The following is a 114,308-nucleotide window of genomic DNA, read 5'->3' as shown; positions in this document are numbered from 1 at the left end:
GGGCGGTCCGGTGCTGGGCGACAACGCGGTGATCCCGATCGAGCGCACCCAGGTGCCGGTCGAGTGGGACGACCTGCGCAACCAGGTCACCAATATCATTTCCAGGCTTGGCCCGACCAAGGACCAGCCCAGGGGTCCGTTCGGCGACATCGTCGAGTCGTTCGCCGATGGGCTGGCGGGCAAGGGTGCTCAGATCAACACCACTTTGACCAGCTTGTCGCAGGCGTTGACCGCGCTGAACGAGGGCCGCGGCGACTTCTTCGCCGTCCTGCGCAGCCTGGCCTCGTTCGTCAACGCACTCCACAAAGACGATAGGCGGTTCGTCGCGCTCAACCGCGACCTAGCGCGGTTCACCAACAGCTTGGCCAGCTCCGACCACGCCCTCGCCAGCGCCGTGCAGCAAACCGACACCCTGCTGTCCACCGCCCGGAAGTTCTTCGCCGAAAACCGCGAGGTGCTGACCCGTGACGTCAACAACCTCGGCGACGCGACGACCGCGCTTGTGCAACCGTCCGCGCAAGACGGCCTCGAGACCGGACTGCACGTACTGCCGCATTTCGCCGCGAACATCCTCGGCATCTACGAGCCTGCACACGGTGGGCTCACCGGGGTGCCGGCGCTGGTCAATTTCGCCAACCCAATGCAGTTCATTTGCAGCGCAATTCAGGCCGGCAGCCGGCTCGGCTATCAAGAGTCGGCCGAACTGTGCGCCCAATACCTGGCACCGATACTCGACGCCATCAAATTCAACTACTTCCCGTTCGGAATGAACCTGTTCAGCACCGCTGACACGCTGCCCAAAAACATCGCGTACTCCGAGCCGCGACTGCGGCCGCCGCCCGGGTACAAGGACACCACCGTCCCCGGCATCTTTGCGCGCGACACGCCGTGGTCGCACCGCAACTCCGAACCCGGCTGGATTGTCGCGCCAGGCCTGCAGGGGGTCCGAGTTCAGCCGGCAACGGCCGCCTTGCTTACACCAGAATCGTTGGCGGAGCTCATGGGTGGTCCCGACATCACACCTCCACCGCCAGGGCAGACGATGTCCGGACCACCCAATGCGTATGACGAGAACAACCCGTTGCCGCCGCCGTGGTACCCCCAGCCCCTACCCTCGCCGACGGCTGCCCCGCCTACGCCACCGGGACTGGGCCGATGATCTCCCGCATCGGCCACTGGGCCTGGCTGGGGCTAGCCCTGTTGGTGGCCACCATCGTGCTCAGCTCATGCGGGTGGCGCGGGATCGCCAATGTGCCAATCCCCGGCGGACCCGGCAGCGCCGCGGGCTCCTACACAGTCTACCTGCAGATGCCGGATACGTTGGCGCTCAACGGTAATAGCCGGGTCTTGGTCGCCGACGTCTTCGCCGGAACGGTGCGAAAAATCGAACTGAAGAACTGGGTTGCCACCCTGACCCTCAGCATCGACAGAGGGGTCCGGCTGCCCAAGAACGCCACCGCGAAGATCGGCCAGACTAGCCTACTGGGGTCTCAGCACGTGGAGTTGGCCGCACCGCGCAACCCGTCGCCGGAACCACTCAAAGACGGTGACACCATCCCGCTGAAGAACTCCTCGGCCTATCCCTCTATCGAGCAGACGTTGGCCAGCCTAGCCGTCGTCTTACGCGGCGGCGGCATCCCCAACCTCGAGGTCGTCCAAAACGAGGTCTACAACATCGTGACCGGGCGAGCCGGCCAGGTCCGGGATTTCCTCACCAAACTCGACACCTTCACCAGGGAGGTCAACCAGCAACGCGAAGACATCGCGCGCGCAATCGATTCCACCAACCGGCTGCTGTCGTATGCCGGCAAGCGATCAGCCACCGTTGAGCGGGTGCTCACCGAATTTCCGCCACTTCTCCACTATTTCGCGCAGAAACGTGATTTGTTCGCCGACGCGATCGATGCCATCGGGCGGATCAGCGATGTTGCCAATCAGGCATTGTCGGCTTCCCAGGGCAGTCTCCACCAAGACCTGCAGTCGCTGCAGCGACCGCTCAAGCAACTCGGGCGCGCCGCGCCGTATCTGGTCCAATCGCTGAATCTGTTGCTCTCACCGCCGTTCACCATGGACGCCCTGCCGAAAATCGTGCGGGGCGACTACATCAACGTTTCCGGCTCGTTCGATTTGACGCTGAGCACCGTCGACAACGCGATCCTTAGCGGAACCGGGTTCTCAGGCGCCCTGCGCGCTCTCGAGCAGTCGTGGGGGCGCGATCCCGCGACGATGATCCCAGACATCCGATTCACTCCCAACCCGGCTGACGCGCCCGTAGAGCGGGGCGAGTAGGACAATGCTGACGCGCTTTATCCGCAACCAGCTCATCGTCTTCGCCATCTTGACGGTGATCGCGCTGGTCACCCTGGGCTGGTATTACCTCCGTGTCCCGAGCCTGGTCGGAATCGGTCAGTACACGCTGACAGCGGAGCTGCCGGCGTCGGGTGGCCTGTACCGGACGTCCAACGTGACCTACCGGGGAATCCAGATCGGCAAGGTGACTAAAGTCGAGCCGACGGCAACGGGCGCACGAGCGACCCTCAGCATCGACAACCGCTACAAGATCCCGATTGACGCCTCAGCCAACGTGCACTCGGTGTCGGCGGTCGGCGAGCAGTACCTGGACCTGGTGTCGCCAGGCAATCCGGGCAAGTTCTTCGCTCCCGGGCAGACCATCACCAGGGGCACCGTGCCCCGTGAAATCGGCCCGGCACTCGATGCCGCCAACCGCGGGCTCGCGGTGCTGCCGAAGGACAAGATCTCGTCGCTGCTCGACGAAACAGCAAGGGCGGTAGGGGGATTGGGTCCGGCGTTGCAACGGCTGGTCGACTCCACCCAGGCCATCGTCGGTGACTTCAAGACCAACATCTCCGACGTCGACGACATCATCGAGCATTCGACGCCGATCCTGGACAGTCAGGTCGACTCGAGCGACGAGATCGAGACGTGGTCGCAAAACCTGGACATCTTAGCCGCGCAGACCGCGCAGAACGATCACCGCGTGCAACGCATCCTGTCGCAGGCGGCGCCGACGGCAGATCAGGTCACCGACGTGTTCAGCGACGTCCGCGAGTCGTTGCCGCAGACTCTGGCCAACCTGGAAGTCGTCGCCGACATGCTTAAGCGTTACAACAGAAATGCCGAACAGTTGCTGGTGTTCTTGCCCGAGATCGCCTCGATTGCGCAGACCACACTGGCGGCAAATCCGGGATCGGTGATGTTGGACTTCAACTTCGCGTTCAACAATCCGCCTCCGTGCCTTACCGGATTCCTTCCGCCGTCGCAGTGGCGGTCACCCGCCGACACCAGCACCGCGCCTTTGCCGGCCGGGACCTACTGCAAGATCCCGAAAGACACTCCCGCCAACGCGGTGCGCGGGGCCCGCAACTATCCCTGTGTCGACGTGCCGGGCAAACGCGCTGCCACGCCGCGCGAGTGTCGAAGCGATCAACCGTACGTTCCCTTGGGCACCAACCCCTGGTACGGCGACCCCAACCAGATCCGTAACTGTCCGGCACCCGGTGCGCGATGTGACCAACCGGTCGACCCGGGCAAGGTGATTCCGGCGCCGTCGATCAACAACGGCCTCAACCCGGCGCCGGCGGACCAGGTGCCGGGGACGCCGCCGCCGGTCAGCGATCCGCTGCAGCGGCCCGGATCTGGGACCGTGCAGTGCAACGGGCAGCAGCCCAACCCGTGTGTTTACACGCCCAGCGGCGCCCCCGCGGCGATCTACAGTCCGTCCAGCGGCGAGGTGGTCAGGTCCGACGGCGTCAAATATTCCCTGCAGAACTCGGGGCACACCGGCGACGAGGGGTGGAAGGACATGTTCGCAGGCGGCTGAAAACCTGTCGCCCAAGGGTATCCGGCACGCCTAGCCGCATCCGCGGCGATAGTGCAGGTTTGCAGGTTTATACGCCCGTACGGCGGCGCGTCGCGCACGAAACCGCACACTCAGCCCCACCGGGTGCTTGCCGGCGCAGAATCAGCGCAAGTGGTCGAGGAGGGCGCCCTCGGAGCCGAAAAGCTCTTGCTTCCAACGCTGCAGCAGTGCCGTTGTGTCGATGTCGTCGGGGTGGAAGCCCGGTCTCAGGTACTTCGCGGCGTCGCGCAGCGTGCCTTTCAGCAACGGTCCCCGGTACAGCTCACGCATCTCGCGAGCCACCCGAAGCGGATGTCGGCGCGCCACTGGGTCATAGGCTAGCGAGATCGCCAGTTCGATTGTCACAAGCGGGATGGTCAGCGCAATCAGAATGGCCATCACCGCGATTCGCATCCGCTCGGACCCGCCGATCGCCCGGTAGACGTCGAAGGCCACCGACTTGTGCTCCAGCTCCTCCAGTGCATGCCACTTCAGCAGGTGCCAGATCTCCGGATCACCCGGGATTGCCTGGACTTCCTCACTGGACAGCACCCGTTGCGCAAGCATCGCGGTGTAGTGTTCCAGGGCGGCGGTGACCGCTAGGTGCAGTCGGGCAGGCACACGCTCTTCGAATCGAATAACCCTGTCTTTCAATGGTTGTGAATCGTGCCATGCAATTGGGTAGCCCATTTCGACGAGCTTCTCGTTGAGATGGCGATGCTCCTGCCCGTGCGTTGATTCCTGGCCGATAAATCCGGCCACCCGCTTCTTCAAAACTGGATCGGTGATCCGGTCGGTGACACGGCGTACCGAGCGAATGAAGGAATCCTCGCCGGGAGGAAAAACTCCGGACAAGCCGGCGACGAAGTGGCTGAGGGCGATGTTGTCGTCGGCGAAGTACTTGGCCAACGAGTCCCCCTCGCCGAACCGGAACCGGATGCGCCGGGTCCTCGGATAGTTCTCGGGGGAGTGCGCCACCGCGGCCTGCTGGTGTCTGCTCACCGTGACCACCGTCCCTTGGTCGGACATGCAGTAACTAGTACCAGGAGTACCAGGTGCGGTAGATGACGGTACCCCCGGTCACGGGTTGTTCGCAAGTGCCGCTGATGGCGGTCATTGCGGTTGGGCGGACAGCTGCTCGTCGGGGTGGACGGCGATGCCTCGCTCGGCAGCGGTCGCCGCCAGTGAGCCCCAGACGAAGGTGGTCAGCTGCTCGACGAGTGCAGCCTTGCTGATCTTGGGCTCGTTCAGCCAGCGCAGCACGCCGAGCGCCACCGCGCCGAGAAGAGCGTCGACGACGTATTGGAGGTTCTCGCTGTTTCCGCCGCGGGCCCGAACAACGCTCGCCACGACGTCGCACGTGGCGTTGGCAAGCGGCCTGCCGCCCTCAAGCAGGGCCTCGGTCGAGCGGCGTTCGGTGAACTGGGCGCCGACCAGAAAGCGAAAGAGGTTGGGCCGCTCATCAACCAGGTCGACGTACGCGGCCACCGCTGAGCGAACCATGTCCAGCGCGGTGCCCGCGAGGCTGAAACGCGGCACGACCCGCTCGAGCACCATGGCTTGCACGCGTTCACCGACTGCGCTGAACAATTTGTCCTTGTGAGTGAAGAACCGGTAAAGCTTCGGCCGCGTGACACCCGCGGTCTTGACGACGTCGTCGATGGAGAGGTCCGGTCCGTATTCTTCGATTGCCCGAAGGGTGGCCTCGACTAACTCGGCCCGTACGGCCGCTCGGTGCTCACGCCAGCGATCGGCCCTGGCATCCCCGGTCAATTCGGGGAGGCGCCCGTGACCAGCAGCCTCCGTCGACACCAGCCAATGGTATTCCGTTGACCTGCTGCAACAGTGCCGTTGCCGGGGTTTTGTACGACGTGCCGATTCAGCCGATTACACAGCCCAACCCACGCGGCGACGCCACATCGCGTATGCCGCGCGCCGTTGCGGAATCTGCTGGCGGCCTCTCGTCGCTTGCGATGGCCTGACTGCGCTGGTGTGCGATCTGCTCCGTCAACGGCCCCAATCCCACTTCTGAGCGCCGATCGTCGACGCCGTCGGCATCACAGATAAGAAGGGACGAGAGCTCGCCGCTGTCAATGCCGACGTGCGCAGCCGTCGGCCAGCCCCGGTGGAGCAGCTGCTCGAGCCGTGCGGCGTTGCGGATATGCGCGGCTTCCATCTCCGGGTGATAACCGTCATACAAGGCCCCGCTGGAGGCCAGGCGAGCTCGTCCCCCCTCGCCTGCGGTAACCATTTGCAGGAGTGCGGCTTTGAGTTAGCTGTCGTTCAATCACCGCCTCCGCTCGGTCAGCAGTTCTTCGGCCACCGCCTGCGCCAGCGCCATGATCGACACCTGCGGGTTGACCTCCGGGCAGCTGGGCAGGATTGACCCGTCGGCGACCCACACCCCCTCCACGCCGCGCAGCCGGCCGTGCTGGTCGACCGGGCAGCGCTGCTCGTCGGCGCCGGCGGCGGCGGTGCCGGTGGGATGAAACGCCGCCAGGTGCAGGCTTTTCGGGTTGGTGCGGCCCAGGGCATCGTCGAGTGCGGGCAGCGAGGTCACGGTCGGGGCAGCCGGCAGACCGGTGAGCAGCTCGACCGCGCCGGCGGCGAACAGCAGCCGGCCCATGGCCTGGATCGCGGTTAGGAGTTTGGCGGTGTCGGCGGGGTCGATGTCGTAGCGCAGCAAGGTCTGGCCGCGCACGGAATGCACCCGCCCGACGCCCCGGTCGGCCACCATCGCCCCCAAAGTCGCGACGCGCGAGGCCTTGTCGAGCCAATCGAGCAGCTCGGCTCCGTAACCGGGAAAGACCATCGAGCCCATGCCGGGAGGTGTCGACGTCGCCTCGATCAGCACGCCCGACGACGAGTGCAGCTCGTCGCTGGCCGCGCTTTGCAGCACCCCACGCCACGCGTAAACCTCGCCCTGGAAGCGGCCGGCCACCATCACCGCCGGATGCAGAGCCAAATTGCGGCCGAGCAGCGGATGTGCACCAAGATCGCTGCGCCGCAACAGGTTTGGTGTCTCGGTCGCGCCAGCTGCGACCACGACTGTGTCGGCAAGTACGTCGAATGCGGTGCCGTCGGGCCGTCGAGCCCGCACCCCGCGCGCACGTCCACCGGCGTGCAGCACCCGCTCGACGCGGGCATCGCAGACGATGCGGGCACCCGCCGCACACGCCTGGGGCAACGCGTTGAGGTGCACACCAAACTTGGCGTTGCGCGGACACCCGATTGCGCACTGGCAGCAGGCATCACAGCCCGGCGCATTGCGGGGAATCGGCGCCGCGTGCCAGCCCAGCGCGGCGGCGCCGTCGAGCAGCAGCCGACCGTTGCCTCCCATGATCTCCAGCGGCACCGGCGCTACCTGCAGGGTGTGCTCGACGTCGTCGAGGTGGCCGGCCAGCCGGTCGGGGTCGGCCAGCGACAACCCGAACTCGTCACGCCAGCGCCGCTGCACCGCCACCGGCGGGCGATAGCACGTGCCGGAGTTGACGACGGTGGTGCCACCGACCGCGCGCCCGATCGGCAGCACCACGGCCGGGCGTCCCAGCGCGACGGTGGCGCCGGCCCCGCGGTAGAGCCCCGCGTAGCGGTCGACCGGGTGCCGGGTGCGGAACTCGTCGACGCTCCAGCGTCGGCCCTCCTCGATGACGACGGTCTGCCGACCGGCGCGCGCTAAGACGCGCGCCGCCATCGCCCCGCCAGCACCGGAGCCGACCACCACGGCGTCGGCCCGGACCACCGACGGACTGTCGGCCGACGGCGTGAGGTCCAGCGCCGCATCGGGGCGGGCGACGTCGTGTTCGGCCGCGCGGGCAAGCAACTCCGGCGCGTAGGTGTCGGCGCCGTTGGCCAGCAACACGATTGCCTTGAGCCCTTCGACTGCCGCACCGACATCGGGGCTGAGCGCGGCAACGCGCCGCAGCAGTTGTGCGCGAGCGTTTGGACTCAGCCTCGACAGTGAGCGCCCAGTGCTGAGATAGCTTGCGGCGGCGAGGCTTAACAGCCCTGCCCGCACCGCAGCCCGCGAGCTCGCCGGCAGCTGCGCGACATAGCGCTCCACCCGTTCGACGAGCTGAGCCGGTGGGGGGCCACCGCACTCCTCGGGCAGCAGCGCCGCGCCGAAGGCGGCGGTCGCTCGCCGGGCCAGACGGCTCATAGCATGCGGCCGAGCCACCGGCCAAGCTTGAGGAAAAATGGATACGTCGCGAAGATGCCGCCGGCCAAGGCATGCATCGGCCAGCGGAGCTCTTTGGTGTCCATGCCGAAAACCCCGCTGTTCCACATGAAGTCGCGTCCGTTCTCGGCGCGGAACGGCCGCCACAGCAGCCCCAGGCCGGGCACGTTGTGGTACAGGCCGAACGAGCCGCCGAAGAAGACCCCCAGGGTGGCGGCCTCGGCGACGTCACGCCGATCCTCGGGCAGGGTGCGTTCGATCAAGACCCCGGAGGCCAGCAGCATCGGCGGGTCGAACAGGAAACTCACGCGGGGGTCCTTTCGTTGACGGTGGGCGCTTGTGCGCCGCGCAAACCCACTTCGGCGTGGCCGGTACCGAGCACCGACCACCGCCGGTCGCCGAGCTCGACATGGATGTCAGCTTGCTCGGTGTTGGTGCATACCGCGGTGGCGCCGTCGGGATCGGTGTATTGCAGGCTTACGCAACGGTTTTCCGGCTGGTCCACCCGGATGAGCACATCGTGTCGGCCGATGTGGCCCTCCAGCTGCCAATGTCGTACGCCCAGCGTCGTGTGCATCCGTAGTGACGGCAAACCGCTTGCCGGCCAATCTTTTCCGTCGATGCGGAACCGGACGAACGCCATCGGCGGCAACCTGCGCAGACCCGGCGTGTGCGATACCGCGGAGACGGCCTCGACCATGTCGCCCTCACCGAGGTCAGCGTGCAGCCAGCCCCAACGTTTGGCGTTGCCACGCCCGTAGATGTGGGCCACCCCGCCCCGCCAGCCGTCGAGCCGGTGGCTCGCGCCGGCAACGGTGAGTGAGCCGGTGAACTGCGCGGCCGGGGCCAGCACCACCTGAGCGCCGGGCAGCAGCTCGTGCTCCCAGGCCAGCCGCGGAAAGGTCCACAGCGGCGCGCCGGTGTCCTTCCAGTGCAGCTGCCAGGCCAGCGATCCGGCTCGCCCGGACAGTTCGTCAAATGCGGCCCGTGCCCCCGCCGCGTCGAACCAAGCCGGCCCGGCCGCGGGCGCGACCGGCTCTGGTCCGAACCGCTCGGTGTACGGCGGGCCGTCGGCCGGAAACCAGGTCGCCCAGCCGTGCCCGTAGGGGGATCCGGTGGTAGGTGCCACGGTTTCGTGGTGCAGCCACAACCCGGCGCGGGTCACCGGATCCGACAGCGTCGCATACCAGACTTCCAGGCGGCCACGCTGACCTTGCCAGCGCGGCGCGGCGGCCGATCGCAGTTCGTCGTTCATGGTCGCGTCCACTATATTGGTTGAGCCAATGAACCAGTCAAGCCCGTTTTCGCCACCGGACCGTCAGCGCGTCGACGAACAGATCGCCACGTCGATCGCCGACGCCATCCTCGACGGGGCGTTTCCGCCCGGCTCGACGCTGCCGCCGGAGCGCGAGCTTGCCGAGCAATTCCGCGTCAACCGCACCTCGCTGCGCCAGGGATTGGCGCGGCTGCAGCACATGGGCCTGATCGAAGCCCGGCACGGCAGCGGCAACGTGGTCCGCGACCCCACCGGTCTCACCCACCCGGCGGTCGTGGAGGCGCTGGTGCGCAAGCTGGGACCGGACTTCTTGGTGGAGATCCTCGAACTGCGGGCGGCGTTCGGCGCGTTCATCGGCCGGCTCGCCGCCGAGCGCGCCAACCCCGACGACGTGAGGTCGCTACACGCCGCGCTGGCGACCGTGCAAGAGGCCGACACCGCGCAGGCGCGCCAGGAGGCCGACCTCGCCTTCTTCCGCGTGCTCGTCCACGCCACCCGCAACCGCGCGCTGGGGCTGCTGTACCGCTGGGTGGAGCAGGCCTTCGGCGGCCGGGAGCACGAGCTCACCGGGGCCTACCACGACGGCGGCACGGTCCTGGCCGAGCTGCGGGCCATTACCGAGGCGGTGGGGGCGCGGGATGCGACGGCCGCCGCTACCAGCGTCGAGGCCTACCTGCAGTCGAGCGCCCTGCGCATGGTGGAGTCCTACAAGGTTACGTACCGTGACGCGGAGACCTAGCGGCTATTCGGCCGCCCTGGTCGCCGGGTGTACGGCGACGAGTCCTAACTGGTTGCGCCGCTTGCACATTGCCGCCAATTCGGCATAGGCCTTGTCGCCGATGAGTTCGGTGAGTTCGGCGGCAAGGCTTTCCCAGACCTGCTTGGCGCCGACGTGGGCGGCGGGGTCGCCGGTGCAGAACCAGTGCAGGTCGGCACCGCCGGGACCCCAGCTGCGCCGGTCGTATTCGGTGATGGTGGTTTTCAGGATCTCGCTGCCGTCGGGCCGGGTCACCCACTCCTGGCTGCGCCGGATCGGCAGTTGCCAGCAGACGTCGGGTTTCATGGTCAACGGCGCCACTCCGAGCTTGAGTGCTTTGATGTGCAGCGCACAACCCGCGCCTCCTTTGAACCCCGGGCGGTTCAAGAAGATGCATGCGCCCTTGTATTTGCGGGTGCGCAGCTGCTGTTCGCCGTCGTGTTCGTCGCGTTCCAGATAGCCCTTGCGGCCCAACCCTTGCTCGCGGAATTGCCATTCCGTGTCGGTCAGCTTCGACACCGCGTCGTCGAGCCGGGCGCGGTCGTCGTCGTCGCACAAGAACGCCCCGTGCGAGCAGCAGCCATCATCGGGACGGCCGGCCACCGTGCCCCGGCAGGCCGGCGTGCCGAATACGCATGTCCAGCGCGACAGTAACCAGGTGAGGTCGGCGGCGATCAGGTGCTCGGGATTGTCCGGGTCGTAGAACTCCACCCATTCGCGGGTGAAGTCCAACTCGACCTCGCCGGGGTGGTCGGGCTGGGAGGCTGACACGGTTTCCACCGTAGAGGAAAATGTCTCTGGCTCAACGTCACGCGCGGCGTCGGGTCGCCGCGCGTCTCCTGGCGCCGTCACCTGACCAGACGCCACGTACTGTTGGTTCGTGCGGTTGGGCGTGCTGGACGTGGGCAGCAACACGGTTCATCTGTTGGTGGTGGATGCTCGCCGCGGCGGGCACCCGACGCCGATGAGTTCGACCAAGGCCACGCTGCGCCTGGCCGAGGCCCTCGACAACTCCGGCAAGATCACCCGCAAGGGCGCCGACAAACTGATCGCGACCATCGACGAATTCGCCAAGATCGCGGTCAGCTCGGGCTGCGCCGAGCTGATGGCCTTTGCCACCTCCGCGGTCCGCGACGCCAAGAACTCTGACGACGTGCTGGCCCGGGTGCGTGCCGAAACCGGAGTCGAGCTGCAAGTGCTGCGCGGTGTCGACGAATCGCGGTTGACCTTCCTGGCGGTGCGTCGCTGGTACGGCTGGAGCGCGGGGCGGATCGTGAACCTCGACATCGGCGGCGGCTCATTGGAGTTGTCCAGCGGCGTCGACGAGGAACCCGACGTGGCGCTGTCGCTGCCGCTGGGCGCCGGGCGGCTGACCCGCGAGTGGCTGCCCGACGACCCGCCGGGCCGGCGGAGGGTGGCCATGCTACGTGATTGGCTCGACACCGAGCTGGCCGAACCCAGCGCGATCGTACTGAAAGCCGGCAGCCCCGACCTGGCCGTGGCGACGTCGAAGACGTTTCGCTCGCTGGCCCGTCTCACCGGCGCCGCGCCGTCAGCGGCCGGGCCCCGGGTCAAACGGACGCTGACAGCCAACGGCCTCAGACAACTCATAGCTTTCATCTCTAGGATGACGACCGCTGACCGTGCAGAACTGGAAGGAGTGAGTGCCGAACGGGCGCCGCAGATCGTTGCGGGAGCCTTGGTGGCGGAGGCGAGTATGCGTGCGCTGTCGATAGAAACGGTGGACATCTGCCCGTGGGCCCTGCGCGAAGGTCTCATCTTGCGCAAACTTGACAGCGAAGCTGACGGAACCGCCCTAGTGGAGACTTCCGTGGGGGATGCTGGTAGCCAGCAAGTTGATCGGGCCGTGGTTGACCGATCGAGAGGCGACACACGATGACTGGAACACATGAGGGCCACAGCACTCGGCCGATCTCGGTGGCCGAATTGCTGGCCAAAAACGGCACCATCGGCGCCCCGCCACCCGCCGGCCGTCGTCATCGTCGGCGGAACAACAGCGAGGCGGTGACCGTCGCCGAACTGACCGGCGAGATCCCCGTCGTCCGCGACGACGAAGACCACCGCGACGATACCGAGCACGTCGAGCCCACCACGGGCGCCCTGCGCACCGCCACAGCCGACCGGGTTCCGGCTCAGCACGACGACGAACCCTCCCAGTACTGGTCAAAACCGCAGCCGCGCTGGCCCGAATCCCCACCGGTGTCGTCCCGCGACTCCGGACCGGCTCGCAGCTTCTATCCGCGGCCAGTTCGCCGCGTCGCGCCCAGCGACGGCGACCACGATGGGACAGATCCGCAATCCGGCGCCGAGCGGATGAGCCCGGACCCGCCGGAAGACTATGCCGAGATACCGGTGGACGTGATGGACACCGAGGTACGCGAAGCCGAGCCGGTCCAGGAGGACTCCGCGTATGTGCGGTCCTACCTGCGCGGGACGGGCCGGCAGCTCGGCGGCAAAGCCGCGGGTGGACACACCGGGTCGCATCTGGCTGAATTACCCGACGCCGAGGAGCTCGACGAGCACGACGCCGACATCCCCGCCGATGTCGACGACCAGGACGAGGACGCGTATGCCTGGACGAACAAGACCGAGGCATTGCTGCACGGCGGGTTGGTGGTTTTCCAATCGATTCTCGCGGTGGCATTCGGCGCCGGGTTGTTCATCGCGTTCGACCAGCTATGGCGGTGGAACAACATTGTCGCGCTGGTGCTGTCGGTGCTGGTCATTCTCGGCCTGGTCGCCGGGGTGAGGGTGGTCCGCCGCACCGAGGACATCGGCAGCACCCTCACCGCGGTTGCGGTCGGGGCATTGGTCACGCTGGGGCCGTTGGCACTGTTGCAGTCGGGCTAAGGAGCCGCGGACACCAGCGTGCGCCCAGCCATCAAGGTCGGTCTGTCGACGGCCTCGGTCTACCCGTTGAGGACCGAGGCCGCTTTCGAGTACGCCGCACAACTTGGCTACGACGGGGTCGAGCTGATGGTATGGGGCGAATCGGTCAGCCAGGACATCGACGCGGTGGAGAAGCTGGCGCATCGCTACCGCGTGCCGGTGCTTTCGGTGCACGCACCCTGTTTGCTGATCTCGCAGCGGGTTTGGGGCGCCAACCCGATCCCGAAGCTGGAGCGCAGCGTGCGGGCCGCCGAACAGCTTGGGGCGCAAACCGTCGTCGTGCATCCGCCGTTTCGCTGGCAGCGGCGCTACGCCGAGGGATTCCGGGAGCAGATCGCCGAGCTTGAGGCATCCAGCGAGGTGATGGTGGCCGTGGAGAACATGTTCCCGTTTCGCGCGGACCGGTTCTTTCGCGCCGAGCAGTCGCTGCAACGGATGCGCAAGCGCGGCGGCGGCCCGGGTCCGGCGATTTCGGCGTTCGCGCCGTCGTATGACCCGTTGGACGGCAACCATGCTCACTACACCCTCGATCTTTCGCACACCGCGACGGCGCACACCGACGCGCTGGACATGGCGCGGCGGATGGGTTCGGGTCTGGTGCATTTGCACCTGTGCGACGGCAACGGGCTGCCGGTCGACGAGCATCTGGTACCCGGACGGGGCTCGCAACCCACGGTCGAGGTGTGCCAGATGCTGGCCGGCGGCGACTTCGCCGGCCACGTCATCCTGGAGGTGTCGACCTCGAGCGCGCGGTCGGTGCACGAGCGCCGGGCCATGCTGGCCGAGTCGCTACAGTTCGCCCGAACCCATTTGTTGCGTTGACGTGTTGAGGAATTCGATGAGCTTGTTCACCGCCGCGATGCAATTGCGTGAAGTCGCTGCCACGTCAGCAGATGGCCGGGTATTCGAGGGGGAGCTCAACGAGCATTGGACCATCGGCCCGAAGGTGCACGGTGGCGCCATGCTGGCGTTGTGCGCCAACGCGGCTCGCACGGTTCACGGCGGATCCGCCCAGCCCGTGGCGGTGTCGGGCAGCTTCTTGTGGGCGCCCGATCCCGGGCCGATGCGGCTGGCCACGTCGATCCGCAAGCGCGGCCGTCGGATCAGCGTGGTCGACGTCGAACTCACCCAGGGCGAACGCACCGCCGTGCACGCCGTCGTCACCCTCGGCGAGCCCGAGCACCCGGCGCCGCCGTTGCTGTCGGCGAATCCGGTCCTGGACCTGATGGCGCCCGAGCCACCGCCCGGCATCGCGCCGATCGGGCCCGGCCACCCGCTGGCCGGGCTGGTGCATTTGGCCGAGGGCTGTGATGTGCGCCCGGATGTGTCGACGCTGCAGCCCACCGACGGGCGCCCGCCGGTGATCCAGCTGTGGGTGCGCCCGCGCGGGATGCCACCCGACGTGCTGTTCGCGCTGATGTGCGGGGACGTCTCGGCTCCGGTGAGCTTCGCCGTGGGCCGTACCGGCTGGGCGCCGACGGTGCAGCTCACCGCCTACCTGCGTGGGCTACCGGCCGACGGATGGCTGCGGGTGATCTGCACCTGTATGCAAATCGGGCAGGACTGGTTCGACGAGGACCACCTCGTCGTCGACAGCCAAGGCCGCATCGTGGTGCAGACCCGCCAGCTGGCGATGGTGCCTCCCGCCAGGTAGGCGAGGCGGGCGACCCGCTGCGCCCGGCTCCGCCGCGCTTGCGATCGCCCGCGCCCGGTCTGCCATGCTTTGACCCGTGGCCAGGATCGCGATCATCGGCGGCGGCAGTATCGGCGAAGCGTTGCTGTCGGGGCTGCTGCGGGCCGGACGGCAGGTCAAAGACCTGGTCGTGGCCGAACGGTTGGCCGACCGGGCCCGATACCTGGCCGAGAGCTACGCGGTGCGGGTGACTACGGTGACCGACGCGGTGCAAAGCGCGACATTCGTGATCGTCGCGGTCAAGCCCGCTGACGTCGAATCGGTGATCGGGGAAATCGCCCAGGCCGCCGCCGAAGCCGAAAGTGATTCCGCTGAACAGGTTTTCGTGACGGTGGCGGCGGGCGTCACCACAGGTTACTTCGAATCGCGGTTGCCGGCGGGCACACCCGTCGTCCGGGCGATGCCCAACGCGCCCTCGCTGGTCGGCGCCGGGGTGAGCGCGCTGGCCAAGGGCCGCTTCGCCACGCCCGAACAGCTCGAGGAAGTTTCCGCGCTGTTCGGTTCGGTCGGTGGTGTGCTCACCGTGCCCGAAGCCCAGCTGGACGCGGTGACCGCGGTGTCCGGTTCGGGACCGGCTTACTTTTTCCTGATGGTCGAAGCGTTGGTGGACGCCGGCGTCGGGGCCGGCTTGAGTCGGGCGGTGGCCACCGAGCTGGCGGCGCAGACCATGGCCGGGTCGGCGGCGATGCTGCTGGAGCGCATAGAGCAGGAACGGCGCGTTGCTGGCGATGCGCCGAGCGACTTTCGAGCCGACACCGCGGCGGCGCAGCTGCGCGCGATGGTCACCTCGCCGGGCGGTACCACCGCGGCGGCGCTGCGCGAACTGGAACGCGGCGGTTTGCGGGCGGCAGTCGACAGCGCGGTGTGGGCCGCAAAAACCCGTGCCGAACAGCTAAGAATCACATCAGAGTAATTCGGCAATTTTCATAGATTTTCCCACACCCGTCGCAGTAACCCCACTAGTCCCGCTATTCTCCTTATCTGTATGCACGTGTGGGTGCCAGCGGAGGGGAAGCCGGTGGGACTGCACGTGCCTGACTGATTGGGTTGCGATGACGTCTATCAACGGGCCATCGGCGCGGGATTCAGCTGGCGGTAAATCGGCACGGGACACCGGTTCCTCCGACACCCAGCAGCCAAGAACTCAATTTCTCACAGTGGCCGAGGTGGCGGCGCTGATGCGGGTCAGCAAGATGACCGTCTACCGGCTGGTGCACAACGGCGAGCTGCCGGCGGTACGGGTCGGGCGCTCCTTCCGGGTGCACGCCAAGGCCGTGCACGACATGCTGGAAACGTCCTACTTCGACGCCGGCTGACCCCAGCGGCCCGCCGGCCTATCGCGGGTCGTTGTCGCGCCGCGTCATGCCGGTTTTCCGCTGCAAGCCGTCAGCCGGTAAAGTGTGCGGGTCATTTCACTAGCCGGCACGGGACTAGTCGGCAGGCGGACTTAGATAGCGGGGTCATGGGCTCAGTAATCAAGAAGCGGCGCAAACGAATGTCGAAGAAGAAGCACCGCAAACTGCTGCGCCGCACGCGGGTACAGCGCAGAAAACTCGGAAAGTAAACTGCGTGCGCGCGTAGCTTCACTCGACGGTAACGCCGTGGTATCTGAAGCCCGCTAGGCTAACGGAGTGAATTCGGCGGACGGTCACCCAGGCACCCCTCCCGGTAACCGAATGGACCGAAACGCAGACACACAAAGCGACGCGGGCAGCGACACCCTGCATTACCCAAAGGTCGTGCTGATCACCGGCGCGTGCCGATTCCTGGGGGGCTACCTGACCGCCCGGCTGGCGCAGAACCCGTTGATCAAACGCGTCATCGCGGTGGATGCGATCGCTCCCAGCAAGGACATGCTGCGGCGGATGGGCCGCGCGGAATTCGTCCGGGCCGACATTCGCAACCCGTTTATCGCCAAGGTGATTCGAAACGGCGAGGTCGACACCGTGGTGCACGCGGCGGCGGCGTCGTATGCGCCGCGGTCCGGCGGTGGCGCGGCGCTGAAGGAAGTCAACGTGATGGGCGCGATGCAGCTGTTCGCGGCCTGCCAGAAGGCGCCGGCGGTGCGTCGCGTCGTGCTGAAGTCCACGTCGGAGGTCTACGGGTCCAGCGCCCATGACCCGGTGGTGTTCACCGAGGACAGCAGCAGCCGCCGCCCCTTGGGCGAGGGTTTTCCCAAAGACAGCATCGATATCGAGGGATACGCGCGCGGACTGGGTCGGCGCCGGCCCGATATCGCGGTCACGATCCTGAGGCTGGCCAACATGATCGGGCCCGCCATGGACACCACGCTGTCGCGCTACTTGGCTGGACCCCTGGTGCCGACGATCGTCGGGCGCGATGCGCGGCTGCAGTTGCTACACGAACAAGACGCGCTGGGTGCGCTGGAGCGCGCCGCGTTGGCCGGCAAGCCCGGCACCTTCAACATCGGCGCGGACGGCATCATCATGCTTTCGCAGGCGATCCGTCGAGCGGGGCGCATCCCGCTACCCGTGCCCGGTTTCGCGCTGTGGGCGTTGGATTCGCTGAGACGGGCTAATCGCTATACCGACATCAATCGCGAACAACTGGACTACTTGAGCTTCGGCCGGGTGATGGACACCACCCGAATGCGCAAAGAACTCGACTACCATCCGAAGTGGACAACGGCTGAAGCGTTCGACGATTACATTCGCGGCCGGGCTTTGACTCCCATTATCAAACCTGAGTTGGTACGCTCCTTGGAGGGCCGGGCTGTGGCGGCAGCCGAACGTCTTGAGCAGTCGCTCACGAGCGCCTTAAGGGTTGGGGGGTAGGTAAATACTGTGGCGGGCGATTCCAAGGCGAAAGTCATTCCGCTGCACACGAATCCGAATCGTGCAGCTGCGCAGCGGCGCGCCGGTCAGCGCACCGCGGCGTCACGTCGGCATCCCTCGCTGCTCTCCGATCCACATGCTCGGGCATCGGCCGAGCAGATCGCCGCCGTCGTCCGCGAGATCGATCAGCGCCGCCGCGTCGCCACAGAGGAGGCTTCGGCGCCGACCACGGAACTGGCCCAGCGGGTCGCCGCCGTCGCCGCGTTCCTGCGCCAGCGGCTCACCGGTGATTACAGCGTCGACGAATTCGGCTTCGATCCGCACTTCAACGACGCGATCGTGCGGCCTTTGCTGAGATTCTTCTTTCGGTCCTGGTTTCGGGTGGAGGTCAGCGGCATCGAGAACCTGCCGAGCACGGGTGCCGCGTTGGTGGTGGCCAACCACGCCGGGGTGCTGCCATTCGACGGGTTGATGACCTCGATCGCGGTTCACGACGAGCATCCGGCGAAACGCGATTTGCGGCTGCTGGCCGCCGACATGGTGTTCGACCTGCCCGTGATCGGCGAGACCGCCCGCAAGGCGGGGCACACCATGGCCTGCACCACCGACGCGCACCGGCTGCTGGCATCCGGCGAGCTGACCGCGGTGTTCCCGGAGGGCTACAAGGGTCTGGGGAAGCGCTTCAAAGACCGCTACAAGCTGCAGCGGTTCGGTCGGGGCGGATTCGTGTCGGCGGCGTTGCGCACTCGCGCGCCGATTGTGCCGTGCTCGATCGTCGGGTCGGAGGAGATCTACCCGATGCTGGCCGACGTCAAGCTGCTGGCGCGGCTGTTCGGCCTGCCCTATTTCCCGGTCACGCCGCTGTTCCCGCTGGCCGGTCCGGCCGGGATGGTGCCGCTGCCGTCGAAGTGGTACATCGCCTTCGGCGAGCCGATCCCCACCGACCACTACGGCCCCGGCGACGCTGACGACCCGATGATCACCTTCGAGCTGACCGACCAGGTGCGCGAAACGATCCAGCAGACGCTCTATCGACTGCTGGCCGGGCGCCGCAACGTGTTCTTCGGCTGACTTAACTCGCCGAGCAGACGCACAATCGCACGCGCAGCGCGCCGGGAATGCGATTCTGCGTCTGCTCGCCGCACTAGGAACTAGGGCTTGACGAGGGTGAACTGGCAGACGTCGGTATAGCCCTCGCGGAACAGGTCGGCGCAGCCGGTCAGGTATTTCATGTAGCGCTCGTAGACCTGTTCGGACTGGATCGCGATGGCCTCGTCCTTGTGGGCCTCGAGGTTGCGCGCCCAGGTATCCAGGGTGCGCGCGTAATGCAGCCTCAGCTGTTGCTTCTTGGCAAGTGTGAAGCCGACTTTGGCCGCATGCTTTTCGACCACCACCGCCTGCGGCAGATCGCCCCCGGGAAAAATCTCGTCCATGATGAACTTGAAGAATCGCAGGTGACGCATCGTGACCGGCAACCCGCGCGCGGCGAACTCCTCGTCACCGGGTTTGATGATGGTGTGCAGCAGCATCACCCCCGACGGCGGCAGCACCCGAAACGCCATGGCGAAAAATTCGTCGTAGCGGTCGCGGCCAAAATGCTCGAACGCGCCGATCGACACGATGCGGTCCACCGGCTCATCGAACTGCTCCCAGCCCTGTAGGCGAACCTGCTTGGAGCGGGAGCTGGTCGACTCAGCGAACAGCCGCTCGACATGCGCGTGCTGGTTCTTGCTCAACGTCAAACCGATCACATTGACGTCGTACTTCTCGATCGCGCGCAAAAGCGTTGCGCCCCAACCACATCCGATGTCCAGCAGTGTCATACCGGGCTGTAGGCCCAGCTTGCCCAAGGACAGGTCGATCTTGGCGAGCTGCGCCTCCTGCAGCGACATGTCGTCGCGCTCGAAGTACGCGCAGCTGTAGGTCTGCGTCGGGTCGAGAAAGAGCCGGTAGAAGTCGTCGGACAGGTCGTAGTGCGACTGCACGTCCTCGAAGTGCGGGGTGAGATCCTGTGTCGGGGTAGCCCGTTTCATAGCGGCCGACCCTAGGCGCCGCTGCGGATCGATGCAATTGCGGCCGCGGTCGTCGCCGCGTCGGCCTCCTGGCCAGCAGCCTCCCCGATCATGGTGACGACGCTGGTCACAACCGGCTCGCCCGCGGCGTCGGTGACCTCGCTGCGGATCTCGGTGATCACCGTGCCGTGGGACTGGATGACCGAGTCGAGATAGGCATCGAAGTACAACCTGTCGTGGGCCAAGATCGGCCGGTGATACCGCAGCTTCTGGTCACGGTGGAACACCCGTGCGATGTTGATCGGGATGTCGAACTTGGTGAACAACTCCAGCTGGACACGGCGCCCGGCGATCGCCAGAAACGTCAGCGGGGCCACCAGCCCGGGGTAGCCCAGCTTGGCGGCTTCCTCTTCGCTGAAATGCGCGGGATGGTCGTCTTTGACGGCTCGCGCAAACTCGCGGATCTTTTCTCGTCCCACGTCGAAGTGGTCGCCGTGCCGGTAATGCTTACCGATGAGTGCCTGGGCTTCTACGGGAACTGTCATGCCGCTACTCTCCGCTCACATTCGGGCTCAGCGGCGCAGCTTATCAGCGTGCGCGCTCGCGGCGACGCGACACGGGGTTTGTCGCGGTCGGTGCGCCTCTCGCACGCTACGCGCGCTCGCGGCGACGCGACACGGGGTTTGTCGCGGTCGGTGCGCCTCTCGCACGCTACGCGCGCTCGCGGCGACGCGACACGGCAGCGGCCAGCGCACCGCCAGCCGCGCCCAGTGCCAGCGCCGACGGCACCCCGATCCGGGCGGCCTTGCGGGCGGTGCGAAAATCGCGGATCTCCCATCCGCGTTCCCGCGCCAAGGCGCGCAGCTGCGGGTCGGGATTGACCGCGACGGCCGTGCCGACCAGCGACAACAGCGGCACGTCGTTGATGCTGTCGGAGTAGGCGGTGCAGCGCTTGAGGTTCAGTCCCTCGCGGATGGCCAGCGAGCGCACCGCGTGGGCCTTGCCCGGGCCGTGGAGCAGTTCGCCAACCAGCCTGCCGGTAAACACCCCGTCGATCGATTCGGCGACGGTGCCCAGCGCCCCGGTCAACCCGAGCCGGCGGGCGATGGTAATCGCCAGCTCGTACGGCGTGGCCGTCACCAGCCAGACTTGCTGGCCGGCGTCGAGGTGCATCTGCGCAAGCTCGCGGGTGCCGGGCCAGATTTTGTCGGCGATGATCTCGTCGTAGATTTCCTCGCCGAGCGCCTCCAGCTCGGCGGTCGAACGGCCCTCGATGAACGCCAGCGCCTTGCGCCGGCCAGCGGCGACGTCGTCGCTGTTCTCCTTGCCGATGAGCTGGAACTTGGCCTGGGCGTAGATGAACCCGAGCACGTCGCGGTAGGTGAAGTACTTGCGCGCGGCCAGCCCGCGGCCGAAATGCAGCAGCGAGGACCCTTGCACCAACGTGTTGTCGACGTCGAAGAACGCGGCCGCGGTCAAGTCGACAGGAGGCTGCGGCGTGCCGTCGGCGGGTGCCATCGTGGTGTCGGTGCGCAGATCGTCGAGCGCCCGCGCGGCGCTGGCATCCCCGCCCAGCGCGTCGAGGTCGACACGGCCGGGGGCCGTGTCGGCCGGATCACCCGAACCCACCGCCAACCTCCCTTCGCTGCGCTCGCATGTAGCCGATACAACCCTATCTGGACCAGCGCGTACTCGGGTGTCGCGCGCTGGCAGCTGTCACACTGGTGCTATGAGCCGTCACCGAGTAGAACTGCTGACCCGGGCCGGCTGCCTGATCTGTGCGCGCATGCACGAGCGGCTGACCGAATTGGCCGACGAACTCGGTTTCGACCTGGCGGCCACCGACGTCGACGCCGCCGCGGCGGCCGGCAACCCCGGGCTGCGCGCCGAGTTCGGCGACCGCTTGCCGGTGATCCTGCTCGACGGCCGCGAGCACAGCTACTGGGAGATCGACGAAGACCGCCTGCGCGCGGATTTGGCCTGATGGCCCATCGATCAATTTGGTGCCCTACGGGCAAACGTTTACCGTAGAGAGCAGTTCGTTCACTGGTGAAAGCAAGGGAGCAGGCCAGGTGATGCTGCCGTGAGCGTCCTGCTCTTCGGGGTTTCGCACCGCAGTGCGCCGGTTTCCGTTCTGGAACAACTGTCGACCGACGAGTCCGACCAGATCAAGATCGTCGACAAGGTGTTGCAGTCGCCGCTGGTGACCGAGGCGATGATGCTGTCCACCTGTAACCGGGTCGAGGTCTATGCGGTGGTCGACGCCTTTCACGGGGGTCTGGCGGTCATCGGCCAGGTGCTCTCGGAGCATTCCGGCATGTCGCTGGGCGACCTGACCAAGTACGCCTACGTCCGCTACAGCGAAGCCGCCGTCGAGCACTTGTTCGCGGTGGCCAGCGGCCTGGATTCAGCGGTGATCGGCGAGCAGCAGGTGCTCGGCCAGGTGCGACGGGCCTACGCCGCCGCCGAAGCCAACCGCACCGTCGGACGGGTGCTTCACGAGCTGGCGCAGCGCGCGCTGGCGGTCGGCAAGCGGGTGCACTCCGAAACCGCGATCGACGCCGCCGGCGCCTCGGTGGTGTCGGTGGCGCTGGAAATGGCCGACGCGAGGCTGGGCGGCCTGCAGGGCAAGACCGCGGCGGTGATCGGGGCCGGGGCGATGGGCGCGCTGACGGCGGCGCATTTGACCCGAGCCGGTATCGGGCGCGTCCACGTCGTCAACCGGTCACTGCCGCGGGCGCAGCGGCTGGCCCGCAAGGTCCGTGAGTCGGGCACCAAGGCCGAAGCGTTGGATCTGGGCCGGTTGCCCGCCGCGCTGGCCGACGCCGACGTGGTGGTCAGCTGCACGGGGGCCGTGCGTCCGGTGGTGTCGCTGGCCGACGTCTACCACGCGCTGGCCGCCGCCCACCGCGACGAAACTTCGCAGCCACTGGTCATCTGCGATCTGGGCATGCCGCGCGACGTCGACCCGGCGGTGGCCGGGCTTCCCGGTGTCGGGGTCATCGACATGGAGCGTGTGCAGCGTGAGCCGTCGGCGCGGGCAGCGGCCGCCGACGCCGAGGCCGCCCGCCACATCGTCGCCGCCGAAGTTGCCGCGTATCTGGCCGGGCAGCGGATGGCCGAGGTGACCCCGACGGTGACCGCGCTGCGTCAGCGGGCCGCCGACGTGGTCGAGGCCGAGTTGTTACGGCTGGAAAACCGGCTGCCTGGGCTCGATGCCGCCCAGCGCGACGAGGTGGCCCGGACCGTGCGCCGCGTCGTGGACAAGCTGCTGCATGCACCCACCGTGCGGATCAAACAGCTGGCCAGCGCACCCGGCGGCGACAGCTACGCCGAGGCGTTGCGCGAGCTATTCGAACTCGACCAGACCGCGGTTGACGCCGTCGCCACCGCCGGCGAATTGCTGGATATATCAATGATTTCCGACGCCGACGGTGCCGGCGCGGCCCCCGAGTAGCCGTTGGGCCGATGTGATCCGGATAGGCACCCGGGGCAGCCGGCTAGCCACTACCCAGGCCGGTAGCGTCCGCGACGCTCTGGTGGCCAGGAATCATCCCGCGGAGTTGGTGACCATCACCACCGAAGGTGACCGCTCGCCGCAGCCCATCGCGACCATCGGCGTCGGTGTGTTCACCACCGCGTTGCGGGAGGCCATCGTAGCGGGCCGCGTCGACGCCGCGGTGCACTCGCACAAGGATTTGCCGACGGCCAACGACCCGCGGTTCGTCGTGGCCGCGATACCCCCGCGTGAAGACCCCCGCGACGCGGTAGTGGCCCGCGACGGGCTGCTGCTGGCGCAGTTGCCGCACGGCTCGGTGGTGGGCACCTCATCCCCGCGGCGGGCCGCACAGCTTAGAGCATTGGGTCTCGGTTTGGAAATCCGCCCCCTACGAGGCAACCTAGATACCAGGTTGAGCAGGGTGAGCAGCGGTGATCTTGACGCGGTCGTGGTGGCCCGGGCCGGTCTGGCCCGACTGGGTCGCCTCGACGACGTCACCGAGACGCTGGAACCGGTGCAGATGTTGCCGGCGCCGGCTCAGGGTGCGCTTGCCGTCGAGTGCCGGGCCGACGACACCGAGTTGGCAGCGCTGTTGGCGGAGCTCGACGACGCCGACACCCGCGCGGCGGTCACCGCGGAGCGGGCCCTGCTCGCCGCACTGGAGGCAGGCTGCACCGCACCGGTGGGCGCGATGGCCGAGGTGGTCGAGTCCATCGACGAGGACGGCCGCGTCTTCGAGGAGCTGTCGCTGCGCGGCTGCGTGGCGGCACTGGACGGATCCGACGTGATCCGCGCGTCCGGCATCGGCAGTCCCGATCGGGCACGAGAGCTGGGGCTCTCGGTGGCCGAGGAACTGTTCGCGCTGGGTGCTCGCGAACTCATGTCGGGCGCACGCTGAGAGCAGCCGTGCGAGGAAGCAACTGGGAGTAGCAGTGAGCATGCGAGGGCGCAAGCCGAAGCCGGGCCGCATCATGTTCGTGGGCTCAGGCCCCGGGGATCCGGGCCTGTTGACGACGCGGGCGGCCAGCGTGCTGGCCAACGCCGCCCTGGTGTTCACCGATCCCGATGTGCCCGAGTCGGTGCAGGCGCTGATCGGCACCGACCTGCCGCCCGTGTCGGGGCCGGCGCCCGCCGGTGCTGCCGAGGCCACCGAGGCCGCTGACGCTGCCGCCACCGAGACCGCGGCGGCGGTGGTGTCGGTCGGCCCCGACATCCGCCCCGCGCTGGGTGAACCAGCCGAAGTGGCCAAGACGCTGATCGCCGAGGCCCGTTCGGGGGCCGACGTGGTGCGGCTGGTGGCCGGCGATCCGCTGGCGGTGGACGCGGTGATCACCGAGGTCAACGCCGTCGCGCGGGCACATCTGCAGTTCGAGGTCGTGCCCGGCCTGGCCGCCACCACTGCGGTGCCGACCTACGCGGGCCTGCCGGTGGGCTCGGCGCACACCGTTGCCGACGTGCGCGGCGACGTGGACTGGGCGGCGCTGGCCGCGGCGCCGGGGCCGCTGATCCTGCAAGCCACCGCGTCACACCTGGCCGACGCGGCGCGCACCCTGATCGACTACGGGCTGGCCGAGTCGACGCCATGCGTCGTCACCGCGGCCGGTACCACCTGCGCGCAGCGGTCGGTGGAGACCACGCTGCATGCGCTGACCGACGGGGTGGCTTTGGATGCCACCCACCCGGCGGGGCCGCTGACCGGGTGTCTGGTGGTGACCATCGGCAAGACCGTCGCCAACCGGGCGAAGCTGAACTGGTGGGAGAGCCGTCCGCTCTACGGCTGGACGGTGCTGGTGCCCCGGACCAAGGATCAGGCCGGGGAGATGAGCGAGCGGCTGGTGTCCTACGGCGCGCTGCCGATCGAGGTGCCGACCATCGCCGTGGAGCCGCCGCGCAGCCCGGCGCAGATGGAACGCGCCGTCAAAGGCCTGGTCGACGGCCGGTTCCAGTGGGTGGTGTTCACCTCCACCAACGCGGTGCGCGCGGTGTGGGAAAAGTTCGGCGAGTTCGGGCTCGACGCCCGCGCGTTTTCCGGAGTGAAGATCGCCTGCGTCGGCGAAGCCACCGCCGATCGGGTGCGCGCGTTCGGGGTCAGCCCCGAGCTGGTGCCCTCCGGCGAACAGTCCTCGCTGGGTCTGCTCGACGAATTTCCGCCCTACGACAGCGTTTTCGATCCGGTGAACCGGGTGCTGCTGCCGCGCGCCGACATCGCCACAGAAACGCTGGCCGAGGGTCTACGCGAAAGAGGTTGGGAGATCGAAGATGTCACCGCCTACCGAACCGTGCGTGCGGCACCGCCGCCAGCGGAAACCCGCGAGATGATCAAGACCGGTGGTTTCGACGCGGTGTGCTTTACGTCGAGCTCGACGGTGCGCAACCTGGTAGGCATTGCGGGCAAACCGCATGCGCGGACCATCGTCGCCTGCATCGGACCCAAGACGGCCGAGACGGCTGCCGAGTTCGGCCTGCGGGTCGATGTGCAGCCAGAGATCGCCGCGGTGGGCCCGCTGGTCGACGCCCTGGCCGAGCACGCCGCCCGGCTGCGCGCCGAGGGCGCACTGCCACCGCCACGCAAGAAGAGCCGCAGGCGCTAACGGATGGGCTATCCCCGGCACCGTCCGCGTCGACTCCGCTGCACGCCGGCGATGCGCCGGCTGGTTGCACAAACCTCGCTGGAGCCAAGGCATTTGGTGCTGCCCATGTTCGTCGCCGACGGCATCGACGAACCCCGTCCGGTCGCCTCGATGCCCGGCGTGGTGCAGCACAGCCGCGAGTCGCTGCGGCGCGCGGCAGCCGAAGCGGTGGCCGCCGGGGTAGGCGGGCTGATGCTGTTCGGGGTGCCCCGCGACGAGGACAAGGACGCATTCGGCTCGGCGGGAACCGATCCCGACGGCATCCTCAATGTCGCACTGCGTGATCTGGCGAAGGATCTCGGCGACGCCACCGTCCTGATGGCTGATACCTGCCTCGACGAGTTCACCGACCACGGCCACTGCGGCGTGCTCGACGCCTCAGGGCGGGTTGACAATGACGCTACCTTAGCGAGATATGTGGAACTTGCTGTGGCGCAGGCTAACTCGGGTGCTCATGTGGTCGGGCCGAGCGGGATGATGGACGGCCAGGTCGCTGCGATCCGCGACGGGTTGGATGCCGCCGGCCACACCGACGTGGTGATCCTCGCGTATGCGGCCAAATTCGCGTCGGCGTTCTACGGGCCGTTTCGCGACGCGGTGAGCTCGAGTCTGTCCGGTGATCGCCGCACCTACCAGCAGGAGCCGGGCAATGCCCGCGAGGCCCTGCGCGAGGTGCAACTGGACCTCGACGAGGGCGCCGACATCGTGATGGTCAAACCGGCGATGGGCTACCTCGACGTGGTCGCCGCCGCGGCCGAGGTGTCGCCGGTGCCGGTGGCCGCCTACCAGGTGTCGGGGGAGTACGCGATGATCTCGGCGGCGGCCGCCCAGGGGTGGATTGACCGGCGTGCGGCCGTGCTGGAGTCGCTGACCGGCATCCGGCGCGCGGGTGCCGACATCGTGCTGAGCTACTGGGCCGCCGAGGCGGCGGCCTGGCTGTCGTGAGCGAGCCGCAGCGGCGGCCGGAGCCCCAGGCGCCGCATTGGCCCGACGGCCCGTCCGGATGGCCGAAACCGCCCGCCCCGCCGCAGCCGCCGCCCGCCCCGCCGCAGCCGCCGCCGACCCGGCCGGTGGACGTCGACACGGGCTTTTGGTTATGGCTGACCGCGTTGCCGCTGCTGGTCATCGGCTATGTCGTTGACCTGCTCGCCTCGCCGCTCGGCCACGGCTCGCTGGTGATTTACGCGGCCTACGGGTTGTTTACGGCTGTCGTGCTGACGATCGTGGTGACCTTCCTGCTGCTGATGCGCGCGGGTTATCGATGGGCCCGAACCTTGCTGACCGGCGGCGGCGTGGCGACCATCGTCTACGTTGCCAGCCGGTTGTTCACCGGTGATTGGCCACCGCTCGTGGCGGTGGTCTGCGCGGTCAGCGGCATCGTCGGCTCAGTGTTGATCGCCGGCGGCATCGTGCTGTTGCACCGCAAAGACGCCCACAACTACTTCACCAGGTGAGCGCGGCCAGGGCGGCAAAGGCAGCTGAGCTTTGTGACAAGTCGGGAATCTACCCTCATTCGGATGGAGGTTGGCACAACCGGCGCCGGCTTGACGCCCAGTGCTCAGAGGCCCGTCTTCGCAGCTCACAGTTGGTCTGCGCGGGTCACCGGTCGAGTGCGGAGTCGCGGAGGTCGTTGCGCTGACTCGCGACGGTATGGTTTAGGGTAGCAACGTACGTACATTCACCGTACACTATGGTCGTTGGTTAAGGAGGAGTCATCGTGGCAGTCAAAGCGAAGCGCTTCGAGCTTCGCGCGGAGGAGGCGACCCTGGACCGCATCCAGCGAGCCGCCAATGTCGTGCATGAGCGGACCTCGGAATTCGTCCGCAAAGCCGCGATCCAGCGTGCCGAGGACGTCCTGCGCCAAGAGCTGGTAACGGTGATGGAGCCTGAACAGTTCGACAAGTTGATGTCTTCGCTCGACGCCGCCGACGCCGCACCACGACTCGCGGCAGCCGCACGAAAGCCTGCGGCGTTCAAGCGGCGCTGAGCGATGTTCGAGTCCGCGCGGCTCGACGACGACCACATCCTGGAAGGGTTCGACTGCGGCAAGGAACCGCTGAACAACTGGCTGGCCGAACACGCCCACCGCGCGGACAGCAGCGGCATAGCGCACGTCTACGTATGGACCCCGCACGGGGAACCGAAGGTCTGCGCCTACTTCGCCATCTGTCCCACCGAAATCGTGCGGAAAGACGCCGGCGTGCCGGCGTCGATGGCTGCGGGCTATTCCCGCATACCCGGATATTTGATCGCCCGTCTGGCAATCGAGGCAACGCTGCATGGTCGAGGGTACGGCGAGCAGTTACTCCTGGACGCACTCGGGAAAGCAGTGGCCGCATCGGAGATCGGCGGAGGACGGCTTATCGTCGTTGATGCGATAGACGAGGAGGCCCAGTCGTTTTACGAGCATTACCACTTCGTCCCCGTCCGCAACCGCCAGCGCCGTCTGGTGATGAAGGTGTCCACAGCGGCTAAGGCACTTGGCCAGCGCTGGCACGACTGAACGGCAACGGGGAATGGCGGGTTTTGCAAGTGGTGCGAACCCCGCTGGCCCTCGCGCAGGGATGTCGACACCGTCGTGGCACGTACCACGCAGACTGCAGCTGGCCTCGGGCTTCTGAGGGTGCCAGTCGGCATCGCCACCTGCCCGTGCATTCGCCCAACTCATGCGGATCACCTCAGATGCCTCAAATAACACCCCTTGACTCGATCATTGCTTCTCCCAATAAGTTTCGTCAGCGGCCGACGTCAAAACGACCAAGCAATCCGACCTTGGTCGCGTGCGTGCGTCCCGCCACGCGCAGCCGGAGCGCCAGCATGCCGGGTGGTAAGCGGCGGTGGTCTGATTCGGCTCGCGCCGCTGGCGCTAGGCTGACCCAACGATGTCAGGGGATAGGCCAGGTGATGAGTCCATGACCCCAACGGACCGTGAACCCAAGCGGTTGTTCTACGAGTCCGGGGCCAGCTGGTACTGGGTGCTGTGCGGTCCGGTCACGGCGGTGGCCATGCTGTTCATCGAAAAATCCGCCGGCTACGGCTGGAACATCGTGGTCCCGATGGTTTTTCTGGTCCTGGTATCCGGGTTCCTCGCCATACAGGTCAAGGCTGCCCGCATCCACACCTCGGTCGAACTGACCGAAGACACCCTGCGCCAGGGCACGGAGACCATCAACGTGGCCGAGATCGTCAAGGTCTATCCGGAGGCTGAGCACGCGCCCGACTCGGGGCTTCCGCTGCAGCGCTGGCAGTCGGCGCGCGCACTCGGTGAGCTCGTCGGCGTACCGCGCGGCCGAGTGGGTATCGGGCTCAAGCTCACCCATGGGCGCATTGCGCAGGCCTGGGCGCGCCGGCACCGCCACCTGCGGGCCGCGCTCACCCCGCTGGTGCAGGAGCGGGTCGGGTCAGATGTCCCCGACGATGCTGCGGATCACGGCGACGCCGGGTCGACGTGGTGAGTGCCCGCGCCCGCGCCGTCGCGGAAATCGCGCTGGCCGGTGTCACGGTGCTCGGCTGCGCGCTGAGCTGGTCGCAGACCCGATCCACCGTGCAGGTCGCGCCGGTCGCGGACGGACAGCCCGTCACCACGTCGGTGGTTTACCATCCTCCGCTGCTGCTGCTGACGCTGCTGCTGGCCACCGCGGCCGGGGTGTTGGCGGTGGCCGGCACCGCCCGGCTGCGGCGCGCGCGGCGAGGCGACGAATAACGACGAAAAGCGTTCAGCGGCCGGCCAAAGCGCGATCGGCCAACGCGCCGATCACCGGCGCCAATGTGTGCGCGTACTCGATGGTGACGTGGTTGTCGTCGCGGTAAACCAGGTCGTTGCCCACGATGACCGGGCAGCGCTCGCGGGTGCAGAACAGCGCGGTCAGGTCCGCGTAACGGCCACCACCGGCCGCGGTCGCCGACTGCTCGGCGGCGATCCCGGCGTCGTTGACCGCCGTCGACCGCGGCGGTGAGCAGGCGCTCGCGTCATCGAGGTGAGCCGACAGGCACGTCGGCACCGTCGAACGGGGGTCCGGAATCGGGCCTAGCACAAGCACATTCGCACCAGTGCTGCGCAACTGCGCCACCGTGCGGGTCAAGCCGTCGAGCCATGCCGGGTCATAGGAGGTGAAGCCGAAATCCGCGCCGTAGCGTCGCGACATACTCAGCACGATCAGCCGCGGGTGCTCGGCCTGCATCCGCGTCATGATGTCGGCGCGCCACTGCTTGCACTCCGTGTACTCACGGCCCAGATACGGGCTGGTGATCGACAGATCCATTAACGGGCAGGTCACCTTGCCCAGCGTCTCCAGCCGCCAGTGCCGTTGCTCGGCGAGCTGTTGCAGCGCCGGGCTCCACATCGCAGCATGCGAGTCGCCGATCAACGCCACGGTCGTGGGCGACGCGAGATCGCCTGTCGCGCATTCACTTTGACCGACCTCGCGCCAGGAGCGCACACAGCCGTTGACGAACACCACCGGCTTGTCGGCCGCCGCCTCGGCGAGCGGCGGGGTCAGGTTGGATGGCACCGCTTTGAGGTCGGCGGAGGCCGCGACCGCGGCCTGCGCCTGGGCAAACCCCTGCCGTATCGCGGCATCACGCGGATCGACCGGGCTAGCCGACCGCGGGGGCGTCACGCTGATCTTCGGGGCCGCGGCCGCCACCCCGCGACCAACCGGAACCGGCACCAGTACCAGCAGCAGCACCCCTGCGCAGACCGCGACCGCGGTGGCAGCACCGCCGAGGGCGAGGCTGCGGCCCGCCGATCGGCGCACGGGAGCGGCGAACCGGCCGGGGTTTTCGACCAGGTGCAGGGTGAGCACCGCCAACCCGGCGGAGACAATCACCGCCGCCAGCCGGCCCGCCCATCCGGCAGACGGCCCCAGCAGCGGCGGCATCAGCAGCAGCACCGGCCAGTGCCACAGGTACCACGAGTACGACAGCCGCCCGAGGGCCCGCAGGCCCGGCAGCGACAGCACCCGACCGACGCCCAGCCCGCAATTTGCACAACCGGCACCGATGACCAAAGCCGTGCCCAGCACCGGCAGCAACGCCGCGGTCCCGGGATAGGGGGTGGCCGCACCCAGTTGGTGGCAGGACAGCACGATCAGCGCCAGCCCACCCCACCCGGCGATGGCCGCCGGCAGCGCCGGCAGGCGCCGCCACCGCGCGGCCGAAAGCGCCACCAGTCCCCCGACGGCCAGTTCCCACGCCCGCGCCGGCAGCGAGAAGAACGCCCATGGGGGCCACAGGTGAGTCCACGCCACTGACAGCGTGAACGACGCCGCCGCCAGCACCGCCAGCACCACCAGATACGGGTTGAGCCACCACGGTGCCCGGATGCCACGACGCCGGATCAGCCACGCCGCGGCCATGATCAGCGCCGGCCACAGCACATAGAACTGCTCTTCGACCCCGAGCGACCAGTAATGCTGAAACGGTGACGGCGGGGTGTCGCTGGCCAGGTAGTCGGTGCCGTGCACGGCGAAGCGATAGTTGCCCACATACAGCGCGCTGGCGATGCCGTCGCCGACGACGCTGCGGGCCTGCAGCGGCGGCAGCAGCACCGCCGACGCTATTGCGGTGGCCACCCCCACCGTGGCCGCGGCCGGCAGCAGCCGGCGAGCCCTCGCCCCGTAGAAGCGGCCCAGCCGGATCGTGCCCGCCGCGGTCACCTCGCGCCACAGGATGCCGGTGATCAGGAAGCCGGAGATGACGAAGAAAACGTCGACGCCGACGTAGCCGCCGCCGACACCGGGCAGGCCGGCATGAAAGGCCACCACCGCAAGCACCGCCACCGCTCGCAGGCCCTCGATGTCGAGGCGAAATCCCGGCCTGGGCGTCCGCCGCGCCGGCTCGAGCCGGTGGCACGGGCTGACGGTGCTGGTATGCGGCAGTGTCGGCATTGTCACCACCTCGGAGGCGGTCATGCGGCGGCTACGGCTAAGACGCGAGCCAGGTCAGCTCGCCCGGCAGCTGCTGGCGCCAAAACGATACGTCATGCCCGCCCGGTGAGAAGCCACCGGATGGCGGTGTCCGCAGCTGGGCAACGAATTGCCGGGTGGCCGGGCAGAACCGGTCGCTGGTGCCGCAGTCCACCCGGATCGGAATCGACGCCAAAGCGGGCAGGCCGAACACGTTGTTGCGCGCCCAGTCGTCGTAGCTGTCGAACGCCCCCGGGGTAGATGCGGTGTAGGACGTCCACAACGCCGGGCTGACCGCGCAAATCCCAGCTGTGCGTGCCGGACCCAGCCGCGCGCCCAGCAGCAGCGCCCCATAGCCGCCCATCGACCAGCCGAGGAACGCCACCCGGGAGGTGTCCAACCCTTTGCTGGCCAGCAGCGGCAGCAGCTCGCCGAGCACCATCGCCCCGGAGTCCTCACCGGAGGCACGCCGGTGCCAGTAGGTATTGCCCCCGTCGACCCCGACGACGGCGAAGCCCGGCCGCCCCGATTTGACGAGCTGGGCCAGGGCGTCTTCGATGCCGAGGTCAATCACGGTATTGGCATTGCCGTCCTTGCCGTGCAGGGCGATCACCGGGCGCAGCGGCCCGGTGTGACCGGGTGGCAGCGCGATCACCCAGTTGGTCGTCATGCCGCCGCGCGCCGCCGACACGAACGAGCCCGACAGCCGCGTCGGCGATGAGGTGCCGGCCACGGGCTCGAACGGTGAGGGCGCAGTGCGGCCTTCGCCCGGATCCAGCAAGGCGCTAAGCGCCCACACCCCCGCTACCCCCGCCGCGGTTCCAGCGCCCAAACGCAGTGCGGCGCGGCGGGTCAGCTGTGGCATGGCGTGATCATGCCGGGCCGAATACTGTTGCCCACAAAGGCGCGCCGGGTCAGTTATGACACCGTGACCGTCGGCGTGAGCGCTACCGCTGGGGTTGGGCGCCAGGCGACCGCCAGCCGGGGCACGGGTGCCGGCGACGCCCGGGGTTGGTACAAAGTGCAAAATATGTAACACTGTCCCAATGATCGAGGTGTCCCGGCTGGGTGATGACCTGGATGGTTTGCCCTTAGGGCCGCAGTCGCTGGTGTGGCGCTACTTCGGCGACAACCGCATGTTTTTGATCGGGCCGCGGCCGGCGGTGTTGCAGAACATGCTCGCCGAACTCGGCCAAGGCGTGCTCGATCATTCGGTGTTCTTCACCGACACCGCGGCCCGCGTCAAACGCTCCCTGCCCCCGATCTTTATGACCGTGTACGGCTCCGACGACGACCATCCCGGCCGGCAGGTGCGAGACTTTCACCACGAGATCAGGGGCCAGATGCCTGACGGGAAGCGCTACCACGCACTGGATCCCGAGACCTATTACTGGGCCCATGCCACCTTCGTCGAGCAGGTGATCTATTTCGCCGACACCTTCGTCAAGCGGCTCACCCGTGCCGAAAAAGAGCAGATTTACCTGGAGTCCAAGACGTGGTATCGCCGCTATGGTGTCAGCGAGCGACCCATGCCGGCCGACTACGCCGAGTTCGAGCGGTATTGGAACGACATGCTCGATCGAGTCGTGGTCGCGCACCCGACCGCCAAATACGGCGTCGGGTACGTGACCAAAGGCTTTCCGTGCCCCAAGGCGGTGCCGCCGTGGCTATGGCGGGTCGTGGCCATCGTGTTCAACCCGGTCGCGGCGTTCCTGACCACCGGCGGGCTGCCGCCACGGGCCCGAGAGTTGCTGGGCCTGCCGTGGAGCGAGCGACAGGAACGCCGCTATCAGCGCTTCGCCGCGGTGTGCCGGTCGCGTCCGGTCAACTTGCTGTGGGACCATCTTCCGATGAGGTTGCGCTACAACAGGTTTGCCCGTGCCGGTTACACCCGCGGCTGATCCCGCCACCCAAGCGATCCTCGACGCGGCCGTCGTCGAGTTCGAGCGGCACGGGCTGCGGCGGGTCGCCCTCGACGATGTGGCACGCCGCGCCCGGGTGAGCCGGACCACCATCTACCGCCGATTCGCCAACCGTGACGAATTGGTCGCAGCCGTTATCGACCGGGAGAATGCAGCGCTGTTCGCAGGCATCGCCGAGGAACTGAAAACCCGCAGACCCCAATCGAATTACTATGTCGAGGCATTCACATTGTCGATTGTGCGGTTCCGCCAGCATCGGGTGCTGACTCGGATGCTCGCCGACGAACCTGGCCTGATGCTCGAGTTGGCCCGCCAGCACTACGGTGCGGCGGTGCAGCGGATGGCCACCGCGCTGCAGGTGATCTTCCCCGACGGCTTTGCCGAGCGGATCGGCGCACCGGCGGTCGACGAGCTGGCCGACACCATTCTGCGTTACGCGGCAATGGTGCTCCTGCTGCCGAGTCGACAACCCCTCGAGACCGCCGACGAGATCCGCGCATTCGCCGCCCGGCACTTCCTACCCAGCCTGCCCCCGGCCTTGCGCGCCGTGCCGGTCTGAACGCGCACCGATCACTGGGGTGCGGGGACAGGCCGCGCCCGGCCGACGATATGGGCGTGGGCGGGGTAAAAGCGCAGTGGCGCATAGTAAAAGCGGTCTAGTTCGTCGATCTCGAAGCCGGCGGCGCGAATCGCCGCGGCGGTGTCGCGGTTGGGATGGCACCCGCCGCCCAAGCGGGATTGCAACGGCGTTATCGCATCCTGAAGGAGGGCAAACCACGGCTTGTTCGACCGGACGTGTTCGAAAAAGCGAAGCTGCCCGGTCGGTTTCAACACGCGACGGATTTCGCTGAGCGCGGCATGGGTATCGGAGATTGAGCACAGCACCAGCGAGGCCACCGCCGCGTCGAATGCGTCGTCCTCGACCGGCAGCGCGGTGGCATGACCGGCGACCACGGTCACCCGTACCGGGGCGTTCTCGGCGGCCCGTTCGGCCAAGCTCCGCAGGTAGCTTTCCGGTTCAACCGCCACCACCTCGGTGACCTTGCCGGGGTAGTGGCTGAAGTTCATGCCGTTGCCCGCGCCGATCTCGATCACCCGGCCGGTCAAGCCGGCCAGCATCCGGTCCCGGTACTTAGCCGTGCCCCGCCGCTCCGATTCGGCGCTCATCCGCTCGTACATGCGGGCGAACCGCGGGTGTTGAAACTGAGACAGATCCGCCATGCCGCCTCCTCGGTTTCAGGCGCCTGCAAGCCTCAACTAGTGAAGCAGTAGGAATCGCTGGACGCGTCACCGCCCTGCAGTCGCGTCTGGTGCACCCGCAGCCCACCAAACTCGTCGCCGTGCGGGAAGAAGCGACCGTCGGGCACCAGACCGCCGGCAAAGACGTCGGCGTCGAGTTTGGCCATCCACGCGCCGACGCCCCCGGGATAGAACACCTCGTCCCACGCGGCGTAGAGCGAGTTGGTGACGTAGACGCGCCGGCCGTCGCGGCTGATCTCCACCATCTGCGGCCCGCCGCGCAGCGGCATGTCTGGCACGCACGGATGCGGTTGGCGCCGCACGATCCCGCCGAGCCGCACCGACGCCGTCTCCTTCGGGTGGAATGGGTCGCTGACGTCGAATTGCTTGAGTTCACCTGTCGCCCAACAGGATACATACAGCCAACGGTCGTCGACGGAGAGGTCGATGTCGGAGACCAGCGGCGGCACCGCACCGAACGGCGCTAATGCCGGCGGCAGCGCGTCGGGGTCGGCGGGCTCGGCCGGGATCGTGATGACCTTGTCGACCGCCCACTGCTCGCCGTCCTTGTGCCACAGCCACACCGAGGCCGACAGGTCTTCGACGCTGATCACCACGCCGACGAAACCCCAGGTCCGGTCCGGGCGGTGGGCCGGGCGCAGTTCGAGCACCATTTGGTGCTGGTCGCCCAGGTCGATGCGCTGAGTGAGCTTGCGCTCGCTCATGTTCCAAAAGTTCAGGTGATGCCCGAACCTGCGACCGAGCAGATCCTCGGGGTTGAGCCCGTTTTCGAGCATCGACGGGGTCGCCCACTCCGAGGTCACCAGCGTGTCGTGGCGCAGATGCCACCAGACGTCATAGGCGAAGAACTGCGGTCCGCGGTCCACCTCCCACGGCCCGATCACCTCGAACGTGTCGTGGTCTATCAGCGCGACGCCGCCGGGCCCGTCGTTGCCGTCGGCGCCGCCGAGCGCGGACATGAAGATGCCGCCGGGCCCGCAATGCACCGTGTGCGGGCGCGAATAGCCGGCCTTGGCCGCAAGCTCACCGGCGTCGATGGTGTGGGTCAGCGTCGGGTGCAGTGGGTCGGGCTTGGTGTCGAGCACAAAAGTGTGCGACGAGCGAATGCCGGGAACGACGAGATAGCGGCGCTCCAGTCGGTGGTGGCCGGCATGGCCGTCGTGGCACAGTGCGCTCGAACACGCGTTCCACCCGAAGTGGTGCAGTTCGTTGCCCGCCGAAGGAAGTTCGGCCCAGCCGATCACCCCGCCGTAGGACGACGAGTCGGGGTCGGCGTCCACCACCGCGATCGCGTCGTTCTTTTGGCCCGCCGGGTCGAATGCCGCCACATACGCCAACCGCTCGGGCGCGGCCGCGACCGCGGCGCCCGGGCTCCGGTAGAAGGTCGGATCCATTGAAGCCATGAACCTTGCGGTTAGTCGGTTTTGGTGAGCAGCACCGCTTCTTCGAACGGCAACCGCGCGAAAATCGGCCGCCAGACGCCGACGACGTGCTCGGCGGCCACGTCCCGGCTGACCTTTCGCGGGTTGGTGACGCCGAACGTCTTGGCGCTGCGCCGCATCCGTCCGCCGCCCGCCGCATTGAGATTTTTCAGCCAGTCGCGGTCCGGGCCGTAGGTGAGCAAAATGGCCACGCCCGGCTTGCCGTCGACATCGGCATTGAACACGTTCAACGGGGTGCGGTAGGTCTTGCCGGAGCGCCGTCCGACGTGCTCGAGGATCCCGAAGGGCGGTAGCCAGCCGGCCCACAGCCGTTGAATCGGGTTGGTGACGTGCCGGTTGAACCGGGCCAGTCGTTGCGGTAGTTGCATGCCGCTATCAAACTCTTACCTCATGGCCTACCTCAAGCCGCCATCGTTGACCGTCAAGGTGTTCAACCGGATCGCGGTGGCCACCGGCATCGACAACAGCTGGCAGCCCTGACCGTGACCAAGCGCGGCAGCAGAAAGGCACAAACCATTCCCGTCGTCCCGGTCGAGGTCGGCGCCACGAGGTATCTGGTGTCGACGCGCGGGGAGACATTCGGCTATTACACCCCGTAGTGGAGCCCGGCGCGGCGGCTGGGACACTAGTCGTCGTGGGTAGTACTGGCCGGGTGGCCGCCGAAACGGCGAGGTCGGCGATGCTGTTCGACGCCGCGTGTGCGGTCATGCCCGGTGGGGTGAACTCCCCGGTGCGGGCGTTCACCGCGGTGGGTGGCACACCCCGGTTCATCACCCGGGCCAGCGGCTGCTGGCTCACCGACGCCGACGGCAACCGCTACGTCGACCTGGTCTGTTCGTGGGGCCCGATGATCCTGGGCCACGCCCACCCGGCGGTGGTCGACGCGGTACAGAAAACCGCCGCCGACGGGTTGTCGTTCGGCGCGCCGACTCCCGCGGAAACCCAACTGGCCAGCGAAATCATCAGTCGCGTGGCACCGGTGGAGCAGATCCGGATGGTTAACTCCGGCACCGAGGCCACCATGAGCGCGGTCCGCCTGGCCCGCGGCTTCACCGGCCGCGCCAAGGTCGTCAAGTTCGCCGGCTGCTACCACGGCCACGTCGACGCGTTGCTGGCCGACGCCGGCTCCGGGGTTGCGACACTGGGCTTGCCGTCGTCGCCGGGGGTCACCGGCACCGCGGCGGCCGACACAATTGTGTTGCCGTACAACGACTTCGAGGCTGTCCGTGAGGCCTTTGCGCGGTTTGGCGGCGAGATCGCCGCGGTAATTACCGAGGCCAGCCCCGGCAACATGGGTGTCGTGCCGCCCGCGCCGGGCTTCAACGCCATGCTACGGGCCGTTACCGCCGAACACGGTGCGCTGCTGATTCTCGACGAGGTGATGACGGGCTTTCGGGTCAGCCGAAGCGGTTGGTACGGAATCGATCCGGTGCCGGCCGACCTGTTCACGTTCGGCAAGGTGATGAGCGGTGGGCTGCCGGCCGCGGCGTTCGGCGGCCGCGCCGACGTGATGCAACGGCTGGCGCCGCTGGGGCCGGTGTATCAGGCCGGCACGCTGTCCGGTAACCCGGTGGCCACGGCCGCAGGGTTGGCCACACTGCGCGCGGCCGACGACGCGGTGTACGCCGCGCTGGACGCCAACGCCGACCGGCTGGCCGGGCTGCTATCCGAAGCGTTGACCAACGCCGGTGTGCCGCATCAGGTTCAGCGGGCAGGCAATATGCTGTCGGTGTTTTTCGCCGACGCACCGGTGACCGATTTCGCGTCGGCGCGGGCCAGCCAGACCTGGCGGTACCCGCCGTTTTTCCACGCTCTGCTCGACGCCGGTGTGTATCCGCCCTGCAGCGCCTTCGAGACCTGGTTCGTCTCGTCCGCGCTTGACGACGCCGCATTCGACCGGATCGCCGAGGCGCTGCCGGCCGCTGCAGACGCCGCCGCCCGCGCCGCTGAGGAGCCCAAATCCTGATGGCCGAACACACCAAGGTCCACCTGGTCCGCCACGGCGAGGTCTACAACCCCAGCGGCATCCTGTATGGACGGCTGGCCGAATTCCACCTGTCTGACACGGGCAACCGGCAGGCGCAGGCCGTCGCCGACGCGCTGGCCGACCACGACGTCGTCGCGGTGATCGCCTCGCCGTTGGAGCGCGCCCAGGAGACCGCGGCACCCATCGCGGCCCGCCACGACTTGCCGGTCGACACCGACCACGACCTGATCGAATCGACCAATTTCCTTGAAGGAAAGCGTATTTCGCCGGGCGATGGCGCCTGGCGGGATCCGCGGGTGTGGTGGCATTTGCGCAACCCGTTCACCCCGTCGTGGGGCGAGCCCTACAAGCAGATCGCGACCCGGATGACGACGGCGGTGGACAAGGCCCGCGCCCGCGCCGTCGGCCACGAAGCGGTGTGCGTCAGCCACCAACTGCCGATCTGGACGCTGCGGCTGCACCTCACCGGCAGACGGCTCTGGCACGATCCGCGTCGGCGGGAGTGCGCGATCGCCTCGGTCACCACCCTGGTCTATGACGGCGACCGCCTGGTCGACCTGGAGTATTGGCAGCCGGCGGGGTGTTGAGCATGCTGCGGACGGTGATCGCGGCGGCGGTGGCGGCCGGGTTGCTCGCCGGCTGCCACAGCGGTGCCCTGGATGGCGGGACGGTCGCCCAGGGCGGCACCTTCGAATTCGTCGCCCCCGGCGGCAGAACCGACATTTTCTACGACCCGCCCGACCGCCGCGGTCGGCCCGGCCCGGTGACCGGGCCGAACCTGATGGACCCGTCACACACGTTGTCGCTCAACGACTTTCCCGGCAAGGTCGTCGTCATCAACATTTGGGGACAGTGGTGCGGGCCGTGCCGTGCCGAGGTCAGCCAGCTGCAGCGCGTCTATGACGCAACCCGAAGGCAGGGCGTCTGCTTTCTCGGGATCGACGTGCGCGACAACAACCGGCAAGCCGCCCAGGACTTCGTCACAGACCGCGGCGTGACCTATCCGTCGATTTACGACCCGGCGATGCGCACCATGATCGCGTTCGGCGGCAAGTACCCGACGACGGTCATCCCCTCCACCCTGGTGCTGGACCGCCGGCACCGGGTCGCGGCCGTGTTCCTGCGGGAACTGCTCGCCGAGGAGCTGCAGCCCGTGGTGCAGCGGGTGGCGGCCGAGCAGCAGACCCCACCGGGACCGCAATGACCGGGCTCGCTCACCTCGCCGCCGCCGGGCCACTGGTGCCGGCTTTGGCGGTATGCATGCTGGCCGGGTTGGTGTCCTTCGCGTCGCCGTGCGTGGTGCCGCTGGTGCCCGGGTACCTGTCGTATCTGGCCGCCGTGGTCGGCGTCAGCGAGCAACCGGCACCCGGCGCGGCGAAGGCTCCGGCCGCCGCGCGGTGGCGGGTGGCCGGTTCGGCCGCGTTGTTTGTCGCCGGGTTCACCGCGGTGTTTGTGCTCGGCACCGTCGCCGTGCTGGGCATGACCACCGCGCTGATCAGCAACCAGCTCGTGCTCCAGCGGGCCGGGGGAGTACTCACCATCGTGATGGGGCTGGTGTTCGTCGGCTTGATCCCGGCGCTGCAGCGCCAAGCCCGGCTTGCGCCGCGCCAGCTGCCCACCGTGGCGGGCGCACCGCTGCTGGGCGCGGTGTTCGCACTGGGCTGGACCCCGTGCCTCGGCCCGACGCTGACCGGGGTGATCGCGGTCGCGTCGGCCACCCAGGGCGCCAACGTGATTCGCGGCATCGTGCTCATCGTCGCCTACTGCCTGGGACTCGGCGTGCCGTTCGTGTTGCTGGCGTTCGGGTCAGCGGCAGCCGTAGCCGGTCTGGGCTGGCTGCGCCGGCACACACGGGCCATCCAGGTTTTCGGTGGCGTGCTGCTGATCGCGGTCGGCGCCGCGCTGGTCACCGGCGTATGGAACGAGTTCGTCGCGTGGTTGCGCGACGCGTTGGTCTCCGAAGTGAGGTTGCCGGTCTAGTGGCCCCGCGAGCAGACGCAAAATCGCCCAAAACCCTGGGTTTTGAGGCGATTTTGCGTCTGCTCGCACAGGCGCGCAACAGCTGGCGCGCGCTGACGTCGATGGGCACCGCGCTGGTGCTGCTGTGCCTGCTGGCCCTGGGCGCGATCCCCGGTGCGCTGTTGCCGCAGCGAAAGCTCAACGCCGGCAAGGTCGCCGAGTATCTGGCCGCGCATCCGCTGCTGGGGCCGTGGCTGGATCGACTGCAGATGTTCGACGTCTTCGGCAGCTTCTGGTTCACCGCCATCTACGTGCTGTTGTTCGTGTCACTGGTGGGCTGCCTGACGCCACGGACCATCGAGCACCTCCGCAGCTTGCGGGCCACCCCGGTGCCCGCACCCCGCAACCTGGCCCGGCTGCCCAAGCACGCCGCCGCCACCCTCACTGCCGAACCCGACGACGTGGCCGAGGCGATGGCCGCCCGGCTGCCCGGCTGGCGCAAGGTCATCCGCCAATCAGGAAGGGCCGCAGAGGTTTCCGCGGAGAAGGGCTATCTGCGCGAATTCGGCAACATCGTATTCCACTTCGCGCTGCTGGGCCTGCTGGTCGCGGTGGCCGTCGGCAAGCTGTTCGGCTACGAGGGCAACGTGATTGTCATCGCCGACGGCGGCCCGGGCTTTTGCTCGGCATCCCCGGCGGCGTTCGACACCTTCCGCGCCGGCAACCGCGTCGACGGCACCTCACTGCGTCCGATCTGCGTCCGCGTCAACGATTTTCACGCCCACTACCTGCCGTCGGGACAGGCGACCTCGTTCGCGGCCGACATCGACTACCAAACCGGCCGCGACCTGACCACAAATAGTTGGCGGCCCTACCGGCTGCGGGTCAACCACCCGCTGCGGTTGGGCGGCGACCGGCTGTACCTGCAAGGCCACGGCTATGCGCCCACCTTCACCGTGACGTTCCCGGACGGTCAGACCCGCACCTCGACCGTGCAGTGGCGGCCGGACAACCCGGCGACGCTGCTGTCGTCGGGCGTGGCCCGCATTGACCCGCCGGCCGGCTCCTACCCCGACCCCGGCGAGCGCCGCACCCATCAGATCGCGATCCAGGGGCTGCTGGCGCCCACCGCACAGCTCGACGGCACCCTGTTGTCGTCGAGCTTTCCGGCGCTCATCGCGCCCGCTGTGGCCGTCGACATCTATCGCGGCGACACCGGCCTCGACACCGGCCGGCCGCAGTCGCTGTACAGCCTGGATCCCCGGCTCATCGACCAGCACCGGCTCACCAAGGTGAAACGGGTGAACCTGCTCGCCGGCCAGCAAGTCGACATCGACCACGGCACCGTCGTCCGCTTCGACGGCGCGGTGCCGTTCGTCAACCTGCAGGTCTCCCACGACCCGGGGCAGGTCTGGGTGCTGGTGTTCGCCGCCGCGATGATGGCCGGGCTGCTGGTGTCGCTGCTGGTGCGCCGGCGCCGGGTATGGATCCGGGTCACCCCCGCGGGCCCCGGTACCGTCAACGTCGAGGTCGGCGGTTTGGCCCGCACCGACAACGCCGGATGGGGTGACGAATTCGAGCGGTTGACCTCCCGGCTGCTGGCCGGATTCGGCAATCACCCGGCCCATGAGCCGGTCGGCGCCTCCGAAAGGGGCTCCAGATGAACACCCTGCATGTCGACGTGGAACTGGCCCGCTACTCCGACTGGGCATTCACCTCGGCGGTGGTCGCGCTGGTGGTGGCGCTGCTGCTGCTGGCGGTCGAACTCGCCTACACCCGCACCCGCACCGCCGGGCAGCTGGTAACGGCCGGCGCGGTGACCGGTGACAGCGCCGCCCCCGGCGTTATCGACGCGGCGCCGCGTCGCCCCGTCGACGAACGCATCGGGCGGGGCGGTCTGGCGGTCGCCTACGTCGGCATCGCGCTGTTGCTGGCCTGCATCGTGCTGCGCGGGTTGGCGACGCTGCGGGCGCCCTGGGGCAACATGTACGAGTTCATCAACCTGACCTGTCTGTGCGCGCTGGCCGCGGGCGCTGTAGTGTTGCGCCGCTCGGCGCATCGCCCGCTGTGGGTGTTCTTGCTGGTGCCGGTGCTGATCCTGCTCACCGTGTCCGGGCGCTGGCTTTATGCCAACGCCGCTCCGGTGATGCCGGCGCTGCAGTCCTACTGGCTGCCGATCCATGTGTCGGTGGTCAGCCTCGGCTCCGGGGTTTTCCTGGTCGCCGGCGTGGCCAGCATTCTGTTCCTGCTCAAGACGTCGCGGCTCAGCGACGCCAATGCCCCGGGCATGTTGGCACGCATCGTGCGGCGGTTACCCGACGCACAAATCCTGGACCGCATCGCCTACCGCACCACGATCTTCGCCTTCCCCGTGTTTGGCTTCGGCGTGATCTTCGGCGCGATCTGGGCCGAGCAAGCATGGGGCCGCTACTGGGGCTGGGACCCCAAGGAGACGGTGTCGTTTGTCGCGTGGATGGTCTACGCGGCCTACCTGCACGCCAGGTCGACGGCCGGATGGCGTGACCGGAAGGCGGCGTGGATCAACGCCGTCGGGTTCGTGGCCATGGTGTTCAACCTCTTCTTCGTTAACCTGGTCACGGTAGGTTTGCACTCGTACGCAGGTGTGGGCTGACCACACGTCGGGGGGCATCAACCGGGCGCTGCGATATGTTCGTCACAGGCGACCCGAGCACTGCAACGAGGGGAAAGTCACGTGTCTGACCATCCACCGCAGGACGCTGGGTCCTCCGGTCGCCGCGAAGATCAGCCGACGACGCAGCTGCCACCACAGCGGCATCCGGGCCAGCCGGACCAGGGGACCAGCGACGCGGAGACGAAGGCCTTTGCCGGATTCCGCACCCAGCGCCGGTTCAGCGAGGCGCAGACGCGCGGCGTACCACCTCCGCAAACGGTCGCCGAGCCACGGGCCTGGGCGGCCGCCACCCCGGCCACGGGTATTCCGCATCCGCCGGAGCCGACCGCCTACGGCTATTACGGCGGCGCACCCGACCCGTCGACGTCGATCGATACCCAGTACCGCCCGGCGTCCACACCCCCGTCCCCCTATCCGGAGCTGTCCACCAGCACCCTGTTGCGGCAGGTCAAGCCGCCGCCCTCGGAGGGTTGGCGGCGGTGGCTCTACATCCTGTCGGGGCACTTGATCAACGTCGGGGAAAGCCCGCGGGTGACCCGCTACAACGACCTCGTGGTCCAGGCCAACAGGCCCTTGCGCGGTTGCTATCGGATCGCGGTGGTGTCGCTGAAGGGCGGGGTGGGAAAGACCACCATCACCGCCTGCCTGGGCGCGACGTTCGCCTCGATTCGTGGCGACCGCGTGGTGGCCGTCGACGCCAACCCCGACCGCGGCACGCTGAGCCAGAAAGTGCCGTTGGAAACACCGGCCACGGTGCGGCATTTGCTGCGTGACGCCCGGGGCATCGAGCGCTACAGCGACGTGCGCAGCTACACCAATCAAGGCCCCAGCCGGCTGGAAGTGCTGGCGTCAGAAACCGATCCGGCGGTCTCGGAAGCGTTCAGCGCCGAGGACTATGCCCGCACCCTGGAAATACTCGAGCGCTTTTACGGCATCGTGCTCACCGACTGCGGCACCGGGCTTCTGCACTCGGCGATGTCGGGGGTGCTGGCCAAGGCCGACACGTTGATCGTGGTCAGCTCCGGATCGATCGACGGGGCGCGAAGCGCCTCCGCGACGCTGGACTGGTTGGACGCCCACGGCCACGAGAACCTGGTGCGCGGGTCGATCGCGGTGATCAACGCGGTGCGGCCGCGCTCGGGCAAGGTCGACATGCAGAAGGTGGTCGATCATTTCTCGCGGCGGTGCCGCGCGGTGCGGTTGATACCGTTCGACCCCCATCTCGAGGAGGGCGCCGAGATCAGCCTGGAGCGGTTGAAGCGGGAAACCCGCGAGGCACTAATCGAACTGGCCGCGATTGTCGCCGACGGGTTCCCCAGTGACCAGCGGCGGCCCGCTGCGCACTTCATCTAGCCGACGCCGGCGGCGCTCGTCACCGCGGGTTGTTGTCGCCGTGGCTCAACCGCCACAGGAACTCTGGATCGTCGTCGGGTCCGATGACGCGCGTCTTCGGCCGGTTGGCCTGCGACCGGGCGGCGCGCCAGCCGAGGTAAATCAGCGTCCCCAGGACCAAGACGAGGAGCAGGTAGAGCATCAGCACCTCCTTGGTCCGAATATACCTGCGCCGTAGGCTCGGATCGTGGTAGACGGACCCACCTCGACCCGCCGTGTGGTCGTTGATGTGCTACTCTACGCGGCGGCCCGGATGGCGTTAGTCGTCGCGCTCAGCGTGCTGATCGTTTGCGCGGCGCGGCTGGTCGGAGTGCAGGAATTCCCGCTTGTCGTCGCGGTCTTGTTCGCCCTGGTTCTCGGAATGCCTTTGGGTATCTGGATTTTCGGTCCGCTGCGCCGCCGCGCCACCGCCGGGTTGGCGACGGTCGGCGAGCGTCGGCGGAAAGACCGCGAACAACTGCGGGCCCGGCTGCGCGGCGACGTGCCACCGGAATGACGGGGCCGTCAACGGCCGCTTGACGCGGTCGAGTTCCGTCGACTCTGTGACTATGGCGACTACCCGCCGCGTGAACCGCGCGGCCAGCGCAGCCTCGATGCTGTGAGCGCAGTCTCGACATCAACCACGCCCACGATCCCTCGCTATCTTGGCTGCCGTGAGCGACGCACGTGACCTGTATCGCCGATGGATCTACGAGCTGTGGTCCGGCAAGCCGGTTGCCGGCGAAATTGTCGCTGACAACTTCGTCGGGCACTGGCCGAATCGCGAGGTGCATGGTCCGGCCGAACTGCAGTCGATCATCGACGAAACCCGCACCGTGTTCGATGAGCTGACCTTCGACATCGAGGTCGGGCCGCTGGTCGACGGCGAACTGGTGGCGGCACGGTGGAGCGGTCGCGGCACCAGCGGCGGCACCGTCACGCCATTCTCCGGCAACGACATCCTGCGCGTGGCCGACGGGCGATTCGTCGAGTACTGGACCGGCACCTCAGCCGGCTAACCGCAATGCCAACGCCACGGCGATCGACCACACCAGCATCGCCAGGCCGGTGTCGCGCAGCACCGCGATCAGCTCATGCCCGCTGCGCCCGCCGCGCACCGGCCGCAGCGCCCGCACCGCGGGCGGCACGGCGGCGAATCCTGCAGCACACCAGGGCGTCGCAAGCATCAACACCACCGTCAACCCGCCGGCGCCCGCCAGCAACCCCTGGTACAGCACCCGCGTTCGGGCATCGCCGAGGCGCACCGCGAGCGTGTGCTTGCCCGACCGCGCGTCGGTGGGGATGTCGCGCAGGTTGTTGGCCACCAACACCGCCGACGAGAACGCACCCGCGGTGACCGCCAGCACCGCGCCTACCCAGTCGATGCGCAACGCCTGGGTGTACTGGGTGCCCAGCACGGCGACCAGACCAAAGAACACGAACACCGCAGCCTCGCCAAACCCCGCGTAGCCGTAAGGTTTTGAACCCCCGGTGTACAGCCACGCGCCGGCGATGCACAACGCACCCACGACAATCAACCATGGCGCGCTGGTCAGTGCGAGCACCAGGCCGGCCGCCGCGCCGACGCTCAAACTCATTACGGCCACCGCCAACACCGAGCGCGGCGCCGCCAACCGTGAGCCCACCAGCCGAACCGGGCCGGCCCGCTCGTCGTCGGTGCCGCGAATGCCGTCGGAGTAGTCGTTGGCGAAGTTGACGCCGACGACCATCGCCACCGCGACGGCCAACGCCAGCAGCGCCTTCCACCACACGACCGCGTGCAGCCAGGCCGCAGCGCCAGTGCCGGCGACCACCGGCGCGACGGCGTTGGGCAACGTGCGCGGCCGCGCACCCGCGACCCATTGCCTGACGGTGGCCACGGCCCGATCCTTCCACGGCACAATGAGCGGATGCTGGCAGTGATCGGCGGCAGCGGCTTCTACACCTTCTTCGGAGCCGACGCGCGCACCATCAACCTGGACACCCCGTACGGCGCGCCCAGCGCTCCGGTCACCGTGGGCACCGTCGGCCAGCACGACGTCGCCTTTCTGCCGCGGCACGGCGCACGCCACGAATACTCGGCACACACCGTGCCGTATCGGGCCAACATGTGGGCGCTGCGCGCGCTGGGGGTACGACGGGTGTTTGCGCCGTGCGCGGTCGGCAGCCTGACCGCTAAGCTCGGGCCGGGCACGGTGGTGGTGCCCGACCAGCTGCTCGACCGTACCCACGGGCGCGCCGACACGTACTTCGAGTCCGGCGGTGTGCACGCCAGCTTCGCCGACCCGTACTGCCCCACTTTGCGGGCCGCCGTCACCAGCATCCCCGGGGTGGTCGACGGCGGCACCATGGTGGTAGTCCAAGGCCCGCGGTTTTCCACCCGCGCGGAAAGCCAATGGTATGCCGCGGCAGGCTGCACGCTGATCAACATGACCGGTTATCCCGAGGCGGTGCTGGCTCGCGAACTCGAAATGTGTTATGCGGCCATTGCTTTGGTGACCGACTTGGACGCCGGTATCGATGTCGGCACCGGCGTCAAAGCCGACGAGGTGTTCGCCGAATTCGAAAGGTACATCGAGCCGTTCAAAAAGCTGGTGCACGAGGCGATCGGCCGGGTAGCCGCCGACCACACCTGCACGCAGTGCTTGTCGCACACCGGCGCCCAGCTGCCGTTCGACTCGCCGTGAGAGTGCTGCTGACCGGCGCCGCCGGTTTCATCGGGGCCCGCGTGCATGCAGCGCTGCAGGCGGCGGGCCATGATGTGATCGCCGTCGATGCGATGCTGCCCGCCGCGCACGGGCCCGGTGCAGCTGTTCCACCGGGCTGTCGGCGCGTCGACATCCGCGACGCCGAGGCGTTGGCCCCGCTGCTGGCCGGCGTCGATGTGGTGTGTCATCAGGCCGCGGTGGTCGGCGCGGGTGTCGACGCCGCGGACGCGCCGGCATACGGCAGCCACAACGACTTCGCCACCGCGGTGTTGCTGGCCCAGATGTTCGCTGCCGGGGTGCGGCGCCTGGTGCTGGCGTCGTCGATGGTGGTCTATGGGCAGGGCCGCTACGACTGCCCGCAACACGGGTCGGTGGACCCGCCGCCGCGGCGCCGGCGGGATCTCGATGCGGGGGTGTTCGAGCACCGCTGCCCGCTGTGCGGGCTTGCCGTGAGGTGGCGGCTGGTCGACGAGGATGCGCCATTGCGGCCCCGCAGCTTGTATGCGGCCAGCAAGACCGCCCAGGAGCATTACGCGCTTGCCTGGGCGGAGTCGACGGGCGGCTCGGTGATGGCGTTGCGTTACCACAACGTCTACGGTCCCGGCATGCCGCGCGACACCCCGTATTCTGGCGTGGCGGCGATCTTTCGGTCCGCGCTCGAAAAGGGCCAATCGCCACCGGTTTTCGAAGACGGTGGTCAAATGCGCGACTTCGTCCATGTCGACGATGTCGCTGCCGCCAATGTCGCGGCGGTGGCCGCCGAGCGCGGCGGCTTCACCGCAGCCAACGTCTGCTCCGGGGAGCCGATTTCGATCCTGGAGGTCGCCACAGCGTTGTGCGAGGCGCGCGGCGGCCCCGTGTCGCCGGTCATTACCGGCCGATACCGCAGCGGCGACGTGCGGCACATCGTCGCCGACCCCGCGCGCGCCGCCGAGTTGCTGGGATTTCGGGCGGCGGTCGGCCCGCGAGACGGGCTGCGTGAATTCGCGTTCGCACCGCTGCGCGGCTAGCTGGCGGGCGTCGGTAGGCTGTGCCGATGCAAGGCCGTGTTCGGTTGACGCCGCTCGGGGCGGTATTGCGAGGCGCGTTGGCCGGTGCCGTGGGCACACTGGCGATGGACCTGCTGTGGTACCGGCGCTACAAGCGGCAAGGCGGCGACAGCGGGTTTGTCGCGTGGGAAACATCGGCTGGGCTGGCCAACTGGGAGGACGCGCCAGCACCGGCCCAGGTCGGCAAGCGGCTGGTTGAGGGTGTCTTCGACCGCGACCTGCCGCCGACGCGAGCGCGTCTGGTCAACAATGTCGTTCACTGGGCCACGGGGGTGGGATGGGGTGCGCTCTTCGGCCTGATTAGTGGATCGGTCAGTCGGCGTCCCCTTTGGCGCGGACCGGGCTTTGGTGCGGGTGTTTGGCTGCAGTCCTACGCCGTCCTGGCGCCGGCGAAGCTGTACGAACCGATATGGTGTTATGAGCTCAAGACATTGGCGAAGGACCTCAGCGCACACCTCGTGTACGGCTCGGCCACCGACATCGCATTCCGGTTGGTCGCGACCCTGTAGTCACGCTTGGTGACGGCCACCCTCACGCGGGTCACTTTGTGTCCGATAGATCTTGGGCTTTGCGGCGCTCGTGTGCCGCGTGTCGTCGCTCGGGGGACGATGGATTCGCGGCGACGACGGCGGCTCCGCACGGCCACCCGTCGCCAACCGCGTCGTCTGCGGGTCCCCGGCTGCCAACCGCGTCGTCTGTGGGTCTGGAGATGGCTGAGCAGCGCGAATTGGGCTGGTGGTCTTCGCAGTTGGACGTGAGCGGCCGGTGACGACGGCGATTGCGAGGATGCAGACGGCTAGCCCGCAGAGCACAACGTCGAAGGTGCTGGTGATCTGCTGGGCCAGATTGTTCCCGTAGACCGCATTCGACGCCGGTGACGGGCCGGCGAAGCGGGGCGCAAATGCGATGCCCACCATGATGCGAGCAATAGTGAGCACCAACAGGACTGCACATGCTGAAGTGATCACCACCGCGGGCAGAGCACGATTGAGCAGGTTGATGTGAAGCCAAATGGCCAGTACAGCGGTGACAAGGTCGAACGCGGCCATCGCTGCGCTGTCGTAGGGCGAATACGGCAGACTCAAAGTCACCGAAACGATGAGGTCGGTGACGCGCATCACCACCGAACCGACACACCATACCACTATGAGCAGCAGGCTTTTTCGCGCAGCGGCTCGCCAAATATCGGCCTGCTGGACCGTCATGGTCGTCATTAGGATCAGCGGCGCGAAAATCGCTGCTGCCGCGGTCCAGGCCAGATAGCCCTCGAACCCGACACCTGCCGTCGACGTGTTCTGGGCGATGCCGTGGAATCCGTCGATCTCACGCCCCATGGGCAGAATCCACACGATCAGTCCAGCAAGCAGAGCCGACGCCCCGAGTGCAATGATCGCGAGCCGAGATACCCGGCTGCGCCGAAGGATCCATCGCGACGCCACGACGACTGCCACCAACGCCACGATGCCGTAGATCAGCGCAGTTACGATGATCGCCACATTCTGCTTGCCGAACCCAGACCCCGTCGAGCCTGGCAGGGCACTTTTCACCCGCCAGAACAGGTTGAACGAAAAGCTCAGCGCGGCAAGGGTGATCGAGCCATAGCCCACGACGCGGGCAGACTGCAGCCAGCCTCGGAACCTGCCGTCGTCGGCGGCGGCGCTAGTGATCACTGGCTGCGCGCTCAACAACGAGCCGGCGATGCCCAGCCATGCGCCCGGACCCACACCGCCCGGCACATTGGCGCTGCCGCCGTATCGGACGGTCTGCACCACGTCGAACACCACGACGCCGAACACCAGCAGCCCGTACGGCGCGTTGAGTCCTGCCCGCAGCCGACCAATCAGGACCGAGTCGAAGCGGGGGCTGATCAGTCTCCGGGGCCCCGCATAGGTTGCGGCGATCGACCCCAGTGAAAGGGCGGTGGCAGCGAGCAGCAATGCGAATACGCCACCGCGGCCGCCGGGGATGCCGCCGCCGAAGTACAGGTTCCACGGGAAGAACGGTGCGACAAGCAGCAGCACAGCCGCGGCCACGTCGCGGCCGATGTTCCATCGTCGTGCCGACTCGGGGGTCACGACGGACCGCGAGAGCGGTGGCGACAATTTCTGCGTGGAAATCGGTTGGGTGGCGGCGAACTGGCTGGAGGGGTGGCGCGGTTCCTGCGATGGATCCGTGGTTTGGGCGCGGGCAATGCGTGGTCGGGCGCTGGACCGACCGGTAGGCGTGTCCCCACGGCTTTCGCTCACCATGCTCCCCCTGAATGGTTTTGGCAACCGGTTGTGGGCACAGTTAACACCTCCCGGGCACTGTTGCGCTGCTGGTCTGCGAAACATACCGCTCGTCTGGAAGACCCGCGGCAGCGCCTATGGGCCGGTCCGACCTGCGTAAGAGCAAAGTTGTCCAACGCCGGATGCCGCCAGAGTCATCGCGGTGTAATGATGATGAGACATTGTCGCAGCCAGCCGGTGATTTCCATGCCAGCGATCCGCGGTGGACGTGCCGATGCGATGCGCAGTTTCAGAGAGGAGAACCGCGATGGACGTAGCGTTGGGCGTCGCGGTCACAGGTCCGGCCGCGCGTTTGGCGCTCGTCGGGTCGGGCGACGGTGGCGACGTGGTGATCGATCAGTCCGTTGTCGACCTTGCCGCGGACCCGATCGGGAGGCTGTCGGAAACGGTCGTCGGCACGCACCGGCTGCTCGCCGATGAAGGCCATCGGCTCGTCGGTACCCGGCTGTGCTGGGCGGATCAGCGTCAAGCCGGTCAGCTGCGTAAGGTGCTAGACGACTCGGGTGTCCACAATGTGTCGTTGCTATCCGAGCCGGAGGCAGTAACGGCGTTGGTGCGCAATCTTTCTCGCGGCACCGGGCAACATGGTGTGCTTCTGATCGATGACGACACGGCGATGCTGTCTGTTGTCGGCGGCGACGACGCGACGATGACGGCTTTGGGCGCCGAGCCGCTGCGCGGCTCGGACGGTGTCACTGCGGCCGGGAGGTTGTTGGGCCGGCTGCGCGAGCAGTCAGGAGCGGCCGAAGACATCTACCTGATCGGCAGATCCGCGGATGTTTCGGCGGTGGCGGACGAACTTCGCGCCACCTCAGCTTTGCCGGTAGCGGTGCCGGACGATCCGGAATTCGCGATTGCCCGAGGCGCGGCGCTGGCCGCGGCGTCGGTGGCGATGACGCAGACGGCGATGCCGGTCCAGGACGCGACGATGGCGGCGATGCCGGTCCAGGACGCGACGATGGCGGCGATGCCATCCCAGGACGCGACGATGGCGGCGATGCCATCCCAGGACGCGACGATGGCGGCGATGCCATCCCAGGACGCGACGATGATCGAGCCGTCGGAGGATCTCACAGGCTCGGGCGCTCAGCTTGCCTACTCGATGGCGGACGACGATTCCGAGTTGCTGCCGATGGAATACGCCGGTGACGAGGATGAGGCCGAGGCGGCGCCACCGCAGGTGGGCCGGGCGTTGCTTGTGGGCAGCACCGTCGGCGGCATCGTGGTTGCCGGGTGCGCCGCGTTGGCCGTCGCGGTAACAGTGGGAATTCGACCGACCGCGGCGAGTCAGCCACAGCAGCCGGTTCGACAGCAGCAGAAGCCTGTTCCGGGGAACTTCATGCCGGTGTTGCCGCCGCCTGGTGCGGCCGCTTCACCGCCCCCGCAAGCGCCCCAGCTGCCGTCGGGTTCGGATGGTGGTGCTCCGCAGGGTGTCACCGGCCCCGGGACTCAACAACTGCCTGGCGGAGCCCCGGCTGGTCCTCCGATTGAGCAACCACCGCCGGTGGCCCCTGCGCCGCCTCCGCCGACTTACAACCCAGTCCCTATTCCGATTCCGATCCCCATCCCGATCAACCCGCCGCCCAGTAGCACGACTGGCGGCACGACCGCCGGTACCACCGGGGGCACGACCGGTGGCACGACGGGTGGCGGCACTACTGCGGGTACGACCGGTGGCACGACGACCGGTGGCACGACGGGTGGCGGCACCACGGGTGGCACGACGGGTGGCGGCACGACGGGTGGCGGCACTACTGCGGGTACGACCGGTGGCACGACTGGCGGCACGACCGCCGGTACCACCGGGGGCACGACCGGTGGCACGACGGGTGGCGGCACGACGGGTGGCGGCACGACTGCGGGTACGACCGGTGGCACAACCGGTGGCACGACTGGTGGCGGCACCACGGGTGGCACGACGGGTGGCGGCACGACTGCGGGTACGACCGGTGGCACGACCGGTGGCGGCACGACGGGTGGCGGCACCACGGCTGGCACGACGGGTGGCGGCACCACGGCTGGCACGACTGGTGGCGGCACGACAGGTGGCGGCACGACGGGTGGCGGCACCACGGGCGGTGGCACGACCGGCGGTTGGCACCACCACTAATCGCGGCAAACCAGCGTCGGCGCCCAGCGGCCGGAACGGCTATCGACCCGAGAACTGTTGTTCACCAAAGTCTTTCGATGATTACATCGGGTCAGCAGAGCCGCGCTCGCGACAACTCTTTGCCGCCGCGTCGTTTTTGCGGTCGCTGACCGATTGGCGACTGCTTCGTGGTCGGCGAGTCAGCATTGTCGCCGTTTTCGTCACGGCGTCTTTGGTATTGCGGGGAAGGCACTGCACGGTGTTGGGCGGCACAAATGCGAGATAAAGGACGAACATCGCCAGTGTGAAAAAGCCAACGGCGATGGTGATCATGATCAACGTGTGCATGAGCACACCCGCGGCCAGAACCCATGGCCGCAATCGGTGGTTCCACACCAAAATCGCCAGGGACAGCTCGACGCCGAGCGAACCCCAGGTGGCGATGTTCATCAGCAGCGGGCTCTCGGTGAGCCAGTCCGGGGCCCGAACCAGCAGCATGTCTTGCAGGCGCAGGGCGTAGGACACCGCAGTGCCTTGTGGCCACGCGCTGCCGTTGATCTTGCTCAGCACGGACGCGAGATAGATCAGTGACAGCTGTAATTGCATTAATCGCAGCGGCCACTGTGGGCGTCGCTGCGCTGACCAGAACGTCGCGCCGGCGCGTTGCTGGTCGAGCGACAACGCCGCACCACACGGCGACAGCGCAAGGAACAACGCCTCAAGGCGGACAACGATATCGCCGGAATTCCACACCCACGGGTTGCGGTGTTCGAACGACACGATGAGCACGAACACCACCAGCGCGGCCAGCCGGCTGTGCCAACCGATCGTCACCAAGACCGACGAAACGAGCAGCACCGCCCACCCGAGAAACAGCGCACGGTCACTGGTCCAGAGTGCGAAAACCCCCCCATTGAAAACCTTCCCCCCGGCGGCTCCACCCCGCGTGGGCCAAATAGCTCATACAGATCGGGACGCAAAGAGACCGTCCAGCCGATCGCCACCGCACCGAACGCCATCCTGACCAGACCCAAGGTGTAGGCAGGCTGTGTCTGGAACCAAAACGCCCGCCAGCTTTTCACCGCGGCCGCCCATGGCCGCTGACGGCTCCCCGGCCCGGTCATCGCTCGGCGGCCAACATTTCGTCGTAGATGATTTCCTTACCGCCAGTGCGGGGACCATTTGTGCCCGGCGCTGGCAGCGATTCGGTACGCAAAATTATCTGCACTCGGCTAGCATGTTCGCCGCGACCGGTGAATCGACGAACAACCCAATGCGCCAAACCAACTCGGCTGGCCGGCTGGTGCACGAGGTTCTCTTTGAGCTTCTGCCACCGATACCAGGCGAACGCTCCCAGCACGCGGTCACCGCGCGGATTGGTCCATACCCGCTGGGACCCATCGGCCATGGTGACACTCACCTCGACGAATTCCAGGCGCTCCAGCGGGTCGGGGGCATACATCCGCCAGTTTTGCTCCAGACCAGTCGCCGATGCGACCGGCTCCAGCACCGGCACCAGCCGCCGCTTGAGCTCAGCATCGGGAAGGCTCCACACCACGCCGGTGATGAGCACCACCACGACCACACAGCTAAGCACCGCCTCGCCGACGCGGGAGCGCTCGAACCGCTGCCCAATCGCCGACCACCTCTTGACGCTCAGTACAAGCTCCTTCGTCTCGCCGTACGGGTGGGGGCTGGCATGCGAAATTCCCCACGCTGAAACAGCATTCGCATATCCATCCAGCCCGCGCGGTGCAGCGCACTCAACATGGCGGAAGTCGGCTCGGCCGCGGCTTCCAAAGGCATTGGGAATGCTAGTCGGAATCGCACGGCATCCCCCGCGTATCGCGCCAACTGTTCAAAACTTCCTCGATGCGGCCGTATACGTGACGCCGAGCGGTTTCTCGGTCGGTGCCCGACATCAACCGTTCGTCGTAATCGGTATACGAGGTGCCACACTGAGGCCGCAGCGGCGGGCCGTACAGCATCGGGATCCAGCCGCTGTTCGCCGAGCGCTGTCTCGGCTATTCGCCGGACCCGCTGCTGCACACCTTTACTTGCCATCGGCCGGTCGATCGTAGCCGCCGTCTGTCTGTCCTGCGGGCCGGCGACCATTGACGGCGAGCTTCTGCTCCCCGCGGGCGTGAAACTGCCGATTGCCCGAGTGTGCTGCCCTACTGTCGAAGGGCATGTCCGACAGTGCAGTCACGGTGGTGCTGCCCTGCCTCAACGAGGCGGAGTCGCTGCCCGCGGTGCTGGCGGCCATTCCGCAGGGCTATCAGGTGCTGGTGGTGGACAACAACAGCACCGATGACACCGCCGACGTGGCCCGCCGCCACGGGGCCAGGGTGGTGACCGAGCCGCGGCCCGGGTACGGCTCGGCGGTGCACGCCGGGGTGGTGGCGGCCAGGACGGCAATCGTCGCGGTGATCGACGCCGACGGTTCGCTGGATCCGGGTGACCTGCCCCGGCTGGTGGCAGAGGTCGAGGCCGGCGCCGACCTGGCCATCGGGCGACGACGACCCGTGCCCGGCCTGCGCTGGCCGTGGGTCGCCCGGCTGGGCACGAGGGTGATGAGCTGGCGGTTGCGCACCCGCCACGGTTTGCCGGTGCACGACATCGCGCCGATGCGGGTCGCCCGGCGCGACGCGTTGCTGAAGCTGGGCGTCGAAGACCGCCGGTCGGGTTATCCGCTCGAGTTGCTGGTGCGTGCGGCGTCGGCTGGATGGCGTGTGGTCGAACGTGACGTCGTCTACGGCCCCCGCATCGCCGGTGAGTCCAAGGTCAGCGGCTCGTTGCGCGGCAGTGTCGTCGCGATCCTGGACTTCTGGAAGGCGATCTCGTGACCGTCGTGCCGGTGACCGTGCTGGTGGTGGCCAAGGCGCCGGTGCCCGGCCGGGCCAAGACCCGGCTGGCGGCGACCGTGGGGGACCGGGTCGCCGCCGAAATCGCGGCGGCAGCGCTGCTGGATACCCTCGACGCCGTCGCTGCCGCACCGGTTGCCGCGCGGGTGCTGGCACTCGCCGGCGAGCTCGACCACGCCGCCCACGCCACCGAGATCCGGCATCGGATCGACTCTTTCACGGTGATTGCCCAGCGCGGCGACAGCTTCGCTGACCGGCTCGCCAACGCCCACGTCGACGCGGCGGACGGCTATCCGGTGCTGCAAATCGGGATGGACACCCCCCAGGTGACGGGTGAGCTACTGGCGGGGTGCGGGCGATGCCTGTGCGAGACACCGGCGGTGCTCGGATTGGCTCGCGACGGCGGCTGGTGGGTGCTTGGTGTGCGCACACCGGCAATGGCCGGCTGCCTGCGCGGGGTGCCGATGTCGCGAGCCGACACCGGTTTGCTTACCTTGGACGCTCTGCGCCGCAATGGTATTGGCGTCACCCTCGTCCAGCCACTGGCCGACTTCGACATCGTCGACGATGTCGCTGCTGTCCGCGATGCTTGCGAACCGGTCAGTCGCTTCAGTCAAGCCACCCGCGCGGCAGGGCTCTGACGACCAGTCACCAATTCGTGAAGATGATGCTATTCAGCACCAGCGCCCCGAATACGTTCAGCGCCAACCATAAACGATGCGAGCGCGGTGGCAGCAGTGCTGGCGCCGCAGTTAGCCACACCGTGAAAGGCAGCCAAATCCGTTCAGTCTCAGCCTTACTCAGCATGCTTAAGTCGGCGCACACAATAGCTGCCAGCATGGCCAGCAACAGCAGGTGCAAACCTGAGCGCTGCCGGATGGCGTCGCGATCGAACAGTCGGCCGAGGCCTGCGACGCTGCCCAACCCGATCGCACACACCACCTCGGCCAGATTGGCCCAGCTCCAGTACTGGAATGGCCGGTCGTGAGCGATACCCTGCCAATAACGTTGCTGTACAAGGGTATAGCCATCGAACCACCAGAAACCTAAGCCCGCGAACACCGTCACCACCCCCACGGCGGCCAGAACGACCGGGGTCAGCGCACGCACCGAGCGGCGCCAATCGTCGGCGCAAACCAGCACCGCTAGCGCCGGGAGCGCCATCAACGCCAACCCGTAATTGAGGAACAGTGCCCAGCCGAGCAGCAGCCCAGCTCCGGCGGCGACCAGGCCCGGAAACCGAACCGAACCGCGTACCGCCAACGCCAGCAACGCGATAGCCCACGCGGCGACTCCGGCGAAGTACCCATCGGCGGACACCGCTATCCAGATGGCCGTCGGCGCCACCGTGACGAACGGCGCGGCCAACCGCGCAGTGGGCTCGTCGGCCGCTGCTCGTATCGCGGTCAGCACCGCGGCCGCCGCGCTCGAACCGACCAGCAGACAGAGCAGCCCTGCCCAGGCACCGCCGCCCAAGCCGAGGCGGTCTAGCCACACGAACGTCAGCAGCGCGCCGGGCGGATGCCCGGACACGTGCGTGATCCAAGAGTTCGGCTGGAAGTCGAGGATTCGGCTGGCAAAGGTGCGCAGCGCCTCGGGGATGTCCGTGATGCTCGGCACCTGTTGCAGGTATTCGTTTTTGTCGGTCAACCGGGCGGTGAAGCCGCGCTGCCAGCCGTCGATCATCGCGAGCGCAAATGCCCACGCGCAGGCCGTCGCCCAGGCCACCAGCGGCAACGCCCGCCACCGCAGGCGCTGCGCCACCCCCGGACCGTAGCTGACGACGGCTAGCGCGACGAGTACCGCCGGGACGGAACCCCAGCCGATGTGCGGTTCCCACCAGCCGGAGATCGGTGTCGCAGCGGCGTGGGTGGCGAAGCGGTCCGGCGGCATGTGACGCAACGGGACGACCCCGCAATGCGCACGTGGCAGCACGAACGCGGCCGCAACCAGCACGACGCCGACCGCGGCCGCGATCATCTCTCGGCGACCGACGTTCACGAACGCTGAGCCTATTGGCCGCCGCCCAGCCGCCGGGCCAACGCTTGCCGGTCGACTTTGCCGATCCCGCGCATCGGCAGCGCGTCGACGATGTGCAGCTCGCGCGGCGCGGCGGCGCCGTCGAGGGTGCGCGCGACATGGGCCCGCAGCTCGTCCAGCGTCGGCGCGGCGCAACCATGCCGCACCACCACCGCGGCTACCACTCGCTGACCCAGCCGGGCGTCGTCGACACCGAAGACCGCGCAGTCGCGCACCGCCGGATGGGTCGACAGCGCTGCCTCCACCGGCTGCGGAGCGACCGTCAACCCACCGGTGCTGATCGCCTCGTCCACTCGGCCCAGTACACTCAGCTTGCCCGAATCATCCAGCGCACCAAGATCATCGGTGTAGAACCAGCCCGGCTCGGCGAACGGGTCGGGATCAACGGGGTTGCGATAACCGCGCGCCAGTGTCGCACCACCGACCACGATGCGCCCGTCGGCGGCGAGGCGCAGCCGGACCCCGTCGAGCGGGACGCCGTCGTAGACGCAGCCGCCGGCGGTCTCGCTCATCCCGTAGGTGTGCACCACCGAGATACCGGCTGCCGCAGCGGCATCCAGCACCGGTCGCGGTGCGGGACCGCCGCCGATCAGCACCGCGTCGAATTCGGCGAGCGCCCCGGTTGCAGCCGGGTCGGTGAGCGCCTTGGACAGCTGGGCGGCAACCAGCGATGTGTATCGGCGGCCGCCGCCCAGTTTCCTTACTGCACTGGGTAACTCGTTGACATCGAAACCCGCGGAGATGTCCAGTTCGACGGGCACCACGCCGGCCAGCAGGCTGCGCACCAGCACTTGCAAGCCGGCGATGTGATAGGCAGGCAGCGCCAGCAGCCAGCGGCCCGGACCGCCGAGACGGGCGTGAGTAGCGATTGCGCTGGCGGTCAGCGCGGCGGCGGTGAGCTGGGCACCTTTGGGCGCCCCGGTGGTGCCCGACGTCGTCACCACGACCGCGATGTCGTCGTCGATCTCCTCGCCTATCCGCAGCGCCGGCAACGCGCCGCCCGAGCGCACCGGCACGAAAGCGGATCCCGGGCCGCTGATAACGCCCTCCAGGGCGGGCAGCAGCGAGCGCGCCGCGGAGCCCGGCGCAACGGTTACTGCACGCAGAACGGCTATCCGCGGCCCTCACCGTCGCGGACATCGTCAAGCGGCCAGCCCTTGGCGGCCAACCGTGCCCGCACCCGTTCGACGTCCTCGGGGGCCGGGAGCCGGTCGGTGAACTGGGTGATTGCCACGCCGATGTCGATCTGATCGAAATCGCCACGCTTCATCAGCTCGCCGGCCACGGCTTTGACCTCGTCGTTGGTGAGCCGCCGGGACAGCAAGGCCAGCACCGGGAAATAGTCGGTCGGGGGGATACCGTCCGGATACCCGGCACGCAGCCAGGCAACAATCGAGGTGAGGAATCGGTTCACAGTGCGTCAACTTTCGCGTGTGCGGCGGCCAAAAACGGTAAGCACCCGACGATCGCGATGCTACTTGGCGCCATGGGGCCTTGGAGCGCCGAGGATGAACCACCCGGTGTGGTGGGCGATGAATTCGCGTGCGATGAACAGCACGCCGAGCACGACCGCCGCCAGCACCAGGGCGAAAATCGCCCAGCTCAGCACCGTCACGATCGGGCGCCTGACGGCAACGGCGTGGCTATCGGCGCTCACCCCGGCGCCGAGCGCGCCCAGCCGAATGCCGACCGCGAAGAGCGCCGGCAGCCCGGCACCCACGAGCAGACTGAAGACCAGGATTTTCAGCGTGGCGGCGTAGTTGAACCAGGTACTCATGAGGCGGGAGCGCTGGGTGCGGGGACGGTGTCGTCGTCCGGCGGGCTGGGCAGCCCCGCTGTCAAGTTCGCCGGGGAAAGGATCGGTTCGGCCCTGTCGAGTCCGGCCGTCAGGCTGCCTTCCCACTCGTGGTTGACGTTGGTGTGGTCGATGCGCACCTTGCGGGCCTGCAGCCAGATCGCCAGCGAGGTCGCCGAGAGCAGGGCGAAGCCGACGACCACTCCGGCGTACCCGCCGATGACGTGCACCACGCCGTAGGTGATTGCGCCGACGATGCCCGCCGACGGCAGCGTGATCAGCCAGGCGATGATCATCCGGCCCGCCACGCCCCAGCGCACCTCGGCGCCGGGTTTGCCGACCCCGCTGCCCAGCACCGATCCGGTGGCGACCTGGGTGGTGGAGAGCGCATACCCGAAATTGGCGGACAGCAAGATGACGGCCGCGGACGACGACTCGGCGGCCATGCCTTGCGGCGGCTTGATCTCCACCAGCCCCTTGCCCATGGTCCGGATGATTCGCCAGCCGCCGAAGTAGGTGCCGGCCGCGATCGCCACCGCACAGCACACGATCACCCACAGCGGCGGCAGGGTCGACGACCTGCTGACCGCGCCATAGGACATCAACGCCAAAAAGATCACACCCATCGTCTTCTGGGCGTCGTTGGTGCCGTGGGCCAGCGAGACCAGCGCCGCCGAACCGATCTGGCCGCGGCGAAAGCCCTGTTCACTGCGCTGCTCCGGCACACCGCGGGTGATGCGGTAGACCAGCCAGGTGCCGACAGCGCCGACCAGCGTGGCCAACACCGCGGCCACCACGGCCGGGATGATCACCTTGGACACCAGGCCGCTCCAGATCACCCCGTGGCCGCCGACCGCGGCGATCATGGCACCGACGATGCCGCCGATCAGCGCGTGCGAGGAACTGGACGGGATGCCCAGCAGCCAGGTGAGCAGGTTCCAGACGATGCCGCCGACCAGCCCGGCGAATACCAGTTCCAGCGTCACCAGGTGGGAGTCGACCAGGCCTTTGGCGATCGTCGCCGCGACTGCGGTCGACAGGAATGCGCCAACCAGGTTCAGCGCCGCGGACAGGGCGACCGCCGCCCTGGGCGCCAGCGCCCCGCTGGCGATGGACGTGGCCATGGCGTTGCCGGTGTCGTGAAAGCCGTTGGTGAAGTCGAAGGCGAGTGCTGTGATGACGACGATGATCAACAGGAATAAGTCAAGAGTCACAGGGCATCACGGCGCCAATTCTGGGGCTCGAACCTTAAGTTTGTCGAAGGAATCCCGAAAAGAACCGCAGAAGTATGTCGGCTCGTCTTCAGCTGTTCCCCTCTGGTTCACGTAGCGGATCGCGGCGGGTATCGCGGCGCAACGGATGATCGCCGGGTACCTGCACGAAGATCAGCGTGATGCCATCGGGATCGGTCACATGCATTTCGTGTAGTCCCCACGGCTCGCGGCGCGCCTCGCGAGCGATCGGCACACCTCTGCTCTCCAGCTCGGCCTGGGTGGCGCGGACATCGCGCACCTGCAGCCACAATGCGCCGGGAAACGGGCCCTGATAGCGGTCCGAAGTCGGATATCCCGCCAGCTCAAGCAGCGATTGGCCCGCGAAAAACACTGTGCCCGCGCCGTATTCGCGGGCAATCGCCAGGCCGATCTGGTCGCGGTAGAAGCTCAGCGACCGCTGATAGTCCGTCGGCCGGAACAACATTCGGCTGGCCAGGATCTCCATCCTTCGTGTCTACCACGCGTCTGCCGACAGCGGTTCAGGAAGCCGGCTGAATGCGCTGTCGCTTCATCAGCGCGGTGACCCAGCGCGGGCCGACGGTGTCGAGTGCCCGGGCGGCCACGGCGATGCGTGGCGCAATCCGAATCGGGCGTACCCGGGCTGCGGTCACCATCCACTCCGCCGCCTCGCGCGGGGTCAGCGCCGGCATCCCGTCGTAGGCCTTGGTCGGTGCGATCATCGGTGTGGCCACCAGCGGATAGTACAGCGTCGTCGAATGGACTCCCTTTGTGCCCCATTCGGTTTCGATGACCCGGCTCACTGCTGACAGCGCGGCCTTCGACGCGTTGTATACCGAGAAAAGCGGTGACGCTTCGCTGAACACGCCCCAGGTCGCGACGTTGATGATGTGGCCGTCGCCGCGGGCAAGCATTCCCGGCGCGATGCCGCGAATCAGGCGCAGCGGCGAATAGTAGTTGAGCACCATGGTCCGTTCGACGTCGTGCCAGCGTTCCAGCGACTCGGCCAGTGGGCGCCGGATGGACCGGCCCGCGTTGTTGACCAAGATGTCGACCCCGCCGAGGCGGTGCTCGACATCGGCGACCAGCGCGTCGACGGCGTCCATGTCGGACAGATCGACCGCGATCGCGATCGCGGTCCCGCCGTGGTTCGTGATCCGTTCGACCAGCGCGTCGAGCAACTCCTTGCGCCGCGCGACGGCGACCACGATGGCACCGTGGTCGCCGAACTGTTCGGCCGCGGCTTCGCCGATGCCCGATGATGCCCCGGTCAGCAGGATCCGTTTGCCGCGGAGGTCGACCGGTTTGGCGTCGGGGCGGGTGGGCAGCAATTGCGGCGCGATGGGTGGCCGCATGCTGGCCAGCGCAAACGCCTCACTAAGACGGCGCATCGGACTTTTGCTCATAAACCGAAGTCTAGGTGGGGGGTGATCAGCTGCCGAGCCGCCACTGTCTTCAGAAATAGCGTGGGAACCGGCTCCAATCCGGCTTACGCTTCTCGAGGAAGGCATCGCGGCCTTCGACGGCCTCGTCGGTCATGTACGCCAAACGTGTTGCCTCCCCGGCAAACAGCTGCTGGCCGACCAGCCCGTCGTCGATCAGGTTGAATGCGAACTTCAACATCCGTTGCGCCTGAGGAGATTTGGCATTGATCTCCGCTGCCCATTGCAGGCCGGCCGACTCTAGCTCAGCGTGGTCGACCACAGCGTTGACCGCGCCCATCGCATGCATCTGCTCGGCGGTGTAGGTGCGGCCCAAGAAGAAGATTTCCCGGGCGAATTTCTGGCCCACCTGGCGCGCCAGATACGCGCTGCCGTAACCGCCGTCGAAGCTGCCCACGTCGGCATCGGTCTGTTTGAACCGGGCGTGCTGGCGGCTGGCCAGGGTCAGGTCGCACACCACATGCAGGCTGTGCCCGCCGCCGGCCGCCCAGCCATTGACCAGGCAGATGACGACCTTGGGCATGAAGCGGATCAGTCGCTGCACCTCCAGGATGTGCAACCGTCCGGCCCGTGCGGTGTCGACGGTATCGGCGGTCTCGCCCGAGGCGTATTGGTAGCCGCTGCGCCCGCGGATGCGCTGGTCCCCGCCGGAGCAAAACGCCCAGCCGCCGTCCTTCGGCGACGGCCCGTTGCCGGTCAACAGCACCACCCCGATGTCCGGTGACATCCGCGCGTGGTCCAGCGCCCGGTACAACTCGTCGACGGTGTGCGGGCGAAATGCGTTGCGTACCTCCGGCCGGTTGAACGCCACCCGCACGGTGGGATCGGCGACGTGGCGGTGGTAGGTGATATCGGTCAGGTCGGCGAACCCGTCGACAGCTCGCCACGCGCAGGGATCAAACGGGTTGTCGGTCAACGCTGTTCGACTTCCAACGGTTCGACGCGGAACACCGCGCAGCGTCCGGCGAGCGCTTCGAATTCCTCGGGCCGCCCATCGGTGACCAGCCCGGCGCGCTTCATGAACCCCACCCCGGTGGGCACCTGGTTGGGCCATTCGCGCAGCAGCGGGCGGGCTTCGTCGGCTGACAGCTCCACCATCCGCACCCGCTGGCGACGGCGCCCGCGGGTAATCCGGGCCTCGGCTGCGGCCCGGGTGTTCTCCACCCAGTCGGCACCGGGAAATCCCGCCACCACGTACTCCTTGCCGTCGACGGTCATCGGGGTGACCGGCGTCGAGCGCGGCTGCCCGGACTTGCGGCCGCGGACCGTCAACACGACTGGGCCTTCGCCGCCGAATCGTAGGCCCAGCCGCGACATCTGGATGAAGACCTTGTTCATCGGCTTGAGCCACCACGGTGGCCGGATGCGCTGGGTGTCGGACACGGCACAGACACTACTCGCGCCGGGTGCGGTCGCCGAGCGTGCCGCTGTCGTCACGCTCGGGCGCGAACGTGACTGCAGCGTAACGTTCGCGCGCCGTCACGGCTCAGCCGACCGCGCGCTCGGCGCCTTCCCAGAACTGCGCGCGCACCGCCTTCTTGTCCGGTTTGCCCAGCCCGGTGACCGGCAGCGAGTCGACGACCACGACTCGTTTGGGCGACTGCACCGAGCCCTTGCGCTCCTTGACCGCGGCCTGGATCTCCGCGGTCATCGTCGCGATCGCGGCGTCGTCGCGGGGTGCGTCGGGCCGCAGCACCACCACCGCGGTGACGGCTTCGCCCCACTTTTCGTCCGGCGCGCCGACCACGCACACCTGGGCGACCGCCGGATGTTCGGCCACGACGTCCTCCACCTCCCGAGGGAACACGTTGAACCCGCCGGTGACGATCATGTCCTTGACCCGGTCGACGATGTAGTAGAAGCCGTCCTCGTCCTCGCGTGCCATGTCGCCGGTGTGCAGCCAGCCGTCGCGAAACGTTTCCGCAGTCGCGTCGGGCAGGTTCCAGTAGCCGCCGGCCAAAAGCGGCCCGCTGACACAGATTTCGCCGACCTCGCCCTGCTGCACCGGTTTGCCGTCGAGGTCTAATAGCGCGACCCGCGCGAACAGCGTCGGGCGTCCGCACGAGGTCAGCCGCTTCTCGTCGTGATCGCCCTTGGCCAGATAGGTGATCGCCATCGGCGCCTCGGACTGCCCGTAGTTCTGGGCGAAGATCTTGCCGAATCGGCGGATCGCCTCGGCCAGTCGCACCGGGTTGATCGCCGACGCGCCGTAGTAGACGGTCTCCAGCGACGACAGGTCGCGGGTGTGCGAGTCCGGGTGGTCCAGCAGCGCGTACAGCATCGACGGCACCACAAATGTCGCCGTAATCCGTTTCTCCTCAATGGTTTTCAAAACTTCAGCCGGGTCGAACCTGGGCAGCACGTACATTTGGCCGCCCTTGACCAACGTCGGCAGAAAGTACGCCGCCCCGGCGTGCGACAGCGGGGTGATCATCAAGAACCGCGGCTGCTCGGGCCATTCCCATTCCGCGAGCTGGATCATGGTCATGGTGCTGATGCACTGCGCGGTGCCGATGACGCCCTTGGGTTTGCCGGTGGTGCCGCCGGTGTAGGTCAGCCCGATGATGTGATCCGGTGGCAGGTCGGCGGCCACCAGCGGCTGCGGCTGGTATTTCTCGGCCTCGGCCGACAGGTCCTTGGCGACGTGCTTGAGCTGGTCGGGTACCGGGCCGATGGTCAGGATCTGCTGGAGCGAGTCCACCCGCTCCAGCAGCCCCAGTGCCCGCTCGACGAACATCGGGTTGGGGTCGATGATCAGCGTGCTGATCCCGGCGTCGGAGAGCACATAGGCGTGGTCGTCCAGCGAACCCAGCGGGTGCAGCGCGGTGCGGCGGTAGCCCTGGGTTTGGCCGGCGCCGATGATGATCAACACCTCGGGCCGGTTCAGCGACAGCAGCCCCACTGCTGCGCCGGTGCCCGCACCGAGCGCCTCGAACGCCTGGATGTACTGGCTGATCTTGGCCGCCATCTGACCGCCGGTCAGCGTGGTGTCGCCCAGGAACAGCACCGGCTTGTCGCGGTGCCGTTTCAACGCACCGACCAGCAGATGACCGTTGTGCGTGGGGTTGCGCAGCAGCTCGTCACTCATGCAGGCAAGACTAGAACGTGTTACAAAACGCGCGCAGCCCCGGCTACGTCTTGGCGGCGGCCCGCCGCTGGATCTCCTTCTGAACGTACTCGTTGTCCTGCGGAAACTCCTCGGTCTCGGGCACGCGCCGGACCTTTGGGGTCACGCCCGGTCCAAGCGGACAGCGCGTCGCCCAGATTGGCTCCTCTCGTCGGCGTGGCTCACCACAATCGACTCGCCGCGGCGCCATTTCTCGTCGCGCGCCACTAAGATCGCCGGTCATGGCCGCCGCCGACCTCGTTGTCACCGGCACCGTGCTGACCGTCGACGACGCGCGGCCCACCGCCGAGGCGCTCGCCGTCACCGACGGCCGGATTGTCGCGGTCGGCGACCGAACGGACGTCAGCGGGCTGATCGGCCCCGACACCCAGACGATCGACATCGGCGACGGCTGTGTGATGCCGGGATTCGTTGAGGCGCACGGCCATCCGCTGATGGAGGCGGTGGCACTGTCGGAGCGGATCGTCGACATCAGGCCGGTCACCATGCGCGACGCCGACGATGTCATGGCCGCTATCCGCCGCGAAGTCGCGAGACGCGGCGCGGCCGGTGCTTACCTCAACGGCTGGGACCCGCTGCTGCAGCCCGGGCTTGCAGAGCCGACGCTGGACTGGCTCGACGGTACCGCGCCGGATGGCCCGCTGGTCATCCTGCACAACTCGGGGCACAAGGCGTATTTCAACTCGAGGGCCGCCCGACTCGCCGGCCTGACCCGCGACACCCCCGACCCCAAGGGGGCGCGGTACGGCCGCGACGCCCACGGCGACCTCGACGGCACCGCCGAGGAGACCGGCGCGGTGTTCCCGCTGCTGAGCGCCGCGATCCAGCCCGCCGACTATCCGGCCATGCTGCTCGCCGAATGCGCCCGGCTCAACCGCGCCGGGCTCACCACCTGCTCGGAGATGGCCTTCGACCCGGCGTTTCGCCCGCTGGTGGAACAACTGCGCGGCCAGCTGACGGTGCGGCTGCGCACCTACGAGACCTCCAACCCGCAGATGCACACCGACGCCGAACCGGGCGACGGCGACGACCTGGTGCGACAGGTCGGCATCAAGATCTGGGTCGACGGGTCGCCGTGGATCGGCAACATCGATCTGTCGTTTCCCTACCTCGACACCCCCGCCACCCGCACCATCGGCGTCGAGCCGGGGTCCCGCGGGCACGCCAACTACACGCGAGAACAGCTGACCGAGATTGTCGACGCATACTTCCCGCTGGGCTGGCCGATGGCCTGCCACGTGCAGGGCGACGCCGGCATCGACACGATTCTTGACGTCTACGAAGAAGCGCTGCAACGCAATCCGCGCGACGACCATCGGCTTCGGCTCGAACACGTCGGAGCCATCCGCAACGACCAACTGCGGCGCGCCGCCGCCCTCGGCGTCACCTGCAGCATCTTCGTCGACCAGATCCACTACTGGGGTGACGTCATCGTCGACGGGCTGTTCGGGCTGCAACGCGGATCTCGTTGGATGCCAGCCGGTTCCGCAGTCGCCGCCGGCATGCGCATCTCGCTGCACAACGATCCGCCGGTCACTCCCGAGGAGCCGCTGCGCAACATCAGCGTGGCCGCGACGAGGATCGCGCCGAGCGGCCGGGTGCTCGCACCCGAGGAACGGTTGACGGTCGAGCAGGCCATCCGTGCACAGACCATCGACGCCGCCTGGCAGCTGTTCGCCGACGATGTGATCGGCTCGTTGGAGGTCGGCAAGTACGCGGACATGGTGGTGCTGTCGGCCGATCCGCGAACGGTGCCCCGGCAAGACATCGCCGACCTCGACGTGCGCGCGACCTTCCTGGCCGGCCGGCAGGTGTATCCCCGGTGACGCGGCCGCACCTGCCCCGTCTGCAAGACATCCTGGACCGCCTGCATGTCGTCGCGCTGCCGATGCGGGTGCGCTTCCGCGGCATCACCACCCGCGAGCTGGCCCTGATCGACGGCCCGGCCGGCTGGGGCGAATTCGGCCCCTTCCTCGAATACGAGCCGGACGAGGCCGCGCACTGGCTGGCCGCCGCGGTCGAATCGGCCTACCAGCCCCCGCCCCCGCCACGACGTGACCGCATCCCGATCAACGCCACCGTGCCCGCGATAACCGCCGCCCAGGTCCCCGAGGTGCTGGCGCGATTCCCGGGGGCGCGCACCGCCAAGGTCAAGGTGGCCGAGCCGGGACAGACCCTCGACGACGACGTCGCCCGGGTGGAGGCCGTCCGCGCCCTGATCCCGACGGTTCGGGTCGACGCCAACGGGGGCTGGACCGTCGCGCAGGCCGTCGAAGCCGTGAAGGCGCTTACCGCGACCGGCCCGCTGGAGTACCTCGAACAGCCCTGCCGCACTGTCGACGAGCTCGCCGAGCTCAGGCGCCAGGTCGACGTCCCGGTCGCCGCCGATGAAAGTATCCGCAAGGTCGACGACCCACTCCACGTGGTCCGCGCTCGCGCCGCCGATGTCGCGGTGCTTAAAGTTGCTCCGCTGGGCGGTATTTCGGCCCTACTGGGGATCGCCGCGCACATCGACATCCCGGTGGTGATCTCCAGCGCGTTGGATTCGGCGGTCGGCATCGCCGCCGGGCTGCACGCCGCGGCCGCGCTGCCGGAGCTGCGCCACGCCTGCGGGCTCGGCACCGGCGGGTTGTTCGCCGAGGACGTCGCCGAGCCTCGAGCGCCGGTCGACGGCTACCTACCGGTCACCGGCGTCGGGCCCGACCCCGCGCGGCTGCAGGCGTTGGCGGCATCGCCACAAAGACGGCAGTGGTGGATCGACCGGGTCAAGGCCTGCTACCCACTGCTGGTTATGTCCTGATCTGTGGGGTATGTGTCATAGACGCCACGCCCAGGATCGCCAACACTGAATCCATGTCGCGATCTGTGGTTGTCCTGGGCTTCCCCGGCATCCAGGCACTGGATGTGGTCGGGCCGTTCGAAGTGTTCGCCGCGGCGTCCACGTGCCTTGCCGCGCAGGGCCGTGACGGTTACCAGCTGGTGCTGGCGTCCGTGAACGGCCAACCGGTGCCGACCCGAATGGGCCTGACTTTCGCCACCACCCGGCTGCCCGACCCGCGCCGTCCGGTGGACACCGTGGTGCTGCCCGGCGGGCGCGGAGTCCACGACGCGCGGAAGAACCCGCAGATCATCGACTGGATTCGGGCCGCCGCCGGCAGCGCTCGCCGCGTCGCCACCGTCTGCACGGGCGCCTTCCTCGCCGCGCAGGCGGGATTGCTCGACGGCTGCACGGCCACCACCCACTGGGCCTACGCCGATCAGCTCCGGCGCGAATTCCCCTCGATCACCGTTGATCCCGAGCCGATCTTCGTGCGCAGCTCGCCGACGGTGTGGACCGCCGCCGGTGTCGCCGCTGGCATCGACCTGGCGCTGTCGCTGGTCGAAGACGACCACGGCACCGACGTGGCCCAGACGGTGGCCCGCTGGCTGGTGCTCTACCTGCGCCGCCCCGGCGGGCAGACCCAGTTCGCTGCCCCGGTGTGGATGCCGCGCGCCAAACGTGAACCGATCCGCCGCGTGCAGGAAGCGATCGAGTCGCAGCCCGGCGCCGCGCACAGCATCGCCGACCTGGCCCGCCGCGCCGGGATGAGCCCGCGGCATTTCACCCGGCTGTTCACCGACGAAGTCGGCGAGCCGCCCGGCGCCTACGTCGAACGCGTCCGCATCGAGGCGGCGCGCCGCCAGCTCGAAGAAACCGACGACACCGTCGCGGCGATCGCCGCCCGGTGCGGCTTCGGAACACCAGAAAGCATGCGGCGCAACTTCGTTCGGCGCATCGGCATATCCCCAGACCAGTACCGCAAGACCTTCGCGTGAAAACCTAAGGAGCGCGACGTGACTCAGATCGCGATTGTGACCTATCCCGGCTTTACCGCACTGGATTTCATCGGCCCCTACGAAGTGTTGCGGTGGCTGCCCAACGCCGACGTCCGCCTCGTCTGGCACGAGCCCGGCCCGATCACCGCGGACTCCGGTGTGCTGGTCGTCGGCGCCACGCATTCGTTCACCGAAACGCCTGCTCCCGATGTCGTTTTGGTGCCCGGTGGTATGACGTCCGTCGAGCACGCGCGTGACGAGAAGCTGCTGGAGTGGCTGCGGCAGGCTCATCAGAGGGCGACGTGGACCGCCTCGGTGTGCTCAGGGTCGATCATCCTGGCCTCCGCGGGGCTACTGGCCGGCAAGCGGGCCACGTCGCACTGGATGGCGCTGAGCACCCTGAAAGCGCTGGGCGCCATTCCCATTGACGACCAACGCATCGTGCAATCCGACGACAAAATCGTCACCTGTGCGGGGGTGTCGGCGGGCATCGACCTGGCGCTGTGGCTGGCCGGGCAGATCGGTGGGGCAAGCCGCGCGAAGGTCATCCAACTGGCCATGGAATACGACCCGCAACCACCGTTCGATTCCGGCCACATGTCCAAGGCGTCGGCGTCGACCAAGGCGGCGGCCACCGCTTTGATGGCCAGGGAGCTCGTCAAACCGGACCAGCTCAAAGCGGCGACGATGCTCCTATGGGACCGCGCCCTCAACGGTGTGCGCTCGCGGCGCAAGCGTCGCCTTGTACCGTCCATACGGTGATCAACCTTGCTTACGACGACCGCGGATCTGGCGAGCCGGTGCTTTTCATCGCCGGCCACGGCGGCGCCGGGCGCACCTGGCACCTGCATCAGGTTCCGGCGTTTCTGGCCGCCGGTTATCGCGCCATCACGTTCGACAACCGCGGGGTGGGCGCCACCGAGAACGCCGAGGGATTCACCACCCAGACCATGGTCGGTGACACCGCGGCGCTCATCGAAAAGCTGGACGCCGCCCCGGCACGCATCGTGGCCACGTCGATGGGTGCGTTCATCGCGCAGGAGCTCATGCTGGCCCGGCCCGACCTGGTCAGCCAGGCCGTGCTGATGGGCACCCGCGGCCGGCTCGACCACGTCCGTGAATTCTTCCACACCGCCGAGGCCGAGCTGTACGACTCCGGCATTCAGCTGCCGGCCTCCTACGATGCGAAAATCCGGCTGCTGGAAAGCTTTTCGCCCAAGACGCTGAACAACGACACCGCGATCGCCGACTGGATCAGCATGTTCACCATGTGGCCGAGCAAGCCCACCCCGGGAACGCGGTGCCAGCTGGAAGTGTCGCCGAAGAACAACCGCTTGCCGGCCTACCAGGCCATCACCGCGGCGGTTCTGGTGATCGGTTTCGCCGACGACCTGGTGACACCGCCGCACCTGGGCCGCGAGGTCGCCGACGCCATACCCAACGGGCGCTACCTGGAGATCCCCGATGCCGGACATCTGGGGTTTCTTGAGCGGCCGGAGGCCGTCAACGCCGCCGCGCTGCAGTTCTTCGCCGGCGGCTCCGCCTGAAACGCCTGGCTAGTCTGGACTAATGAACCCTTCGACGACGCAGGCCCGGGTGGTCGTCGATGAGCTGATCCGTGGCGGTGTCCGCGACGTGGTGCTGTGCCCGGGCTCGCGTAACGCGCCGCTGGCCTTCGCGCTGCAGGACGCCGACCGGGCCGGGCGGATCCGCCTGCATGTGCGCATCGACGAGCGCACCGCGGGCTATCTGGCCATCGGGCTGGCCATCGGCGCCGGCGCGCCGGTGTGCGTGGCGATGACGTCGGGCACCGCGGTGGCCAACCTCGGCCCCGCGGTGGTGGAGGCCAACTACGCGCGGGTGCCGCTGATCGTGTTGTCGGCCAACCGGCCCTACGAACTGCTCGGCACCGGCGCCAACCAGACCATGGAGCAGCTCGGCTACTTCGGCACCCAGGTGCGCGCCACGATCAGCCTCGGACTCGCCGAGGACGCGCCAGACCGGATGGACGTCTTCAACGCGACGTGGCGATCGGCGACCTGCCGGGTGTTGGCCGCCGCCACCGGGGCCCGCACCGCCAACGCCGGGCCGGTGCAATTCGACATCCCGCTGCGCGAGCCGCTGGTGCCCGACCCGGAACCCGGCCCGGCGGCGCCCGCCACCCCAGCGGGCCGGCCGGGCGGCTTGCCGTGGACCTACAGCCCGGCGGTCACCTTCGACCAGCCGCTAGACATCGACCTGAGCCTGGACACCATCGTCATCGCCGGTCACGGCGCCGGCGTCCACCCCAACCTGGCCGAGCTGCCGACCGTCGCCGAGCCGACAGCGCCGCCCGCCCGCAATCCACTGCATCCGATGACGCTGCCGCTGCTGCACCCGCAGCAGGTGATCATGCTGGGCCGCCCGACGCTGCACCGGCCGGTGGAAGCGTTGCTGGCCGACCCGTCGGTGCCGGTGTATGCGCTGACCACCGGCCCGCGCTGGCCGGACGTGTCGGGCAACTCACAGGCCACCGGGACCCGCGCGGTCACCACCGGCACGCCCAACCCGGCCTGGCTGCGCCGCTGCGCCGAGCTCAACCGGCACGCCCTCGACGCGGTGCGCAGCCAGCTCAAGGCCCACCCCCTGACCACCGGCCTGCATGTGGCGGCAGCGGTGGCCGACGCTTTGCGCCCCGGTGATCAGCTGGTGCTCGGCGCGTCCAACCCGGTGCGCGACGCGGCCCTGGTCGGGCTCAACCCACACGGCATCAAGGTGCGCTCCAACCGCGGCGTCGCCGGCATCGACGGCACCGTATCCACCGCGATCGGGGCCGCGCTGGCCCATGAGGGCCGCACCGTCGCGCTGATCGGCGACCTGACCTTCGTGCACGACAGCTCCGGCCTGCTGATCGGGCCCACCGAGCCGACGCCGCACAACCTGACCATCGTGGTGTCCAACGACAACGGGGGCGGCATCTTCGAGTTGCTGGAGCAGGGCGACCCGCGGTTCTCCGACGTGTCGGCGCGGATTTTCGGCACCCCGCACGACGTCGACGTCGGCGCGCTGTGCCGGGCCTACCACGTGGACAGCCGCCAAATCGAGGTCGGCGAACTCGGCGCAGCCCTCGACGAACCCAATCCCGGCATGCGGGTGCTGGAGGTCAAGGCGGACCGGTCCACGTTGCGCCGATTGCACGCTGCCATCAAGGCTGCCCTATGATCAGCTTGAAGGCCTTGTGGCGCTTGATTATTCACGGAAGTAACCGCGACGCGTCCGATACCTTGCCGCGCCGTGTGCTGCGGTGGGCCCGGGTCACGGTGCTGATCCTGGCCGGTGTAGTCACCCTGCAGTCGGTGCTGCTGGTGGCCGGTGCCTGGCGCAACGACATCGCCATCGAACACAACATGGGCGTCGCCCAGGCCGAGGTGCTCAGCGCTGGACCGCGCCGCTCGACGATCGAGTTCGTCACACCCGACCGGGTCACCTATCGACCCGAACTTGGTGTGCTCTACCCGTCCGAATTGTCCACGGGCATGCGCATTTACGTCGAATACAACAAGAGAGACCCCAACCTGGTGCGAGTACAGCACCGTAACGCCAAGCTGGCCATCATCCCGGCGGGATCCATCGCGGTGGTCGGCTGGCTGATCGCCGGTGCGGCACTGGTGGCGATCGCGGTACTCGAGACGCGGCTGGACCGTCACGCGGACCTGAACAAGCCGTCCAGCCCCCGGGGGTCTTGACGGTCGGCGCCGGCGTGCCATGCATGAGCCGTCCTGTTTCGGGTGCAGGCCAGATTTCGCGCCCCGTACGCCCTCCGGCAACCTTATCGACAAGCGATGCTGACACGGTAAATGTCGTGCGTGTGGCGATAGTCGCGGAGTCGTTTCTGCCGCACGTCAACGGCGTCAGCAATTCGGTGGTGCGGATTTTGGAACATCTGCGCCGCACCGGCCACGAAGCCCTTGTCATCGCGCCGGACACCCCGCCCGGCCAGCCCCGCGCGGAGCGGATTCACGACGGTATCCGGGTGCATCGGGTGCCGTCGCGGATGTTTCCGAAGGTGACCTCGCTGCCGCTCGGGCTGCCGATGCCCCGGATGCTGCGCGTGCTGCGCGGATTCGACCCCGACGTCGTACATCTGGCTTCGCCGGCGGTGCTCGGCTACGGCGGACTGCAGGCCGCCCGCCACCTCGGCGTGCCCACGGTCGCCGTATTCCAAACCGACGTCGCCGGTTTCGCGTCCAGCTACGGATTAGGGCCGGCGTCACGCGCGGCGTGGGCGTGGCTGCGGCACCTGCACCGCCGCGCCGACCGCACGCTGGCGCCGTCTACATCCGCGATGGAAGCCCTTGCAGCACAAGGAATTCCCCGGGTATACCACTGGGCGCGCGGTGTCGACGTGATTCGTTACGCCCCGTCGGCGCGGGACGAGTCGCTGCGCCGGCGGTGGTCGCCGCACGGCAAGCCGATCGTCGGCTTCGTGGGCCGGCTGGCCCCGGAAAAGCGGGTCGATCGGCTGGCGGCTCTGGCGCGTGACGACACCGTGCAGGTCGTAGTGGTCGGCGACGGCGTCGATCGGGCCAACCTGCAATCCGCAATGCCCACAGCGGTTTTCACGGGAGCGCTGTACGGCGAGGAGCTCGCTGCGGCATACGCCAGCATGGACGTCTTCGTGCACACCGGTGAACACGAGACGTTTTGCCAGGCCGTGCAGGAAGCGCTGGCGTCGGGGCTGCCGGTCATCGCCCCCGACGCCGGCGGGCCGCGCGACTTGGTCACGCCCTGGCGCACCGGGCTGTTGCTGCCGGTCGACGAATTCGAGGCTCGGCTGCGCACGGCGGTCGCGCATCTGATCGATCAGCGAGCCCGCTATTCGCCAGCGGCGCGGCGCAGCGTGCTGCACCGCAGCTGGCCCGCTATCTGCGACGAGCTGCTCGGCCACTACGAGGCGGTGTTGCAGACCCGCCGGCAGGCAGCGGCGTAACGTCGCGGGCGTGAGCCGCGCGAGCCTCGACAAAGACCCGCATGCCGTGGCATCGATGTTCGACGCGGTCGCGCGCCGTTACGACCTGACCAACACGGTGTTGTCGCTGGGCCAGGACCGCCATTGGCGACGCGCCACCCGGTCAGCGCTGCGGGCCGGGCCCGGCGAGCGGGTGCTGGACCTGGCCGCGGGCACCGCGGTGTCGACGGCGGAGCTGGCGAAGTCCGGCGCATGGTGTGTGGCGCTGGATTTTTCGGTCGGCATGCTCAAGGCGGGTGGTGGCCGACTGGTGCCCAAGGTCGCCGGCGACGCCACCCGGCTGCCGTTCGGCGACGGCGTGTTCGACGCGGTCGCGATCAGTTTCGGGCTGCGCAATGTGGCCGACCAGCAGGCGGCGCTGCAGGAGATGGCCCGGGTGACGCGTCCGGGCGGCAGGCTGGTGGTCTGCGAGTTCTCCACGCCGACCAACCCGCTGTTCGCCACCGTCTACCGGGAGTACCTCATGCAGGCGCTGCCACGCATCGCCCGGGCGGTGTCGAGCAATTCCGAGGCGTATGTCTATCTGGCCGAGTCGATTCGGGCGTGGCCCGACCAGCAGACGCTGGCACGGCGCATTGCGCAGGCCGGGTGGTCGGGTGTGCGGTGGCGAAACCTGACCGGCGGCATCGTCGCGCTGCATTCCGCGCACAAGCCGCGTGGATCGCCGACTGTGTAGTTTGTCGGCGCCTTTACTCGCGCGTTGTCGCCACAACCTGCACACTCGGCGCAAGACCGCTCAGCTGAACGGTTTTCGGCGGTCGAGCAGCCGCGACGCCGCCCCGCTGGCGCGCCACACCCGCGCCACCCGGTCGGCGTCGTCGTCGCTGACCAGGTTGGCCATCACCCGCACCGCGACCGCCATCAGCGCCGTCGAGCGCATCGCGACCGGCCCCGTCGCCGGCAGAAACCGCGGAAATGTCAGCAGCAGTGCCAGCCGCCGCGCCACCGAGAACGCCCGGCTGTAGTGCTGCTGCAGCAACGACGGCCACGCCGCGGACAGGTCTCCGCTGCCCAGCAGCTCGACGGCCAGCCGCCCGGCCTCCAGTCCGTAGTCGATGCCCTCGCCGTTCAACGGATTGATGCAGGCCGCGGCGTCGCCGACCAGCATCCAGTTCGGCCCGGCCACCCCGGACACCGCGCCGCCCATCGGCAGCAGCGCCGACGACACCGCCCTCGGCGGCCCGGCAAACCCCCACTCGTCGCGGCGCAGGTCGGCGTAATACGCCATCAGCGGGCGCAAAGCCAGATGCGCCGGCCGCTTCGAGGTCTGCAAGGCTCCCACGCCGATGTTCACCGCGCCGTTGCCCAGCGGGAAAATCCAGCCGTAGCCGGGCAGGATGGCGCCGTCGGGGGAGCGCACTTCCACGTGCGAGGTCAGCCACGGCTCGTCGCTGCGCGGCGAGGCCAGATACCCCCGCGCGGCGATGCCATACACCGTGTCCTGATGCCACCGTCGGCCCAACACCCGACCAAGCGGCGAGCGGGCCCCGTCGGCGACGATGAGCTCGTCGCAACCCACCTCACTGCCGTCGGCCAGTACCAGCGACCGCACGCGTCCACGCGAATCATGCTGAGCACTAACCGCTTTCATTCCCAGCAGCATTCGCGCGCCGGAATCCTCGGCCACTTTGCGGATCCGGTCGTCGAGTTCGACGCGGGCCACCGCGCTGCCCGTGGACGGGAACGACGGGCCCGGCCAGGCGACCTCGACCGCGCCGCCGAATCCGCTCATCCGCAACCCGCGGTGCCGGATGCGGGCATCCAGCCAGTCGCCCAGCCCCAGCCGCTCCAGCTCGGCCACCGCGCGCGGGGTCAGCCCGTCGCCGCAGGGCTTGTCGCGGGGGAAGCTGGCCGCGTCGATTACCAGCACGTCGCGGCCGGCCCGCGCGGCCCAGGCGGCCGCCGCGGACCCGGCCGGCCCGGCGCCCACGACCACCACGTCCGCGCTGCGGTGCATGCTCACCAGTATGTTGGTCGCGTGGGGACTCCGGCGACCGTGGTGGCTGGCTTCGACTTCGGCGATGCCGCGTTCGCTGCCAGCGTGCGAGACGGCGTCGACCGCATCGAGCAGCTCATGGAGACCGAGCTGCGCGGCAGCGACGACCTGTTGACCGAGTCGGTGCTGCACCTGTTCGAGGCCGGCGGCAAGCGGTTCCGGCCGATGTTCACGGTGTTGTCCGCGCAGCTGGGCCCCAATCCCGACGCTCAGGAGGTGACGATCGCCGGCGCGGTGATCGAGCTGGTGCATTTGGCGACGCTGTATCACGACGACGTGATGGACGAGGCGCAGCTGCGCCGGGGCGCGCAAAGCGCCAACGCGCGCTGGGGCAACAACATCGCGATCCTGGCCGGGGACTATTTGTTCGCCACCGCCTCGCGGCTGGTGTCGCGGCTGGGTCCGGACGCGGTGCGGGTGATTGCCGAGACGTTCGCCCAGCTGGTCACCGGGCAGATGCGGGAAACCCGTGGCGCGGCCGAGGGGGTGGATGCCATCGAGCACTACCTGCAGGTGGTGCACGAGAAGACCGCCTGCCTGATCGCGGCGGCGGGCCGCTTCGGCGCGACGTTCTCCGGCGCCGACGAGCAGCAGGTCGAACGGCTGAGCCGGCTCGGCGGCATCGTCGGCACCGCGTTTCAGATCTCCGACGACATCATCGACATCGACAGCGAACCCGACGAATCCGGCAAGGTGCCCGGCACCGACCTGCGCGAGGGCGTGCACACGCTGCCGGTGCTCTACGCGCTGCGAGACAGCGGGCCGCAGGCCGACCGGCTGCGCGAACTGCTGGCCGGCCCGGTCGACGACGCGGTGCTGGCCGAGGCGCTGCAGTTGCTGCGCAGCTCGCCGGGCATGGCCAAGGCCAAGGACACCGTGGCCCGCTACGCGGCCCGGGCGCGTGAGGAGCTGGCCCAGCTGCCCGATGTGGCGGGCCGCCACGCACTGGCCATGCTCGTCGAGTACACGGTCAACCGGCACGGCTGAATCCGGAACCCGGCGGCCTGCGCGGGGCGTTTAATCAGCAAGAACGGTCTTCGGAGGAGGAGAGCTGATGACTTGGCATCCGCACGCCAACAGGTTGAAGACGTTCGCGCTGCTGGTCGGCATGTCGGCGCTGATCGTGTTTATCGGCAGCCTGTTCGGCCGCACCGCGTTGCTGATCGCCACGCTGTTCGCCGTCGGAATGAACGTCTACACCTACTACAACAGCGATAAGTTGGCGCTGCGGGCGATGCACGCCCAGCCGGTGTCGGAGGTGCAGGCCCCGGCGATGTACCGGATCGTGCGCGAGCTGGCCACCGCCGCCCACCAGCCGATGCCGCGGCTTTATCTCAGCGACACCACCGCGCCCAACGCGTTTGCCACCGGCCGCAATCCGCGCAACGCCGCGGTCTGCTGCACCACCGGCATCCTGCGCATCCTCAACGAGCGCGAGCTGCGCGCCGTGCTCGGTCACGAGCTCTCCCATGTCTACAACCGCGACATCCTGATCTCCTGTGTCGCCGGGGCATTGGCGTCGGTGATCACCGCGTTGGCCAACATGGCCCTGTTGTTCGGCGGAATGGTCGGCGGCAGCGACCGTGACGATGGAGCCAATCCTTTTGCGCTGCTTCTGGTTTCGCTGCTTGGCCCGATCGCCGCGACAGTGGTGCGGCTGGCGGTATCCCGGTCGCGCGAGTATCAGGCCGACGAGTCCGGGGCGGTGCTCACCGGTGATCCGCTGGCGTTGGCGTCGGCGCTGCGAAAGATCTCCAGCGGGGTAGAGGCGGCCCCGCTGCCGCCCGAGCCGCAGCTGGCCAGCCAGGCGCACCTGATGATCGCCAACCCATTCCGCGCGGGCGAGCGGATCGGCTCGCTGTTTTCGACGCACCCCCCGATCGCCGACCGCATCCGCCGGCTCGAGGCGATGGCACGCGGCTGAGGCCGGTCTCCGGACCATTAGTGAACTTGGCGCATGTGCTACTAGACCGGCCATGAATCACTACACGTACCGCGCCGAGGCCCAACGGCGGAGGGCTGGGAATACGTGGGGCGGTGCCTCGAATTTCCGTGGTTGTCGCAGCGTGCGCCAACCCTGCAGCAGCTGCATGCGCGCCTGGCCATCGAAGCCGCTGAGCAGAACGTGTGGATGAATCCCTGGGTGGCACGGATCGACAGCCTCGCGGCCTCCTCGATTGGTGATATCGCACACGACATCGCATTCCAGAAGCACCGCATGGTCTCCGAGCGGTGTTGCTGTGGCCATTGTGACTGCGGGATCGCCCGGCCGGGCACGACGGCCGGCACGCCGAGGACACCGGTCAGCGCCAACGGTGGCCTGCGACGGTCCGTGACAACCTCGTCACCGCGCGCGCCGGTCGGTGTGGAAGTAGGTATAGCCGGTTGTCAACGCGCAGACGACGGTGGCTGCCGCCAACAGCTGTGAACCACTGACCGCCGAGCAGATGTAGCCGCCTGTCAACCCCCCAGCGACGAAGCTGGCAAAGAGCAGGAAGTGTCCCAGCCAGTCGGCAGCGGATCCGCCGCTGATGTGCCGCTCAATACCTTGGCCCAGCTTCACCACCGTCCCGGTCACGTAGCTCAGCGCTACCGACACTTCCCCATCCTTGACGAATGTGGTGTTCAAAGCGCCAATACCGAAGGCAATCACCAAGATTGGCAGGAACGCGACGGGACCAGCCGACCAGCCTTCCAGCATGATGTCGCCGACTGTGGCGATGAGAAGGCAAACAGTTGTGAGCAGAGTGGGCCCGTGCGGATGCGCTTTCCAGACGTACCGGCGGCCCAAGGAGCCGACAACCACGCCGGCTAGCAGGCATGTCACCAGGAGCGTCGCCGATATCGACATCCAGGGATCATCGACGAACAATCCCGCAACCGCGCGTTGCGTATTGCCGGTGGCCGTGGTCACGAAGTAGCCGGCGGAGTGTGTGAACGCCACCGCGCCTACCAGGCCCGCTAGCCAGGCGAGGACCCACGACAACCGTGCCTCGCTGTCGAAGATCTCACGTAGCTCGCTCCGGGACTTGGCCTGCTCGCCCGCGTTGCGGCGAAGTCGAAAACTACGTCGCCGCAGCGTGGTTGACTTCGTCGTAGCTTGGGAACGTCGGATCGACGTGCGGCGCGAGTTGCTATATCGCTGCGGCCGGAGTAGCCAAATGCCGGCAAGCAACATCCATGTCTGCCTAAACCGGCCTCGCCGAGAGCGGCTACGCGTCCCCGACGGCATGATTATGTCGCTCGACTCGACGTATTCACTGTTGCCCGTGGTCTGCTCAGTCATCCAGTGCGGTATCCTTTCGTCCTCGGTGTCCCGATCACCAATCCGGCACTGCGTGTGTCATCCGCCTGCTGGCCAGCGCGGAAGCATGCTGGGGCGCAATAAAAACCGTGAAGCGTCGGCAAGCCGCCCGGCGCTGCGGGCCGTCATCCCGGCGACCGGAACGGCGGGCACACCCGCTATTCCGTGCACTGGTAGGGCAGCTGTACCGCTGGATGGCAAGGCAGCGCTGACCGGTCCGACGCCGTTCGCAGCTGTCGCCCAGCTCTGCGGCACGGACAACGACCCGACCGAAACTGCCCGGCTCATACCCGCCGAGACCGCCGCGCCACCGGCAGTGCGCAGCCCGACGGGCCCCGCGAAACCCATTCCGGCCGCACCGGATCCGGCCGCCGCGATGCCAGCACCGCTCGCCGGGCCCGCAACATTCACCGTCTTGGCGAGGTTGGCAGCGCCGGTGACGAAGCTCAGCGCTGAAAATGTCGTTCGCGCGTGCCCGCTCACAGCGGTTGCGTGGTCGTTTAACGTATTCAACGCGGTCAGCAGCGACGATCCGGAGCCCGGCGACCCGAGTTCCTGAAGTGCTTGCGGCACAGCAGACATCACCCGGGGAGCGGTCGACAGCGCAGCTGACGTCCGGGCAGCGCCCGCCGCGCCGGCGGCTTGGGCGACGGCCAAGCTCTGCCGGGCCAGCCCGGCCGGGTCAGTGACTGCTGGCGGCGCGGTAAACGGTGTCGACGTCGATGCTGCTGCCGAGGCGGCGGCGTAGGCGGACATCACGGCGACGTCTTGGGCCCACATCTGTCCGTAGTGCGCCTCCGTGGCCGCGATCGCCGGGCCGTTTTGCCCCAACACGTTGGTCGCGACCAGCAGCGCCAGCAGCGAACGGTTGGCGGCGATCACCGGCGGAGGGACGATCGTCGCGCGTGCCGCTTCGTAGGCCGCCGCGGCTGCTCTGGCCCGGGCGGCTGTCTGTTCGGCGTGGGTGCAGGTGCTGACCAGCCACGAAATGTAATGGGCGCCAGCAGTCGCCATCGACATCGATGCTGGCCCGTGCCAAAACCCGCTGGTCAGTCCGGAGATCACCGACTGCCAAGCCCGGGCGGTTGTGTGCAAAGTCGCGGCCAGCTCATCCCAGGCTGTCGCCGCGGTGAGCAGCGGTCCTGAGCCGGGACCGGAATATATGCGAGCAGAATTGATTTCCGGCGGCAATGCCCAAAACTCCATCGCTACTGCCCACCTTCGGCAGTTGGCGATGTGGCGCGAATTGTTAACTTTCGCCGACCTTTACGGCTGGATGTGAACGAGGGCATGAAGACTTCTCCTTAAAGACATTGACTGGCTCGCGTCGACAACAGTTGGCGAGTTCACTCGGCAGCTGGCACGGTGATCGCGCCCGCTAGTGTTCAACGCAGGCGGGAGCGGCGCGACAGCGGCGGTGGCGAATCAGCGCCTGGCGACGCAGAAGTGGGTCAGACGTTCTCGACCGGGATACGAAGCGCCAGGTGCACCGGATCCGGGCACACGAGGCCGCGGCCACAATGCGGGCGGGAAGCCCAGCGAAGGTGACCACCACTGGAATTGCACCGACGACGACCAAGTCGATGGCCGTGTCCGGTGCAGAACCGCCAGGTGCAACGCCGTGTGAGTTGTCGACAGCGACGCGTTTTCGAGGTGGTGGTCGAGGCGTTCATCGGGCACGCTGGTGCCAACCACGGAGGCCGTGGGGGGATTTGGTGCTCCGGAGATGGCATGGTCAGCCCTGGCCAGCCCGTATCCGATCGTGGCAGTGATCACGCATACCGCAACCGCCAGCGCGCCAAGCGGGCCTATCCATGACGACTTGCCGACAACGCGCAACGTCACTGTGCCTCCATAGCAGCAGTGACGACGACAATCATCCGACTTCCCAACCTGTTACAGCGCGTGATGAGCGTAAGCATAAGCGACTCTCGGTTAACGTCACGGTATCTAACGTTGCAGCGAAGTGAAACTCATCGCGCACAAGCCATTACAGATACCGTGAACGTGGTAACCATGAATCGCAGCCCAATTGCTCTGCGCCAGCTTATTTATCGGTTCACCAGCGCAGCAACCACACCGACCCAACACATAGAAAACGCATACACACAAGCGCCACTTGTCAAAACCCGGCGCCGCGGACCGTGTAGCCGAGACCGGTGCAGCGAAGCCACGGCCGGCTCATGGCCTTCTCAACCGGCAGGTTCTAATAGGTTATGACCACTTACGGCGTAGCGATCATCACCCCGGACCTCAAAACGCTCGCCCAAAATGCCGAGGCAGCCGATCGCGCCGGGTTCGACGCGGTGTGGGCCTCGGAGTTCTATTCCCGGTCGGGCACCATCTCGATGGCGGCGATGGCCGCCGCGACGCGGCATTGCCGGGTGGGCTCGTCGATTATCTACGGCATCGGTCGCAGCCCGCTGGTACTGGCCACCGAAGCCCGCGATCTCGACGAAATGTCCGACGGCCGGCTGGTCCTGGGGATCGGCAACGGGACCAAGCGGATGATGAGCGACTGGCACGGCGTGACCGACACGTCGGCGCCGGCCCTGCGGATCGAAGAACTTGTCCCGCTGGTGCGCCGCATCTGGAACCTGCATGAGGGCCCGATCCGGCACGAGGGCCGCTTCTACCGGATGAACCTGGTCCCCACCGAAGCCGTCACACCGCCCAAGCGCAACATCCCGATCATCACCGCCGGCGTGCGGCCCCGCATGTGCGAAGCCGCCGGCCGCGTCGCCGACGGTCTGGCCGGGCACCCGCTGTTCACCACCACCTACGTCGAAGAAGTCGTGAAACCGGCCATCGCCAAAGGAGCTGCACACGCCGGCCGGGACCCGAAGGACGTCGAGATCGTCTCCATGGTGATGTGCTCCATCCACGACGACCCGGAGGTAGCCCGCCGCGAACTGGCCCAGCAGATCGCGTTTTACGCGTCGGTCAAGACCTACGACACGGTGCTCGACGTGAACGGCTTCACTAAGCAAGGCCACGCCATCCGGGAGGCGTTTTCCCGCCGCGACCTTCCGGCGATGTTCGACGCCGTCACCGACGACATGATCGACACCATGGGGGTCGCGGGGACCGCCGCTCAGGTCCGCGACGGCCTGCGCCGCTACGAGGGTGTCCTGGACCACATCATGGTCTACCCGCCGTCGATCGGCATCTCGCCGCAGCGCGTTCAGCAAAACCTCGAGTCACTGATCGCGGAATGCGCGCCGCGTGGGTCGACCGGTGCCTAGAACCCCGGGCCGTGGACCTCATGCCCGGGTTTTTCGGCCATCAGCCCGCGGTAGGCCTGCTCGACCGTGGACCCGTGGTTGATTACCGCGTCGACTTCGCGGGCGATCGGCATGCTCAACCCGTACTTGTCGGCGAACTCCATCACGACGCTGGCGGCTTTAACGCCCTCGGCGACCTGGTTCATCGATCCGATGATCTCGTCGATCGGCTTGCCCGCGCCGAGCTGCTCGCCGACGTGGCGGTTGCGGCTGCGCGGGCTGGTGCAGGTGACGATGAGGTCGCCCATGCCGGCCAGCCCGGCGAAGGTGTCGCGCTGCCCGCCCATGGCCTCGCCCAGCTTGGCCATCTCGCGCACCGCGCGGGCCATCACCGCCGCCCGGGTGTTCTCGCCGATGCCCAGCGAATAGCCCATACCGACGGCGATCGCGTAGACGTTCTTCAACGCGCCGGCCATCTCCACGCCGATCACGTCATCGGTGGTGTAGACGCGAAACCGCCTGGTGCGGAACAGCTCTGCGAGCCGGGCGGCGAGATGCTGGTCGGGCATCGCCAGCACCGCCGCGGCCGCGTAGCCCTCGGCGACCTCGCGGGCGATGTTGGGGCCGGCCAGGATGCCGGCCGGGTGCCCGGGCAGCACCTCGTCGACGATTTGCGACATCCGCATATTGGTGCCCTGCTCGAGGCCCTTGACCAGCGACACCACCGGCACCCAGGGCCGCAGCTCGGCGGCCAGCTCGGTGAGCACGTCGCGAAAGCCGTGCGACGGAACCCCCATGACGATGACGTCGGCGGTGTTGGCGGCCTCGGAAAAGTCGGTGGTGGCCCGCAGCGATTCGCTGAGCACGACCTCGCCGCCGAGGTAGCGGGTATTGCGGTGGTTCTCGTTGATGTCCTTGGCGACGTCCGCCGAGCGCACCCACTGCAGCGTCGGCCCCCGGCGCGCGCAGATCGAGGCGACTGTGGTTCCCCAGGAACCGCCGCCCAAGACGACGACTTTCGGTTCGCGCTTAGCAGCTGCCATGGCGATCAGCGTATTGCCGACGCCCGATGTTCACCGGCAGTTGGCGAACTGAAGGTCGCGAGCAGCCCTCAGAAGTGACCCCAGCCCCGGGTGCCGTCCCAGCCTCCGCAGGCCCCGTTGGCGCAGGCGTTGACGAAGGCGCCCTGGAACGGGTTCCAGCCGCCACAGCCGTTCCACCCGGGACCGCTGCCGCAGCCTCCGCCACCGCCTTGCCCGTCGGGCCCGCCGCTCCCTTGGGTGCCGTTGGGGTCGGCGACGACGACCTGGTGGGCCGGGGTTGCCGGGGAGTTTGCGATCACCACGGCCGTCGGCACGGCGCCAATTGCCGCCGCGGCAGCGCCCGCTACGACCACCGATCTGACGAAATTCCGCGCGCTTAGCATTCCTTCATCATGCTCCGCGATCGCGGCTTCGCCAACCATTTGTGAACGCCGCCACGCCTTTTCGCAGGTCGTTTCACGACGCTGCCGTCGCCGGCTGTGGGGCACGCCCGAAGACCATGGCCTCGGTGATCCGGTCGAACCGGTAGTCGATGGCGTCGGCGAAGTAGTTCTGGCGCACGTTCCACGGCCGCTTGGTGCCGGATTTGGGCAGCGCGTGCAGCGCGCGCAGCACGTAGCCGGCCTGGATATCCCAGGACGGTTTTTCCGGCATCGGCTCGTCGCCGCGGTGTGGGTAGGCGTGGGTGTAGCCACGAGAGTTCATGTACGCCAAGAGTTTCGCGGTCGCGCGGGCGGTCATGTCGGCGCGCAGCGTCCAGGACGCGTTGGTGTAGCCCACGCACCAGAACAGGTTGGGCACGTCTTCGAGCATGTGCGCCTTGTAGACGAAGCGGTCCTGTGGCTTGATCTCCACCCCATCCAGCGACAGCGTGACCCCGCCGAGCGCCTGCAACTGCAGCCCGGTGGCGGTGACGACGATGTCGGCGTCCAGATGCGCACCGGATTTCAGCACGATACCGGTGGTGTCGAAGTGGTCGATGTGGTCGGTGACCACCTCGGCGCGTCCTTCGCTGATCGCGACGTAGAGGTCGGCGTCCGGGATCAGGCACAGCCGCTGGTCCCACGGGTTGTACCGCGGCTTGAAATGGGTGTCGACGTCGTAGCCCTCGGGCAGGTATTTGATCGCTATCTGGCGGATCCACCACTTCATGAAGCCCGGCGTCTTGCGGGACAAGAACCAGATCGCCCCCTCCAGCAGTGCGTTGCGCATCCGGATGATCTGGTGAGCAGCCTTGCGCGGCAATGCTTTCCGTAACAGGTCCGCGAACCAGCTGTATCTGGACGCCGCGAACATGTAGGTCGGCGAGCGTTGCAGCATGACGACTTTCGAGGCCTTCTCGGTCAGCGACGGGATCAGCGACACCGCCGTCGCCCCGCTGCCGATCACCACCATCGTCTTGCCGGTGTAGTCCAGGTCCTCGGGCCAGTGCTGCGGGTGCACGACCGTGCCGCTGAACTGCTCGATGCCGGGGAATTCGGGGGTGTAGCCCTCGTCGTAGTTGTAGTAGCCCGAGCCGAAAAACACGAACCGGGCGCGGTACGTCGTGGGCGCGCCGTCCTGTTCGGCGGTGATCGTCCAGGTGTCGGTCGTCGAATCCCAGTCCGCCGCGCGCACATGGCTGTTGAACCGGATGTGGCGGTCGATGCCGTACTTGTGCGCGGTCGCGGTCAGGTACTCGCGGATGTGCACGCCCTCGGCCACACCTTCTTTGCGGGTCCACGGCTCATAGGGGAACGACAGCGTGAAGATGCTGCTGTCCGAGCGCACACCGGGGTAGCGGAACAGGTCCCAGGTGCCGCCGATCTGTCGGCGCCGCTCCAGGATGACGTAGCGGATGCCGGGATTGCGCTCGTTGATGCGATAGGCCGCGCCCAGCCCGGAGATACCCGCCCCGATGATCACCACGTCGAAATAGCCGGCGTCCTTCGGTGCGCTCACGCTGTCGGCGGCCTGCTGCGGCGTCACGGTCATCGCGAACCTCGCTTCACGGCGAACAGTGGTGCCCACCACATTAGGCACCCACCGGTTGATCGGGCCAGGGTGCTACCGGTAGTTCACGAACTGCAAAGCCACGTCCAGGTCGGCCTTCTTGAGCATCGCGATCACGGTCTGCAGGTCGTCCTTCTTTTTGCTGGACACCCGCACCTCGTCACCTTGGATCTGGGTTTTGACGTTCTTGGGCCCCTCGTCGCGGATGAGCTTGGTGATCTTCTTGGCGTTCTCGCTGCTGATGCCCTGTTTGATCGTGCCGGTGACCTTGTAGGTCTTGCCCGACGCCTGCGGTTCGCCGGCCTCGAAGGCCTTCATGGAGATGTCGCGGCGGATCAGCTTTTCCTTGAAGACCTCGACGGCGGCCTTGACGCGCTCCTCGGTCGAGCTGGTGAGCTCGATGGTGTTGTCGCCCTTCCAGGCGATCTTGGTGTCGGTGCCGCGGAAGTCGAACCGGGTTGCCAGCTCCTTGGCGGCCTGGTTGAGCGCGTTGTCGACCTCCTGGCGGTCGACCTTGCTGACGACGTCGAACGATGAATCCGCCATTGGATCCGTCCCCTTCCCATCGATATTGGGCGTTTGCGTCCGGGTTACGTCCCCGTTGTACTCTGCTACACGTAACACAGACGGCAGGTTGCCCGAGCGGCCAATGGGAGCGGACTGTAAATCCGTCGGCGTATGCCTACCCAGGTTCGAATCCTGGACCTGCCACCAGGAAACCCATCCGGAGGCTCTTGCACCGCCGAGACGCCGGGCCACAGACTGGACACCGTGGGTCGAGACGACCGACAGTCCAATGCCCTTCACGAGGCGCGTGCGACGTTTGTGGCGCTGCTCTGCGATGCCGTCGACAACGGCGCAATGCCACGCACGCGCACAGGCTTACACCCGGCCATCATCGAATCGGTCGAAGCGATCGCGGAAGCATGGCCCGCCGTTCCCGACACGCTCGTGTACCGGGCGCACCGGGCGTTCGCAAGGTATGCCGTAGCGGCGCGTCGATCCCCGACGTGAGTAGGTGAGGCGAAGCGGCGACTACGAGGCGTCGGACTTGTCCGCCCCCGGCGTCTTGGGTTTCGCGCGTGAAGCCGCTTGACGTATCCTTCGCGCTCGATGCCGTAGCAGCACCAGCGACCTGGCAAGCTCGAAAAGCACACTGACAGCATGCCAGCCGGGCGCCAACGGTCCCAGTTGCACACGCGGTTTCCCATGCAACAAGTTCGCATCACCACCCGGTCGGATCAGTCTGACCATTCGCGGCCGCGGACATCGGCGGCGGACCGTGAAACCACGTCCATGGATGTCGAGGAACGAAACCGGCGTGCTGATTGGTCGCCACCGCCGGCTGACGGTACTCGACTTGGCCAAGCCGGACTGTGGCCGTTGCTATTTCAGCTCGGATCTGTGAGCGCCGCACCGTTATAGGCGCCGAGGTCGACGGCGGTGCTGGCCACGGCACGGTCGATTTGGCGCAGCGCCAGCAAGGCGCCCAGCAGTCGGTCGCTATCGCTGTCACGTTGCCGCGCAAGGTTTTCCGAGGCGTCGAGAAGGTCGGTCGCCGGGACGACAGTGGCCGCGCCGTCGCGGGCGTTGACCAGCGCGTCGATGTTGCGGCGGACCTGCGCGGCGGCCGCGGTGACGGCGTCGGCCAGCTCGTCAGGAACATGGTCGACTTGTCCGCTGCAGCGGGCCAGGGTTCGCCCGTAGCGGTCGCACGCCGTCAGCACTCGCAGACCGCGGCGGATGCTGCGCCGACCGGACAGGCCGGCGACCCCGGCCATCAGCGGCTTGGCAGTGGCGCGGAACTGCTGCAGGTTGCGGTCCAATTGGCGCGCCTTGTCGGTCGGCGTCGGCCCGTCGCGGCCAAACATCGCCGAAACCGACGCATCGACCAGCTCCGACAGCGTGGTGAAAAAGGCGTGGGCGTCGTTGCGGACCGCAGTTCGAGTGTTGGTGGGCAGCACCAGGATTGCGACGGCCACCCCGATGACGGCGCCGATCGCGGTCTCTTCGATCCGCAGCATCAGCAGCTGGAAACTGAATTGGCCGAGCAGACCATACAGCAACGCCAGCATCGTGGTGATCCAGAAGGTCATCAGGCTGTAGGTGACCTTCATGAAGTACAGCGCGCAGAATACGCACACGAAGATCAAGATCAGCGACACCACGCGATTGCCCGACACCAGCGTGGCGATCAGCACCCCGCACGGCACACCGAGCCCGGTGCCCAGCAGCCGCTGCCAGCCCTTGGTCAGCGTTTCACCCCAGGAGTTGGTGCCGGCGAAGATCACGAACGCGGCGATCACCGCCCAATACCAGCGCGCGGGAGACACCAGCTCGCCGGTGACGATGGCCAACGAGGCGGCCACGGCGACCTGAATTGCCTGCCGTGTCGTCGGCAGCAGACCGCGTTGGCGAGGACCGTCATCGGCCGGCGCCGCCGGTGCGGGGGCCGCGGTCTGCCGGGCGCCGTGCTGCACCAGGGCACGCACTTCGGCGGCCGCTGTGGCGGTGGCGATGATGGCCAGCCCGAGGCGGCGCACCGCGACCGCGCCGGGGTCGTCGCCGTGTTGGTCGGCCAGCGGCTGGGCCAGCCGCGCGGCCCGTTGCAGCCCTTGCGGGTGCGGCAGCCGGATCGCCTGGGCGAGTTGGGACAGCGCGTCGGCCAGTTGACTGCGGGTGGCGGCGGTGATCGCGGCGGGGTGGTCCGCGGCCACGAGTGCCGCACGCGCACCGGCGCTGGCCACCCGTTCGACGGTCAGTTCGGCGTCGAATAGCCACAGCGCCAGGTCGTCGCCGCTGACCCCGGGCCACAGCGCGGCCGGGTTGACGTTGTCTTCGATCTGGCTTTGCACCATCAGCGCGGTCTCGTTGAGCCGCGCGATGCGGGCCCGCAGGCGCCGGCGCCGCCGTTCGTCGAGCCGGCCGGCCGCCAACGCCTCGGCGGTGGTGTCGATGACGATGGCCATCCGCGCCCGCAGGGACCGCATCGTCGCCTGCAGCACGCGTTCGGGCCGGTCAGGAAACGCGTAGGCCGTGATGACGAGGCTGCACGCGGCGCCCACCAGGACCGCGCCGATCATCCAGGGCAGCTCGCCGGACTGGGCTCGCAGAAACAACGTGAAGAAGTAGGCCATGAACATGACCATCCCCAACGCCCGTCCCCGCGAGCCGAAGCGGCGGACATAGACCGCGGCGAACACGATCCCGACGAACACGATGTCGCTGAGCACTTTGTGCGGAGCGAGCAGCGTGCCGGCCGTGATGGCCAGTGCCGCCGGCAGCGGCAGCAGCGCCATGGTGATCTTCTGCTGACGCGGGTCCGCCTCGTTGACCGCCCGGCCGGAAACCATGGTGATCAACACCCCGAGCAGCGCCACCGTCACCGGCTGGCCGGTCGCCCTGCTCAGCCCGTAGAGGATCGCCAAGGCGCAGGCCAGCGCGGCCGTGGTCCGGCTGGCCGCCCGCAGCCGCAGCAATCCGGGATCCGACCCGATCAGCCAGTTGCGTGCTCGCTGGTAAAGATCGGGCACCGCTAGGCCGCCTCCTTCGCTGTCGCTGTTCCATGGTGACTGCCCGTGGCTTGGCCGCAGAAACGCCGCGGTCGATTAGGGTTCGAGTTCGTGACGGCGCCGACGCGGGCCACCCTGGCCGATGGCCGTGAGCTGCTGTTCTTCGCGTTGCCCGGCCGCACCCCGGCGCCGGTCGCCGACCGCCGGCCCTTGCCCCCGCGCGACCCGTGCCCGTCGCAGCTGCGGTTCGACCGCACCACCGGGCAGTGGGTGATCATCGCGGCGCTGCGCCAAGACCGCACCTATAAGCCGCCGCCCGATCAATGTCCGCTGTGCCCGGGTCCGACCGGGCTCACCAGCGAGGTACCCGCCCCCGATTACGACGTCGTGGTGTTCGAGAACCGGTTCCCCAGCCTGTCCGGGGCCGGAGGCGCGGCGCCGCGGGCGCCCGACGGGTTCGCGCCGCTGCCCGGGCATGGCCGCTGCGAGGTGATCTGCTTTTCCAGCGACCACACCGGCTCCTTCGCCGCGCTGGACGTGGCGCAGGCCCGGCTCGTCGTCGAGGCGTGGCGGCACCGCACAGCCGAGCTGATGGCCCGTCCCGAGGTCGAGCAGGTGTTCTGCTTCGAGAACCGCGGCGAGGAAGTCGGGGTCACACTGACCCATCCGCACGGGCAGATCTACGGCTACCCGTTTTTGACCCCCCGTGCCGCGACCATGCTCCAACAGGCCGATCAGCATCGAAAACAACACGGCAGTAACCTGTTTGACGATCTGCTGGCACGCGAGGTAGCCGACGGCGGCCGGGTCATCGCCCGTACCGAGCTGTTCACCGCGTTCGTGCCGTTTGCCGCGCGCTGGCCGGTCGAGGTGCACATCTACCCAAACAGGTTCGCGCACAACCTGGTCGAACTCGACACCGCCGAACTCGACGAGTTCACCCAGCTATACCTTGACGTGCTGCGCCGATTCGACCGCATGTACTCTGCTCCGCTGCCGTACATGTCGGCGTTGCACCAGTTCTCCGACACCGACGCCCAGCGGGAGGGCTACTTCCATGTCGAGTTGATGTCGATCCGACGCAGCGCGACCGCGCTGAAATATCTGGCGGCCTCGGAGTCGGCGATGGATGCGTTCATCAGCGACGTGGCACCCGAGGACGTCGCCGCGCGATTGCGAGAACTGGCATGACCGTGCGATACGCCGCGCCGGGGCGGATCAACCTGATCGGCGAGCACACCGACTACAACTTGGGATTCGCGCTGCCGATCGCGCTGCCGCAGCGCACCGTGGCGACGTTCACGGCCCAGCAAAGCGACGCGATCACCGTGTGCAGCGACCGCGCCGACGGCACGGTGCGCATCCCGCTCGACACCGCACCCGGTGAGGTGAGCGGCTGGGCGGGCTATGTGGCCGGGGTGGTGTGGGCGCTGCGCGTCGCCGGGCATCCCGTGCCCGGCGGCGCCATGTCGATCACCAGCGATGTCGAAATCGGGTCGGGCCTGGCGTCGTCGGCAGCCTTGGGGTGCGCGGTGCTCGGTGCGTTGACGTCGGCGGCCGATGTCCGCATCGAGCGCATCGAGCAGGCCCGGCTGGCTCAGTGTGCCGAAAACGAATACGTCGGCGCGCCAACGGGTTTACTCGACCAACTGGCCGCGCTCTTCGGGCAGCGGTCGACGGCGCTGCTGATCGACTTTCGCGCCCTGACGGTGCGGCCGGTGCCGTTCGATCCCGACGCGTGCGGGGTTGCGCTGCTGCTGATCGACTCGCGGGTCCGGCACAGTCACGCCGGCGGCGAATATGCCGCCCGTCGCGCGTCCTGCGACCGTGCCGCGGCGGACCTGCGGGTGTCGTCGCTGCGTGAGGTCGACGATTTGTCAGCGCTGACGACCGTCACCGGACCCGTCGACGCCCGCCGCGCCCGCCATGTGCTGACCGAAAACCAACGTGTACTTGATTTCGTTGCCGCGCTGGATGATTCGGATTTCGGCGAAGCCGGCCGCATCCTGACCGCCTCGCATGCGTCGATGCGCGACGACTTCGAAATCACCACCGACCAGATCGATGTCATCGCCGACGCCGCCGTTGAGGCCGGCGCTTTCGGGGCCCGGATGACGGGCGGCGGCTTCGGCGGCTGCGTGATCGCGCTGGTGCCGGCCGAGCGCGTCGACGCCGTCGCCGAGGCGGTGCGGCGGGCGGTGCACGAGGCGGGCTATCGGCAGCCGGTCATCACCCGCACCCGTGCCTCGCCGGGCGCAGGCCTGGTGTGAGCTGATTGCGCCTGGCCGAGACCGGGGGAGAGCATGGGGCATGGCCGGCTATGTGGAGGTGCGGGCATACGCCGAACTCAACGACTTCCTGGACCCGCAGTCGCGTGGTCTGACGCTGCGCCGGCCGTTCCGCAGCCATCAGACCGTCAAGGATGTGCTGGAGGCCATGGGCATCCCGCACACCGAGGTCGATCTCATCCTGGTCAACGGCGAACCGGTCGACTTCGCCCATCGCCCGCAAACGGGTGACCGCATCGCCGCCTACCCGGTGTTCGAGGCGCTCGACATCGGGTCGACGACCAGGCTGCGGCGAGAACCGCTGCGCGATCCGCGCTTCGTCGTCGACGTCAACCTGGGCGGGCTCGCGCGGTTGCTGCGCGTGCTGGGCTTCGACGTGTGGTTCTCCGGCGACGCCGACGATCACACGTTGGCTGATATCAGCTTGGCCCAGCAGCGGATTCTGCTGACCCGCGACCGGGCGCTGTTGAAGCGTCGCGCGATCACCCATGGCCTGTTCGTGCGGGCCCACGACCCGGAAGAGCAGACGCTGGAAGTGTTGCGGCGGTTGGATCTGCGCGAGCGGCTGGCTCCGCTGACCCGGTGCGTGCGGTGCAACGGCGCGCTGGCGCCGGTCACCAAGGACGAGGTGATCGACCAGCTCGAGCCGTTGACCCGCCGCTACTACGACGAATTCAGCCGCTGCGCCGACTGCGGGCAGATCTATTGGGCCGGCTCACATTATGCGAAGTTGCTGGGCCGTGTGCAGCGGCTGCGCGACCAGCTCTTCAGCTGTTGACGGCGGCCCCGGGGGCGGTGATCGACGGAATCCGCTTGTCAGCACTGTGCAAATCGCCGCGACCAGTCCGTCACGTGAGCGGCTACGCGCTGTCGATGTGCCAACCGACCGTAAAGCCTTGCCGCAACACGAGTTCGGTGAGCACGTCGGCCCGCTCGGCAAGCGGCCACGACTCGGGGCTGAACGCATCGAGGGCAAAGAACGCGAAGTTGGCCGAGGTCTCCGGGGTGGTGCGCGGCCGGTAGACGATGGCGTCAAGGTCGCTCCACCACCGCTTGACCGCGTCGGCGAGCCGATGGCAGGTGTCCCACACGTCGGGATGCTGGCCGGTGCTGATCTGGTCGTCGACACCGAGCGCATCGAGGTTGGCCTCGGTGCGCAGGTCGAGCACCCGCAGGTGTCGGACGGCGACGAGCCGCACCACGTGGTGGGCGGCGTGGTCGGCGGGAATCACCAGTCCGGTGGGCCGGTACCGTTCCCGGAATGCGCCGACGAGGCTGGCCGCGGCGTATCGCGTTCGAAACGATCCGGATTCGGGGTCGAACCGGAACCGCGCCTCCGGAAACCCCTGCCACGTCCATCCCGCGGGTACGGTGGCGTCGACGCGCCACAGCTGGGTGCCGGCGGACACGCGCCGACGGCGCAGGCCGACCGGCCGAGCCGCCGGTAAGGGCGCCTGATAGCCGGCGGGAAGCTCAGGCACCGACGGCAGTCAGCATCCGCCACGCGGTCTCGGCGGTCTTCCGGCGGCGCAGCGCCTCGGCAATCGACGAACCGCCCAGTTCGTCGTGCTTCAGTCGCATGATGCGATCGGCGGCCAACGGATCGGAGGTGAAGCGCGCTAACAGCTCCAGAATCCGCGGCAGGTCGGGCCGCAACCGGTCGCCGTCGAATTGCCAAGCCGGAAACCAGGTTTGATTACCGACTGCGGAGCCCAGCAGCTTGCCGCGGCTGCGCAGCCGGTGCACCGCCTGCGGCGACTTCAGGCCCAGCCGCGCTTGTACGTGCGGTGTGGGCAGCGAACCGTCGACGAACTCGTGCACCAGGGCGGTGCGGCGCTTGTCGTTCAACCGGGCGGCGGCGATGCGCTCGAGCGTGCCCTGCGGGGCGGTCGGCGCCTCCAGCAGGGCATCGAGCACCTCGGCGAATCCGGAATCCTTCTCTGCACGCTCGGCGACCTGCCGGACGAGCGGGGCAACAGCGGTGGGCATGCGGCCATCCTACGCCACCTGGGTCCTCGATTGAAACAATCGAAACAACGATGTCCGTTGTTCGGCGTACCGTGGCGTGAGCCGACGAATACGTAAGGAGTGACAGTGCCACGAACCGACAACGACACCTGGGACATCACCGAAAGCGTGGGCGCGACGGCGCTGGGCGTGGCCGCGGCGCGAGCGGTGGAAACGGAAAGCGACGACCCGCTGATCCGCGACCCGTTCGCGCGGGTGTTCCTCGACGCCGCCGGCGAGGGCATGTGGAACTGGTTCGCCGCACCGCAGCTGCCCCCGGAGATCGTCGAGGCCGAGCCCGATCTGCCGCTGCGGATGCGGTCAATGGTCAACTACATGGCCTCGCGGACGGCGTTTTTCGACGAGTTCTTCCTCGACGCGACCAAGGCGGGCGTGCGGCAAGCAGTGATCCTGGCGGCCGGCCTGGATTCGCGGGCGTGGCGGCTGCCGTGGCCGGACGGGACGACGGTCTATGAGCTCGACCAGCCCAAGGTGCTGGAGTTCAAGTCGTCGACGCTGCAGCAACGCGGTGATGAGCCGACGGCCAACCTGGTTAATGTCCCGGTCGATTTGCGCCACGACTGGCCGGCAGCGTTGCAGCAGGCCGGTTTTGACGCGACGGCGCCCGGTGTCTGGTCGGTGGAGGGGCTGTTGCCGTTTCTGCCGGCAGCAGCCCAGGATCTGCTGTTCGAGCGGGTTCACGCGTTGAGCGTCGCGGGCAGCCGTATCGCCGTCGAGGCGCCCGGCCCCGGCTTCGCCGACCCGAAGGTGCGTGAACGGCAGCGAGCACAGATGCAGCGCTACCGTGCCCTGGCGGCAAAACTTGACCTGCAGCAGGACATTCCGGATGTCCAGGAGCTGTGGTACTTCGAGGAGCGCGAGGATGTCGGCGACTGGTTGCGCCGCCACGGCTGGGACGTATCGGTGGTGCCGGCTGAGGAGCTGATGACCCGCTATGGGCGCCCGCCCGCGGACATCGATGACGCGGCGCCGCGCAGCTTGTTCGTGTCGGCGCAACGGCTGTAGGGCCCCGCGGCGCGGCAGGTATGGCCGCGGTCAGCTGTCGCTGGATCAGCTTGGGGTGATCGCTGCGGGACGGGTGAGCGCTCCGATGAGCATTACGCGGCGCTGGCGGCGGTGGTCACAGTCGACCAAGTTGCGCACCGCGATGAAGCTGACTCATCCCTTTCATCTAAATTGGTCTTGCCGGGTTAGATTTTGCTATCCGGCAAGACGAATTGGAAGCCGCCCAAGATCGCCCGCTTGGCTGTCACAAAGAGCGGGTTCTCAGGTTCAGTCGTTTGAATGCCGACTGTCGAAATCCACACCCTATTATGTTGGTCTTTGGCGGCGACGATAATGGTGGTCGCCTGACGGCCCTCATATTTGTAATTGAGGGTCAAACTCGGGTAATTGCATAAGGTGCCAGGTGCTTCCGAGTCTATACTCACCTTCTGGGCCAGTCCAGCACGTTCGGTGTCGATTGCTTGTTCCGGTGTACTCGAGTCGCTGGTTACTTCGGCGAGAGTCACCACGGCATTCGGAACGAAACCGTTAGCTTGCAATCCTTCGTTGAGAATCGCGCCACGAACCAATGGTGAATTGTGCTTGCCGGAAAACTTCCAGCCCTGAGGCGTTGGGATGGAGATAGTCGGTTCGTCGACGCCATTCTTTGGCAGGACAGTTAAAGGTACGCCGTTGCTCGCCGAGCAATGATACGGAGAACTCGATGCCGATGCTGTGGACGAATGACTCGAGTTGATAGGAGAAGTGCACCCGGCGTGGGCAAGAATAAGCGCTACCATCCCAACCGTCGTCAGGTATCTTCGCATGGCGAGCGTTCTCATCTGATTACCAGAGACAATTGTTAGGTGCGGTACCGAAAATAGCCGACGGCGAATAAGACGAAGATCGGAAATCCAAACCCTAAACCTGCTATCACGCTCTTGAAGCCCAAGGATAGACACGCGACGACCAGTAGAGGCGCGATCAACCAGTACGTCCACTTTCGAAGTTTCCCTTTGTCGGGGTCGATAAAAAACATTGTACCGATCGTGACGATCAGCGCTATCGCTATATAAAATTCTGCGGCGCTGCTCAATTTCTGCATTTATCGGCTGAAATCAATCAGAGATTGCATGCCAGCCTTTTGAAATGACTTCTCCCATACCTTTACCGACTTCGCTGCCAGCTAATCCGCCTACCACCGCGCCGACTCCGGCGCCAATTACACCGCCAGCTACAGTTCCCAAACCAGGAACCACGGATCCCGCGCTAGCACCGATTCCCGCACCATACTCGGCTCCCACAGCAGCCCCCGCCATACCGCCGGCGATGCTTCCAGCAGTTTTAGGAGCTACATCTACCACGGCGTCCCCTGCAGATTTTCCATTCTTAACTTCATTAATGCCTTCATTCACACCATTGGCAGCCTCAAGTCCGTTGCCCAGGATGCTGAGACGCTTGCCGAACTGGCTGAAAGTCTCGAGGCCTTCCGTCGCGCGCGCGGCTGCACGGTTTAGCTGCCCTTGAGTGGGGCCAAGGCCTGCCGATCGTTGAGGAACAGCGGCGTATTCACCTGCTGTGGCAGCCGATTTATCGATACCATCGCCTAAATTGCCGATATGTGTATTCATCGGTGGAGGAGGGATCGGTGCACCGGTCTGTGGTAGTGCTCCATTTGGCGACGTCGGCCTAGATGACAATTGTCCAGCGCCGCCGTCAGGTTGAGCGTTCTGAGCCTTGTCGTCATTAGTCGGCTGTTCGCCGCTTTGCTTGCGAAGCGAAGAGTAGGCTCCAGCGCCGCCGTCGGAGTCGACGCCGTCGCCGACGGCGGCGCGCATCGCGGCGGCCAGTTCGTGGTCGGTGGTGTGCGCCTTGACCTTCACCGTGTCGAGGTCGGTTTGCAGAATCTGGCGCTGCAGCCCAGCTTCCTGCGGGCCCATCAGCAAAGCGGCAGTTTCGCCAATGTTGACCTTCCAGTCCGCGGTGATGGTGAAGCCCAATGTCTCGGCGGTTTCGTCGACCTGGCTCATCATCGCCTTGCAGCTTTGCACGTCCGCCGAGGCCATGCTCACCGCGGCGGCCACTTGCGTCGACTCGTGGCCGTCTTTGTCGATGTCGGTGCGCAGCCTGCCGAGACTACTGTGAAACGCCGAGCCCGCCTCGCCCTGCCACTCGGCGAGCAGAAGACCGGTCTGACCCAAATCCTCCCCGAACCGGTACAGCGTCGTTGCGCGGCTGGCAGCGACTTGGAACACCTTAAGCACCGCGGCGGCATCCCAGCGGCGCACGTCGTCGGGAGTCAGGTCGCTCATCGCGGATCGAGCGACAGCGCCTGCGCGCTGTGTCCCTCGTTGGCACTGAAGGCCGTCCCCGCCGTGGCCATGTGGAACGACAGCCCACCCACAGCGCGCTTGTGCTCGGCGTGACGGGTCTCCCAGCGCGTCATCACTTCCGACAACGCCTTCGCCGACTCGCCGATCCACCCCGGCTCGGCATCAGCCAGCTGGTCCTCATGCACGATGAAGTTGATCGCGACCTCGCCCACCGAGGCTTCCAGATGGGTGCTGCCCGACGCCACCGCCGCCGGATCCACCCGAAGGAACTCCGCCGCCATCGGCTTACCTCCCACCACGAGTTTGGCGAAGAGTGTAGCGGTGTTGCTCACCGCCGGTGAACGCAAACTTTGCCGCACACCGTTCGCATGACATGGACGCCGTTTGGCCAAGGGACCGAGGCACTTTACTCTACGCAAGGGCCATCGCGCGGAGTGTATTTAACGATTTGTCATAAAAGGTGAGGTGTCGCGCTTCAGAACGCATTCATTTGGTGCCATTGGTGGCAGCCTAGACGCATTGAGGCATAGGGGAATTGGCTCCCACTGCCCGTTGCCACCGGATGCCGACCAGCAACGCCGACAACCAAAGCCGCAACTCCGTCGGCCGACCACACGGCGATCTTCTGCCCGCGGCACGCTACCGCTGGGCTCGGCGCAACGGCTGTAGGGCCCCGCGGCGCGGCAGGTATGGCCGCGGTCAGCTACCTTCGAGCTAGCCCAGCGCGGCCAGCGCTGCGTCGTAGTTGGGTTCGGTGGCGATCTCGGGCACCAGCTCTTCGTACGCGATGTTGCCGTCGGCGCCGATCACGACCACCGCGCGTGCCAGCAGTCCGGCCATCGGGCCGTCGGTGATGGTGACGCCGTAGTCCTCGCCGAAGCTGCTGCGGAATGCCGATGCCGCGGTGACGTTCTCGATGCCCTCGGCGCCGCAGAATCGCTGTTGGGCGAATGGGAGGTCCTTGGACACGCACAGGACGGATAGGCCCTTGCCGGCCGCGCGTTCGTTGAAAGTGCGCACGCTGGTCGCGCAGACCGGGGTGTCGATAGATGGAAAGATATTGAGCAGCAGGGATTTACCCCGGAACTGGTCGCTGCTGACCGCGCCGAGATCGGTGCCCGTCAAAGTGAAGCCGGGCGCCGGAGAGCCCACCGCAGGGAGTTCACCAACCGTATGGACCGGATTTCCACGCAACGTTATCTGTGCCATGGGCCATAGTCTGCCAAGCCCCGGCAGCGACCCTGAAGGAGGGGCCGTACCGTAGCGGTGTGCGCTGGATCGTCGACGGCATGAACGTGATCGGGACCCGCCCGAACGGTTGGTGGAATGACCGCCCGCAGGCGATGGTGGCGCTGGTGGACCTGCTCGACCGCTGGGCCTCGGTGTCGGGGGAGCGGGTGACGGTGGTGTTCGAGCGCCCGCCGTCGACACCGATCCGTTCGGCCTCGATCGACATTGCGTATGCGCCGGTGGCGGCGCCCAACTCGGCCGACGACGAGATCGTCCGGCTGGTGTCGCTCGATGCCAGACCGCATGAGATTTGCGTCGTCACCTCGGACCGGACGCTGACCGAGCGGGTCCGCGGCATGGGGGCATCGGTGCAGCGCTCGCAGCGTTTCCGCGACCTGGTCGACCGACGGAGCCCGCCGGGCGATGTCAAAGGCCGTCGGGACAGGTAGCGGCAGCGAGCCGGAGGATCTCGGCGCGATCGGCGGACAGGATGAACCCGGATCGGATGGCGGAGTCAAGCGCGGCGGTGAACCGCTCGAGATAGTCGGCCGCGCCACCCGGGTAGAGCCGCCGCAGGGTGGCGGCATCGAAGAGTTCACCCGAGCCGAACAGATCGGACATCGGGCTTTCGTTTGCACCGAAACCGGTTGTGCGCGCGACGGGTACGTCGACCCACGGTGTGCGTACGCCGCCTTGGGCCAGCCCGTGGCTATCCAGAACGGGCCTGACCGGCTCGGTGTCGGTCAACGCGATGCGCGGGGCCGCGGGCGCCGGTGTTCCGGTGCGGACCCATTCGCACAGTCTTGTCAGCGCGGCCTGCACCACATAGTGGTGTTGCGGGGCGAAGTTGATCGTGTAGGTCAACTGCTGTCCCATCAGTGTGCGGGTCGGCGCGTAGGCTGCCGCGATCTCCTCCAGCGGAGCGTGCCCGGTGTCGATCGGGGCGACGTTAATCGTGTAGTTGTCGGCGTGGGCGGCGCCGGGGATCTCCCAGATCCGCAGGCGTTCGCTGTCGGGCTGGCGGGCCCGGTAGTAGCCGGTCTCGGGGCCGCCGACAAGATCGGTTTCGGTGATGACGGTGATCAGCGGGACGCGCAGGTCGGGGCGGAAGGCGACCGCCGGCGGCAAACCGGACTGCCCGGCGGCGAAGATCGAGCTGCCGTCCAGCGGCGCCGCGGGCGCGAACCGGGAATGGATCAAAAACCCGTCGTAGGCTTTGGCGAGCGGGTCGATTGCGTTGACGTAAGTGGTGAGAAAGAAAGCCGACTGCGACTCTCCCACTGCGACAATATTTTCCGGGCTGACCGAACCCAACGTGCTGCTGTGAGCCGCATCCCGGATCAGCGCAGCGATCTGGGAAAAGATGTCGTAGGAGAATGCGTCACCAGGGTGGCTCAGCGGCGCGTACCTCTGCGGGTCCAGGGTTTTCAATGGCATGTTGAAGCCGCTTCGGCTCACACCGCCTTCGACGCCCACCCGCTGGGCCGACACCGCGACATAGGCGTAGCCGGCGCGAACGATTTCACGGTGGGCCATCAACCACACCGCGGGGGCGTCGATGCCGCCGCTGACGTTGAGCCATTCGACGAGGACCGTTCCGTTGAACATCGCCGGTTCAGCGGGTACAAGCACCACCATCCGCGTGGTGTAATCCGCTGTCCCCGAACGTGTTACGGTCCATCGACCGTCTGTTTGCAGCGTTTCGGCAGGGCGAAACGACGACGCGGTACCTGAAACGAAGAATTCCTCGGCGACATAGCCGAGCTCGGCAACGTCGAAACGGCCCAGGATCAGGTTGGGCTTTCCCGGTACCGGTGTGACGAGGGGACTCATGCGCAGCCGTGCCCTAGCGCCGCCGCTGGCGCACTTTGTACGTCGACGGCCACGATTTGCGCGACTCGTCTCCGGTCAGCGGTTCGCCCATGGCGCCGACCTTGACGTCGTAGGCCTCCTGGCCGGGACCGACCTCGCGGTTGGCGTGTTCGCGGGCCAGGTAGTACAGCTCGTCGATGGTGGCTTCGCTGTAGGCCACGAACGTGGTTTTCCGGACGACGTCGTCGGCCCCGGCGCTTACCCGGTCAAGCAGGAGCCGCGACCCGAGCACCGCCAGGCCCAGCAGCGCGAACGGGACGACCCAGTAACACAGGAACGGCAGCGGGGTCTTTCGTTCCAGGATGGAGGCGTCGGCGCGCAGGAGGGGCGGAAGCACCGATGACACCGTCATGGCGGCGAACACGGTGAGCCACGACCAGGTCAGCAGCGCGGTTACCCGCTCGAACACCTCGCTGTTGGCCAGTCCGGCGGGCAGATCGGCGCCTGCGAATTCCCGCATGAACGGCTTGCCGATCAGCACGCTGCCCAGCGCCACCAAAAACAGTCCTGCGTTGCTCAGCGGCAGGATCCACCGCTGGCCGAACTCCTGGCCCAGTGTCAACGTGAGCAATGTCAGCACCAAAAACGTTGCCAACGAACCGAATTGCAGTACGCCACGCCTGATCACCAGCGCCGCGACGGCAATCACCGAAGCGACGAGCACGGCAACGGCGAACGACACGTTGCCGACAAGCACCCAATAGACGACCCACGGCGCCAACCCGAACACAATGCCCACGATCGGTCAGTCTAGGAAGTGCGGTCCGCGGCGCCGGTGCGAACTGGGCTATCGATGGCGGTGTGCCGGGTCGTCGCGGCCGCACCAGCCACCGCACAGACCAACATGTGGGTGAGATTGAACCCATTAGCCATATCAGTCACTGGTTTAGGGATTAGTGCCGCTACAACCGTGAGGTAGCGGGTGCCATCAGTCAATGGGCACGATCTCGACGCGCATGACGTCGAGCGGCGCAACCGCGACTGAGAGGCCGTCGAGGATGTCGCTTCGCCGCGCCGCCAGACGGCGATGAGACAATTGCATGCATGAGCGACGTCGCGACGCGAACCGCTGAGGCCGTCGAGGCGCTGCGGCGACACGGCGCCGCGTTCGCCTACCTGCACGGCAGCCGAGCACAAAACACGGCGCGGTCAGCATCCGACGTCGACATCGCCGCATATTTCGGGGGACAGCGGCCGCCGCGGGCGTTCGAAATTCTGCTGCCCGCAGGCGTCGACCTGCTGGTTCTCGACGACGCTCCACTGGAACTCGCGGGCAGAGTTGCGTTGCACGGCACGCTGCTATTCGAAGTAGACCCGTCCACCCGGGTGGCTTGGGAAGCGACGACGCGCAAGATCTACCTCGACGAACTGCCACGAATCACTCGTGCCCACCTGGAGTTTGCCGAAGCGGTGCGCCGTGGTCGATGAGGTCCGAGTCCTCCGGTTGCTGCGCGGTATTACCGACGACTTGGCTGTCCTGCGTCGCGAATCCGCGGCGGGACAGGCCCGCAGGGCCGACCCGATATGGCTGCGCGGCGTCAAGTACACGTTCGTCACGGCTATCGAAGCGTGCATTGACGCTGCACAACACATCTGCTCGGCGGAAGGCTGAGGCCCACCGGCCGATAACGGTGACGCCATGCGGTTGCTCGGGACCCATGGCGTACTCACGGTTGATATGGCGGACGCATTGCGCAAGGCCGTCGGATTCCAGAACGTCCTTGTGCACGAATACATCGAGGTCTCGGACGATCTTGTCACGGCCCGCCTCGATGACCTCAGCGACCTGGAAGCGTTCGTCGAACGAGTGGCCGCATTCATCACCGAGCCAGCTGAGCGCCAGTAGCGACGCGTGGCCGTCTGGTGCACGCTGTCAGGCACCTGGCCGGCGATCCGACGTACCCGGGCGAGGGCTCCAGGCGCGGCCCGGCTGGATGGGAGTGGGCATTGTTCGGCCGCCGTGTTCGTCGCCGGCGCCCCGGTCCTGACCCGATTCGGTGCAGCGCCTGAGTCCGAAGCGGCGACGATAGCGTCGCGGCCGGGGTCTGTCTGACGTCTCGGTGGCGGCGGGTCGTGCCTCTGCCGTTCGCGAAACGCCACGCGACGTGGCGGCTATGCAGTAAGAGACAGCTATGCCGTTACGAAGGCCGCTCACCGCTTTCGTGGCGGCGGTTGTTGTCTGGGCGGTGGCTCCGGTGGCGGCACGCGCCGAGGAGCCGGCGTTCGTGACGAACCCGGCGGGTTATGTCGACACGCTCATCGGCACCGGGTCGAGCGAGACGGGTGGGGAGATCAACAACTTTCCCGGCGCCACGGTGCCGTTCGGGATGGTGCAGTACTCGCCGGATACCACCGACACCTACGCCGGCTATGACCACGACAACGACCAATCCACCGGGTTTTCCATGACCCATGCCTCGGTGGGCTGTAACGCGTTCGGCGACATTCCGATGCTGCCGACCACCACGCCGATCGGCTCTCAGCCGTGGTGGGCGTGGGAACGGATCGCCCACGACGACACCGAGGTCGGTGTGCCCGGCTACTACACGGTGCGGTTCCCCGACACCGGAGTTCGAGCGGAACTGACCGCGACCACCCGCACCGGGGTGGGACGGTTTACCTATCCTCGCGACGGCCGGCCGGCGCTGTTTCATGTGCGCACCGGCGGGTCGCTGGCGGGAAACGCCACGGCGAGCATCCGCATCGGCGAGGACAACACCACGATCACCGGGTCGGCGACCACCGGGGACTTCTGCGGCAAGAACAACAGCTACACGGTGTATTTCGCGATGACGTTCAGCCGGCCGTTCACCTCCTATGGCACGTTCGAGGGCAACTCGGTGTTCGCCGGGGCGCGCAGCGCGGATTCGCGGTGGAGCGGGGGATGGGTAGAGTTTCCGCCCGGTTCGGTGCTCGAGGTGCGAACCGCGCTGTCGTACGTGAGTGTCGACGGAGCGCGAGCGAATCTGGCTGCCGAGAGCGGGAGTTTCGACGAGGTGCGCGCTGCCGCGTGGAGCCAGTGGAATGCCGCGCTGTCGCGCGTCAAGGTGGCGGGCCCCGATAAGAGCGAGGTGAAAACCTTCTACACCGCGCTCTACCATTCGCTGTTGCATCCCAACATGTTTGACGACGCGGATGGCCGCTATCTCGGGTTCGACGGCGCGGTGCACACCGTGGCCCGCGGGCACACGCAGTACGCCAACTTCTCGGACTGGGACACCTACCGCTGCCTGGCGGCGTTGCAGGCGCTGCTGTTTCCGGAGCGGGCCAGCGACATGGCGCAGTCGCTGGTGAACGACGCCGACCAAAGCGGGTCGCTGCCGCGGTGGGCGCTGGCCAATTCGGCGACCGGGGAGATGACCGGAGACAGCGTGGTGCCGTTGATCGTGAACCTGTACATGTTCGGGGCCAAGAACTTCGACGCCAAACGGGCGCTGTACTACATGCTGAAGGCGGCAACCGACGGCGGCGCCGGGCGAGGCGACTACGTGGAGCGGCCGGGCATCGCCACGTACCTGGAGCACCGCTACGCGCCGCAGACGGAGGAGTTCCGCGGCGATCACGGCACCGACGGCGCGTCGATCACGCTGGAGTGGTCGGTCGACGACTTCGCCATCTCGCGATTTGCGGATGTGCTGGGCGACAAGGTGATTGGCGCGGAATTCCAGAACAGGGCGCAGTACTGGCACAACTTGTTCAACCCGCTGACCGGTGACATCACGCCGCGCAGCGCCGACGGCGTTTTCCTGCCGTGGCCGGGATCCAGCGGGCCGACTTCGGATCTGGGGCAAGACGGATTCGAGGAAGGCAACGCCGCGCAGTACACGTGGATGGTGCCGCAGAATATCGCGGGTCTGGTGAGCGCGATAGGCGGCCGAGAGGCAGTGGCCGAGCGGCTAGACCGCTTCACGACGGAGCTCAACGCGGGGCCGGACGAGCCTTATCTGTGGATCGGTAACGAGCCGAGCTTCGCGGTGCCGTGGCTGTACAACTATGTCGGTCAGCCGTGGAAGGCGCAGGAGACGGTGGACCGGGTGCGCAGGGAACTGTTCGGGCCGACACCCGACGGTGAACCGGGCAATGACGATCTGGGCGCCCTATCGAGCTGGTATGTGTGGGCGGCGCTGGGCGTGTACCCGATCACGCCGGGAACCGGGGTACTCACCGTGAATACACCGCTGTTCGATCACGCCGAGATTGCGCTTCCGGCAGGAAAATTCATCAAAATCTCGGCACCAGGCGCATCGAATGGGTTGAAGTACATCAGTGGCCTCAGCGTCGACGGCAAGCCCACCGATCAGGCCTATCTGCCAGAGTCGATCATCCGCACCGGCGGCGCGGTTGCGGTTTCGCTGTCCGCGGTTCCCGATCCGTCCTGGGGTACGGCCGTGTCGTCCGCGCCGCCGTCTTTCGGCGCGGCGAGCCTATCGCGGTAACCAGAGTGCACATCAGTGGAACGGCATCTGCGCGCATTCCCGATCCTTCGCCTGGAGGGTCTCGATGATTTTTCCTCGCCGCGACGTTGTATCGCAGGGCGCGGCGCGCAGGTGTGACCATCCGCACGACTCACGATTGTTTGATCGCCGCTCCCTGCGTGCGCACCGGTGTGCCGCTGCTGCATGCCGGCGAAGACTTCGACCGGCTTGGTGACTGCACACCACTTCGGATCTGGACGGGCTGACGGCCTCAGCCGCGGCTGCGCACTTAATCGGAGTGCCCGAGCTCAACAACCCCGAGGCCCGGGAGCGGCACCGATCGATGATGCAGCTCTGCCGCGATGCTGGCCCGTTACCAGCGCCACCCTGCGCCACGGAGTTTGTTCGTGTCGGTGCAGCGGTCGGGAGCGAAGCGGACCATGATGCTACGAACGTAGTACATTTGTAGCATGTCCGATGTGGCTTCCCGTGACTTGCGCAACGATACGGCGGGAGTGCTTCGCCGCGTCCAGGCCGGAGAAGACATCACCATCACGGTCAAAGGCCGCCCCGTCGCAATGCTCACCGCGGCCGGGCCTCCGCGTCGGCGCTGGTTGGCCAAAACCGAGTTTCTGGCACGGTTGCGCCGTGCGCAAGCCGATCCAGGTTTGCGCGACGACCTTGGGTTGCTCGCCGGCGACACCACCGACGATCTCGGTCCTGCCCGATGAGCGAGACGCCGCCGGCGGGGCTGCTTGACACATCGGTGTTCATCGCCTCCGAAACGGGCCGTCAACTCGAGGAGTCGCTGATCCCTGCCGAGGTCGCGACTACTGTGATCACTCTTGCCGAACTGACCGTCGGCGTGCTGGCCGCAAGCACTTCCGATAGCCGGGCGCAGCGACTCGCGACCCTCGAATCCGTTGCGGATATGGAAACGCTGCCGGTCGATGAGGAAGCGGCGCGCATGTGGGCGCGGCTACGCATCCACCTGGCCGAGACTGGCCGTCGAGTCCGTATCAACGACCTGTGGATCGCAGCCATCGCTGCTTCGCGAGCGCTGCCCGTCGTCACCCAGGACGACGACTTTGCCGCCCTGGACGGCGCGGCCGGTCTCACGATCATCAAAGTCTGAGTGCATCAATCGCTGTCACCGCCATCGTGGCCGCGTGGATGCTGTCGGCGCGGTTGTCACCGGCGGCGTGGACGTGGCATGTGACAGTGTCCACCGAATACGCCTGTGCAGTGGGGTGCAAGTGTTGGGTTATTCGGCGCAGCTCGGGCTGCCAAAACACCGCGAGGTCAACCGGTTCGCGGGGGGTGGCGATCCGGTGCGCCACACCAACAGCTCTCACCTATCAAGGGGAGAGGGGCGATCAGCGAAGGCGTTGTATTCCCGGCGGTCGACCACCAGCAGGGCGATGTGATCGATCACAATGTTCACCCGGGACGGTCAAGCGGGTCGTGGAGCGCGCTGGAGCCGGCGGGGAGCCGCCGCAGCCGGCGACCTGGCCGATAACACCGTCGGCAAGACCGTCGGCACTCTGCTACGCGCCGGCCTGACGATCAATCGGCTGCCACGGGGCTTGATAACGCGGTGCTGGCGGCGGTGGGAGCGAAAGCCTCGGGCGCGAAATCGAGTGGGCGCTTGTCGCCGGTAGGCCTCGGGGCCGCCAGCAGCGAGCCCGGATTAGCGGAAAGGACGTCGGTGCCGGTGACTCCAGCGCGGGTGCTGAACTCCACGGGGCAGCGCACCCGACGGGCCGGCGTCTGTGGGAGTCGGCGAGGGTTTCGGTGTTGTTCAACGGTCGATATGACTGCGATGCAGACGGCGAGGCCTGAACCTAAACCAGCGTCGGTCCCGCGCGCTAAGATTCAGTCAGCTTCACGAGATGCCGTCGCCAAGCTCCGACTGGACGGCACGCCAACCCCACGCTCGTGGGTGGCTCGGATGACGAAGCGGCCGACACCAACCGGTGTTCGGCAAGAGCGCCTCCCGCGGCGGAGGCCCGAGTTTTCGGGAGTATTGCAATGCCTTGCGGCAAGGATGGCCCCGGCCGTGTCATACACCGGATCCGGGCGAAAACGTCGGACGAATACGGACAGCCGATCATCACCGTGAAGGCCGTGGCTGTCCATGACGGTCGTATCGAAATCGACGGCGACAAACTGAGGCTGGCGCTGTGGCGTCACGACCCGGGGGTGCCTGCGGTCGGCGCCCGGTGCTCGCGCGGATTGGAAGCCGAAATACCCAGTGCGCGAAATAATCTCAAGCGGCTCATGCAACCCTACCCGGCTGGAGCGGGTGGAGTCGTGCCCAAACCCGGTTTCCGGGCGGTGCTACGCCGCCTGCACTCCCCACACCCGAAGCTTCGCCGTGAGGCCACCGACGCGGCCGGTCGGCGTGGACAATCTGGAGTCCGCACGGGAACCGCGAGACGGAAAGAAGGTGTCTCATGACTGAGTTCACCCCGGACGACCAGTGGCGATCGTTTCAGACCTTCGTCGCGACATACCTCGCGGGGATGTTGCATCCCCGGGATGTCTTCACCATCTCGCGCAAGTCTGCGGTGGCACCTCCGCTCGTGGAGTTCCGGTGCGATGCCGCCGGCCGCCTGTGGTTCAGCATGGGTGCGCTGTCATGGAGCGACGAGGATGGCGCGGCCGTCCAAATTTCACGGGAGAACCTGAACCAGGTCGCCGCGCAAACGGTCCGTGTCCTCCGCGATCAGGCGAACCTGGACGACCCGAGCGAGCTGCGGCTCAGCGGCAGCGGCCCCGCGAGTTCGGTGGCGGTGCTCGCTCGGGCCGGGTTCATGAGCGGTACTGACGGCAACCCCGCCAGAGTAGCCGTATTGCACGCGAGAATGTCGGCCAACATCGATACCGAGGGTGACGTGATCGAGGCGGCGGCCCGAGCGGTCGGTAGACACGCCTTGGCCGCGAGCAACAACGGTTCGATCGCCTCCATCGCCTTCGCAGCCGAGTTGGCCCGTCTCCGAAGTTGGGTTGATCCCTTCAGTCCGACACCGAAGTCGGGCTACTTGGTGGGCGGCGGGTCGCCGACTGAAACCGAGGAGTGAGCTGCGCAAGGTCGACCCCAGTTAGATTTCGCCGCTGCGCATCGCCCAGCAGTATGTGGGTGGAATGAGGTGGTTCGGAAATGGACTTCATCCAACCGGCAGCAGCGGTGCGGGCACCGAGTGGTCAGTCGTGAGCCACTCACCGCGCAGGTCGGCTGACACGTCCGGTGATTGCCGGCTCTACTGGGCATCGCCGTTCCGGCCCCGCCAAGTGACGCCGTGTATTGACTTCAATGCGTTGGAGATGGCTCGCTAATCACGCGGGAACACGTTGCCGGGCTTGACATGTCACTCCGATGCCGGATCACAGTTCACGTCCATCCGCTAAGGCGAGCGGCTCGCCGAGATCGGGGCGGTGTCCTCCATCGGCACCATCGGGGACAGTTTCGACAACGCTCTGGCCGAGAGCGTCAAAGGCTACTGCAAGGCCGAGCTGATCTACGGACCGGCGGGTACCGGGCCCTGGAAGACCGTCGAAGACGTCGAGCCCACACACGACCCACGTCGCCAAAACCACACGATCGATACCGGGGCCGCGCCGAAAGCTTGGTCCGATTCTTTTTCGCTCTCTCCCGTCGGGCCGGTGGACTAGTGTGCCTGCCGTGCGAGAGGGCCTTTACGAGTCACTGCTGACTGAGCGGCTGCATCAGGCGCTGGCCGCGCGTCCTGACCTGCACCCCGAGATCGGCCCGGTTGATGAGGGCGAGCAGCCGTTGACGATGGCCAGGCACCTGATGCCGGTGATCGTACGCGCGCTGCGCGCCGCGGCGACACCCCAGGAGCGCGCGTCGCTGATGGGCCGAATCCTGGCGGCGCTACCCGATCCCGATGCGCTGGCCGAGGGGCTGTATCAACGCGAGCCCGGCACCATTGAGCGCCTCGAGCAGATCCAGGCCGCCCACCGGCTGGGTGCGGCCCGGTTACCCCGGCCCGCAACACCGTTATCGGATGCGGCGCTATTGACCACGGCGCACAACGAGCCCACGCTGGCTGCCGAGCTGCGCGCCGAACTGGCCAGCGCCGATCAGGTGGATTTGTTGTGCGCGTTCATCAAATGGCAGGGCCTGCGGCTGCTGGAAGACGAACTGCGCGAGCTGCGGGTGCGTGCGGTGCCGCTGCGGGTCATCACCACGACCTATCTGGGGGCCACCGACGCCCGCGCACTCGACGCGTTGGTGCAGGAGTTCGGCGCGCAGGTGCGGATTAACTACGAAATCGAGCGCACCCGCTTGCACGCCAAGGCGTGGTTGTTGCGGCGCAACACCGGTTTTCACACCGCGTATGTGGGGTCGAGCAATCTATCGCATGCAGCGTTGGTGGACGGGCTGGAGTGGAACGTGCGGCTCTCGGCGGTTTCGACTCCACATTTGCTGGAGAAGTTCCGGGCGACGTTCGAGTTCTATTGGGAAAACCGCGAATTCGAGCCCTACCAACCGTCTGCTGACGGGGAGCGGCTGCGTGCGGCGCTCGACATTGCCGCGGGCGGGCGACAGCGTGACCGGCTCACGGTCACACTATCGGGGCTGGAGGTGCAGCCCAAGGCATTCCAGGCCGAGATGCTCGAAGAGCTCGACGCGGAACGCGTGCTGCACAATCGGCACCGCAACCTGATCGTGGCAGCCACCGGAACGGGCAAGACCGTCGTCGCGGCGCTGGACTATCGCCGGCTGGTCCGCGAGGTGCACGGCCGCGACTTGACGTTGCTGTTCGTGGCTCACCGCAAGGAGATCCTCACCCAGGCGCGACGGCTGTATCAGGAGGTGTTGACCGATCCGGCTTTCGGCGAACTGCTGGTCGGCGGGGACCGGCCGACCAGATGGCGCCACGTGTTCGCCAGCATCCAATCGCTATCGGCCCAACGGCTCGCCGCCATCGACCCCAGCCACTTCGACGTGGTGGTGATCGACGAGTTTCACCACGCCGAGGCCGCCAGCTATCAGCGGCTGCTCAACCATGTGCAACCCATCGAACTGCTGGGCCTGACCGCAACACCGGAGCGCGGTGACGGCGTCGACGTGCGGGAGTTCTTCGGCGGTCGGGTTGCCGCGGAGCTGCGGCTGTGGGAGGCGCTGGAACAAAACCTGTTGTGCCCGTTTCATTACTTCGGTATTCACGACGGGGTCGATTTGGGCGGATTGCAGTGGAAACGTGGTGGATACGACGTGGCTGTGCTGAGCAGTCTGTATACCGGCAATGACGCGCGTACCCGCATCGTGCTCAAGGAGCTGCGCGACAAGGTGGCCGATGTGGCGGCGATGCGTGCCCTGGGTTTTTGTGTGAGCATCGACCATGCCCGCTACATGGCGGATCGGTTTGTCGCCGCGGGTGTTCCGGCGCGTGCGATCTCCGCCGAAACCCCAGCCAGCGAACGCCAGTCGGCGCTGAGTGCGTTGCGCAACAGGGAAATCAACATCGTGTTCGCCGTCGACCTGTTCAATGAAGGCCTGGACATCCCCGAGGTGGACACGGTGCTGTTTTTGCGCCCGACCGAAAGCGCCACCGTGTTCCTCCAACAACTCGGTCGCGGCCTGCGGTTGACACCGAGCAAGACCGTGCTGACCGCCTTGGATTTCGTTGGGAATCAACGCCGCGAGTTCCGGTTCGATCAGCGTTTCCGGGCGTTGACGGGGCTTAGCCGCACGGCTTTGGTCCACCAGCTGCAGCAGGGTTTTCCCTTCCTGCCCTCGGGTAGCCAGATTGTGCTCGACCCGATAGCGCGGGATCTGGTGCTAGAAAACGTCCGCCAGCAAGTCCAGCCGCGCTGGGCGGCGTTGGTCTCGGAGATTCGAGACCATCCCAATAATGACCTCGCCTCCTATCTCGACGCATATGGTCGCGGCTTGGAGGATGTGCTGCGCTCGGGTCGCTCATGGACTACGTTGTGCCGCGACGCCGGCAAGCTGCCCGCCCAGCCTGGGCCGCGTGAACGTGAGCTGGTCAAACGGGTCCGCGCGCTCGCCCACGTCGATGATCGGCAGCGTCACACCGGCTACCACGTCATCTTCAACGGTGACGTGTCGGCGCACAACCCTGCCGGGCAGCGGCTGGCCGAGATGCTGTTTTATTCGCTGTTTCCCGACGGCAGCGAATTCACTAGCGCCGCAGACGCGCTGGCGGCGATCCTTGGTGAGCCGGTGCTCGACGAGATGCGCCAGGTGATCGACATCGCCTTCGACGCGGCGCGGCGCAGCACCCAGCCGCTGGGTGAGTTGATCCCGGCGCTGAGCGATGTGCCACTGGCGGTGCACGCCAGCTACTCGCGCGAAGAAATCCTCGCCGCCCTGGGTGTGGCATCGCGGCGGCGACCGAGCACCTTTCGGGAAGGTGTGCTGTGGTGCGACGCGATCAACACCGACGCGTTTTTGATCACGCTGAAAAAGACCGAAACCGACTACTCGCCGACGACAATGTACCGCGACTTCGCGCTCAGCCCAGAGCTTTTCCACTGGGAATCGCAATCGACCACCTCGGCGGCTTCGCCGACCGGGCAGCGCTACATCCACCACCGCGAACGCGGCTCACATATCCTGCTGTTCGTCCGCGAAACCAAAACCAACGCCCTCGGCACCGCCCCGTATGTGTTCCTTGGGCCGGCCCACTACGTCTCCCACGAGGGCGACCGGCCGATGGCGATCACCTGGCGGCTGCAGCGACCGATGCCGACCGAGGTGTTTATGGGTGCGCGGGCGGCGGCGGCGTGAGGTTTTAGGTTGCCTCTTAAGCCCAGTCAACGAGCGAAGCGACGCGACAGTCAAAAGCGGCTCTCACTGTCATACCCCTGGCGTACGGTGAAGAACACGCGAAGTCTGATCACCTTGGATGGTGACGACACGTTGTGGCGTATTGAGTGCGAAGCTCTTCGACAGCTTGCACATGCTGTGACAAATGGCTCATGAACTCGTCTTTCTCACAGCTGCTTTCGCTTCGGTACAACGGATTTCTCGTTGGAGTAGTGCCCATCGCCTTACCGCGCCATCAGTCCGTTTCGAACCCGGATTGATCGAACTTCAGCGTCGCCGCGTTCTCTGACACGGTTCGAATTCGGCTGTCGTCGAATCCTTGTGGTGCCTGGGCTTCGACTTCGATACGGACCTGCAGCTGTACGCCGGGTTGGGCGGCGAGGTGCTGCAGAACCTCGGCGTTGATCTTGCCGAAGTCGACCGCGTAGCGCTCCGCGTCGAGTGTCCGCACCCCGAAGTACCGCGTCTTCGGTGCGGGTCCGGCTCCGGGTGGCGCGGCAGGTACCTGCCCGCCGGCGCGGTCCTCCTCACCTCCTGGTTCCTCCTCCTCACCGAGTTCCTCGACCTCGCGCTTGCGTTGTGCCACAGCGCGTGACGGCTCGACCAACAATAAGGTGTCGGTGATCGTCGGCGGCGGCTCTTGGTCGGTCGGCAGCACTAACCCCACGTATCGTTCGCCGTCCCACGCTTGGGCGAACGCGAATCCATCTTTTTCCCAGAGGATTTGGTTGTCATACACCGACCACACACCGTCCTCGAACACCTGCCGGTCCCGCAGCCGGGCCATGTACGGGTAGGTGGTGTAGTACTTCCACAGGTCCCCGGCGCTGATATGGCCGTCGCGTTTCCAAATCGACGTCAAGTTCTCGTCGATGTCGTAGCGGATCAAGGTCGCTGAGCGGGTGACGACCAGTTGGTTCTGTTCCCGGGCGCGTTTGGCGGCCCGCTCGGCCAGGTTAGTGGTGGTGCCCTCGGCTTTGATCGCGGTGAGCGTCAACGGATTCGCTGCTTGCTGTTCGGGGTAGATAAGCCAGGTGTAGGTGTCCATCAACCGATTGCGCACTGTTTCATCTGCTCGGTTCCGGCGCAACTCAGCTTGTTTTTCCTGCTGTCCCGTCAAGCCAAGCTCATCGACATTCGTGGCCACATAGCACCAGGCCAGGTATTCGCGTACTGCGGTGTCCAGTTCGGCCAGGCGGGCAGCATCGGGTGCGAGGAAGCACAACGTGTTGCGATAAACCCTTGCCGCACTACCGCAATAGGTAAGGATCTCGTGTGCCCACGCGGTGGCCTTGGATTCGTCGCCCTGCTTGCGGTCATACGGGTAGGCGGGCGGGACGATGACCAGCCGTGTCTCCTGGACATCGCGAACGTCGGCCGAACCATCAGGCGCGGTGTGTACCGCGGCGAAACCATCCTTTGGGGTGGCGCGGTGGGCGTGCAGGCGTTCGGAGACTTCCTTCCACACGTCCTCGGTCTGCAACCGCTCGGCGAAGTCGCGCGCGGCCTTGGTGGTGTTGGCTTGGGTGTCAAACCAGTAGCGGTTGCCGTCGTTGTACAGATAGGTCGCCAGGTTCGACATGCCATCCAGCGCGGCGTGGAAATTGCCGCAGATATCGCCGGGCAGGGCGGTGCCCAAAAAGATGCGGCTTTTGTCGATGCCCTTGTGGGCGGTGTTAAGCGTCGGAGTGGCGCCAATGAACACGGTTCGCGCCAACCGGTGCGCGATGTGTCGGGCACCAAACAATGCTGGGTTGGCTTTTTCGACTTGTTCCGGTGTGGAGTTGGGGCCGTCGACATCGGCGTCGATGATCGCCTTCCATCGATCCTCGAGGTATTGCGTGAGCTCGGTGACCACGTTGTCGGAGTCCAGCAGCACCGAGCCGGGCATGATCAGCGGCGCGGCATCATCGGATCGCCACAGTTCGCCCACCACGTTGTTCATCAGCCGCAGCACACCGCGGGTGCGCTGGAAGCGCTCCAAAGTCGACCAATCCTCGTAGAGCCGGTCGAACAGCTCGGGATGCACGGGGTAGGACCGCTTGATCCGCTCGATGTAGTCGTTGTCGCGGGCCTCACGCGGGAAAACCGTGCCGTTGTCGCGGTAGAACTTCACCATCGCGTTGGCGGTGGCGCTGATCTTGGCCAGCGCCTCGCCGTCGGGCGGGACGAAAAGCCGGCGACGGACGATCTCGAAGCTCTCCTCGGGGTTGGCCGGTCGCCACTGATCGGCGGTGCGGCGCACCACATTCTGCAGTCGGCGCAACGCCTCCCGGCCATACTCGCCGCCGACCTCGGCGTCGCTGGCACCAGTTTCGTCGGTGGCGCTCTCGGACGCCGGAATCGAGACCACCACCAAGATACCGGGCACGGCTTTGGCCTTCTCGGTCAACGTCTGGGCGAAGGTGAACTGGGTGTCGAAAGTGCCGCCAGGAAGATCGTCGCGGCCGTAGAGCTGGCGGGCGTAGGCGACCCACTCGTCGATCAAAATCACCGCAGGGGTGTAGAGCTCAAAGAGCTCCCCTAACACATGGCCCGGATTGGTTGCGGTGCGGTCGGATTCGGCGATCAACTCGTAGGCTTCTTGACCGCCGAGCTGCCAGGCCAGCTCCCCCCACAACGTGCGGGTCACGGTGCCGTCCTTGTGCACCCGAGGCTCGGATGCGCACAGGTCGTTGCCCACCAGCGCGACCCGCTGCACCCGGCCGGCCACACTGTCGAGGTCCAGACCCGCCAGCAGGTCTTGCACCTCCTGGGGGTACTCGATCAGCTTGCGTCCCGAGGCCAGATGCCACAGCGCCAGCATCGAATGGGTTTTGCCGCCACCGAAGTTGGTCTGCAGGTTGATCACCGGCGACGCGTTTGGGTCACCGGTGACCCGCTTAACCATCCGGGTGATCAGATCGCGCAACCCCGCGGTCAGAAACGTGCGGCGGAAAAACTGAATAGGGTCGGTGTACTCGGAGTCACCTTCGGAGCGGGCCACCATCGCCAGGTCGGCGGCGAACTCCGCGGCGTGGAAGTTGCCGCTGGCGACATCGGGGTGCGGGGCGAGCACCTCCCGCCAAGGCGTCAGATTCTGCGAGCCGACCTCGGCGGTGCCGGAGCTTTTCATCACCCGGCGGTCTTCCTGCTCGGAGGACACCCGGCGCAGATCCACCCGCAGCCGCCGCACCTCCTCAGCCTCCTGAGGGGCGCCGACCGCCCGCAGGAAACGCTCGGTGGTGTCCAGCGCGCGATAGGCGTCGTCGACGCTGAACGGTTGGCGGTGCGCGTGACGGTCGCGCACGTCGCGCAGCTCGCTGGCCCAGCTCTCCTCGGCCCGCGACAGATACTGGCTAAACGGGTACCAGCGCGGCTTGTAGGCCGCCGTGGCTTTCTCGGTGAGCACCCGCAGGCCGTTTTGTGGGTCGACGCGGTTGTAGGTTTTTCCGGTGATGCCCCTAGCGCCGTCCTTGGCGGCCAGTAGCGCCGTCCAATCGACCCCTTTGGGCAGCTCCGGTTCCACGACCCGCTGCAGAAACGCATCCAGCGCCCTACCGAGCAGCTCCAGCGCCCGGTCCACCCGGTCGCGATTGCTCAGCGCCATCGGTTAGCCCCTTCACCAATATCAACGGAAGCAAACACGACAGTATGCACTCAACGGCCGACAGGGAACCGTTCCCGCCGGTTGGTGAGCTCCCGGAGGTGTCGGTGCG

General features: G+C 67.3%; 111 protein-coding genes, 1 tRNA gene, 4 pseudogenes and 1 riboswitch (1 of these 117 only partly in view). Of the genes and pseudogenes, 68 read left to right on the top strand and 48 right to left on the bottom strand.

The features are described from left to right. The 3 genes in view from MHEC_RS21030 to MHEC_RS21020 are tightly spaced (at most 4 nt apart) and all read left to right on the top strand, a layout consistent with a single transcriptional unit that may run on beyond the window. A protein-coding gene (locus tag MHEC_RS21030; RefSeq protein WP_048889581.1) for a virulence factor Mce family protein crosses the window boundary here: on the top strand, positions 1-1,159 show its 3' portion. The gene continues 368 nt to the left of window position 1, outside the view; the window shows 1,159 of its 1,527 coding nt (coding positions 369-1,527); the start codon falls outside the window, past its left edge; it ends in the stop codon at positions 1,157-1,159. Continuing rightward, positions 1,156-2,289 (top strand): virulence factor Mce family protein, encoded by a 1,134-nt coding sequence (locus tag MHEC_RS21025; RefSeq protein ID WP_048889582.1) that lies wholly within the window; start codon positions 1,156-1,158, stop codon positions 2,287-2,289. The genes MHEC_RS21030 and MHEC_RS21025 overlap by 4 nt, the downstream gene beginning before the upstream one ends. A gap of 4 nt (positions 2,290-2,293) precedes the next feature. After that, positions 2,294-3,841: a virulence factor Mce family protein gene (locus MHEC_RS21020; protein ID WP_048889583.1), complete on the top strand. Its 1,548-nt coding sequence runs from the start codon at positions 2,294-2,296 to the stop codon at positions 3,839-3,841. A gap of 141 nt (positions 3,842-3,982) precedes the next feature. Here the strand turns inward: MHEC_RS21020 and MHEC_RS21015 are convergent, their stop codons facing one another. The 6 genes from MHEC_RS21015 to MHEC_RS20990 form a co-directional block, all read right to left on the bottom strand. Further along, entirely contained in the window at positions 3,983-4,837 is an 855-nt protein-coding gene (locus MHEC_RS21015; RefSeq protein WP_082169463.1) for a metal-dependent hydrolase, read from the bottom strand. Positions 4,838-4,972: 135 nt separating this feature from the next. Further along, complete coding sequence (locus tag MHEC_RS21010) at positions 4,973-5,671, bottom strand: TetR/AcrR family transcriptional regulator (RefSeq protein ID WP_048889584.1); 699 nt, start codon at positions 5,669-5,671, stop codon at positions 4,973-4,975. A 67-nt stretch (positions 5,672-5,738) separates the two neighbouring features. After that, positions 5,739-6,035, bottom strand: coding sequence for a hypothetical protein (locus MHEC_RS21005; RefSeq protein WP_048889585.1), 297 nt, complete (start codon positions 6,033-6,035; stop codon positions 5,739-5,741). 111 nt (positions 6,036-6,146) lie between these two features. Further along, positions 6,147-8,018: a GMC family oxidoreductase gene (locus MHEC_RS21000; protein ID WP_048889586.1), complete on the bottom strand. Its 1,872-nt coding sequence runs from the start codon at positions 8,016-8,018 to the stop codon at positions 6,147-6,149. Continuing rightward, on the bottom strand, positions 8,015-8,344 hold the full coding sequence (locus MHEC_RS20995) for a hypothetical protein (protein WP_048889587.1): 330 nt from the start codon (positions 8,342-8,344) through the stop codon (positions 8,015-8,017). Before MHEC_RS20995 ends, MHEC_RS21000 begins: the two co-directional genes overlap by 4 nt. Further along, on the bottom strand, positions 8,341-9,291 hold the full coding sequence (locus MHEC_RS20990; RefSeq protein WP_048889676.1) for a hypothetical protein: 951 nt from the start codon (positions 9,289-9,291) through the stop codon (positions 8,341-8,343). The genes MHEC_RS20995 and MHEC_RS20990 overlap by 4 nt, the downstream gene beginning before the upstream one ends. 28 nt (positions 9,292-9,319) lie before the next feature. Between MHEC_RS20990 and MHEC_RS20985 the strand changes: the two genes are divergently transcribed. Continuing rightward, positions 9,320-10,051 carry a FadR/GntR family transcriptional regulator gene (locus MHEC_RS20985; RefSeq protein WP_048889588.1) on the top strand — a complete coding sequence of 244 codons (732 nt, stop codon included), beginning with the start codon at positions 9,320-9,322 and terminating at the stop codon, positions 10,049-10,051. Between the two features lie 3 nt (positions 10,052-10,054). On the opposite strand, the gene MHEC_RS20980 is transcribed toward MHEC_RS20985, so the two are convergent. Then, positions 10,055-10,840, bottom strand: coding sequence for a hypothetical protein (locus MHEC_RS20980; RefSeq protein WP_372507360.1), 786 nt, complete (start codon positions 10,838-10,840; stop codon positions 10,055-10,057). A 109-nt stretch (positions 10,841-10,949) separates the two neighbouring features. Between MHEC_RS20980 and MHEC_RS20975 the strand changes: the two genes are divergently transcribed. The 9 genes from MHEC_RS20975 to MHEC_RS20935 all read left to right on the top strand — a co-directional run bounded on the left by MHEC_RS20975 (position 10,950) and on the right by MHEC_RS20935 (position 18,538). Next, positions 10,950-11,969 carry a Ppx/GppA family phosphatase gene (locus MHEC_RS20975; RefSeq protein WP_048889590.1) on the top strand — a complete coding sequence of 340 codons (1,020 nt, stop codon included), beginning with the start codon at positions 10,950-10,952 and terminating at the stop codon, positions 11,967-11,969. Next, complete coding sequence (locus MHEC_RS20970) at positions 11,966-12,940, top strand: membrane protein (RefSeq protein WP_048889591.1); 975 nt, start codon at positions 11,966-11,968, stop codon at positions 12,938-12,940. The genes MHEC_RS20975 and MHEC_RS20970 overlap by 4 nt, the downstream gene beginning before the upstream one ends. Before the next feature lie 18 nt (positions 12,941-12,958). Further along, entirely contained in the window at positions 12,959-13,801 is an 843-nt protein-coding gene (locus MHEC_RS20965; RefSeq protein ID WP_048889592.1) for a sugar phosphate isomerase/epimerase family protein, read from the top strand. A gap of 16 nt (positions 13,802-13,817) precedes the next feature. After that, positions 13,818-14,633, top strand: coding sequence for a thioesterase family protein (locus MHEC_RS20960; protein ID WP_048889593.1), 816 nt, complete (start codon positions 13,818-13,820; stop codon positions 14,631-14,633). Between the two features lie 76 nt (positions 14,634-14,709). Next, positions 14,710-15,585 carry a pyrroline-5-carboxylate reductase gene (gene proC / locus MHEC_RS20955; protein WP_048889594.1) on the top strand — a complete coding sequence of 292 codons (876 nt, stop codon included), beginning with the start codon at positions 14,710-14,712 and terminating at the stop codon, positions 15,583-15,585. A gap of 139 nt (positions 15,586-15,724) precedes the next feature. Then, a complete protein-coding gene (locus MHEC_RS20950) occupies positions 15,725-15,988 on the top strand; it encodes a helix-turn-helix domain-containing protein (protein WP_048889595.1) in 264 nt (87 codons plus the stop codon). Positions 15,989-16,134: 146 nt separating this feature from the next. Then, on the top strand, positions 16,135-16,236 hold the full coding sequence (locus tag MHEC_RS20945; protein ID WP_003402602.1) for a 30S ribosomal protein bS22: 102 nt from the start codon (positions 16,135-16,137) through the stop codon (positions 16,234-16,236). A gap of 112 nt (positions 16,237-16,348) precedes the next feature. Continuing rightward, complete coding sequence (locus MHEC_RS20940; RefSeq protein WP_048889596.1) at positions 16,349-17,467, top strand: SDR family oxidoreductase; 1,119 nt, start codon at positions 16,349-16,351, stop codon at positions 17,465-17,467. A gap of 9 nt (positions 17,468-17,476) precedes the next feature. Further along, complete coding sequence (locus MHEC_RS20935; protein WP_048889597.1) at positions 17,477-18,538, top strand: lysophospholipid acyltransferase family protein; 1,062 nt, start codon at positions 17,477-17,479, stop codon at positions 18,536-18,538. A gap of 80 nt (positions 18,539-18,618) precedes the next feature. Here MHEC_RS20935 and MHEC_RS20930 read toward each other — a convergent pair whose 3' ends face one another. The 3 genes from MHEC_RS20930 to MHEC_RS20920 all read right to left on the bottom strand — a co-directional run bounded on the left by MHEC_RS20930 (position 18,619) and on the right by MHEC_RS20920 (position 21,108). Then, positions 18,619-19,500 carry a cyclopropane mycolic acid synthase family methyltransferase gene (locus MHEC_RS20930; protein WP_071700102.1) on the bottom strand — a complete coding sequence of 294 codons (882 nt, stop codon included), beginning with the start codon at positions 19,498-19,500 and terminating at the stop codon, positions 18,619-18,621. 11 nt (positions 19,501-19,511) lie between these two features. Next, the gene (locus tag MHEC_RS20925) at positions 19,512-20,024 is read right to left on the bottom strand and encodes an FAS1-like dehydratase domain-containing protein (RefSeq protein ID WP_048889599.1); all 513 of its coding nucleotides are present in this window, start codon (positions 20,022-20,024) and stop codon (positions 19,512-19,514) included. A gap of 166 nt (positions 20,025-20,190) precedes the next feature. After that, positions 20,191-21,108, bottom strand: a complete 918-nt coding sequence (locus MHEC_RS20920; protein ID WP_048889600.1) for an HAD family hydrolase — start codon at positions 21,106-21,108, stop codon at positions 20,191-20,193. Between the two features lie 100 nt (positions 21,109-21,208). Here MHEC_RS20920 and MHEC_RS20915 point away from each other — a divergent pair, with 100 nt between their 5' ends. The 10 genes from MHEC_RS20915 (at position 21,209) to MHEC_RS20870 (ending at position 29,311) form a co-directional block, all read left to right on the top strand. Further along, complete coding sequence (locus MHEC_RS20915) at positions 21,209-21,463, top strand: glutaredoxin family protein (RefSeq protein ID WP_048889601.1); 255 nt, start codon at positions 21,209-21,211, stop codon at positions 21,461-21,463. Between the two features lie 99 nt (positions 21,464-21,562). Continuing rightward, positions 21,563-22,936 carry a glutamyl-tRNA reductase gene (locus tag MHEC_RS20910; RefSeq protein ID WP_071700630.1) on the top strand — a complete coding sequence of 458 codons (1,374 nt, stop codon included), beginning with the start codon at positions 21,563-21,565 and terminating at the stop codon, positions 22,934-22,936. 13 nt (positions 22,937-22,949) lie between these two features. After that, a complete protein-coding gene (gene hemC, locus MHEC_RS20905; RefSeq protein ID WP_048889677.1) occupies positions 22,950-23,876 on the top strand; it encodes a hydroxymethylbilane synthase in 927 nt (308 codons plus the stop codon). Positions 23,877-23,916: 40 nt separating this feature from the next. After that, positions 23,917-25,569, top strand: a complete 1,653-nt coding sequence (locus tag MHEC_RS20900) for a bifunctional uroporphyrinogen-III C-methyltransferase/uroporphyrinogen-III synthase (protein ID WP_048889678.1) — start codon at positions 23,917-23,919, stop codon at positions 25,567-25,569. A gap of 3 nt (positions 25,570-25,572) precedes the next feature. Beyond that, on the top strand, positions 25,573-26,553 hold the full coding sequence (gene hemB, locus MHEC_RS20895) for a porphobilinogen synthase (protein WP_048889603.1): 981 nt from the start codon (positions 25,573-25,575) through the stop codon (positions 26,551-26,553). Positions 26,554-26,678: 125 nt separating this feature from the next. Further along, positions 26,679-27,062 carry a hypothetical protein gene (locus MHEC_RS20890; protein WP_048889679.1) on the top strand — a complete coding sequence of 128 codons (384 nt, stop codon included), beginning with the start codon at positions 26,679-26,681 and terminating at the stop codon, positions 27,060-27,062. Positions 27,063-27,325: 263 nt separating this feature from the next. Then, a complete protein-coding gene (locus tag MHEC_RS20885; protein WP_048889604.1) occupies positions 27,326-27,595 on the top strand; it encodes a type II toxin -antitoxin system TacA 1-like antitoxin in 270 nt (89 codons plus the stop codon). Positions 27,596-27,598: 3 nt separating this feature from the next. Further along, positions 27,599-28,111: a GNAT family N-acetyltransferase gene (locus MHEC_RS20880; RefSeq protein ID WP_048889605.1), complete on the top strand. Its 513-nt coding sequence runs from the start codon at positions 27,599-27,601 to the stop codon at positions 28,109-28,111. A 409-nt stretch (positions 28,112-28,520) separates the two neighbouring features. Then, complete coding sequence (locus MHEC_RS20875) at positions 28,521-29,063, top strand: hypothetical protein (RefSeq protein ID WP_048889606.1); 543 nt, start codon at positions 28,521-28,523, stop codon at positions 29,061-29,063. After that, the gene (locus MHEC_RS20870) at positions 29,060-29,311 is read left to right on the top strand and encodes a hypothetical protein (RefSeq protein ID WP_048889680.1); all 252 of its coding nucleotides are present in this window, start codon (positions 29,060-29,062) and stop codon (positions 29,309-29,311) included. The genes MHEC_RS20875 and MHEC_RS20870 overlap by 4 nt, the downstream gene beginning before the upstream one ends. Positions 29,312-29,324: 13 nt before the next feature. Here the strand turns inward: MHEC_RS20870 and MHEC_RS20865 are convergent, their stop codons facing one another. Together MHEC_RS20865 and MHEC_RS20860 are read right to left on the bottom strand one after the other, a co-directional pair. Beyond that, positions 29,325-31,496: an acyltransferase family protein gene (locus tag MHEC_RS20865; RefSeq protein ID WP_048889681.1), complete on the bottom strand. Its 2,172-nt coding sequence runs from the start codon at positions 31,494-31,496 to the stop codon at positions 29,325-29,327. 37 nt (positions 31,497-31,533) lie between these two features. Continuing rightward, entirely contained in the window at positions 31,534-32,379 is an 846-nt protein-coding gene (locus MHEC_RS20860; RefSeq protein WP_048889607.1) for an alpha/beta hydrolase, read from the bottom strand. Between the two features lie 181 nt (positions 32,380-32,560). Here MHEC_RS20860 and MHEC_RS20855 point away from each other — a divergent pair, with 181 nt between their 5' ends. Both MHEC_RS20855 and MHEC_RS20850 read left to right on the top strand, forming a co-directional pair. Then, positions 32,561-33,415, top strand: a complete 855-nt coding sequence (locus MHEC_RS20855) for an oxygenase MpaB family protein (protein WP_048889608.1) — start codon at positions 32,561-32,563, stop codon at positions 33,413-33,415. Then, entirely contained in the window at positions 33,393-33,995 is a 603-nt protein-coding gene (locus MHEC_RS20850) for a TetR/AcrR family transcriptional regulator (RefSeq protein WP_048889609.1), read from the top strand. Before MHEC_RS20855 ends, MHEC_RS20850 begins: the two co-directional genes overlap by 23 nt. A gap of 11 nt (positions 33,996-34,006) precedes the next feature. Here the strand turns inward: MHEC_RS20850 and MHEC_RS20845 are convergent, their stop codons facing one another. Genes MHEC_RS20845 through MHEC_RS20835 form a run of 3 tightly spaced genes read right to left on the bottom strand, consistent with a single transcriptional unit; the run spans position 34,007 to position 36,506 of the window. After that, on the bottom strand, positions 34,007-34,657 hold the full coding sequence (locus tag MHEC_RS20845; protein WP_048889610.1) for a class I SAM-dependent methyltransferase: 651 nt from the start codon (positions 34,655-34,657) through the stop codon (positions 34,007-34,009). 32 nt (positions 34,658-34,689) lie between these two features. Continuing rightward, on the bottom strand, positions 34,690-36,099 hold the full coding sequence (locus MHEC_RS20840; protein ID WP_048889611.1) for a selenium-binding protein SBP56-related protein: 1,410 nt from the start codon (positions 36,097-36,099) through the stop codon (positions 34,690-34,692). A gap of 11 nt (positions 36,100-36,110) precedes the next feature. After that, complete coding sequence (locus MHEC_RS20835) at positions 36,111-36,506, bottom strand: nitroreductase family deazaflavin-dependent oxidoreductase (RefSeq protein WP_048889612.1); 396 nt, start codon at positions 36,504-36,506, stop codon at positions 36,111-36,113. A gap of 266 nt (positions 36,507-36,772) precedes the next feature. Between MHEC_RS20835 and hemL the strand changes: the two genes are divergently transcribed. The 7 genes from hemL (at position 36,773) to MHEC_RS20800 (ending at position 44,090) form a co-directional block, all read left to right on the top strand. Beyond that, positions 36,773-38,104 (top strand): glutamate-1-semialdehyde 2,1-aminomutase, encoded by a 1,332-nt coding sequence (gene hemL / locus MHEC_RS20830; RefSeq protein ID WP_048889682.1) that lies wholly within the window; start codon positions 36,773-36,775, stop codon positions 38,102-38,104. Next, on the top strand, positions 38,104-38,712 hold the full coding sequence (locus tag MHEC_RS20825; protein ID WP_048889613.1) for a histidine phosphatase family protein: 609 nt from the start codon (positions 38,104-38,106) through the stop codon (positions 38,710-38,712). The genes hemL and MHEC_RS20825 overlap by 1 nt, the downstream gene beginning before the upstream one ends. Positions 38,713-38,714: 2 nt before the next feature. Beyond that, a complete protein-coding gene (locus MHEC_RS20820) occupies positions 38,715-39,329 on the top strand; it encodes a TlpA disulfide reductase family protein (RefSeq protein ID WP_048889614.1) in 615 nt (204 codons plus the stop codon). Next, a complete protein-coding gene (locus tag MHEC_RS20815) occupies positions 39,326-40,105 on the top strand; it encodes a cytochrome c biogenesis CcdA family protein (protein ID WP_048889615.1) in 780 nt (259 codons plus the stop codon). Before MHEC_RS20820 ends, MHEC_RS20815 begins: the two co-directional genes overlap by 4 nt. A gap of 101 nt (positions 40,106-40,206) precedes the next feature. Beyond that, positions 40,207-41,748 (top strand): cytochrome c biogenesis protein ResB, encoded by a 1,542-nt coding sequence (resB, locus tag MHEC_RS20810; protein ID WP_099868795.1) that lies wholly within the window; start codon positions 40,207-40,209, stop codon positions 41,746-41,748. After that, complete coding sequence (gene ccsB, locus MHEC_RS20805; protein ID WP_048889617.1) at positions 41,745-42,716, top strand: c-type cytochrome biogenesis protein CcsB; 972 nt, start codon at positions 41,745-41,747, stop codon at positions 42,714-42,716. Before resB ends, ccsB begins: the two co-directional genes overlap by 4 nt. An 81-nt stretch (positions 42,717-42,797) precedes the next feature. Beyond that, a complete protein-coding gene (locus MHEC_RS20800; RefSeq protein WP_048889618.1) occupies positions 42,798-44,090 on the top strand; it encodes a MinD/ParA family ATP-binding protein in 1,293 nt (430 codons plus the stop codon). Between the two features lie 19 nt (positions 44,091-44,109). Here the strand turns inward: MHEC_RS20800 and MHEC_RS20795 are convergent, their stop codons facing one another. Continuing rightward, positions 44,110-44,271 carry a hypothetical protein gene (locus tag MHEC_RS20795; protein WP_099868793.1) on the bottom strand — a complete coding sequence of 54 codons (162 nt, stop codon included), beginning with the start codon at positions 44,269-44,271 and terminating at the stop codon, positions 44,110-44,112. 45 nt (positions 44,272-44,316) lie between these two features. Here MHEC_RS20795 and MHEC_RS20790 point away from each other — a divergent pair, with 45 nt between their 5' ends. Together MHEC_RS20790 and MHEC_RS20785 are read left to right on the top strand one after the other, a co-directional pair. Then, positions 44,317-44,625, top strand: a complete 309-nt coding sequence (locus tag MHEC_RS20790) for a DUF4229 domain-containing protein (protein ID WP_264016528.1) — start codon at positions 44,317-44,319, stop codon at positions 44,623-44,625. Between the two features lie 157 nt (positions 44,626-44,782). Beyond that, positions 44,783-45,127, top strand: coding sequence for an ester cyclase (locus tag MHEC_RS20785; RefSeq protein WP_048889620.1), 345 nt, complete (start codon positions 44,783-44,785; stop codon positions 45,125-45,127). On the opposite strand, the gene MHEC_RS20780 is transcribed toward MHEC_RS20785, so the two are convergent. Then, a complete protein-coding gene (locus MHEC_RS20780; RefSeq protein ID WP_048889683.1) occupies positions 45,116-45,988 on the bottom strand; it encodes a 1,4-dihydroxy-2-naphthoate polyprenyltransferase in 873 nt (290 codons plus the stop codon). The two genes, MHEC_RS20785 and MHEC_RS20780, sit on opposite strands and share 12 nt — an antisense overlap. 30 nt (positions 45,989-46,018) lie before the next feature. On the opposite strand from MHEC_RS20780, the gene MHEC_RS20775 reads away from it, so the two are divergent. Genes MHEC_RS20775 through MHEC_RS20765 form a run of 3 tightly spaced genes read left to right on the top strand, consistent with a single transcriptional unit; the run spans position 46,019 to position 48,374 of the window. Continuing rightward, positions 46,019-46,795 carry an S-methyl-5'-thioadenosine phosphorylase gene (locus MHEC_RS20775; protein WP_048889621.1) on the top strand — a complete coding sequence of 259 codons (777 nt, stop codon included), beginning with the start codon at positions 46,019-46,021 and terminating at the stop codon, positions 46,793-46,795. Next, a complete protein-coding gene (locus MHEC_RS20770) occupies positions 46,792-47,826 on the top strand; it encodes an NAD-dependent epimerase/dehydratase family protein (RefSeq protein ID WP_048889622.1) in 1,035 nt (344 codons plus the stop codon). Before MHEC_RS20775 ends, MHEC_RS20770 begins: the two co-directional genes overlap by 4 nt. A gap of 26 nt (positions 47,827-47,852) precedes the next feature. Beyond that, positions 47,853-48,374 (top strand): hypothetical protein, encoded by a 522-nt coding sequence (locus MHEC_RS20765; protein WP_048889623.1) that lies wholly within the window; start codon positions 47,853-47,855, stop codon positions 48,372-48,374. On the opposite strand, the gene MHEC_RS20760 is transcribed toward MHEC_RS20765, so the two are convergent. Then, positions 48,375-50,114, bottom strand: a complete 1,740-nt coding sequence (locus tag MHEC_RS20760; protein WP_048889624.1) for a DUF7937 domain-containing protein — start codon at positions 50,112-50,114, stop codon at positions 48,375-48,377. It abuts the gene before it with no gap. 286 nt (positions 50,115-50,400) lie between these two features. Here MHEC_RS20760 and MHEC_RS20755 point away from each other — a divergent pair, with 286 nt between their 5' ends. Next, entirely contained in the window at positions 50,401-52,263 is a 1,863-nt protein-coding gene (locus tag MHEC_RS20755) for a hypothetical protein (protein WP_172442079.1), read from the top strand. A gap of 81 nt (positions 52,264-52,344) precedes the next feature. On the opposite strand, the gene MHEC_RS20750 is transcribed toward MHEC_RS20755, so the two are convergent. The 3 genes from MHEC_RS20750 to MHEC_RS25150 all read right to left on the bottom strand — a co-directional run bounded on the left by MHEC_RS20750 (position 52,345) and on the right by MHEC_RS25150 (position 54,230). Then, the gene (locus tag MHEC_RS20750; RefSeq protein ID WP_236591514.1) at positions 52,345-53,076 is read right to left on the bottom strand and encodes an HTTM domain-containing protein; all 732 of its coding nucleotides are present in this window, start codon (positions 53,074-53,076) and stop codon (positions 52,345-52,347) included. Positions 53,077-53,362: 286 nt separating this feature from the next. After that, positions 53,363-53,827 (bottom strand): hypothetical protein, encoded by a 465-nt coding sequence (locus MHEC_RS20745; protein WP_048889627.1) that lies wholly within the window; start codon positions 53,825-53,827, stop codon positions 53,363-53,365. A 229-nt stretch (positions 53,828-54,056) separates the two neighbouring features. Continuing rightward, positions 54,057-54,230 carry a DUF2293 domain-containing protein gene (locus MHEC_RS25150; RefSeq protein WP_082169456.1) on the bottom strand — a complete coding sequence of 58 codons (174 nt, stop codon included), beginning with the start codon at positions 54,228-54,230 and terminating at the stop codon, positions 54,057-54,059. Positions 54,231-54,431: 201 nt separating this feature from the next. On the opposite strand from MHEC_RS25150, the gene MHEC_RS20735 reads away from it, so the two are divergent. Both MHEC_RS20735 and MHEC_RS20730 read left to right on the top strand, forming a co-directional pair. Continuing rightward, on the top strand, positions 54,432-55,088 hold the full coding sequence (locus tag MHEC_RS20735; protein WP_048889628.1) for a glycosyltransferase family 2 protein: 657 nt from the start codon (positions 54,432-54,434) through the stop codon (positions 55,086-55,088). Beyond that, positions 55,085-55,747 (top strand): TIGR04282 family arsenosugar biosynthesis glycosyltransferase, encoded by a 663-nt coding sequence (locus tag MHEC_RS20730; RefSeq protein WP_048889629.1) that lies wholly within the window; start codon positions 55,085-55,087, stop codon positions 55,745-55,747. Before MHEC_RS20735 ends, MHEC_RS20730 begins: the two co-directional genes overlap by 4 nt. Positions 55,748-55,754: 7 nt before the next feature. On the opposite strand, the gene MHEC_RS20725 is transcribed toward MHEC_RS20730, so the two are convergent. The 10 genes from MHEC_RS20725 to fadD8 form a co-directional block, all read right to left on the bottom strand. Beyond that, positions 55,755-57,107 (bottom strand): hypothetical protein, encoded by a 1,353-nt coding sequence (locus MHEC_RS20725; RefSeq protein WP_048889630.1) that lies wholly within the window; start codon positions 57,105-57,107, stop codon positions 55,755-55,757. An 11-nt stretch (positions 57,108-57,118) separates the two neighbouring features. Then, positions 57,119-58,186, bottom strand: coding sequence for an o-succinylbenzoate--CoA ligase (gene menE / locus MHEC_RS20720; RefSeq protein WP_235434718.1), 1,068 nt, complete (start codon positions 58,184-58,186; stop codon positions 57,119-57,121). 71 nt (positions 58,187-58,257) lie between these two features. Further along, positions 58,258-58,560, bottom strand: coding sequence for a DUF3349 domain-containing protein (locus MHEC_RS20715; RefSeq protein WP_048889632.1), 303 nt, complete (start codon positions 58,558-58,560; stop codon positions 58,258-58,260). A gap of 60 nt (positions 58,561-58,620) precedes the next feature. Beyond that, positions 58,621-58,923 (bottom strand): hypothetical protein, encoded by a 303-nt coding sequence (locus tag MHEC_RS20710; RefSeq protein ID WP_048889633.1) that lies wholly within the window; start codon positions 58,921-58,923, stop codon positions 58,621-58,623. Further along, positions 58,920-60,155: an inorganic phosphate transporter gene (locus tag MHEC_RS20705; protein WP_048889634.1), complete on the bottom strand. Its 1,236-nt coding sequence runs from the start codon at positions 60,153-60,155 to the stop codon at positions 58,920-58,922. Before MHEC_RS20705 ends, MHEC_RS20710 begins: the two co-directional genes overlap by 4 nt. Positions 60,156-60,243: 88 nt before the next feature. Continuing rightward, the gene (locus MHEC_RS20700) at positions 60,244-60,660 is read right to left on the bottom strand and encodes a VOC family protein (RefSeq protein WP_048889635.1); all 417 of its coding nucleotides are present in this window, start codon (positions 60,658-60,660) and stop codon (positions 60,244-60,246) included. A gap of 34 nt (positions 60,661-60,694) precedes the next feature. After that, entirely contained in the window at positions 60,695-61,579 is an 885-nt protein-coding gene (locus MHEC_RS20695) for an SDR family oxidoreductase (protein WP_048889636.1), read from the bottom strand. A gap of 49 nt (positions 61,580-61,628) precedes the next feature. Beyond that, positions 61,629-62,531 (bottom strand): 1,4-dihydroxy-2-naphthoyl-CoA synthase, encoded by a 903-nt coding sequence (locus tag MHEC_RS20690; RefSeq protein WP_048889637.1) that lies wholly within the window; start codon positions 62,529-62,531, stop codon positions 61,629-61,631. Continuing rightward, entirely contained in the window at positions 62,528-62,953 is a 426-nt protein-coding gene (locus MHEC_RS20685; protein WP_048889684.1) for a nitroreductase family deazaflavin-dependent oxidoreductase, read from the bottom strand. The genes MHEC_RS20690 and MHEC_RS20685 overlap by 4 nt, the downstream gene beginning before the upstream one ends. Before the next feature lie 148 nt (positions 62,954-63,101). Then, positions 63,102-64,703 (bottom strand): fatty-acid--CoA ligase FadD8, encoded by a 1,602-nt coding sequence (gene fadD8, locus MHEC_RS20680; protein WP_048889638.1) that lies wholly within the window; start codon positions 64,701-64,703, stop codon positions 63,102-63,104. Between the two features lie 260 nt (positions 64,704-64,963). On the opposite strand from fadD8, the gene MHEC_RS20675 reads away from it, so the two are divergent. The 9 genes from MHEC_RS20675 (at position 64,964) to MHEC_RS20635 (ending at position 74,242) form a co-directional block, all read left to right on the top strand. After that, complete coding sequence (locus MHEC_RS20675) at positions 64,964-66,568, top strand: amidohydrolase (protein ID WP_048889639.1); 1,605 nt, start codon at positions 64,964-64,966, stop codon at positions 66,566-66,568. Further along, the gene (locus MHEC_RS20670; RefSeq protein ID WP_071700454.1) at positions 66,565-67,542 is read left to right on the top strand and encodes an o-succinylbenzoate synthase; all 978 of its coding nucleotides are present in this window, start codon (positions 66,565-66,567) and stop codon (positions 67,540-67,542) included. Before MHEC_RS20675 ends, MHEC_RS20670 begins: the two co-directional genes overlap by 4 nt. 53 nt (positions 67,543-67,595) lie before the next feature. Then, complete coding sequence (locus tag MHEC_RS20665) at positions 67,596-68,558, top strand: GlxA family transcriptional regulator (RefSeq protein ID WP_048889640.1); 963 nt, start codon at positions 67,596-67,598, stop codon at positions 68,556-68,558. Between the two features lie 18 nt (positions 68,559-68,576). After that, positions 68,577-69,320, top strand: a complete 744-nt coding sequence (locus tag MHEC_RS20660) for a DJ-1/PfpI family protein (RefSeq protein WP_048889641.1) — start codon at positions 68,577-68,579, stop codon at positions 69,318-69,320. Next, a complete protein-coding gene (locus tag MHEC_RS20655) occupies positions 69,317-70,105 on the top strand; it encodes an alpha/beta fold hydrolase (RefSeq protein ID WP_048889642.1) in 789 nt (262 codons plus the stop codon). The genes MHEC_RS20660 and MHEC_RS20655 overlap by 4 nt, the downstream gene beginning before the upstream one ends. 22 nt (positions 70,106-70,127) lie before the next feature. Then, entirely contained in the window at positions 70,128-71,759 is a 1,632-nt protein-coding gene (gene menD, locus MHEC_RS20650; protein ID WP_048889643.1) for a 2-succinyl-5-enolpyruvyl-6-hydroxy-3-cyclohexene-1-carboxylic-acid synthase, read from the top strand. After that, positions 71,756-72,283: a DUF3592 domain-containing protein gene (locus MHEC_RS20645; protein WP_048889644.1), complete on the top strand. Its 528-nt coding sequence runs from the start codon at positions 71,756-71,758 to the stop codon at positions 72,281-72,283. The genes menD and MHEC_RS20645 overlap by 4 nt, the downstream gene beginning before the upstream one ends. Positions 72,284-72,399: 116 nt before the next feature. Beyond that, positions 72,400-73,527, top strand: a complete 1,128-nt coding sequence (locus MHEC_RS20640; RefSeq protein WP_048889645.1) for a glycosyltransferase family 4 protein — start codon at positions 72,400-72,402, stop codon at positions 73,525-73,527. A gap of 10 nt (positions 73,528-73,537) precedes the next feature. Then, positions 73,538-74,242, top strand: coding sequence for a demethylmenaquinone methyltransferase (locus MHEC_RS20635; RefSeq protein ID WP_048889646.1), 705 nt, complete (start codon positions 73,538-73,540; stop codon positions 74,240-74,242). A gap of 60 nt (positions 74,243-74,302) precedes the next feature. On the opposite strand, the gene menJ is transcribed toward MHEC_RS20635, so the two are convergent. Beyond that, positions 74,303-75,529 carry a menaquinone reductase gene (gene menJ, locus MHEC_RS20630; protein WP_099868741.1) on the bottom strand — a complete coding sequence of 409 codons (1,227 nt, stop codon included), beginning with the start codon at positions 75,527-75,529 and terminating at the stop codon, positions 74,303-74,305. A 15-nt stretch (positions 75,530-75,544) separates the two neighbouring features. Here menJ and grcC1 point away from each other — a divergent pair, with 15 nt between their 5' ends. Next, positions 75,545-76,549: a nonaprenyl/(2E,6E)-farnesyl/geranylgeranyl diphosphat synthase gene (gene grcC1, locus MHEC_RS20625; RefSeq protein WP_048889647.1), complete on the top strand. Its 1,005-nt coding sequence runs from the start codon at positions 75,545-75,547 to the stop codon at positions 76,547-76,549. 67 nt (positions 76,550-76,616) lie between these two features. Continuing rightward, positions 76,617-77,486: a zinc metalloprotease HtpX gene (htpX, locus tag MHEC_RS20620; protein WP_048893485.1), complete on the top strand. Its 870-nt coding sequence runs from the start codon at positions 76,617-76,619 to the stop codon at positions 77,484-77,486. Positions 77,487-77,906: 420 nt separating this feature from the next. Here htpX and MHEC_RS20610 read toward each other — a convergent pair whose 3' ends face one another. Continuing rightward, the gene (locus tag MHEC_RS20610; RefSeq protein ID WP_236591513.1) at positions 77,907-78,548 is read right to left on the bottom strand and encodes a YoaK family protein; all 642 of its coding nucleotides are present in this window, start codon (positions 78,546-78,548) and stop codon (positions 77,907-77,909) included. 357 nt (positions 78,549-78,905) lie between these two features. Continuing rightward, positions 78,906-80,072, bottom strand: coding sequence for a PPE family protein (locus MHEC_RS20605; RefSeq protein ID WP_048893484.1), 1,167 nt, complete (start codon positions 80,070-80,072; stop codon positions 78,906-78,908). A gap of 1,010 nt (positions 80,073-81,082) precedes the next feature. Here MHEC_RS20605 and MHEC_RS20600 point away from each other — a divergent pair. Beyond that, positions 81,083-82,111 (top strand): LLM class flavin-dependent oxidoreductase, encoded by a 1,029-nt coding sequence (locus MHEC_RS20600; RefSeq protein ID WP_048893483.1) that lies wholly within the window; start codon positions 81,083-81,085, stop codon positions 82,109-82,111. Here the strand turns inward: MHEC_RS20600 and MHEC_RS20595 are convergent. From MHEC_RS20595 to MHEC_RS20580, 4 genes are all read right to left on the bottom strand, one after another. After that, entirely contained in the window at positions 82,108-83,133 is a 1,026-nt protein-coding gene (locus tag MHEC_RS20595) for an NAD(P)H-dependent glycerol-3-phosphate dehydrogenase (protein WP_048893482.1), read from the bottom strand. The two genes, MHEC_RS20600 and MHEC_RS20595, sit on opposite strands and share 4 nt — an antisense overlap. Positions 83,134-83,201: 68 nt before the next feature. Beyond that, on the bottom strand, positions 83,202-83,516 hold the full coding sequence (locus MHEC_RS20590) for a hypothetical protein (protein ID WP_048893488.1): 315 nt from the start codon (positions 83,514-83,516) through the stop codon (positions 83,202-83,204). Between the two features lie 73 nt (positions 83,517-83,589). Further along, a complete protein-coding gene (locus MHEC_RS20585) occupies positions 83,590-85,107 on the bottom strand; it encodes a flavin-containing monooxygenase (protein ID WP_048893481.1) in 1,518 nt (505 codons plus the stop codon). 72 nt (positions 85,108-85,179) lie between these two features. Beyond that, the gene (locus tag MHEC_RS20580; protein ID WP_048893480.1) at positions 85,180-85,671 is read right to left on the bottom strand and encodes a YajQ family cyclic di-GMP-binding protein; all 492 of its coding nucleotides are present in this window, start codon (positions 85,669-85,671) and stop codon (positions 85,180-85,182) included. A gap of 82 nt (positions 85,672-85,753) precedes the next feature. On the opposite strand from MHEC_RS20580, the gene MHEC_RS20575 reads away from it, so the two are divergent. Next, positions 85,754-85,839, top strand: a tRNA-Tyr gene (locus tag MHEC_RS20575). Between the two features lie 677 nt (positions 85,840-86,516). On the opposite strand, the gene MHEC_RS20570 is transcribed toward MHEC_RS20575, so the two are convergent. After that, positions 86,517-88,625: an FUSC family protein gene (locus MHEC_RS20570; protein WP_048893487.1), complete on the bottom strand. Its 2,109-nt coding sequence runs from the start codon at positions 88,623-88,625 to the stop codon at positions 86,517-86,519. Between the two features lie 123 nt (positions 88,626-88,748). Here MHEC_RS20570 and MHEC_RS25145 point away from each other — a divergent pair. The 4 genes and pseudogenes from MHEC_RS25145 to MHEC_RS20555 form a co-directional block, all read left to right on the top strand. Continuing rightward, positions 88,749-88,841 (top strand): annotated as a pseudogene (locus tag MHEC_RS25145) (galactose-1-phosphate uridylyltransferase); the annotation flags it as partial. A gap of 6 nt (positions 88,842-88,847) precedes the next feature. Beyond that, positions 88,848-89,828, top strand: a complete 981-nt coding sequence (gene galT, locus MHEC_RS20565; RefSeq protein WP_372507364.1) for a galactose-1-phosphate uridylyltransferase — start codon at positions 88,848-88,850, stop codon at positions 89,826-89,828. Further along, positions 89,825-90,907: a galactokinase gene (locus MHEC_RS20560; RefSeq protein WP_048893477.1), complete on the top strand. Its 1,083-nt coding sequence runs from the start codon at positions 89,825-89,827 to the stop codon at positions 90,905-90,907. Before galT ends, MHEC_RS20560 begins: the two co-directional genes overlap by 4 nt. A gap of 40 nt (positions 90,908-90,947) precedes the next feature. Next, on the top strand, positions 90,948-91,703 hold the full coding sequence (locus MHEC_RS20555; protein ID WP_048893476.1) for a Mut7-C RNAse domain-containing protein: 756 nt from the start codon (positions 90,948-90,950) through the stop codon (positions 91,701-91,703). An 82-nt stretch (positions 91,704-91,785) separates the two neighbouring features. Here MHEC_RS20555 and MHEC_RS20550 read toward each other — a convergent pair whose 3' ends face one another. Then, positions 91,786-92,406, bottom strand: a complete 621-nt coding sequence (locus tag MHEC_RS20550) for a hypothetical protein (RefSeq protein WP_099868738.1) — start codon at positions 92,404-92,406, stop codon at positions 91,786-91,788. Beyond that, a complete protein-coding gene (locus tag MHEC_RS20545; protein ID WP_048893475.1) occupies positions 92,399-92,914 on the bottom strand; it encodes a hypothetical protein in 516 nt (171 codons plus the stop codon). Before MHEC_RS20545 ends, MHEC_RS20550 begins: the two co-directional genes overlap by 8 nt. A 105-nt stretch (positions 92,915-93,019) precedes the next feature. Here MHEC_RS20545 and MHEC_RS20540 point away from each other — a divergent pair, with 105 nt between their 5' ends. Next, positions 93,020-93,958, top strand: a complete 939-nt coding sequence (locus MHEC_RS20540) for a class I SAM-dependent methyltransferase (RefSeq protein ID WP_048893474.1) — start codon at positions 93,020-93,022, stop codon at positions 93,956-93,958. Positions 93,959-94,143: 185 nt separating this feature from the next. Here MHEC_RS20540 and MHEC_RS20535 read toward each other — a convergent pair whose 3' ends face one another. The 4 genes from MHEC_RS20535 to tpx form a co-directional block, all read right to left on the bottom strand. After that, entirely contained in the window at positions 94,144-94,779 is a 636-nt protein-coding gene (locus MHEC_RS20535; RefSeq protein ID WP_083569501.1) for an LpqN/LpqT family lipoprotein, read from the bottom strand. A 276-nt stretch (positions 94,780-95,055) separates the two neighbouring features. After that, positions 95,056-96,249: a hypothetical protein gene (locus MHEC_RS20530; protein WP_048892816.1), complete on the bottom strand. Its 1,194-nt coding sequence runs from the start codon at positions 96,247-96,249 to the stop codon at positions 95,056-95,058. After that, positions 96,246-96,551, bottom strand: coding sequence for a WXG100 family type VII secretion target (locus MHEC_RS20525; protein WP_071700362.1), 306 nt, complete (start codon positions 96,549-96,551; stop codon positions 96,246-96,248). The genes MHEC_RS20530 and MHEC_RS20525 overlap by 4 nt, the downstream gene beginning before the upstream one ends. 433 nt (positions 96,552-96,984) lie before the next feature. Then, positions 96,985-97,479 (bottom strand): thiol peroxidase, encoded by a 495-nt coding sequence (tpx, locus tag MHEC_RS20520; protein WP_048892814.1) that lies wholly within the window; start codon positions 97,477-97,479, stop codon positions 96,985-96,987. Positions 97,480-97,538: 59 nt separating this feature from the next. Between tpx and MHEC_RS20515 the strand changes: the two genes are divergently transcribed. Beyond that, entirely contained in the window at positions 97,539-97,949 is a 411-nt protein-coding gene (locus MHEC_RS20515) for an NYN domain-containing protein (RefSeq protein WP_048892813.1), read from the top strand. On the opposite strand, the gene MHEC_RS20510 is transcribed toward MHEC_RS20515, so the two are convergent. Together MHEC_RS20510 and MHEC_RS20505 are read right to left on the bottom strand one after the other, a co-directional pair. Beyond that, positions 97,927-99,333, bottom strand: coding sequence for an alpha/beta hydrolase domain-containing protein (locus MHEC_RS20510; protein ID WP_048892812.1), 1,407 nt, complete (start codon positions 99,331-99,333; stop codon positions 97,927-97,929). The genes MHEC_RS20515 and MHEC_RS20510 overlap by 23 nt on opposite strands. Positions 99,334-99,346: 13 nt before the next feature. After that, positions 99,347-100,111, bottom strand: coding sequence for a hypothetical protein (locus MHEC_RS20505; protein WP_048892811.1), 765 nt, complete (start codon positions 100,109-100,111; stop codon positions 99,347-99,349). A 305-nt stretch (positions 100,112-100,416) separates the two neighbouring features. On the opposite strand from MHEC_RS20505, the gene MHEC_RS20500 reads away from it, so the two are divergent. From MHEC_RS20500 to MHEC_RS20460, 9 genes and pseudogenes are all read left to right on the top strand, one after another. Continuing rightward, complete coding sequence (locus tag MHEC_RS20500) at positions 100,417-100,800, top strand: nucleotidyltransferase domain-containing protein (RefSeq protein WP_048892810.1); 384 nt, start codon at positions 100,417-100,419, stop codon at positions 100,798-100,800. After that, positions 100,790-100,984 (top strand): hypothetical protein, encoded by a 195-nt coding sequence (locus tag MHEC_RS20495; protein WP_200902201.1) that lies wholly within the window; start codon positions 100,790-100,792, stop codon positions 100,982-100,984. Before MHEC_RS20500 ends, MHEC_RS20495 begins: the two co-directional genes overlap by 11 nt. A 15-nt stretch (positions 100,985-100,999) precedes the next feature. Further along, positions 101,000-101,218 (top strand): annotated as a pseudogene (locus tag MHEC_RS20490) (DUF86 domain-containing protein); the annotation flags it as partial. A gap of 286 nt (positions 101,219-101,504) precedes the next feature. Continuing rightward, positions 101,505-103,796 (top strand): annotated as a pseudogene (locus tag MHEC_RS20485) (GH92 family glycosyl hydrolase); the annotation flags it as partial. 461 nt (positions 103,797-104,257) lie between these two features. Next, positions 104,258-104,518, top strand: coding sequence for a type II toxin-antitoxin system Phd/YefM family antitoxin (locus tag MHEC_RS20480; protein ID WP_048892808.1), 261 nt, complete (start codon positions 104,258-104,260; stop codon positions 104,516-104,518). Continuing rightward, a complete protein-coding gene (locus tag MHEC_RS20475) occupies positions 104,515-104,922 on the top strand; it encodes a type II toxin-antitoxin system VapC family toxin (RefSeq protein WP_048892807.1) in 408 nt (135 codons plus the stop codon). Before MHEC_RS20480 ends, MHEC_RS20475 begins: the two co-directional genes overlap by 4 nt. A gap of 748 nt (positions 104,923-105,670) precedes the next feature. Then, positions 105,671-105,783: riboswitch (SAM riboswitch) on the top strand. 460 nt (positions 105,784-106,243) lie between these two features. After that, positions 106,244-106,870: a hypothetical protein gene (locus MHEC_RS20470; protein ID WP_048892804.1), complete on the top strand. Its 627-nt coding sequence runs from the start codon at positions 106,244-106,246 to the stop codon at positions 106,868-106,870. A 277-nt stretch (positions 106,871-107,147) separates the two neighbouring features. Further along, a pseudogene (locus MHEC_RS20465) lies at positions 107,148-107,357 on the top strand (IS3 family transposase); the annotation flags it as partial. A gap of 115 nt (positions 107,358-107,472) precedes the next feature. After that, the gene (locus MHEC_RS20460) at positions 107,473-110,571 is read left to right on the top strand and encodes a DUF3427 domain-containing protein (RefSeq protein WP_048892823.1); all 3,099 of its coding nucleotides are present in this window, start codon (positions 107,473-107,475) and stop codon (positions 110,569-110,571) included. A 274-nt stretch (positions 110,572-110,845) separates the two neighbouring features. Here the strand turns inward: MHEC_RS20460 and MHEC_RS20455 are convergent, their stop codons facing one another. Then, positions 110,846-114,199, bottom strand: coding sequence for a DUF499 domain-containing protein (locus tag MHEC_RS20455; protein WP_048892803.1), 3,354 nt, complete (start codon positions 114,197-114,199; stop codon positions 110,846-110,848). Positions 114,200-114,308: the final 109 nt, after the last annotated feature.

Origin of the sequence: Mycobacterium heckeshornense (genome assembly GCF_016592155.1) — a bacterium.
Lineage (GTDB): Bacteria > Actinomycetota > Actinomycetes > Mycobacteriales > Mycobacteriaceae > Mycobacterium > Mycobacterium heckeshornense.
This window is presented reverse-complemented; position numbering and strand designations above follow the sequence as displayed.

Bases quoted from the DNA above. Each gene is read 5' to 3' on its own strand.
- MHEC_RS21025 (WP_048889582.1), top strand. From the start codon at position 1,156: ATGATCTCCCGCATCGGCCACTGGGCCTGGCTGGGGCTAGCCCTGTTG.
- MHEC_RS21020 (WP_048889583.1), top strand. From the start codon at position 2,294: ATGCTGACGCGCTTTATCCGCAACCAGCTCATCGTCTTCGCCATCTTG.
- MHEC_RS21005 (WP_048889585.1), bottom strand. From the start codon at position 6,035: ATGGAAGCCGCGCATATCCGCAACGCCGCACGGCTCGAGCAGCTGCTC.
- MHEC_RS21000 (WP_048889586.1), bottom strand. From the start codon at position 8,018: ATGAGCCGTCTGGCCCGGCGAGCGACCGCCGCCTTCGGCGCGGCGCTG.
- MHEC_RS20990 (WP_048889676.1), bottom strand. From the start codon at position 9,291: ATGAACGACGAACTGCGATCGGCCGCCGCGCCGCGCTGGCAAGGTCAG.
- MHEC_RS20985 (WP_048889588.1), top strand. From the start codon at position 9,320: ATGAACCAGTCAAGCCCGTTTTCGCCACCGGACCGTCAGCGCGTCGAC.
- MHEC_RS20970 (WP_048889591.1), top strand. From the start codon at position 11,966: ATGACTGGAACACATGAGGGCCACAGCACTCGGCCGATCTCGGTGGCC.
- MHEC_RS20960 (WP_048889593.1), top strand. From the start codon at position 13,818: ATGAGCTTGTTCACCGCCGCGATGCAATTGCGTGAAGTCGCTGCCACG.
- MHEC_RS20950 (WP_048889595.1), top strand. From the start codon at position 15,725: ATGACGTCTATCAACGGGCCATCGGCGCGGGATTCAGCTGGCGGTAAA.
- MHEC_RS20945 (WP_003402602.1), top strand. From the start codon at position 16,135: ATGGGCTCAGTAATCAAGAAGCGGCGCAAACGAATGTCGAAGAAGAAG.
- MHEC_RS20940 (WP_048889596.1), top strand. From the start codon at position 16,349: ATGGACCGAAACGCAGACACACAAAGCGACGCGGGCAGCGACACCCTG.
- MHEC_RS20930 (WP_071700102.1), bottom strand. From the start codon at position 19,500: ATGAAACGGGCTACCCCGACACAGGATCTCACCCCGCACTTCGAGGAC.
- MHEC_RS20925 (WP_048889599.1), bottom strand. From the start codon at position 20,024: ATGACAGTTCCCGTAGAAGCCCAGGCACTCATCGGTAAGCATTACCGG.
- MHEC_RS20915 (WP_048889601.1), top strand. From the start codon at position 21,209: ATGAGCCGTCACCGAGTAGAACTGCTGACCCGGGCCGGCTGCCTGATC.
- MHEC_RS20900 (WP_048889678.1), top strand. From the start codon at position 23,917: ATGCGAGGGCGCAAGCCGAAGCCGGGCCGCATCATGTTCGTGGGCTCA.
- hemB (WP_048889603.1), top strand. From the start codon at position 25,573: ATGGGCTATCCCCGGCACCGTCCGCGTCGACTCCGCTGCACGCCGGCG.
- MHEC_RS20880 (WP_048889605.1), top strand. From the start codon at position 27,599: ATGTTCGAGTCCGCGCGGCTCGACGACGACCACATCCTGGAAGGGTTC.
- MHEC_RS20875 (WP_048889606.1), top strand. From the start codon at position 28,521: ATGACCCCAACGGACCGTGAACCCAAGCGGTTGTTCTACGAGTCCGGG.
- MHEC_RS20865 (WP_048889681.1), bottom strand. From the start codon at position 31,496: ATGCCGACACTGCCGCATACCAGCACCGTCAGCCCGTGCCACCGGCTC.
- MHEC_RS20860 (WP_048889607.1), bottom strand. From the start codon at position 32,379: ATGCCACAGCTGACCCGCCGCGCCGCACTGCGTTTGGGCGCTGGAACC.
- MHEC_RS20855 (WP_048889608.1), top strand. From the start codon at position 32,561: ATGATCGAGGTGTCCCGGCTGGGTGATGACCTGGATGGTTTGCCCTTA.
- MHEC_RS20845 (WP_048889610.1), bottom strand. From the start codon at position 34,657: ATGGCGGATCTGTCTCAGTTTCAACACCCGCGGTTCGCCCGCATGTAC.
- MHEC_RS20840 (WP_048889611.1), bottom strand. From the start codon at position 36,099: ATGGCTTCAATGGATCCGACCTTCTACCGGAGCCCGGGCGCCGCGGTC.
- MHEC_RS20835 (WP_048889612.1), bottom strand. From the start codon at position 36,506: ATGCAACTACCGCAACGACTGGCCCGGTTCAACCGGCACGTCACCAAC.
- MHEC_RS20825 (WP_048889613.1), top strand. From the start codon at position 38,104: ATGGCCGAACACACCAAGGTCCACCTGGTCCGCCACGGCGAGGTCTAC.
- MHEC_RS20820 (WP_048889614.1), top strand. From the start codon at position 38,715: ATGCTGCGGACGGTGATCGCGGCGGCGGTGGCGGCCGGGTTGCTCGCC.
- MHEC_RS20815 (WP_048889615.1), top strand. From the start codon at position 39,326: ATGACCGGGCTCGCTCACCTCGCCGCCGCCGGGCCACTGGTGCCGGCT.
- resB (WP_099868795.1), top strand. From the start codon at position 40,207: ATGGGCACCGCGCTGGTGCTGCTGTGCCTGCTGGCCCTGGGCGCGATC.
- ccsB (WP_048889617.1), top strand. From the start codon at position 41,745: ATGAACACCCTGCATGTCGACGTGGAACTGGCCCGCTACTCCGACTGG.
- MHEC_RS20795 (WP_099868793.1), bottom strand. From the start codon at position 44,271: ATGCTCTACCTGCTCCTCGTCTTGGTCCTGGGGACGCTGATTTACCTC.
- MHEC_RS20775 (WP_048889621.1), top strand. From the start codon at position 46,019: ATGCTGGCAGTGATCGGCGGCAGCGGCTTCTACACCTTCTTCGGAGCC.
- MHEC_RS20765 (WP_048889623.1), top strand. From the start codon at position 47,853: ATGCAAGGCCGTGTTCGGTTGACGCCGCTCGGGGCGGTATTGCGAGGC.
- MHEC_RS20760 (WP_048889624.1), bottom strand. From the start codon at position 50,114: ATGGTGAGCGAAAGCCGTGGGGACACGCCTACCGGTCGGTCCAGCGCC.
- MHEC_RS20755 (WP_172442079.1), top strand. From the start codon at position 50,401: ATGGACGTAGCGTTGGGCGTCGCGGTCACAGGTCCGGCCGCGCGTTTG.
- MHEC_RS25150 (WP_082169456.1), bottom strand. From the start codon at position 54,230: ATGCTGTACGGCCCGCCGCTGCGGCCTCAGTGTGGCACCTCGTATACC.
- MHEC_RS20735 (WP_048889628.1), top strand. From the start codon at position 54,432: ATGTCCGACAGTGCAGTCACGGTGGTGCTGCCCTGCCTCAACGAGGCG.
- MHEC_RS20710 (WP_048889633.1), bottom strand. From the start codon at position 58,923: ATGAGTACCTGGTTCAACTACGCCGCCACGCTGAAAATCCTGGTCTTC.
- MHEC_RS20700 (WP_048889635.1), bottom strand. From the start codon at position 60,660: ATGGAGATCCTGGCCAGCCGAATGTTGTTCCGGCCGACGGACTATCAG.
- MHEC_RS20695 (WP_048889636.1), bottom strand. From the start codon at position 61,579: ATGAGCAAAAGTCCGATGCGCCGTCTTAGTGAGGCGTTTGCGCTGGCC.
- MHEC_RS20685 (WP_048889684.1), bottom strand. From the start codon at position 62,953: ATGAACAAGGTCTTCATCCAGATGTCGCGGCTGGGCCTACGATTCGGC.
- fadD8 (WP_048889638.1), bottom strand. From the start codon at position 64,703: ATGAGTGACGAGCTGCTGCGCAACCCCACGCACAACGGTCATCTGCTG.
- MHEC_RS20675 (WP_048889639.1), top strand. From the start codon at position 64,964: ATGGCCGCCGCCGACCTCGTTGTCACCGGCACCGTGCTGACCGTCGAC.
- MHEC_RS20665 (WP_048889640.1), top strand. From the start codon at position 67,596: ATGTCGCGATCTGTGGTTGTCCTGGGCTTCCCCGGCATCCAGGCACTG.
- menD (WP_048889643.1), top strand. From the start codon at position 70,128: ATGAACCCTTCGACGACGCAGGCCCGGGTGGTCGTCGATGAGCTGATC.
- MHEC_RS20645 (WP_048889644.1), top strand. From the start codon at position 71,756: ATGATCAGCTTGAAGGCCTTGTGGCGCTTGATTATTCACGGAAGTAAC.
- htpX (WP_048893485.1), top strand. From the start codon at position 76,617: ATGACTTGGCATCCGCACGCCAACAGGTTGAAGACGTTCGCGCTGCTG.
- MHEC_RS20605 (WP_048893484.1), bottom strand. From the start codon at position 80,072: ATGGAGTTTTGGGCATTGCCGCCGGAAATCAATTCTGCTCGCATATAT.
- MHEC_RS20600 (WP_048893483.1), top strand. From the start codon at position 81,083: ATGACCACTTACGGCGTAGCGATCATCACCCCGGACCTCAAAACGCTC.
- MHEC_RS20595 (WP_048893482.1), bottom strand. From the start codon at position 83,133: ATGGCAGCTGCTAAGCGCGAACCGAAAGTCGTCGTCTTGGGCGGCGGT.
- MHEC_RS20590 (WP_048893488.1), bottom strand. From the start codon at position 83,516: ATGCTAAGCGCGCGGAATTTCGTCAGATCGGTGGTCGTAGCGGGCGCT.
- MHEC_RS20585 (WP_048893481.1), bottom strand. From the start codon at position 85,107: ATGACCGTGACGCCGCAGCAGGCCGCCGACAGCGTGAGCGCACCGAAG.
- MHEC_RS20580 (WP_048893480.1), bottom strand. From the start codon at position 85,671: ATGGCGGATTCATCGTTCGACGTCGTCAGCAAGGTCGACCGCCAGGAG.
- MHEC_RS20560 (WP_048893477.1), top strand. From the start codon at position 89,825: ATGACCGTGCGATACGCCGCGCCGGGGCGGATCAACCTGATCGGCGAG.
- MHEC_RS20555 (WP_048893476.1), top strand. From the start codon at position 90,948: ATGGCCGGCTATGTGGAGGTGCGGGCATACGCCGAACTCAACGACTTC.
- MHEC_RS20545 (WP_048893475.1), bottom strand. From the start codon at position 92,914: ATGCCCACCGCTGTTGCCCCGCTCGTCCGGCAGGTCGCCGAGCGTGCA.
- MHEC_RS20535 (WP_083569501.1), bottom strand. From the start codon at position 94,779: ATGAGAACGCTCGCCATGCGAAGATACCTGACGACGGTTGGGATGGTA.
- MHEC_RS20530 (WP_048892816.1), bottom strand. From the start codon at position 96,249: ATGAGCGACCTGACTCCCGACGACGTGCGCCGCTGGGATGCCGCCGCG.
- MHEC_RS20525 (WP_071700362.1), bottom strand. From the start codon at position 96,551: ATGGCGGCGGAGTTCCTTCGGGTGGATCCGGCGGCGGTGGCGTCGGGC.
- tpx (WP_048892814.1), bottom strand. From the start codon at position 97,479: ATGGCACAGATAACGTTGCGTGGAAATCCGGTCCATACGGTTGGTGAA.
- MHEC_RS20510 (WP_048892812.1), bottom strand. From the start codon at position 99,333: ATGAGTCCCCTCGTCACACCGGTACCGGGAAAGCCCAACCTGATCCTG.
- MHEC_RS20500 (WP_048892810.1), top strand. From the start codon at position 100,417: ATGAGCGACGTCGCGACGCGAACCGCTGAGGCCGTCGAGGCGCTGCGG.
- MHEC_RS20480 (WP_048892808.1), top strand. From the start codon at position 104,258: ATGTCCGATGTGGCTTCCCGTGACTTGCGCAACGATACGGCGGGAGTG.
- MHEC_RS20475 (WP_048892807.1), top strand. From the start codon at position 104,515: ATGAGCGAGACGCCGCCGGCGGGGCTGCTTGACACATCGGTGTTCATC.
- MHEC_RS20470 (WP_048892804.1), top strand. From the start codon at position 106,244: ATGACTGAGTTCACCCCGGACGACCAGTGGCGATCGTTTCAGACCTTC.
- MHEC_RS20455 (WP_048892803.1), bottom strand. From the start codon at position 114,199: ATGGCGCTGAGCAATCGCGACCGGGTGGACCGGGCGCTGGAGCTGCTC.